Annotated in this window: 108 protein-coding genes, 1 pseudogene and 1 riboswitch (2 of these 110 running past the window's edge); of the genes and pseudogenes, 38 read left to right on the forward strand and 71 right to left on the reverse strand. The window is 67.3% G+C overall.

Annotated features, from left to right (window positions below):
• From NS6_RS01635 to NS6_RS01660, 6 genes and pseudogenes are all read right to left on the reverse strand, one after another.
• Positions 1–44 (reverse strand): annotated as a pseudogene (locus NS6_RS01635) (PaaI family thioesterase); its annotated part reaches 610 nt to the left of the window's first position; the annotation flags it as partial.
• Positions 45–171: 127 nt separating this feature from the next.
• Positions 172–1,350, reverse strand: a complete 1,179-nt coding sequence (locus NS6_RS01640) for a lipid-transfer protein (protein ID WP_068035508.1) — start codon at positions 1,348–1,350, stop codon at positions 172–174.
• A complete protein-coding gene (locus tag NS6_RS01645) occupies positions 1,347–1,760 on the reverse strand; it encodes a MaoC family dehydratase (protein ID WP_068035510.1) in 414 nt (137 codons plus the stop codon). Before NS6_RS01645 ends, NS6_RS01640 begins: the two co-directional genes overlap by 4 nt.
• Positions 1,757–2,863 carry an acyl-CoA dehydrogenase family protein gene (locus NS6_RS01650; protein ID WP_068035512.1) on the reverse strand — a complete coding sequence of 369 codons (1,107 nt, stop codon included), beginning with the start codon at positions 2,861–2,863 and terminating at the stop codon, positions 1,757–1,759. The genes NS6_RS01645 and NS6_RS01650 overlap by 4 nt, the downstream gene beginning before the upstream one ends.
• On the reverse strand, positions 2,863–3,798 hold the full coding sequence (locus NS6_RS01655; protein WP_068035514.1) for a bifunctional MaoC family dehydratase N-terminal/OB-fold nucleic acid binding domain-containing protein: 936 nt from the start codon (positions 3,796–3,798) through the stop codon (positions 2,863–2,865). Before NS6_RS01655 ends, NS6_RS01650 begins: the two co-directional genes overlap by 1 nt.
• Positions 3,795–4,961, reverse strand: coding sequence for an acyl-CoA dehydrogenase family protein (locus tag NS6_RS01660; RefSeq protein ID WP_068035516.1), 1,167 nt, complete (start codon positions 4,959–4,961; stop codon positions 3,795–3,797). The genes NS6_RS01655 and NS6_RS01660 overlap by 4 nt, the downstream gene beginning before the upstream one ends.
• Before the next feature lie 137 nt (positions 4,962–5,098).
• Here NS6_RS01660 and NS6_RS01665 point away from each other — a divergent pair, with 137 nt between their 5' ends.
• Positions 5,099–5,995 (forward strand): TIGR03619 family F420-dependent LLM class oxidoreductase, encoded by an 897-nt coding sequence (locus tag NS6_RS01665; protein WP_068035518.1) that lies wholly within the window; start codon positions 5,099–5,101, stop codon positions 5,993–5,995.
• 16 nt (positions 5,996–6,011) lie between these two features.
• Positions 6,012–6,512: a nuclear transport factor 2 family protein gene (locus tag NS6_RS01670; RefSeq protein ID WP_068035520.1), complete on the forward strand. Its 501-nt coding sequence runs from the start codon at positions 6,012–6,014 to the stop codon at positions 6,510–6,512.
• A 71-nt stretch (positions 6,513–6,583) separates the two neighbouring features.
• Here NS6_RS01670 and casG (NS6_RS01675) read toward each other — a convergent pair whose 3' ends face one another.
• The 5 genes from casG (NS6_RS01675) to NS6_RS01695 all read right to left on the reverse strand — a co-directional run bounded on the left by casG (NS6_RS01675) (position 6,584) and on the right by NS6_RS01695 (position 12,399).
• Positions 6,584–8,239, reverse strand: coding sequence for a steroid-24-oyl-CoA synthetase (gene casG / locus NS6_RS01675; RefSeq protein ID WP_068035522.1), 1,656 nt, complete (start codon positions 8,237–8,239; stop codon positions 6,584–6,586).
• Between the two features lie 62 nt (positions 8,240–8,301).
• Positions 8,302–9,120, reverse strand: coding sequence for an SDR family NAD(P)-dependent oxidoreductase (locus NS6_RS01680; protein ID WP_068035524.1), 819 nt, complete (start codon positions 9,118–9,120; stop codon positions 8,302–8,304).
• Between the two features lie 4 nt (positions 9,121–9,124).
• On the reverse strand, positions 9,125–10,273 hold the full coding sequence (locus NS6_RS01685; RefSeq protein WP_068035526.1) for a steroid 3-ketoacyl-CoA thiolase: 1,149 nt from the start codon (positions 10,271–10,273) through the stop codon (positions 9,125–9,127).
• A 154-nt stretch (positions 10,274–10,427) separates the two neighbouring features.
• Entirely contained in the window at positions 10,428–11,183 is a 756-nt protein-coding gene (locus tag NS6_RS01690; protein WP_068035528.1) for a class II aldolase/adducin family protein, read from the reverse strand.
• A 10-nt stretch (positions 11,184–11,193) separates the two neighbouring features.
• Entirely contained in the window at positions 11,194–12,399 is a 1,206-nt protein-coding gene (locus tag NS6_RS01695; protein ID WP_068036047.1) for an amidohydrolase family protein, read from the reverse strand.
• A gap of 104 nt (positions 12,400–12,503) precedes the next feature.
• On the opposite strand from NS6_RS01695, the gene NS6_RS01700 reads away from it, so the two are divergent.
• Positions 12,504–13,238 carry an IclR family transcriptional regulator gene (locus NS6_RS01700; protein WP_068035530.1) on the forward strand — a complete coding sequence of 245 codons (735 nt, stop codon included), beginning with the start codon at positions 12,504–12,506 and terminating at the stop codon, positions 13,236–13,238.
• A 187-nt stretch (positions 13,239–13,425) separates the two neighbouring features.
• Here NS6_RS01700 and NS6_RS01705 read toward each other — a convergent pair whose 3' ends face one another.
• The 4 genes from NS6_RS01705 to NS6_RS01720 form a co-directional block, all read right to left on the reverse strand.
• Positions 13,426–14,019 carry a TetR family transcriptional regulator gene (locus tag NS6_RS01705; RefSeq protein ID WP_068036049.1) on the reverse strand — a complete coding sequence of 198 codons (594 nt, stop codon included), beginning with the start codon at positions 14,017–14,019 and terminating at the stop codon, positions 13,426–13,428.
• Positions 14,020–14,081: 62 nt separating this feature from the next.
• Entirely contained in the window at positions 14,082–16,295 is a 2,214-nt protein-coding gene (locus tag NS6_RS01710) for an acyl-CoA dehydrogenase family protein (protein ID WP_068035531.1), read from the reverse strand.
• Positions 16,296–16,301: 6 nt separating this feature from the next.
• Positions 16,302–17,192, reverse strand: a complete 891-nt coding sequence (locus tag NS6_RS01715; RefSeq protein ID WP_068035533.1) for an amidohydrolase family protein — start codon at positions 17,190–17,192, stop codon at positions 16,302–16,304.
• Complete coding sequence (locus NS6_RS01720; RefSeq protein WP_210746588.1) at positions 17,189–18,427, reverse strand: amidohydrolase family protein; 1,239 nt, start codon at positions 18,425–18,427, stop codon at positions 17,189–17,191. Before NS6_RS01720 ends, NS6_RS01715 begins: the two co-directional genes overlap by 4 nt.
• Before the next feature lie 335 nt (positions 18,428–18,762).
• Here NS6_RS01720 and NS6_RS01725 point away from each other — a divergent pair, with 335 nt between their 5' ends.
• On the forward strand, positions 18,763–20,337 hold the full coding sequence (locus NS6_RS01725; protein WP_210746589.1) for a serine hydrolase: 1,575 nt from the start codon (positions 18,763–18,765) through the stop codon (positions 20,335–20,337).
• Positions 20,338–20,484: 147 nt separating this feature from the next.
• On the opposite strand, the gene NS6_RS01730 is transcribed toward NS6_RS01725, so the two are convergent.
• Entirely contained in the window at positions 20,485–21,093 is a 609-nt protein-coding gene (locus tag NS6_RS01730; RefSeq protein ID WP_084470525.1) for a TetR/AcrR family transcriptional regulator, read from the reverse strand.
• A 212-nt stretch (positions 21,094–21,305) separates the two neighbouring features.
• Here NS6_RS01730 and NS6_RS01735 point away from each other — a divergent pair, with 212 nt between their 5' ends.
• The gene (locus tag NS6_RS01735) at positions 21,306–22,769 is read left to right on the forward strand and encodes a DUF1214 domain-containing protein (RefSeq protein ID WP_084470526.1); all 1,464 of its coding nucleotides are present in this window, start codon (positions 21,306–21,308) and stop codon (positions 22,767–22,769) included.
• Positions 22,770–22,815: 46 nt separating this feature from the next.
• Here the strand turns inward: NS6_RS01735 and NS6_RS01740 are convergent, their stop codons facing one another.
• The 7 genes from NS6_RS01740 to NS6_RS01770 form a co-directional block, all read right to left on the reverse strand.
• Positions 22,816–25,206 carry an ATP-binding cassette domain-containing protein gene (locus NS6_RS01740; protein ID WP_068035539.1) on the reverse strand — a complete coding sequence of 797 codons (2,391 nt, stop codon included), beginning with the start codon at positions 25,204–25,206 and terminating at the stop codon, positions 22,816–22,818.
• A gap of 253 nt (positions 25,207–25,459) precedes the next feature.
• Positions 25,460–25,870, reverse strand: a complete 411-nt coding sequence (locus NS6_RS01745; RefSeq protein WP_068035541.1) for a VOC family protein — start codon at positions 25,868–25,870, stop codon at positions 25,460–25,462.
• The gene (locus NS6_RS01750; RefSeq protein ID WP_068035544.1) at positions 25,867–26,346 is read right to left on the reverse strand and encodes a helix-turn-helix transcriptional regulator; all 480 of its coding nucleotides are present in this window, start codon (positions 26,344–26,346) and stop codon (positions 25,867–25,869) included. The genes NS6_RS01745 and NS6_RS01750 overlap by 4 nt, the downstream gene beginning before the upstream one ends.
• A gap of 74 nt (positions 26,347–26,420) precedes the next feature.
• Positions 26,421–27,146, reverse strand: coding sequence for a trimeric intracellular cation channel family protein (locus tag NS6_RS01755; RefSeq protein ID WP_245669091.1), 726 nt, complete (start codon positions 27,144–27,146; stop codon positions 26,421–26,423).
• A gap of 65 nt (positions 27,147–27,211) precedes the next feature.
• Positions 27,212–27,919, reverse strand: a complete 708-nt coding sequence (locus NS6_RS01760; protein ID WP_068035546.1) for a CE1759 family FMN reductase — start codon at positions 27,917–27,919, stop codon at positions 27,212–27,214.
• 161 nt (positions 27,920–28,080) lie between these two features.
• Complete coding sequence (locus tag NS6_RS01765) at positions 28,081–28,521, reverse strand: MarR family winged helix-turn-helix transcriptional regulator (protein WP_068035548.1); 441 nt, start codon at positions 28,519–28,521, stop codon at positions 28,081–28,083.
• Entirely contained in the window at positions 28,518–29,690 is a 1,173-nt protein-coding gene (locus tag NS6_RS01770; RefSeq protein WP_068035550.1) for an LLM class flavin-dependent oxidoreductase, read from the reverse strand. Before NS6_RS01770 ends, NS6_RS01765 begins: the two co-directional genes overlap by 4 nt.
• A gap of 150 nt (positions 29,691–29,840) precedes the next feature.
• Between NS6_RS01770 and NS6_RS01775 the strand changes: the two genes are divergently transcribed.
• Together NS6_RS01775 and NS6_RS01780 are read left to right on the forward strand one after the other, a co-directional pair.
• Entirely contained in the window at positions 29,841–30,815 is a 975-nt protein-coding gene (locus NS6_RS01775; RefSeq protein ID WP_068035552.1) for a GlxA family transcriptional regulator, read from the forward strand.
• 48 nt (positions 30,816–30,863) lie between these two features.
• On the forward strand, positions 30,864–31,382 hold the full coding sequence (locus NS6_RS01780) for a hypothetical protein (protein ID WP_068035555.1): 519 nt from the start codon (positions 30,864–30,866) through the stop codon (positions 31,380–31,382).
• 7 nt (positions 31,383–31,389) lie between these two features.
• Here NS6_RS01780 and NS6_RS01785 read toward each other — a convergent pair whose 3' ends face one another.
• The 3 genes from NS6_RS01785 to NS6_RS01795 are packed head-to-tail and all read right to left on the reverse strand — an operon-like array spanning position 31,390 to position 34,505.
• Entirely contained in the window at positions 31,390–32,454 is a 1,065-nt protein-coding gene (locus NS6_RS01785; RefSeq protein ID WP_068035557.1) for a phosphotransferase, read from the reverse strand.
• A gap of 3 nt (positions 32,455–32,457) precedes the next feature.
• Complete coding sequence (locus NS6_RS01790) at positions 32,458–33,612, reverse strand: TIGR03857 family LLM class F420-dependent oxidoreductase (RefSeq protein ID WP_245669092.1); 1,155 nt, start codon at positions 33,610–33,612, stop codon at positions 32,458–32,460.
• Positions 33,609–34,505 carry an SDR family NAD(P)-dependent oxidoreductase gene (locus NS6_RS01795; RefSeq protein WP_068035560.1) on the reverse strand — a complete coding sequence of 299 codons (897 nt, stop codon included), beginning with the start codon at positions 34,503–34,505 and terminating at the stop codon, positions 33,609–33,611. The genes NS6_RS01790 and NS6_RS01795 overlap by 4 nt, the downstream gene beginning before the upstream one ends.
• Before the next feature lie 112 nt (positions 34,506–34,617).
• On the opposite strand from NS6_RS01795, the gene cyp51 reads away from it, so the two are divergent.
• On the forward strand, positions 34,618–35,976 hold the full coding sequence (gene cyp51 / locus NS6_RS01800; RefSeq protein WP_068035562.1) for a lanosterol 14-alpha demethylase: 1,359 nt from the start codon (positions 34,618–34,620) through the stop codon (positions 35,974–35,976).
• 46 nt (positions 35,977–36,022) lie between these two features.
• On the opposite strand, the gene NS6_RS01805 is transcribed toward cyp51, so the two are convergent.
• The 9 genes from NS6_RS01805 to ilvD form a co-directional block, all read right to left on the reverse strand.
• Positions 36,023–38,725 carry a fumarate reductase/succinate dehydrogenase flavoprotein subunit gene (locus NS6_RS01805; protein WP_068035564.1) on the reverse strand — a complete coding sequence of 901 codons (2,703 nt, stop codon included), beginning with the start codon at positions 38,723–38,725 and terminating at the stop codon, positions 36,023–36,025.
• On the reverse strand, positions 38,722–39,489 hold the full coding sequence (locus NS6_RS01810) for an ABC transporter ATP-binding protein (protein WP_068035566.1): 768 nt from the start codon (positions 39,487–39,489) through the stop codon (positions 38,722–38,724). The genes NS6_RS01805 and NS6_RS01810 overlap by 4 nt, the downstream gene beginning before the upstream one ends.
• Positions 39,486–40,262, reverse strand: a complete 777-nt coding sequence (locus NS6_RS01815) for an ABC transporter permease (protein WP_371859295.1) — start codon at positions 40,260–40,262, stop codon at positions 39,486–39,488. Before NS6_RS01815 ends, NS6_RS01810 begins: the two co-directional genes overlap by 4 nt.
• Before the next feature lie 74 nt (positions 40,263–40,336).
• Positions 40,337–41,716: an ABC transporter substrate-binding protein gene (locus NS6_RS01820; protein ID WP_068035568.1), complete on the reverse strand. Its 1,380-nt coding sequence runs from the start codon at positions 41,714–41,716 to the stop codon at positions 40,337–40,339.
• Between the two features lie 7 nt (positions 41,717–41,723).
• Positions 41,724–41,951 carry a 4Fe-4S dicluster domain-containing protein gene (locus tag NS6_RS01825; RefSeq protein ID WP_068035570.1) on the reverse strand — a complete coding sequence of 76 codons (228 nt, stop codon included), beginning with the start codon at positions 41,949–41,951 and terminating at the stop codon, positions 41,724–41,726.
• Positions 41,952–42,734 carry a GntR family transcriptional regulator gene (locus NS6_RS01830; protein WP_068035572.1) on the reverse strand — a complete coding sequence of 261 codons (783 nt, stop codon included), beginning with the start codon at positions 42,732–42,734 and terminating at the stop codon, positions 41,952–41,954. It lies immediately after the preceding gene.
• Between the two features lie 288 nt (positions 42,735–43,022).
• Entirely contained in the window at positions 43,023–46,295 is a 3,273-nt protein-coding gene (locus NS6_RS01835; RefSeq protein WP_068035574.1) for a protein kinase domain-containing protein, read from the reverse strand.
• Positions 46,296–46,456: 161 nt separating this feature from the next.
• Entirely contained in the window at positions 46,457–46,894 is a 438-nt protein-coding gene (locus NS6_RS36130) for a Zn-ribbon domain-containing OB-fold protein (protein ID WP_157112577.1), read from the reverse strand.
• Between the two features lie 167 nt (positions 46,895–47,061).
• Positions 47,062–48,741 carry a dihydroxy-acid dehydratase gene (gene ilvD, locus NS6_RS01845; protein ID WP_068035576.1) on the reverse strand — a complete coding sequence of 560 codons (1,680 nt, stop codon included), beginning with the start codon at positions 48,739–48,741 and terminating at the stop codon, positions 47,062–47,064.
• Positions 48,742–48,920: 179 nt separating this feature from the next.
• Here ilvD and NS6_RS01850 point away from each other — a divergent pair, with 179 nt between their 5' ends.
• Positions 48,921–49,808: an ATP-grasp domain-containing protein gene (locus NS6_RS01850; protein WP_068035578.1), complete on the forward strand. Its 888-nt coding sequence runs from the start codon at positions 48,921–48,923 to the stop codon at positions 49,806–49,808.
• A gap of 83 nt (positions 49,809–49,891) precedes the next feature.
• The gene (gene sigJ, locus NS6_RS01855) at positions 49,892–50,836 is read left to right on the forward strand and encodes an RNA polymerase sigma factor SigJ (protein ID WP_084470566.1); all 945 of its coding nucleotides are present in this window, start codon (positions 49,892–49,894) and stop codon (positions 50,834–50,836) included.
• Between the two features lie 85 nt (positions 50,837–50,921).
• Here sigJ and NS6_RS01860 read toward each other — a convergent pair whose 3' ends face one another.
• From NS6_RS01860 to NS6_RS01870, 3 genes are all read right to left on the reverse strand, one after another.
• Complete coding sequence (locus NS6_RS01860; protein ID WP_068036064.1) at positions 50,922–51,854, reverse strand: sigma-70 family RNA polymerase sigma factor; 933 nt, start codon at positions 51,852–51,854, stop codon at positions 50,922–50,924.
• 10 nt (positions 51,855–51,864) lie between these two features.
• Positions 51,865–53,055, reverse strand: a complete 1,191-nt coding sequence (locus NS6_RS01865; protein ID WP_068035580.1) for an NAD(P)/FAD-dependent oxidoreductase — start codon at positions 53,053–53,055, stop codon at positions 51,865–51,867.
• A gap of 111 nt (positions 53,056–53,166) precedes the next feature.
• Positions 53,167–53,397, reverse strand: a complete 231-nt coding sequence (locus NS6_RS01870) for a hypothetical protein (protein WP_157112578.1) — start codon at positions 53,395–53,397, stop codon at positions 53,167–53,169.
• 17 nt (positions 53,398–53,414) lie between these two features.
• On the opposite strand from NS6_RS01870, the gene NS6_RS01875 reads away from it, so the two are divergent.
• From NS6_RS01875 to NS6_RS01885, 3 genes are all read left to right on the forward strand, one after another.
• The gene (locus NS6_RS01875; RefSeq protein ID WP_068035584.1) at positions 53,415–54,071 is read left to right on the forward strand and encodes a hypothetical protein; all 657 of its coding nucleotides are present in this window, start codon (positions 53,415–53,417) and stop codon (positions 54,069–54,071) included.
• Positions 54,072–54,283: 212 nt separating this feature from the next.
• Positions 54,284–55,141: a viomycin phosphotransferase gene (vph, locus tag NS6_RS01880; RefSeq protein ID WP_068036065.1), complete on the forward strand. Its 858-nt coding sequence runs from the start codon at positions 54,284–54,286 to the stop codon at positions 55,139–55,141.
• A gap of 130 nt (positions 55,142–55,271) precedes the next feature.
• Positions 55,272–55,358, forward strand: a riboswitch (Fluoride riboswitch).
• Positions 55,359–55,674: 316 nt separating this feature from the next.
• Complete coding sequence (locus NS6_RS01885; RefSeq protein WP_068035586.1) at positions 55,675–56,199, forward strand: universal stress protein; 525 nt, start codon at positions 55,675–55,677, stop codon at positions 56,197–56,199.
• A gap of 82 nt (positions 56,200–56,281) precedes the next feature.
• Here the strand turns inward: NS6_RS01885 and NS6_RS01890 are convergent, their stop codons facing one another.
• The 3 genes from NS6_RS01890 to NS6_RS01900 form a co-directional block, all read right to left on the reverse strand.
• A complete protein-coding gene (locus NS6_RS01890) occupies positions 56,282–57,166 on the reverse strand; it encodes a hypothetical protein (protein WP_168443383.1) in 885 nt (294 codons plus the stop codon).
• A gap of 114 nt (positions 57,167–57,280) precedes the next feature.
• A complete protein-coding gene (locus tag NS6_RS01895) occupies positions 57,281–58,117 on the reverse strand; it encodes a hypothetical protein (RefSeq protein ID WP_068035590.1) in 837 nt (278 codons plus the stop codon).
• 246 nt (positions 58,118–58,363) lie between these two features.
• Entirely contained in the window at positions 58,364–58,975 is a 612-nt protein-coding gene (locus tag NS6_RS01900; protein WP_068035592.1) for a TetR/AcrR family transcriptional regulator, read from the reverse strand.
• A gap of 17 nt (positions 58,976–58,992) precedes the next feature.
• Between NS6_RS01900 and NS6_RS01905 the strand changes: the two genes are divergently transcribed.
• The 3 genes from NS6_RS01905 to NS6_RS01915 all read left to right on the forward strand — a co-directional run bounded on the left by NS6_RS01905 (position 58,993) and on the right by NS6_RS01915 (position 61,938).
• The gene (locus tag NS6_RS01905) at positions 58,993–60,279 is read left to right on the forward strand and encodes a cytochrome P450 (RefSeq protein ID WP_157112580.1); all 1,287 of its coding nucleotides are present in this window, start codon (positions 58,993–58,995) and stop codon (positions 60,277–60,279) included.
• A gap of 236 nt (positions 60,280–60,515) precedes the next feature.
• A complete protein-coding gene (yczE, locus tag NS6_RS01910; RefSeq protein WP_068035596.1) occupies positions 60,516–61,157 on the forward strand; it encodes a membrane protein YczE in 642 nt (213 codons plus the stop codon).
• Positions 61,158–61,221: 64 nt separating this feature from the next.
• A complete protein-coding gene (locus NS6_RS01915; RefSeq protein WP_068035598.1) occupies positions 61,222–61,938 on the forward strand; it encodes an oxygen-binding di-iron domain-containing protein in 717 nt (238 codons plus the stop codon).
• A 79-nt stretch (positions 61,939–62,017) separates the two neighbouring features.
• Here NS6_RS01915 and NS6_RS01920 read toward each other — a convergent pair whose 3' ends face one another.
• From NS6_RS01920 to NS6_RS01930, 3 genes are all read right to left on the reverse strand, one after another.
• Entirely contained in the window at positions 62,018–62,662 is a 645-nt protein-coding gene (locus NS6_RS01920) for an HhH-GDP family DNA glycosylase (RefSeq protein WP_068036067.1), read from the reverse strand.
• Positions 62,663–62,764: 102 nt separating this feature from the next.
• Entirely contained in the window at positions 62,765–63,727 is a 963-nt protein-coding gene (locus tag NS6_RS01925; RefSeq protein WP_068035600.1) for an acyl-ACP desaturase, read from the reverse strand.
• A gap of 588 nt (positions 63,728–64,315) precedes the next feature.
• Entirely contained in the window at positions 64,316–65,188 is an 873-nt protein-coding gene (locus tag NS6_RS01930; protein WP_068036069.1) for an IclR family transcriptional regulator, read from the reverse strand.
• A 229-nt stretch (positions 65,189–65,417) separates the two neighbouring features.
• Here NS6_RS01930 and NS6_RS01935 point away from each other — a divergent pair, with 229 nt between their 5' ends.
• From NS6_RS01935 to NS6_RS01950, 4 genes are all read left to right on the forward strand, one after another.
• Positions 65,418–66,323, forward strand: a complete 906-nt coding sequence (locus tag NS6_RS01935) for a TIGR03619 family F420-dependent LLM class oxidoreductase (RefSeq protein ID WP_068035602.1) — start codon at positions 65,418–65,420, stop codon at positions 66,321–66,323.
• An 89-nt stretch (positions 66,324–66,412) separates the two neighbouring features.
• On the forward strand, positions 66,413–68,080 hold the full coding sequence (gene casG / locus NS6_RS01940) for a steroid-24-oyl-CoA synthetase (RefSeq protein ID WP_068035604.1): 1,668 nt from the start codon (positions 66,413–66,415) through the stop codon (positions 68,078–68,080).
• Between the two features lie 118 nt (positions 68,081–68,198).
• Positions 68,199–68,906 carry an SDR family oxidoreductase gene (locus NS6_RS01945; protein ID WP_068035605.1) on the forward strand — a complete coding sequence of 236 codons (708 nt, stop codon included), beginning with the start codon at positions 68,199–68,201 and terminating at the stop codon, positions 68,904–68,906.
• 43 nt (positions 68,907–68,949) lie between these two features.
• Positions 68,950–69,915 (forward strand): ADP-ribosylglycohydrolase family protein, encoded by a 966-nt coding sequence (locus NS6_RS01950; RefSeq protein WP_245669095.1) that lies wholly within the window; start codon positions 68,950–68,952, stop codon positions 69,913–69,915.
• A 307-nt stretch (positions 69,916–70,222) separates the two neighbouring features.
• Here the strand turns inward: NS6_RS01950 and NS6_RS01955 are convergent, their stop codons facing one another.
• The 5 genes from NS6_RS01955 to NS6_RS01975 all read right to left on the reverse strand — a co-directional run bounded on the left by NS6_RS01955 (position 70,223) and on the right by NS6_RS01975 (position 74,352).
• Positions 70,223–70,987, reverse strand: coding sequence for a crotonase/enoyl-CoA hydratase family protein (locus NS6_RS01955; protein ID WP_068035608.1), 765 nt, complete (start codon positions 70,985–70,987; stop codon positions 70,223–70,225).
• Between the two features lie 97 nt (positions 70,988–71,084).
• Positions 71,085–71,837: an SDR family NAD(P)-dependent oxidoreductase gene (locus NS6_RS01960; protein ID WP_068036071.1), complete on the reverse strand. Its 753-nt coding sequence runs from the start codon at positions 71,835–71,837 to the stop codon at positions 71,085–71,087.
• 12 nt (positions 71,838–71,849) lie between these two features.
• Positions 71,850–72,680, reverse strand: a complete 831-nt coding sequence (locus NS6_RS01965) for a mycofactocin-coupled SDR family oxidoreductase (protein ID WP_068036073.1) — start codon at positions 72,678–72,680, stop codon at positions 71,850–71,852.
• A gap of 20 nt (positions 72,681–72,700) precedes the next feature.
• Positions 72,701–73,582 (reverse strand): DUF6282 family protein, encoded by an 882-nt coding sequence (locus NS6_RS01970; RefSeq protein WP_068035610.1) that lies wholly within the window; start codon positions 73,580–73,582, stop codon positions 72,701–72,703.
• Positions 73,579–74,352, reverse strand: a complete 774-nt coding sequence (locus NS6_RS01975; RefSeq protein WP_068035612.1) for an SDR family NAD(P)-dependent oxidoreductase — start codon at positions 74,350–74,352, stop codon at positions 73,579–73,581. Before NS6_RS01975 ends, NS6_RS01970 begins: the two co-directional genes overlap by 4 nt.
• Positions 74,353–74,490: 138 nt before the next feature.
• Between NS6_RS01975 and NS6_RS01980 the strand changes: the two genes are divergently transcribed.
• The 3 genes from NS6_RS01980 to tnpB all read left to right on the forward strand — a co-directional run bounded on the left by NS6_RS01980 (position 74,491) and on the right by tnpB (position 77,906).
• On the forward strand, positions 74,491–75,723 hold the full coding sequence (locus NS6_RS01980) for a cytochrome P450 (RefSeq protein ID WP_068036075.1): 1,233 nt from the start codon (positions 74,491–74,493) through the stop codon (positions 75,721–75,723).
• A 123-nt stretch (positions 75,724–75,846) separates the two neighbouring features.
• Complete coding sequence (locus tag NS6_RS01985) at positions 75,847–76,431, forward strand: IS607 family transposase (RefSeq protein ID WP_068035613.1); 585 nt, start codon at positions 75,847–75,849, stop codon at positions 76,429–76,431.
• A gap of 5 nt (positions 76,432–76,436) precedes the next feature.
• On the forward strand, positions 76,437–77,906 hold the full coding sequence (tnpB, locus tag NS6_RS01990; protein ID WP_068035615.1) for an IS607 family element RNA-guided endonuclease TnpB: 1,470 nt from the start codon (positions 76,437–76,439) through the stop codon (positions 77,904–77,906).
• Positions 77,907–77,946: 40 nt separating this feature from the next.
• On the opposite strand, the gene NS6_RS01995 is transcribed toward tnpB, so the two are convergent.
• From NS6_RS01995 to NS6_RS02010, 4 genes are all read right to left on the reverse strand, one after another.
• A complete protein-coding gene (locus tag NS6_RS01995) occupies positions 77,947–78,147 on the reverse strand; it encodes a ferredoxin (protein ID WP_068035617.1) in 201 nt (66 codons plus the stop codon).
• A gap of 137 nt (positions 78,148–78,284) precedes the next feature.
• Entirely contained in the window at positions 78,285–79,724 is a 1,440-nt protein-coding gene (locus NS6_RS02000) for an MFS transporter (RefSeq protein ID WP_068035619.1), read from the reverse strand.
• Positions 79,724–80,755 (reverse strand): LLM class flavin-dependent oxidoreductase, encoded by a 1,032-nt coding sequence (locus tag NS6_RS02005; RefSeq protein WP_068035621.1) that lies wholly within the window; start codon positions 80,753–80,755, stop codon positions 79,724–79,726. The genes NS6_RS02000 and NS6_RS02005 overlap by 1 nt, the downstream gene beginning before the upstream one ends.
• Positions 80,756–81,002: 247 nt before the next feature.
• Entirely contained in the window at positions 81,003–81,473 is a 471-nt protein-coding gene (locus NS6_RS02010) for a nuclear transport factor 2 family protein (protein WP_068035623.1), read from the reverse strand.
• A gap of 131 nt (positions 81,474–81,604) precedes the next feature.
• Between NS6_RS02010 and NS6_RS02015 the strand changes: the two genes are divergently transcribed.
• Genes NS6_RS02015 through NS6_RS02025 form a run of 3 tightly spaced genes read left to right on the forward strand, consistent with a single transcriptional unit; the run spans position 81,605 to position 83,953 of the window.
• On the forward strand, positions 81,605–82,336 hold the full coding sequence (locus NS6_RS02015) for a FadR/GntR family transcriptional regulator (RefSeq protein WP_068035625.1): 732 nt from the start codon (positions 81,605–81,607) through the stop codon (positions 82,334–82,336).
• Position 82,337: 1 nt separating this feature from the next.
• A complete protein-coding gene (locus NS6_RS02020; RefSeq protein ID WP_068035627.1) occupies positions 82,338–82,760 on the forward strand; it encodes a Zn-ribbon domain-containing OB-fold protein in 423 nt (140 codons plus the stop codon).
• A gap of 5 nt (positions 82,761–82,765) precedes the next feature.
• Positions 82,766–83,953 (forward strand): thiolase C-terminal domain-containing protein, encoded by a 1,188-nt coding sequence (locus tag NS6_RS02025; protein WP_068035629.1) that lies wholly within the window; start codon positions 82,766–82,768, stop codon positions 83,951–83,953.
• On the opposite strand, the gene NS6_RS02030 is transcribed toward NS6_RS02025, so the two are convergent.
• The 10 genes from NS6_RS02030 to NS6_RS02075 all read right to left on the reverse strand — a co-directional run bounded on the left by NS6_RS02030 (position 83,937) and on the right by NS6_RS02075 (position 94,958).
• Positions 83,937–84,740, reverse strand: a complete 804-nt coding sequence (locus tag NS6_RS02030) for an SDR family NAD(P)-dependent oxidoreductase (protein WP_068035631.1) — start codon at positions 84,738–84,740, stop codon at positions 83,937–83,939. The genes NS6_RS02025 and NS6_RS02030 overlap by 17 nt on opposite strands.
• Complete coding sequence (locus tag NS6_RS02035) at positions 84,733–85,677, reverse strand: zinc-binding dehydrogenase (protein ID WP_068035633.1); 945 nt, start codon at positions 85,675–85,677, stop codon at positions 84,733–84,735. The genes NS6_RS02030 and NS6_RS02035 overlap by 8 nt, the downstream gene beginning before the upstream one ends.
• A gap of 101 nt (positions 85,678–85,778) precedes the next feature.
• Positions 85,779–86,399: a response regulator transcription factor gene (locus tag NS6_RS02040; protein ID WP_068035635.1), complete on the reverse strand. Its 621-nt coding sequence runs from the start codon at positions 86,397–86,399 to the stop codon at positions 85,779–85,781.
• Positions 86,396–87,598, reverse strand: a complete 1,203-nt coding sequence (locus NS6_RS02045; RefSeq protein ID WP_084470533.1) for a sensor histidine kinase — start codon at positions 87,596–87,598, stop codon at positions 86,396–86,398. Before NS6_RS02045 ends, NS6_RS02040 begins: the two co-directional genes overlap by 4 nt.
• On the reverse strand, positions 87,538–88,353 hold the full coding sequence (locus NS6_RS02050; protein ID WP_068035637.1) for an ABC transporter permease: 816 nt from the start codon (positions 88,351–88,353) through the stop codon (positions 87,538–87,540). Before NS6_RS02050 ends, NS6_RS02045 begins: the two co-directional genes overlap by 61 nt.
• Positions 88,350–89,297 carry an ABC transporter ATP-binding protein gene (locus NS6_RS02055; RefSeq protein WP_068036076.1) on the reverse strand — a complete coding sequence of 316 codons (948 nt, stop codon included), beginning with the start codon at positions 89,295–89,297 and terminating at the stop codon, positions 88,350–88,352. The genes NS6_RS02050 and NS6_RS02055 overlap by 4 nt, the downstream gene beginning before the upstream one ends.
• Positions 89,298–89,688: 391 nt before the next feature.
• Positions 89,689–90,555, reverse strand: a complete 867-nt coding sequence (locus tag NS6_RS02060) for a universal stress protein (RefSeq protein WP_068035639.1) — start codon at positions 90,553–90,555, stop codon at positions 89,689–89,691.
• A 214-nt stretch (positions 90,556–90,769) separates the two neighbouring features.
• A complete protein-coding gene (gene katG, locus NS6_RS02065; protein WP_068035641.1) occupies positions 90,770–93,001 on the reverse strand; it encodes a catalase/peroxidase HPI in 2,232 nt (743 codons plus the stop codon).
• A 31-nt stretch (positions 93,002–93,032) separates the two neighbouring features.
• The gene (locus tag NS6_RS02070) at positions 93,033–93,467 is read right to left on the reverse strand and encodes a Fur family transcriptional regulator (protein ID WP_068035643.1); all 435 of its coding nucleotides are present in this window, start codon (positions 93,465–93,467) and stop codon (positions 93,033–93,035) included.
• 84 nt (positions 93,468–93,551) lie between these two features.
• Positions 93,552–94,958, reverse strand: coding sequence for a cytochrome P450 (locus NS6_RS02075; protein ID WP_068035644.1), 1,407 nt, complete (start codon positions 94,956–94,958; stop codon positions 93,552–93,554).
• A gap of 100 nt (positions 94,959–95,058) precedes the next feature.
• Here NS6_RS02075 and NS6_RS02080 point away from each other — a divergent pair, with 100 nt between their 5' ends.
• The gene (locus NS6_RS02080) at positions 95,059–95,670 is read left to right on the forward strand and encodes a TetR/AcrR family transcriptional regulator (RefSeq protein WP_068036080.1); all 612 of its coding nucleotides are present in this window, start codon (positions 95,059–95,061) and stop codon (positions 95,668–95,670) included.
• A 114-nt stretch (positions 95,671–95,784) separates the two neighbouring features.
• A complete protein-coding gene (locus tag NS6_RS02085; RefSeq protein WP_068036082.1) occupies positions 95,785–97,128 on the forward strand; it encodes an NAD(P)/FAD-dependent oxidoreductase in 1,344 nt (447 codons plus the stop codon).
• Positions 97,129–97,130: 2 nt separating this feature from the next.
• On the opposite strand, the gene NS6_RS02090 is transcribed toward NS6_RS02085, so the two are convergent.
• Positions 97,131–97,871, reverse strand: coding sequence for a hypothetical protein (locus tag NS6_RS02090; protein WP_068035646.1), 741 nt, complete (start codon positions 97,869–97,871; stop codon positions 97,131–97,133).
• A gap of 236 nt (positions 97,872–98,107) precedes the next feature.
• Between NS6_RS02090 and NS6_RS02095 the strand changes: the two genes are divergently transcribed.
• Complete coding sequence (locus tag NS6_RS02095; protein ID WP_084470568.1) at positions 98,108–99,181, forward strand: fatty acid desaturase family protein; 1,074 nt, start codon at positions 98,108–98,110, stop codon at positions 99,179–99,181.
• Between the two features lie 82 nt (positions 99,182–99,263).
• Here NS6_RS02095 and NS6_RS02100 read toward each other — a convergent pair whose 3' ends face one another.
• Complete coding sequence (locus NS6_RS02100) at positions 99,264–99,626, reverse strand: hypothetical protein (protein WP_068035648.1); 363 nt, start codon at positions 99,624–99,626, stop codon at positions 99,264–99,266.
• Positions 99,627–99,664: 38 nt separating this feature from the next.
• The gene (locus NS6_RS02105; RefSeq protein ID WP_084470569.1) at positions 99,665–100,468 is read right to left on the reverse strand and encodes a peptidoglycan recognition protein family protein; all 804 of its coding nucleotides are present in this window, start codon (positions 100,466–100,468) and stop codon (positions 99,665–99,667) included.
• A gap of 268 nt (positions 100,469–100,736) precedes the next feature.
• On the opposite strand from NS6_RS02105, the gene NS6_RS02110 reads away from it, so the two are divergent.
• On the forward strand, positions 100,737–101,012 hold the full coding sequence (locus tag NS6_RS02110) for a helix-turn-helix domain-containing protein (RefSeq protein ID WP_068036086.1): 276 nt from the start codon (positions 100,737–100,739) through the stop codon (positions 101,010–101,012).
• Here the strand turns inward: NS6_RS02110 and NS6_RS02115 are convergent.
• A complete protein-coding gene (locus NS6_RS02115) occupies positions 100,974–101,210 on the reverse strand; it encodes a hypothetical protein (protein ID WP_068035650.1) in 237 nt (78 codons plus the stop codon). The genes NS6_RS02110 and NS6_RS02115 overlap by 39 nt on opposite strands.
• Positions 101,211–101,693: 483 nt before the next feature.
• Between NS6_RS02115 and NS6_RS02120 the strand changes: the two genes are divergently transcribed.
• Positions 101,694–102,467: an oxidoreductase gene (locus tag NS6_RS02120; protein ID WP_068035652.1), complete on the forward strand. Its 774-nt coding sequence runs from the start codon at positions 101,694–101,696 to the stop codon at positions 102,465–102,467.
• 22 nt (positions 102,468–102,489) lie between these two features.
• On the opposite strand, the gene NS6_RS02125 is transcribed toward NS6_RS02120, so the two are convergent.
• Together NS6_RS02125 and NS6_RS02135 are read right to left on the reverse strand one after the other, a co-directional pair.
• On the reverse strand, positions 102,490–103,386 hold the full coding sequence (locus tag NS6_RS02125) for a LysR family transcriptional regulator (protein WP_068035655.1): 897 nt from the start codon (positions 103,384–103,386) through the stop codon (positions 102,490–102,492).
• A gap of 380 nt (positions 103,387–103,766) precedes the next feature.
• On the reverse strand, positions 103,767–104,687 hold the full coding sequence (locus NS6_RS02135) for an NmrA family NAD(P)-binding protein (RefSeq protein WP_068035658.1): 921 nt from the start codon (positions 104,685–104,687) through the stop codon (positions 103,767–103,769).
• A 105-nt stretch (positions 104,688–104,792) separates the two neighbouring features.
• On the opposite strand from NS6_RS02135, the gene NS6_RS02140 reads away from it, so the two are divergent.
• Positions 104,793–105,356: a TetR/AcrR family transcriptional regulator gene (locus NS6_RS02140; RefSeq protein ID WP_068035660.1), complete on the forward strand. Its 564-nt coding sequence runs from the start codon at positions 104,793–104,795 to the stop codon at positions 105,354–105,356.
• A gap of 40 nt (positions 105,357–105,396) precedes the next feature.
• Here the strand turns inward: NS6_RS02140 and NS6_RS02145 are convergent, their stop codons facing one another.
• On the reverse strand, positions 105,397–105,657 hold the full coding sequence (locus NS6_RS02145; protein ID WP_157112582.1) for a hypothetical protein: 261 nt from the start codon (positions 105,655–105,657) through the stop codon (positions 105,397–105,399).
• A gap of 419 nt (positions 105,658–106,076) precedes the next feature.
• On the opposite strand from NS6_RS02145, the gene NS6_RS02155 reads away from it, so the two are divergent.
• Positions 106,077–107,489 carry a xylulokinase gene (locus tag NS6_RS02155; protein ID WP_068035665.1) on the forward strand — a complete coding sequence of 471 codons (1,413 nt, stop codon included), beginning with the start codon at positions 106,077–106,079 and terminating at the stop codon, positions 107,487–107,489.
• On the opposite strand, the gene NS6_RS02160 is transcribed toward NS6_RS02155, so the two are convergent.
• A complete protein-coding gene (locus tag NS6_RS02160) occupies positions 107,472–108,947 on the reverse strand; it encodes a mannitol dehydrogenase family protein (protein WP_068036088.1) in 1,476 nt (491 codons plus the stop codon). The genes NS6_RS02155 and NS6_RS02160 overlap by 18 nt on opposite strands.
• Positions 108,948–109,192: 245 nt before the next feature.
• Between NS6_RS02160 and NS6_RS02165 the strand changes: the two genes are divergently transcribed.
• The 5 genes in view from NS6_RS02165 to NS6_RS02185 are tightly spaced (at most 35 nt apart) and all read left to right on the forward strand, a layout consistent with a single transcriptional unit that may run on beyond the window.
• Positions 109,193–110,191: a sugar-binding transcriptional regulator gene (locus NS6_RS02165; RefSeq protein ID WP_068035667.1), complete on the forward strand. Its 999-nt coding sequence runs from the start codon at positions 109,193–109,195 to the stop codon at positions 110,189–110,191.
• A complete protein-coding gene (locus NS6_RS02170) occupies positions 110,188–111,540 on the forward strand; it encodes an ABC transporter substrate-binding protein (RefSeq protein WP_068035669.1) in 1,353 nt (450 codons plus the stop codon). The genes NS6_RS02165 and NS6_RS02170 overlap by 4 nt, the downstream gene beginning before the upstream one ends.
• A 2-nt stretch (positions 111,541–111,542) precedes the next feature.
• On the forward strand, positions 111,543–112,508 hold the full coding sequence (locus tag NS6_RS02175; protein ID WP_068035671.1) for a carbohydrate ABC transporter permease: 966 nt from the start codon (positions 111,543–111,545) through the stop codon (positions 112,506–112,508).
• Positions 112,508–113,380: a carbohydrate ABC transporter permease gene (locus NS6_RS02180; RefSeq protein WP_068035673.1), complete on the forward strand. Its 873-nt coding sequence runs from the start codon at positions 112,508–112,510 to the stop codon at positions 113,378–113,380. The genes NS6_RS02175 and NS6_RS02180 overlap by 1 nt, the downstream gene beginning before the upstream one ends.
• A gap of 35 nt (positions 113,381–113,415) precedes the next feature.
• On the forward strand, positions 113,416–113,964 hold the beginning of the coding sequence (locus tag NS6_RS02185) for an ABC transporter ATP-binding protein (RefSeq protein WP_068035675.1). The gene runs 561 nt beyond the window's last position; 549 of the gene's 1,110 nt are visible here — the first part of the coding sequence; its start codon is at positions 113,416–113,418; the stop codon falls past the right edge of the window.

A 113,964-nucleotide genomic window follows, 5' to 3' on the forward strand; every position in this document is an offset into this window, starting at 1 on the left:
GCCGCCGTGCGCACGGTAGGACGGGCGGGCGGGTCATAACTCATCGGGGTCTCCCGGGGTGATCGAGGCGGGGTCGGCACTCGCTGTGCCCACCCCATGCGCACAGCGACCTGAAAGGCGTCTCGCGGCGAGTGGGAACGCATACGGCGCGGCCCCGGTCTGCTACGCCCCTCACGCAACACCGAGCACGAGGCCACTCGTCGGCACCGCGGTTCCCGCGGTGACCAGAACGTTCTCCACGCCGTCGGGCTGGTTCGCCGACGTACCGCGCAGCAGCCGGACGGCCTCCGCGATCCCGTTGACGCCGTGCAGGTAGGCCTCCCCGACCTGGCCGCCGTGGGTGTTGGTGGGCAGTCGGCCCCCGAGTGCGAGGTTACCGTCGGCGATGAAATCCTTCGCCTCCCCGGGCGCGCAGAAGCCGAGTTCCTCGAGCTGTGGGAGCACCAGCGGCGTGAAGTGGTCGTAGAGGATCGCGGCGTCGATATCGGCGGGTTGCAGGCCACTCTGCCCGTAGAGTTGCCGGCCGACCAGACCCATTTCGGGGATGCGGGCGATATCGGGCCGGTAGTAGCTCGTCATCATGTGCTGGTCTTTGCTGCTGCCCTGCGCGGCGCCCTTGATCAGCGCTGGTGTGTGCGTAAGGGTGCGGGCGCGTTCGGCGGAGACGACGACGAGTGCTTGACCGCCGTCGGTTTCCTGGCAGCAGTCCAGCAGATGCAGTGGTTCGGCGATCCAGCGAGAATTCTGGTGATCCGCGAGCGTGATCGGCCGCCGGTAGAACCACGCGGCCGGGTTGTTCGCGGCGAAAGCGCGGGCGGCCACGGCGACGCGGCCGAAATCTTCGCTGGTGGCACCGTACTGATGCATATACCGCCGGGCGAACATCGCGACCCACTGGGCGGGGGTGGACAGTCCTTGCGGGGTCAGCCAGGCGTACGCCGCCCGGTCGGCGGTACTGTCCATCGGCCGGTCGTGCTGACCGAGACCGAAGCGGACACCGGACCGCTCGTTGAACGCCCGATAGCAGACGACGACCTCGGCCACCCCGGTGGCCACGGCCATCGCCGCCTGCTGCACCGTGGCGCAGGCGGCGCCGCCGCCGTAGCCGACGCGGGAAAAGAATTTCAGTTCCCCGAGCCCACAGTTGCGGGCGACGAGTACTTCACCGTTCGTTTCGGCGGTGTAGGTGGCGAGGCCGTCCACTTCGGAAGGGTCGATACCGGCGTCGGCGAGCGCGGTGACGATCGCCTCACAGGCCAGTTGCAGTTCGCTGCGGCCGGAGTTCTTGGAGAACTCGGTCGCGCCGATACCGACGACGGCGGCTGCGCCGGACAGTGCGCCTACTGTCATCGGGCTTCCCCTTCCACGAAGACGAGGGTGACGAGTCCGCGCACATGATCGCCCAGGCTGTTGGTGCCGCGAACCTGCACCGACACCACACCGTCGGCGTTACCAGTCACCTCACCACTCAACGTCATCGTGTCGCCGGGATAGTTGGGGGCACCGAGCCGGATGGCAACCTTACGCAACGAAGCCCGCGGTCCCGCCCAGTCGGTGACGTAACGACCCACCAGCCCGTTGGTGGTGAGGATATTCATGAACACATCCTTGGAGCCGCGTTCGACCGCCAGATCCGGGTCGTGGTGGACGTCCTGGTAGTCGCGACTCGCGATGGCCGTCGACACGATCAAGGTGCGGGTGAGCGGGATGGCGAGCTCCGGAAGAACCGTACCGACCGTGATATCCGCCGCCGCGCTCACACCGTCACCTCCGGGCGAGCGAGCAGGTCGCCGAGGCGGGCGAGGTCGGCGCTCGCGGCCCCGAGGGTCGCGGCGATCTGCTTACCCCACAGCAGGTACCGGTGCACGGGATAGTCGATATCCACCCCGATCCCGCCGTGCACATGCTGAACGCGATGCACGACGCGCTGCCCGCCGTCGGTGGCCCACCATTTGGCCACCGGCACCGCTGTACCGGGGTCGTCGCCACTACCGAGCAGCCATGCCGCCTGCCACAGCGTGACCCGCATCGCCTCGAGATCGATATAGCAGTCGGCCAGTTGATGGCTCACGGCCTGGAAAGTCGACAGTGGCCGCCCGAACTGGTGGCGTTCGTTGAGGTAGGTCACCGCGTGCGCTACCGCGGCGTCCCCCACGCCGGCCTGTAGTGCCGCCAGCGCGACCTCGGCCCGGGAGACCAGCCACTGCACGGAATCTCCCTCGGCGAGGTGTTCCACCGGGGCATCGTCGAAGGTGAGGTTCGCGGCGAGCGCGCGGGTAGTGGTTTCGTTGGTCTCTGCTCGGACGCCGGCGCCGGCGGGATCGACCAGGAACAGGCCGGTTCCGGTCGGCGTCGCGGCCGAGACCACGACCCGGGTGGCGATATGCGCCGCCGGGACCACCGCTTTCGCACCACTCATCACCCACGTTCCGTCGGTGGATCGGTGCGCCGACGTCTCGGGTGTCCTCGGATCGGCGGGACCGAACTCTTCGAGCCCGACGGTGAGGAACAGGTCCCCGGCCGCCGCGGGAACCACGTAGCTGCTCTGCTGCTCGGGGGTGCCGAATTCGGCGACGGCGGCCGCGGCGAGCGCGGTCTCCCACAGCGGTACGGGGGCGACGCTGCGGCCGTGTTGTTCGAGCAGCACACAGAGCTCGGTGAACCCCAGCCCTCCGCCGCCGGATCCGGCGGGTAGCGCGATCCCCACCAGACCGGCGCGGGCGAGCTCGCGCCACAGGTCCCGGTCGACCCGCTCCGCCGAGGCCTCGACGGCCTGGACGCGCTCCGGACCCGATTTCCCGGTGAAGATGTCGGCGGCCAGGTCGCGGATCGCGGCCTGCTCCTCGGTGAAGGCGAAATCCATCAGTTCTCCTCGCGTGTGACCGGACGGAACGCGGGTAGCGTCAGCTCCGGGTCGGCGTCGATCCAGTCCAGTTCCACGGGCATATCGATTCGCATCTCCCCGGGTGCGGCACCGACCATGTTCGCAACCAGCCGGGTGCCCTCCTCGAGTTCGATGACAGCGACGATCAGCGGGTAGTCGAAGGCGTCGAGCCGCGGATGGTGGTTGACCACGAAGCTGTAGACGACGCCGCGGCCGCAGGCATCGACGGTGTCCCAGTCCAGTGATCGGCAGTGCCCGCACATCGGTCCGGTCGGGTGCCGCAGCGTCCCGCAGGAAACACACCGCTGGATCACCAGGCGGTGTTGCCGGGCGGCGTCGAACCAGAAGGCATTGTCCTGGTTGATCGCCGGGCGTGGCCGTAGTGCGCGAGGGGGCTCTTTCGCCGCGGGCCGGAACCGCAGGATGCGCCACCGCTGGGTGGCGACGACCGCACCGCTCTGGTCCCGGTACGTTTTCACGGTTGTCACGAAATGCCCGGGTCCGAGCGCGGTTTTCTTCTCCGGGGAGATCGATTCGATTACTTCGCTGACATTGATCCGGGTGCCGGGACGTAGTTCGGCGAAGTATTCCTGTTCGGAATCGGTGGCGACCACCGAGGTGAACCCGGCCTCGGCCAAGGTGTCCAGCAGTCGGGTGGCGACCTCGGAGGCAGTGTGACCGGCGGCGGTCGCCGCGTATCCACGCATCGTCCACGCCTGCACCATCGTCGGCGGTGCGATGAGGCCCTCGCGGCCGGCGGCGCGGGCGGCATCGTCGTCGAGGTAGATCGGGTTGGTATCGCCCATGGCTTCCACCCAGTGCCGGATCATGGCGGTGTTCACCGGGTCCGGCGCCCAGGTGGTGGGTTGCAGTTCGCGGCCCACCAGGGTGTTCAACGTATCGAGTACGCTCATCGGCCGCGGCCCGCCTTGACCGTCCCCAACCCCAGGGTGGCGACCATATCCCGCAGTACCTCGTTGACCCCGCCACCGAAGGTGTTGACCACCCCTTGCCGGGAGATCTGCTCGATCTGCCCGGCAAGGACCGCGCCGGGACTTCCGGGTCGAATCCGGCCGGCGGCCCCGAGGATGCCGAGCAGTGTCCGGTACACGTCGATATGGGTCTCGGTGCCGAATACCTTCGTGGCGCCCGCGTCCGCACCGGAGAGGGTGTCGGCCGCGACGGCGGCGGTCATCTTCCAGTTCATCAACCGCATCGCCACCAGCTTCGCGTGGGTGCGCGCGAATTCCTGCCGCACCCATGGTGTTTCGATCGCACCGGTATCGCGGGCCCAGTCCAGAACCTGATGCCACAGACCTTCGGTGCGTCCGCCCAGCGCGGCCAGCCCGATACGTTCGTGGTTGAGCTGCGCGGTGATCAGCTGCCACCCGCCGTTCGGCTCACCCACCACGGCATCGGCGCCGACGCGCATGCCGGAGTAGTAGGTGGAGGTGACCGTCAGACCGCCGACGGTATGGATCGGTGACCAGGAGAAGCCGGGGTCGCCGGTCGGTACGATGAGGATCGATATGCCCTGGTGTTTCGGGGCTTCCGGATCGGTGCGGCAGGCCAGCCAGATGTAGTCGGCGGTATTCGCACCGGAGGTGAAGATCTTGTTGCCGTCCACCACCCAGTCGTCGCCGTCACGTACCGCGCGGGTGTGCAGCGAGGCCAGATCGGTGCCGGCGCCGGGTTCGGTGTAGCCGATTGCGAAGACGATATCGCCGGCCAGGATCCCGGGCAGGTACTTCGCTTTCTGCTCATCGGTGCCGTACTTCTGCAGTGTCGGACCCACCGTGTTGACGGTGACGAAAGGGAACGGCAGCCCCGCACGCTGGACTTCGTCGAAGAATACGAACTGCTCCTCGATGGAACGGCCCTGACCGCCGAACTCCACCGGCCAGCCGATCCCCAGCCAGCCGTCGGCGCCGAGCATCTTGACGATCTCGCGGAACCGGTCGCCGCCCACACCCTGTTCACCGGCGGCGCGGCGCTCGTCTGCGGGCAGTAGCTCCGCAAAATAGGCACGCAATTCTCGCCTGAGCTCCTGGTGCTCGGGTGACTCCCGCAAATCCATCGTGGTTCTCCTATGCCGTGCACGGCTGTCGCGACGTGGTCCGGACGCTAATCCGCGAACCGGTTGCGGGCCCGCCGAGGTCTCACCCAACGGAAAGACCGGTTCCTTCCCCCGTCTCGGAGGGCTGAGATGAGGTCATGGAAATCGGGCTCAACCTTCTCGGCGCCGAGGCTCTGTTCGGCGGTGACATCAGCTGTGTCCCCGGCTTGGCGGCCGAGGCGGATCGACGCGGAATCGACCTGATCTCCACCGGAGATCACCTCGGCTTCGCCGCGGACGCCCACACACAGCGCCTGCGGGAGAACAACTTCCCGTTCCCGCTCGACCACCCGTGGTACGAACCGATCTCCCTGCTGTCGGCCGTGGCCGCCGTCACCGAGCGGGCACAGCTGGGTGTTTCGGTGCTGATCGCCACCGTCCGGCCCGCCGTACTGCTGGCAAAACAGATCGCGACCCTCGACCGCCTCTCCCGCGGACGGGTCACCATGGGTTTCGGTGTGGGCTGGCAGGAAGCGGAATACACCGCCACCGGTATGCCGTTCGACGCCCGGTTCGGCCGGATGGAGGACACTGTGCGCGCCTGCCGGGAACTGTGGACCCATGCGCCGGCGCAGTTCACCGGACGCAATTTCGCCTTCGAAAACTTCCACAGCCTGCCGTTCCCGGTGCAGGAACGGGTCCCGATCCTGTTCGGTCTCGGCCCGAGCCCCCGCAACTTCGACCGTATCGCGCGCGTCGCCGACGGCTGGTCTGTCAACCCCACCGACCTGCCCGGATTCACCGACAGCGTCGCACTACTGCGTGACAGGTTCACCGCATACGGTCGCGACCCCGGCACGGCACGTATCCAGGTATCCCTCACGCCGGTGCAGCGCCCGGACGGCAGCGCCGACCTCGACGCCACCGCACGGTCGGCGCAGCAGTTCCGGCGCAACGGGGCCACGGCTGTTGTCTTCCGCCCGACCGCATTCGGCCGGACAGCCGATCGGTTGCCCGAACTACTGGATTGGATGATCAGCCTCGGGCACGAATGACAGAAGGAGCATCCCGGTGACCGACGCATTGCAGGAACTACTGCACAAACAGGCCATCTACGAGGTAGTGCTGCGTTACTGCCGTGGCATCGACCGGCTCGACTTCGATCTGGTTCGCGGCGCCTATCATCCCGACGGAATCGACCACCACACCGGATTCGACGGCACGGTGGATGATTTCATCACCTGGGTGCGCCCGAAACTCCGTGCGATCGGCGGCACCATGCATCACATCGGCAATCACCTGGTGGAATTGCACGGCGACCGAGCGATCAGCGAATCGTATTCCACGGCGGCCCACTGGGGCGCGCCCGGCCGGGACGATTTCACCAGCGGCTGCCGCTACGTCGATCTGATGGAGTTGCGCGACGGCAGATGGGCCATCGCCGAACGATGGGCGGTACGCGAGTGGACCCGCTCCGACGCCGGGCGGCTCACCGACCCCGAAGGGCCCGGGCCCCGCGGCCGCCGCGACAGTTCGGACCCGTTGCACTTGCTGCGGGCACGGATCGGCTGACTCGCCCGCTGTGACCGGCGCCCGGCAACGACTGTCGCGGCGGGCGCCGCCTCAGCGGGACCGGGGCTCGTTCAGTTGCCGCCGCCGTAGGCCTGGATCACGTCGAGCCGCTTGACCTTCCCGGTGGCGTTACGGGGCAGCGGTTCGGTCGTGATCTCCCACCGCGTGGGCACCTTGTAGCGCGCGATCCGCTCGGCGACGAACGCGCTCAGCTCCGCGGCACCCACCGCCTCCGCTCCACCGGTGACCACCACCGCGCACACCTCCTGGCCGAGGTCCGCGTGCGCGACGCCGAGCACCGCACACTCCCGTACCGCGGGGTGTTCGCTCAACGCGTTCTCGACCTCGATCGGATATACGTTTTCCCCGCCGCGCAGGATGAGATCGGATCGGCGGCTGCTCACCCACAGGTAGTCGTCGTCCATCGTGCCCAGATCGCCGGTGTGCATCCAGCCGTCCTCGGCGATCGCGGCGGCCGTGGCGTCCGAGTTGTTCCAGTAGCCGAGCATCACCAGCGGGCCACGCAGGCAGATTTCGCCTTCGGTCCCGTCGGGCACCGGCTCCCCGTGTTCATCCCGGATCTGCACGCTCATCGTCGGCACCGGGGTACCCACGGTTTCGGGGCGTGCCTGCAGGTCGGCCGCGGTCGCGAAGGTCGCCGCAGTGGAGGATTCGGTGAGCCCGTAACTGGTTCCCAACGACCTTGCGGCAACAGGGAGCACCTGACGTAGGCGTTGCTTGAACGACGCGGAGGAAGGCGCGCTGTTCACCGAGATCATCTGCAGCGACGACAGGTCGTACCCCGACAGGTCGCCGTGTTCCAGGAGACGGTGCAGCATGGTCGGCACCGCACCCCAGTTGGTGACGTGTTCGGTTTCGATGAGCCGCAGCACCCGGTCGATATCGAAGCGGCCGGTATGGACGACCGCGGTATCGCCGAACGCAAGCCGTGGGACGGCAAGATTGTGCAGCGCCGCGATATGGAACAGCGGGGTGGCGAGCAGGAACCGCCGCGCCCCCGGGGCACTGCCCATTTCGGCGGCGACGGCATCGTTCAACCGGTAGAAGTCGACTGCGGCGATCATGTTCCGATGCGAATGCACGGCGCCCTTGGGGCGTCCGGTGGTGCCGCTGGTGTAGAGGATCACCGCCGGATCGTCCTCATCGATCTCGGTGCGGGGTAGCGGCGTACCCGGCGCGGCCGTGGCCAGTCGCGGAATATCCGCCTCGATCGACAGCACGGGGGCCTCGACCTCACCCAGCAGGGCGCGGCGCGCTTCGTCGGCGACGACAAGCGCCGGGGTGCAATGCTGTATCCCGTAGGCGATCTCGCGGGCGGACCACATCGAGTTCATTCCGACAGTGATGGCGCCGAGTGAGGTCGTCGCCCAGAACGTGAGAATCCATTCGGCGCAGTTGGCGGCGAGGATCGCCACCCGGTCACCTTTGCCTATCCCGTAGGTGGCGCGCAGCGCCTCGCTCAGCGATGCCACGCGGTCCAGATGCTCGGTGAAGCTCCAGCGGGTTTCGCCGCTGACGAGGTACTCGCGGTCGCCGTACCGGGCCGATTCGATCAGCAGCTCCGGCAGGGCATGCCGGCGGTGCCGGAACACCGGCATCGGAATGCCCCGGACCGGCTCCCGGGCGATTTCGAGGCCGGCGCCGGGCGCGGTGAGGCGGGCCATGACGGCCGCGCGGAGCTCGGGTGTCGTCGATCGATCGGACATGGGGAAGATCCCTTTCCTCGGAAAACCGCACGCAGGGCGGTGAACGTACTACGGCGGACCGGTCAGCGAACTGTCAGCTGACCACCGTCGATATTCCAGGATTGGCCGGTGACCCAGGCGGCCTGTTCGCTGGCGAGGAATACCACCGCCCAGGCGACTTCACGCGCGTCTCCGACCCGTTGCAGCGGCAGATTCGCCTCGACATAGCTCTGCCACGCGTCCGCTGACCGGTCGTCGAGCCGGCTGGTCCCGGTCACTCCGGGGCAGACCGCGTTCACGCGGATCCCGGCAGGGCCCAGTTCTTTCGCCATCGAGGAGGTCAGCGCCTGCACACCGGCCTTGGACGCGGAGTAGGCGGCGGTGTTCGGGCCGCCGAGTTTCCCGGCGATCGACGAAATGTTGACGATACTGCCGCCCGCGCCGCGCTCGGACATGACGCGGGCGAACGCGCGACTCATCAGGAAGGTGCCCCGCAGGTTGACACGAATCACCGCATCCCAGGCTTCGGTGGGAAGGTCGAGCACCGGAACCCTGTCCCCGGAGCGCGCGGCGGCGGCATTGTTCACGACGATATCCACCCGCCCGTATTCGTCGAGCACCTGCCGAACCAGGGCGTTCACCGCGTGTTCGTCGGAGATATCGCAGATCACCGAACCCGCGCGCCGGCCGAGTTCGTGGATCTCGCCGGCGACCGAGTCGATATCACGCCAGCCGGCGGCGCGTTCTTCTTCGGTGTACCGGTCCGGGCCGCGTCCGGTGCCCGTGACGACGACATCGCACCCTGCGCGGGCCAGCGCGAGCGCGGTTTCCCGGCCGATGGATCGCATCCGGCCGGCTCCGGTTACCACGGCCACTTTGCCCTCGAACCCGCTGAGCTGCATCGTGTCAGATCCTTTCGATGATGGCACCGGAGACCATCGCGCCACCGGCGCAAACGGCGACGAGCGCGCGCCCGCCGTCGCGGCGTTCGAGTTCGTCGACGGCCGTACCGACCAGCCGGACCCCGGAGGACCCCACCGGATGTCCCAGCGCAATCGCTCCGCCGTTGACGTTCAGCCGGTCCTCATCGATCCCGTGTGTGCGCGCCGCAGACAGGGCGACCGCCGCGAATGCCTCGTTGACCTCGAATACGTCGATATCGCCGAGTGACATCCCGGTGCGGGCCAGCAGATGCTCGATCGCCAGAACCGGGCCGTCGAGCAGATAGGGCACCTCACTGCCGAGCAGGCATTGCCGGAGGATGCGGGCGCGGGGCCGCAATCCCAGCGACCGCGCGAGGTCTTCGTCCATGAGCACGGCGGCCGCCGCACCGTCGGAGATCTGTGACGCGGTCCCGGCGGTGTGCAGGCCGCCCTCCAGCACGGGAGCCAGCGCGGCCAGCGCCTCCAGGGAGGTGTCCCGCAATCCTTGGTCGCGGGATACGGTCGTTGCCTCGGCTCCGTCGGTACCCGGTACCTCGACAGGGATGATCTGCCGGTCGAACCTGCGCTCCTGCCACGCCAGGGCAGCGCGCTGCTGGGAGCGCAACCCGAATTCGTCGAGATCTGCGCGGGTGAAACCGCGGCGGTGCGCGATGCGGTCGGCGCCGACGAACTGGGTGGGCAGGTCCAGCGACCACTTGTCGGGGCGGGGCCGGCCGACGTTATCGGGGATATTCGACAGCAGCGGTACCCGCGACATCGCTTCGACCCCGCACGCCATACCCGCGTCGATCACCCCGGCGGCGATCTGGGCCGCCACGATATTCACCGACTGCTGACCGGACCCGCATTGGGCATCGATCGTGGTGGCGCCGGTGCGTTCGGGTAGTCCCGAATACAGCCAGGCGGTGCGGGTGATGTTCGACGACTGCTCACCGGCTTGGGTGACGCAGCCACCGACGACCTGTTCGATCAGCGCGGGATCCAGGTCCAGCCGGTCGAGGATGCCCTTCTGCACCGCCCCGAGCAGTTCGGCCGCGTGCAGCCCCGACAACCATCCGCTGCGGCGGCCGATCGGTGAACGCGCGGTATCGACGATGACCGGATTGCCCATAGGAGTCCTCCTGGACCGAAAAATGAAGGTGCTGCCCTCTCGATCGATAAGGACTGCTGAAACACGATTCTATCCAACCAAGCACTTGTTTGGTAGCCGGTTCGCAGAAGATCTCCGCCGATTCCCACCGCGAGCACGCCGAAAAGCCGTGCGCTCACCCCCGTAACGACAGGATCTGCTGTTCGAGCTCCGGATCGTCACGTAGTTCTGCCCGGACCGCGGCCTCCCAGAATCCGTGGAACCCGTTCCCGTCGCTACGGCGTTGCCGGTCGACCCACCAATCGGGTAGCGCGGACTTCTCCGGCCCGCCGGCCGCCCGCACCATCCAGGCGTTCTTCGCCCGCTGCTCCAGCGCCACCGCCCGCAGGAACAGCGCCCGCGCGGTACTGCCGATCACCAGCACACCGTGACCACCGAGCAACGCCAGATCGGCGTCACCCATCGCGGCGACGGCCGCGGTCGCGGCCTGCGCGCTGTTCACCGCACCGGCGTACTCGTCGACCAGCACCAGCTCCCCGCCACCCAGACTGGAACTCTGGTCATAGGCCGGCGGCACTTCCGCGAGATCACCCCAGATGGTCCCGAACTCGGGATGGTTGTGCACCACGAACTGCACGTCCGGGCGTGCGCGGTGCAGGGCGAGATGCAGCGGGATACCCAAAGGCACCGGCCAGTGACCCTCGAGTACCACGCCGTCGAGATCGATACGGAGCACGTCGCCGGGGCCGAATTCCTGCCAGGTCAGCAGCCACGGATTGCACAGCAGCGTGCCGTCACCCATATTGCGGGTGATGTGACCGGCCAAGTGGTCGCGATACCCCTCACGCCACAGGGCGCGCGCCAGCAGCACGATCTCCTCGGCCGGGGTCAGCTCGGGAACGAGACGCTCGGCGCTCGGGCGGAAAGCCATCCGATTCTCCTCAGTCCCGCGGCAGCACGATATCGGGCAGCGGATGGCGGTAGAGCTCCGCCGCGTTCTCGCTGCACATCTTGCGGAGTTCCGGCGCCGGGATACCGGCCCAGTACTGTTCGATCACGTCCTGCGTATGCGGCCACGTGCCGTCACCGTGCGGATAGTCGGTTTCGAGCATGATGTGCTCGACCCCGATCACCTCGCGCAGGGCGATCGTGGACGGATCGTCGAGTGTGCAGAACCAGAAATTGCGCCGCAGGATATCGGCCGGGCGATCGTCCCAGCCCAGGCCGTAGCCGGAACGGTCGATGATGTTGTCCAAGCGGTCGATCAGCATCGGCACCCAGCCGATACCGCCTTCGCTCATCGCGATCTTCAGCGTCGGATTGTCCTTCGGATATCCCGACCACAACCATTCGCTGCACGCTCCGAGCGAAAGCTGGCCGAACATCGTGGCACCCAACTGGAGTCCGGGCGCGCCCTGCGGGTAGGAGTACATTCCCGAACTGCCCACGTGCAACGAGATCACGGTGCCCGTTTCGACGCAGGCCCGGATGATCGGATCCCAGTATTCGCGCTCCCACAGCGACGGCAGCCCGATCGCATGGGGTCGCTCGGGAAGAGTGACCGAGGTGAATCCGCGGGCGGCGTTACGCTGGATTTCGGCGACGGCCTCCACCGGGTCGCCCAGATAGGTGATACCGCCGGGGATCACGCGAGTCGGATAGGCCAGATACCACTCGTTGTAGAGCCAGTCGTTCCAGGCCCGGACTGCCGCCTTGCCGACTTCACGATCGGCAGCGAAGGCGAACACCCGGCCACAAAAGCCGGTGATCTGGGACGGGAAGTTCAGCATCGCCCAGATGCCGCCGAGATCCATATCCTTCACCCGGGCGTGGATGTCGTAGCAGCCGGGGCGCATCTGTTCGAAGCGGAACGGCTCGTACTTCACCGACTCCGAGCGCCGCCCCGCCACCGCGTTCATACCCACCTGGGAGTAGGTCTTTCCCTCGAACTCCCAGATCTGCGCTCCTTCCGCGGTCTCCCGGATCTGCGGACCGCGCTCCCGCAGCGCGGCCGGCATCCAGGTTTCGAAGAGATGCGGGGGTTCGACCACATGGTCGTCGACCGAGATCACGGTGTAGCGGACATCCGCGGGTTCGGGTTCCGGATCGAACAATTCGGGATCGAGTTGCTGCTGCGGTGCTGCCACGGCGTTCTCCTCCACACAGCGGGCGCTGCCGGACAGCGGCCCACACCTTGACTCAAGTATCTCTATGAGATACTTTGTTATCTCTTATTGATACCAAGGTAGAGGTGATCCACATTCCGGTCAAGACTCTGAGCGGCCTACTGCGCGGCCTGCAGGTGGTCGAAGCGATTGCCGCGGACCAGCCCGCCGGACTGACCGAGCTGTGCCGGGTCCTCGGCGAGGACAAGAGCGCGATGCAACGCGTCCTGGCGACCCTCCACGAAGCCGGATGGATCCGGCCACTTCCCGATACCCCACCGCGATGGGAACTCTCCGCGAAAATCGTCACGATGGCAGGACAGGCCCACAGCACATCCTCACTGCTCGCCCGTGCCCGGCCTGTGCTCACGGCCTTGCGCGATATCACCGGGGAAACCACCCACCTGGCGCTGCTGGACGGCGGGAAACTCGTGGTCGCCACCGTCGCCGACGGCACCCATACCGTGCGCACCGCACTACCGATCGGCCAGGTCCACCCACCCGAGACGAGCGCCGCCGGGCGCGCGATCCTCGCGCACCTCACACCCGCCGAACGCACCGGCCACGCCGAATCGGCCGAAGCGCTGCTGTCCACCGCGGAATACGACCGGATCCGCGCGCGCGGCTGGTCGCTGTGCGAAGGCGCGGTCCAGCACGGTTCGACCAGTATCGGCGCAGCGATCTTCGATATCACCGGAGCACCCCAGGGGGCCATCGTGGTCAGCGCGCCCGACACCCGGCTCACCCCCGACCAGTACGCCCGGACCGGGGAACTCGTCCGGGATGGCGCACGCCGGTTGAGCGGCTCGGCCGAGGAGTAGCCGCAGCGGCACCCGGCTCGATGACAGCCGGGCCCGCGAGCCTTGATTCCCGAGGGGCAGACATCGCGCGAGTGGCGCGCCCCGGACAACAGTCGCTCAGCGCGACCGTCGCGGCCCCTGGTGGCGTCCCGGACACCGAGCGGGACGCCGGTGCCCGGGAACCCCGGACGAATTCTCGGACATGCTGTCAGGCATAGTCCGCGAGGACGAGACGGATCACATCCTCCACATTGCGTAACGCCTCCGCGAAACTGATCCGCCCCGACGTCCACGAGGTGAGCGCGACGAACATGGCGCCCCCGATGGCCAGCGAGGCCACCCGCGCCGTTTCCGGCGGTACCCCTTCCAGGAGATCGAACAGCGCACCACGGTTGGCAGTGGCGCGCTGGTCCAAGGTCTCGATCACGTATTCGTCCGTGGACGAGAACAGCTCGATCTCGAGACGGGCGAAATGCGGGCCCCGCTGGAATGCCCGCATTTCCCGCCGGTACAGACCCAGCACGCGCTCGCAGATACTGCCGCCGTCCTTCGGGCCGGGAGCACTGCGTTCGGCTTTCAGTTTCTCCGACAACCGGTTGTTCCAGCCGAGCATCGCCGCCGCCAGCAACTGCTGTTTGGCGGGAAAATAGCGGTACAGAGTACCCAGCGCCACCCCGGATCGTTCGGAAACCTCCCGCATCTGAATACGATCGGGCTCCATCTCGTGCAGCATTTCGATCACCGTCTCGGCCAACCGGCTGCGGCGCCCCAGCTGGCCCGCAGTCATCGATTCGGTGGCCATCGGCAACTCGGCCCCACGGGAGGTCACGGCGGTGATAGTAGCCGGACGGGTCGCACCCGCCGTCACTGCGTCCACTCCCTCGGCAGCCCGAGGATGCGCTCACCGATGATGTTGAGCTGGATCTCCGCGGTACCGCCGCCGATCAGCATCGCGGGCGTCGAGAGGTACGCCGCGAGCGTGCGGCCGGCCTCCCCGGATTCCTGCGCCGCGGCAGGACCGGCCCACTCGATCATGGTGCGGGACAACTCGACCTGATGCTGCGCCGACAGATACTTCAAAACGTTGCCTTCGGCGCCGGGCTCCAGGCCGGAGATCCGTTTGCGCAGACTACGGCGGCCGAGCGCGTCCAACGCCCCCGAGGTCGCTGTCACCGCGCCGAGCGCAGGTAGCGCGGCGGCGCGCGCGTCGACCGGAAGCGCCGCCACCGCGGCAACCGGATCGAGCCGGATACGGGCGCCCACCGCACCGGAACCCATCGCGATCCGCTCGTTACCCAAGGTGGTGCGCGCCAGCCGCCAGCCGTCCCCGGGCGCGCCGACCAGGCAATCGTCCGGGACGAAGACATCGTCGAGGAATACCTCGTTGAACATCGACTCGCCGTTGGCTTCCCGCAACGGCCGCACCTCGATACCCGGTGTGCTCATATCGACCAGGAAGTAACTGATCCCGGCCCGCTTCGCGGCGCTGCGGTCGGTGCGGGCGAGGCAGACCGCCCAGTGCGCCTCCCGGGCATGTGAAGTCCACACTTTCTGGCCGTTGAGACACCAGCCGCCGCCGACCTTTTCCGCGAAGGTCCGTACCGCGGCGAGGTCCGATCCGGCGCCCGGCTCGCTGAACAGCTGACACCACTCGATCTCACCGCGCAGTGTCGGGCCCACCAGCCGTTCCCGCTGCGCATCCGTGCCGTGCCGCAGAATCGTCGGCAGCGCCCACTCCCCGATCACCGTGGTGGGTTGCGCCATCCCCGCCCGCCGGAACTCCTCCGCGATGATCACCTGGTCCGCGGCGTCGGCGGCGCGACCGTAGGGTGGCGGGTAATGCGGCGCCACCAGGCCGTGACCGGCCAGGATACGGCGCACGGTTTTCCCGTCGGAAATATCGGGGCCCGTAGCTTCCGCGATCGCCGCCGCGACCTCCGCCCGCAACTCCGGTCGATCCTCGACCCCCACAGCGGGCGCGCGCCCGGTGCCGAGGGCCAGCTCACCAGCTCGGTACGACCAGTCCCGGTGCGGTCCGAGCAGCGCGAACAGGCCGGTCGCGCGCCGCCAGTACAGATGCAGATCGTGATCCCAGGTATTCCCGATACCGCCCAGCACGGTGAGCGCATCCAAGGCGATCTCGGCGGCCTCGGGCAGGCACTGCACCGCGGCACGCGCCGCGGCGAGCGCGCTCTGCGGCCCGCCCGGCCCGTCTTCGTCGGCCGCGCACGCGCCGTCCCATGCCGCCGCGGCCAGCAGTTCCACCCGCAGGAACAGCTGGGCACATTTGTGTTTGACGGCCTGAAAGGATCCGATCGGCCGGCCGAACTGCTCACGCACCTTCGCATACGCCACGGCCGTGTCCAGGCACCATCGGGCGATACCGACCGCCTCGGCGCTGAACAGGACGGCAGCGAGGTCGCGTACGTGGCGGGTGGCGCAGGACAGAACATGGTCGTCCGGTACCACCACATCGTCGAGTTCGAGCCGGCCGAGATCGCGGGTCAGGTCCACACCCGGAATCCGAATCCGGGTGACACCGGGCGAATCCGGCGGGACGACGAACCATACCGGGCCCTCGGGTCCGGTCGCTCCCAGTACGAGAATGTCCGCGCCCACCCCGCCGAGAATCGGGCCGCTGATACCCGAGACCCGCAGCCCACCACCGCCTGCCGTGGCCACCGGACCTGCTGTGTCGAGCGCGCAGGCGCCGGTGGCGCCGGCGACGAACCGGGCGAGCAGATCGTGGCGCGCTGCGGATGAGCCGTGGCGATCCACGAGCGCGCCGGCCGTCACGGTAGGCAGCAGTGGTCCCGGGACCAAGCCGTGCCCCGCCGCGTCGAGCGCTACCGCGAGCTCGACGATCCCGGCGCCCCCGCCCCCGAACTCGGCAGGCAGGTGGATCGCGGGAATCCCCTGGCGGCACAGCTTGTCCCAGATCGGCGGGCGGACACCCTGAGCCGAGAGGTCGAAATGTTCGCGGGTCAGCGTGATCGGCGCCGCCTGCGCGGCCAGCGCGGATATCGCCGCCATCAGATCGGTATGTTCGGTGGTCAGCCCTACGCAGCTCGTTACCATCCCTGGCTAACCTTCCAGTTTCAGGACACGGCGCGCGTTCTCGGACAAGAACTTGGGCCATACCTCGTCGCGGAACGGCACATCCGGCATCTCGTTCGCGATCCGTTCCAGCGATAACCCCGCCGGGAAATAACCGGCATAGATGATCTTGTCCGCGCCGCGGGTATTGGCGTAATCGATGATCGCCTGCGGATAGTGCTTCGGCGCGAACGCGGAGGTCGAATAGTACAGATTCGGCCACTTGAGCATCAGTTTGACAGCCAGGTCCTGCCAGGGCTCGCACCCGTGCCTGGTGACGAATACGAGCTCGGGGAAATCGAACATGACATCGTCGATGAGTTCGACATGCTGCACCGCTGCCTTCAACCGCGGGCCCGGAATCCCGGCGCAGGCGAAGATCGGGATATCCAGTTCCACACATTTGGCGTAGATCGGATACATCTGCGGAGCGTTGAGCGCGACCTGCGGAAACGTTCCGGCGGCAAAGGAACTCACCGAACGGATCCCGAATTCCTCGAATTCGGCTTCCATCCGCCGCAGGGTGCCCATGATGTCGTTGGGGTCGACGGCGCTGCCCTGCGGGACGAAACGCTGCGGGTGCTGTTTCACCGCGCGGCGCCCCGACTCGCCGGCGACACTGACCATTCCCACCGTTATCCCGTGGCGGTCCATCTCCCGCAGGGTCACCTCCACGGGATCATCGGTCGGCAGATCCTGCGGTACACCCTTGAACATGTACTCGGCGGGAAAGGAGAACTTCTCCTTGCTTTCGCGGTCCTTCGTCTGCCGGGTGATGAAGTCGTACTCGTTTTTCCCGGGTTCGCGGAAACCGATATGGGTATCGATGACCGGGAGCCCGGCCCGGAAACCGCCACGTACCTCCTGCCCGGCGGTCATGCGCGCACCGCCGCGGCGAAGGTCTCACGCAGCAATACATCGTTGGGATCGTCGGGCAGTTCCGTCAGCGGCTGCCCCACCTCCGCCACGGTCGGGCCGTACTGGTCGGCCAGCGGCGCCAGGGCGTCGAGATCGAAATCGTACAGATCGGCCGCATTGCAGGCGAGCATCTGCCGCAACTCGCCGGGCTCCAGGTCGTGCATCACCTGCCGGAGGCATTCCCGGGTGAACGGATATGTCCCCTCCGAATGGGGATAGTCGCTCCCCCACATGAACTTGCCCGCACCGAGCACCTCGCGGGCCGCCATATCTTCCGCGGACGGCATACTCACACCGATCCAGCAGTTACGGCGGAAGTACTCGCTCGGGCGCAGCGGCAGCTGCTCGTCCCGGCCGTACACGAGCTCACCGATCCGCCCCGACCGTTTGATCCGGTGATCGATCAGATCGAGCTCGCGCAGCAGCCGCGGGGCCCATGCGCACCCTTGTTCGGACATCGCGAACTTCAGGTTCGGGAACCGTTCGAACACTCCGGACAGAATGAACTGCACAAGGGGCCGCTGTGCGTAGAACGACACCTCGGTGATGTAGAGCAACCCCGCCGTCTTGTACCGCCCGTAGTCGGGTAGCCCGTTACCGGCGTGACTGTTCACCGGGACGCCGAGCTCTTCACACGCCCGCCAGATCGGGTCGTAGACGGGGTCGTACAGTGGTTTCACCCATTTCACATCGGGTGCCACATTGGGAATCAGGATGCCGCCGCGCAGACCGTTCTCCTTGATCCAGTGCACATCCTCGACCGCGCGGTCCACATCGTTGAGGAAGATCTGACCGACACCGGCGCGCTGCGCGGGGGCATCGGCGCACCAGTCGGCGAGCCAGCGGTTGTGCGCGCGGATACCCGCGAGCCGGCGTTCGAAGTCCTCGCTGTTCGGCGGCGCCGCCATCACGGCCGCGCTCGGGAAGAACGGTGGCACGGTGTTCGGGTAGATGACCTCGGCGACAACACCGTCGGTCGCCTGTTCGTTGATTCGGCGGTCACTGTCCCAGTTACGGGTACGGCCGTCGTCCTGTAGATCGCGGTAGGGGTTCCGGTACCGGTTGCGCCAGGCATCGAATTCGCCGAGCCACCGGGAGTCGAGATACTCGCGGTAGGTGGCGTGGTCGGCGCCCGCATGGCAGTCGGCGGAGATCAGCGTGTACCGCTCGGCAGACTCGGCAGGATGTGCAGACATCGGCATCCTCTTCCCATCTTATTATTGAAATGCTGTTCTATTTCTACCCCTCGAAGATACGACACCCTGGCCACATCCGCACCAGAATTCTCGATATTTCGAGAATCTAGTTCTATTTTCTGGACCTATCGCGAGATGGACGGGCCGCACAGCGGCCTGCGGACACCACGGCAGCGGCGGATCACCGACCGCCCGCGGTGGACCGATTCCCCGGACGGATCGAACCCGGCCACGTGGACCGCGCTACCGGACGGCGAGCACGGGCAGCGATAGGCTCGGGCAGCTGGGCTCGTGTCGGCGACAACCTCTCGGAGGCGGCTGTGCACAGACGTCGGTTGACGGCTCTCGGGGCCGCGGTGGCGATCGTCGCCGCGCCGGTCACCGGATGCGGGATCGAAGAGCCGGTCCCCGGAGCCACGACCAGCACCAGCGTGGCCGCACCGCAGCCCGCCCGCGCCCCCGGAATCACCATTCCCGACGGGCGCGTGGAACATATCGTGGACCGGGTGGATCAGCGGGCGAAGGAGCTGCTGACCAGCACCGGCATCCCGGGTATGGCGGTCGCCATCGTCGCCGACGGCAAGGTCGTTTACCAGGAAGGATTCGGGGTCCGCGAGGTGGGCAACGAACAGGAGGTGGACCCCGGCACCGTGTTCCAGCTGGCATCGATGTCGAAACCGATCGGGGCCACCGTGGTGGCCCGCGAGGTCGCCGCCGGGCCGCTCGAGTGGGATACACCGGTACGGCAGCTCGCGCCCTGGTTCGCGCTGAACGATCCCTACATCAGTGACAACGCGACCATCGGCGATCTGTACGCACATCGGTCGGGGCTGCCCGATCATGCCGGGGACAAGCTCGAGGACCTCGGGTTCGACCGGGCGCAGATACTGGAACGAATGCGGCTGCTGCCGCTGGCGCCGTTCCGGGACTCCTACGAGTACACGAATTTCGGGTTGACGGCGGCGGCCGGCGCGGTCGCGGAAGGAGCGCACACGGACTGGGCCGACCTGTCGAAACGCGCGATCTACGAGCCGCTGGGAATGACGGCCACCAGTTCCCGCTACGCCGACTTTGCGGCAGCGCCCGATCGCGCGGTGGGACATGCCCGCGTGGGCGAGGACTACCGGCGCACCGAACCCCCACGGCAACCGGACGCGCAGTCACCGGCGGGCGGTGTCAGCTCCTCGGCGACAGATATGGCGCGCTGGATGACCATGGTCCTCGAGAACGGTTCGTACCAAGGCCGGGAAGTGGTGGCGCCGGAAGCGCTACTGCCCGCAGTGTCACCACAGGCCGTATCATCGCCCCCCGAAACTCCGGACTCACGAGCCGGTATGTACGGGTACGGGTTCAATGTCGGCACCTCGGCCGCGGGCCGGGTAGTGCTGAGCCATTCCGGGGCGTTCAACGCCGGTACGGCGACCGCGTTCACATTGATCCCGTCGGCGAACGTGGGAATCGTGACGCTGACCAACGCCGCCCCGATCGGCGTACCGGAGACGTTGAACGCCGAATTCGCCGATCTGGTGCAGTTCGGTGAGGTCCGGGAGGATTGGTGGGGGCTTTACCAGGAGGCATTCGCGCAGATCGAGGGGCCCACCGGTGAACTGCTGGGTAAGGAACCACCACCGAATTCGGCGCCCGCGGGCCCGCTGGACGATTATGCGGGGGTATACGGAAACGACTATTTCGGCCCGGCTGAGGTCGCGGTGGACGGCGACCGGTTGCTGCTGATCCTGGGCCCGGGGAAGGTGACCGTACCGCTGCGGCACTGGGACGGCGATACATTCGCCTTCACTCCTACCGGCGAGGCCGCGAACCCGGGAACGATATCGCAGGCCCGATTCGACGATGATCGATTGTGGCTGGAGTTCTACGACTCCGACGGGTTCGGTACGTTCACCCGCTGAGGGGTGCCGGTTCACACAGATCGGGCGCTCACCGGGCGACAGTCGGCGCGCCGGCTGTCCGCACACCGCGTCGACGAGTGACGACGCAAGTACGCCGGAAGCGCCGCCTGCTCCGTTCCGCCAGTACTCCGTGTGGTGCCTGAAACGTCAAGACCCGCGCGGACCCGGCGAGGATTCGGGTGCGAACCCAGGGAGCTCGACGATGGCCGCCAGCAGCTCCGACATCTGCGCCTCCACGCGTCCCCGGGAGGCGGCGTCGGCGTCGGCGTCGGCGAATGCCAGGATCCCCTCACTGAACAGCGACCATCCGGATATTGCGGCAAGCACCGTCATGAGGCGGACATCCGCCTTGCGGGAGTCGGGATCGACACCACGGACCGCGTTCATCCCCTCGGCCTGGTTGCCGAGCAGTAGATCGGTCCGTCCCTCGAGCAACAACCACGCCGAGATGCGCACGTACTCGGGATCGGCAAGCCCGATGTCGAACAGGCGCCTGACAGCGTCCGGCACCGAAGCTCCGGTTTCGATCGTTCGCGTGGAAATCTCGGTGTCGCGTTCGAGGACGGCCCGGAGAATGTCCTCCTTGTTGCCCAGATGCTTGTGGACCAGCCCGAGATTCACTCCTGCGGCACAGGCGATCTCGCGGATGGTGACCGAGGTCCCCTTCGCGGCGAACCCGGAGCGCGCCGCACGCAGAACCGCCCGGCGGACCTCGTCGCGGCCCCAGGCTTTCGGCGTCGGTTCCGATCCGTGCACCCCTTGACAGTAGACGTTTGTCTACGGTCAAATCAACCCATCGAACAAATCGGGCTCTCCCCTCCGATCGGCGGCAGAAGCCCTACTCCGAAACATCTTTCGGCTCGCTACGCACGTGGTGTCATCGATCCCGGCGACGTATCCGCGAGCCCAGTATTTCCGCGTCCGGTATTCGTCCGAGCACGAATACCGGAGGCAGAAAGTGAGCGGTCATGCCGGAGCAGATCAGCAACGAATGTCTCGCGCCCCTCATCGCGACAGGCCGGCGACGACGCATGAGGTCGGGGGTAGCGCTGGCCACCGTCGCGGCCCTCGCCGTGGTCGGCACCGCATGCACGACAGCCCGGAACGGGGACGACAAACACGGGACGACCGATATCACGATGACGAACGGCCGCCCGCAGCCCGCGGCGGACGGCGGCGCCCTCGCCACCGAGGGCCAACGGACACGCGAAGCGGTGGTGCGTCGAATCCTCGCGACCGATGTAGTGCAGCAGGAAATTCGAGAAGTCCAGGAACTGTACGAGAGCGACCCGCAAGGTGCGACGCTGTCGGGTGAAGCCACCGCGGCGGCAGCCGCCGCCTCCATCGGCGCGGCAGCCGCCCAGTATGCCGTGACGGAGGATCCGGACCGCCCTGTGCTGATGTGGGCGGTGACATTGCCGCATGAGTTCGCTGGGCTCGACATGCCGAATTCGGGGTACGGAATCGAGAACCCCGACAATGTCTATCGGCAGGCCACCGTAGCCGGTGACGCGCGATACGAGATCCGCGGGCGCATACCCGAGCAGGCCCCGGCCGAAGTGCATTTCGAAATGCGGGACTCGATTCCCGGCACCGCCGCGCTGACCGCCGAGGGCGGGACACCACTGGCGACTCTCGGCACCGACGCGATCGAGACCGGACCGAACGGAACCTTCGTCGTCACCATGGACTCTGCCCCGGCGAACGGCCGCATCAACCACCTGCAGATCCCGGCCGGCGGCACCTCCCTGCTGATCGTGCGCGACCTGCTGAACGACTGGGCGACCGAGACGCCGTCCCGGCTCGACATCATCCGCGTGGACGGACCACCTGTAGCGCCCGAGCGGACTGTCGATCAGCAGGCCGCCCGATCCGCCGAGATACTCGGGCAGATCGCGCCTTTCTGGATGAAGTATTTCAACGAGTACTACTACAAGACTCCGGAGAACCGGATCCGCCCAGTACGTGAGCGGCCCGGCGGTCGAGGACTGTCCACCGGCGGACGCTTCGCCTTGGCCGCCGACGAAGCGCTCGTCTTCACGATCGACCCGGTCGGCGCCCAGTCGCTCGGCGTGCAGATTGCCGATCCGTGGGGTGTCGCCTACCCCTACCGCGACAAGACCGCCAGCCTCAACACCACCCAGGCGAAACCCAACCCGGACGGCACCTACACGTTCGTGGTGTCGCCCGACGACCCCGGCGCCCACAACTGGCTCGATGCCAGTGGCAACGACGCCGGAATGATCGCGGTGCGCTGGCAGTCCGTGCGGGGCACACCGGACGTGACCGCAGCGCTGCGGAGTTCCGCGGTGGTGAAGGTGGCGGACCTGTCGACGGCACTGCCGGACGGGACCGTGTTCGTCGATCCGGCAGAACGGCGGTTGCAGCAGCAACAGCGTGCGACCGATTTCGATCGTCGACTGACGAAATGATCACCGTGCCGGCCGGGACTGCCCGGATGCTCGCAACCCTTCGCCGTCAACCCACGACGTAGGCCGCCAGGTGTTCGCCGGTGAGGGTGGACCGGGCGGAAACCAGATCGGTCGGGGTGCCTTCGAAAATGATCCGGCCGCCGTCGTGGCCCGCGCCGGGACCGAGGTCGATGATCCAGTCGGCGTGCGCCATCACCGCCTGGTGATGTTCGATGACGATCACCGATTTACCCGAGTCCACGAGCCGATCCAGCAGGGCGAGCAGGTTCTCGACATCGGCCAGGTGCAGGCCGGTGGTCGGTTCGTCGAGGACGTAGATCCCGTTCTTCTCACCCATCCGGGTTGCCAGTTTCAGCCGCTGCCGTTCACCGCCGGACAGGGTGGTGAGCGGTTGACCGACCTTGATGTACCCCAGGCCGACATCGACCAGGCGGTCGAGGATCTTGTGCGCCGCGGGGATACGGGCGTCACCGGCGCCGAAGAACTCCTCGGCCCCGGCGACCGACATCTCGAAGACCTCCGCGATATTGCGGCCGCCGAAGGTGTAGTCCAGGACTTCGGCCTGAAAGCGCCGGCCCTCGCATTCCTCGCACGGCGATTCGACGGTCGCCATCACCCCGAGATCGGTGTAGATGACCCCGGCGCCGTTGCACGCGGGGCAGGCGCCTTCGGAGTTGGAGCTGAACAGCGCCGGTTTCACCCCGTTGGCTTTCGCGAAGGCCTTGCGGATCGGGTCGAGCAGGCCCGTGTAGGTGGCGGGATTGCTGCGGCGCGACCCTTTGATGGGAGTCTGGTCGACCATGGCGACATCGTCGTGCCGGGCGACGGCACAGTCGATCAGCGAGCTCTTACCGGACCCGGCGACACCGGTGAGCACGACCAGCACTCCGAGCGGGATATCGACGTCGACATTCTGCAGGTTGTGCGAATCGGCGCCGCGTACCTCGAGCGCACCGGCGGCAGCGCGGACCGACGGTTTGAGGGCGGCGCGGTCGTCGAGGTGGCGGCCGGTGATGGTGTCGCTGCCGCGCAGGCCCTCGATGGAGCCCTCGAACATCACCTGCCCACCCTCGGTACCGGCGCGGGGCCCGAGGTCGATGATGTGGTCGGCAATGGCCATCACCTCGGGTTTGTGCTCCACGACGAGCACGGTGTTGCCCTTGTCGCGCAGTTGCAGAAGCAGTTCGTTCATCCGCTGGATATCGTGCGGGTGCAGGCCGATGGTGGGTTCGTCGAACACGTAGGTGACATCGGTGAGTGAGGAACCGAGATGCCGGATCATCTTCGTACGTTGCGCTTCACCACCGGACAGGGTTCCGGCCGGGCGCTCCAGCGACAGATAGCCGAGCCCGATCTCGACGAACGAGTCGAGGGTCTGCCCGAGCGCGGTGAGCAGCGGAGCCACCGACGGTTCGTTCAGGTCGCGCACCCAGGTGGCGAGATCGCTGATCTGCATCGAGCAGGCGTCGGCGATGCTGATGCCCTTGATCTTCGACGAACGGGCCTCGGCACCCAGACGGGTACCACCACAATCGGGGCAGGTGTCGAAGGTGATCGCCTTGTCGACGAATGCGCGGATATGCGGTTGCATCGCCTCCCGGTCCTTGGACAGGAAGGATTTCTGGATCCGTGGGATCAGGCCCTCGTAGGTGACATTGACGCCCTCGACCTTGACCTTCGTGGGCTCCTTGTAGAGGAGATCGTTGAGCTGTTTCTTGGTGAACTTCGCAATCGGCTTGTCCGGGTCGAAGAAACCGCAGCCGCGGAAGATACGGCCGTACCAGCCGTCCATGCTGTAACCGGGGATGGTGAGGGCGCCTTCGTTGAGCGACAAGTTCTCGTCGTAGAGGGCGGTGAGGTCGAAATCGGAAACCGAACCGCGGCCCTCGCAGCGCGGGCACATACCGCCGAGGACGCTGAAACTGCGGCGTTCGCGAACGGTCTGCCCGCCCTTTTCCACGGTGACCGCACCGGCGCCGCTGATCGAGGCGACATTGAAGGAGAACGCCTGCGGTGATCCGATATGCGGGGTGCCGAGCCGGCTGAACAGGATCCGCAGCATGGCATTGGCATCGGTGGCGGTACCTACGGTGGAGCGCGGATCGGACCCCATCCGCTCCTGGTCGACGATGATGGCGGTCGTCAGCCCGTCGAGGACATCGACATCGGGGCGGGCCTGATTGGGCATGAACCCCTGGATGAACGCGCTGTAGGTCTCGTTGATCAGCCGTTGCGATTCGGCAGCGATGGTGCTGAAGACCAGTGAGCTCTTCCCCGACCCGGAGACCCCGGTGAATACGGTCAACCGGCGTTTCGGGATCTCGACGCTGACATCTCGGAGGTTGTTCTCCCGCGCTCCGTACACGCGGATCAGGTCGTGACTGTCGGCGAGATGCGGCTCGGACGTCTGCCCAGCGGTCTTCGTGGCCATACTCATCTGCTCTCCTGGTCTCCCTCTGGTGCTCGTGCCGCCCGCGCGGACACCACCGCTGTCATCCGGTCGATCCAATCAGAACGCGGTGACATTTCTCGTTGCGCCGGGCCGCGAGGTACGCGTGGTCGCCGGGAGCGTTCCGGCGGACCCGTGCGGTGGGCGCCGGACCCATGGTGGATCCGGTGCCCGTCCGCTCGGGAATCGAAAGTTTCGCTGCCTGCGCTACCACGCTGTGTGAATGCCTGCCCCGGGACGTTCAGCCGGCCTGCTGGATACGGATCATATTCCCGGCGGGATCGCGGACGGCGCAGTCGCGGATACCGTACGGCTGATCGGTGGGTTCCTGAATGATTTCGACATCACCGGCCTGGAGCCGGTCGAAGGTCGCCTCGAGATCCTCGGTGGCGAAGTTGATCCCGGCGTAGGTGCCTTTGGCCATCATCTCGCTGATGGTGCGGCGTTCGTCGTCGGTGATACCGGGATCCACGGCCGGCGGGGTGAGCACGATAGAAGTGCTGGGCTGCCCGGCCGGGCCCACGGTGATCCAGCGCAGCCCTTCGTAACCCACGTCTTTGCGCACCTCGAAGCCGAGGAGGTCGCGGTAGAAGGCCAGTGCCGCATCCGGGTCGTCGTGCGGGAGGTAGCTGGAGTGGATGGTGAGGTTCATGACGACGACGCTAGCCGCGCCGCGGTGACCTGCGCTTCTCGATTCCTGATCGGTCTGGTCACCTGTTTGGCAACGCAGCTCGGCATCCCGGCCGCTTCGCCGGATGCCTGCTGCCGGTAGATGCTGGGCGCTACGCCGACCAATTCGGTGAAGCGGGTGCTGAACGTGCCCAGCGACGAACAGCCGACGGCGAAGCAGACCTCGGTGACGCTCATATCACCTCGGCGCAGCAGCGCCTTGGCACGTTCGATACGCCGCGTCATCAGGTAGGAGTACGGGGATTCTCCGTAAGCCTGCCGGAATTGGCGGCTGAGGTGGCCGGCGGATATATGGACCGCGCGGGCGAGGGCTTCGACGTCGAGTGGTTGTGCGTATTCGCGGTCGATCCGGTCGCGGACCCGGCGCAGGCGCGCCAAATCGCGGAGGTCGGCGGTGGGGCGCTGCCGCCGGTCGGCGGCCGGTGGGGTCTCACGCATTGTCGCCCTCCTTGTCGGTGGTGCCGGGTTCAGTGTGGCACGGGCGGAGTTGCCGCTCGGTGGGGCCGCAGTGTTCAGTTCTCCCGGTTCCGGCCGCGCGTGCGGCGACGCCGGCTCCGGCTCGGCGGCCGGGCGCCGCGGACTGCTTCGGCGATCCGAGTGTGCGGTTGCCAATTCAGCCCGTTGGGCAGGCCCCAGCCGAACCGGACCGCCGCCAGTCGCAACACCAGTGAGCAGGTGATACCGGCGATGATCCCCACGGCTGGGACACCCAGGTATGTGCAGACGACCATGGTCCCGGCGACGACCGCTGCGACCGTGGCGTACAGGCCGTTTCCGCCGAACACCGCCGGCACTCGCCGCAACAGGACGTCGCGCAGGGCACCGCCGCCGACCGCCGTGGTGATGCCCAGGAGTACCGCCGGCAGCCAGCCCAATCCCGCGGCCAGTGTTTTCTGGGCGCCGGTGACCGCCCAGAATCCGATCACCGCGGCGTCGAGCGCGGTGAAGAGGCGGTCCCAGGAGTGTTCGCTGAGGGATATGACGAATGAGATCAGGGTGCCGAGTACCGCAGTGGGTAAGTAGGCGTAGTCGGTGAGGGCGACGGGCGGTCCCTGCTGGAGCAGGGTGTCCCGCAGAATACCGCCGCCGAGTCCGGACACGATACCCACCACCAGGAACCCGAAGAGGTCCAGTCCCTCGGAGCGGGAGATGGCGCCACCGAGCATGGCACAGGCCAGGACGCCTGCGAGATCCAGATACCGGGTGACCTGATCGATGGTGTCGAAGGGGGCGGTCACCGCAGCAAATTAGCACCACGGCCCGGCGCTCCCCCGCGCTGGGACGAGGTGAGCCGGGCGGGGATTCAGTTCGCGGGCCGGGCGGGTGCGGCGTTACCGCCCGCCGCGAGCCGCATGAGGTCGGTGTCCAGGTCGACGGTGGTTTCGCTGCCACCGGCGCTGCCGAACGAATGCTGGTAGCTGTCCCAGGATTCGTCCTTCACCCGGTGCGCGAACTCGCTCTCCATGAGCAGCACCAATTCGAGGGCGGCGCGGTCGATCCTTTTGTTGAGATCGGGATCGTTCCAGTCCTCAGCGGCGGCGAACAGTGCGGTGGGCACAGTCATGGTGCGCAGGAACGCGAAGAGGGCGCGCATCTGCTCGTCGACCACCAGAGCGTGGCGGGAGGTGCCCGCGGTGGCCGCGAGAATCACCGGTTTGGCGATGAGCAGATCGTTGTCGAGGACATGGAAGAACGAGGTCAGCAGCCCACTCGGTGCCGCCTTGTACACGGGGGCCGCGACGATCAGGCCGTCCGCGGCGGCCAGGGTATCGATCGCCGCGGTCATCTTCGGGCCCATGAGCTGGGAGACCAGGGCGGTGGTGATTTCGGTCGCCAGTTCGCGCAGGTCGACCACTTGTACGCGGACCTGGCCGCCGCGGCGGCCGGCGAGGGTGCCGACCCGGCCGGCGATCCGGTCGGCCAGCATCCGGGTCGAGGACGGGTTGCTGGTTCCGCCGCTGACCACGACCAGCCGATACGGCGGGCGGGCCTGTCCATTGGTGCTGTGCATGGTTACTCCTGGTAGATCGGTTGGCCGCAGGGGGTAGATCGGTTGGCCGCGGGGGCCCTGGGTGTTCACGACTCGCTGTCGTCCGGAGCCCTGCCCCGCTGTCCGCCGGGTGAGCAGGGTTTGCGCGGTGCCGCGGCGCTATCGTCTCCGGGCCGGACCGCTCACTCCGTGGTGTCCGCGAGTTTCCGGCAGATCACTTCGAGAGCGCGCAGGTCGTCGTCGGTGAGGGCAGCGGTCAGCGCCCGCGCGACCCCGACTGCGTGCCGGCCGCCGGTGCGGCGCTGGTGCGCCCGGCCGGTATCGGTCAGGCTCAACCGGACGCCCCGGCCGTCGTTCGGGTCGGGGGTGCGCTGGACCAATCCGCGCTCCACCAGCCGGTCGACCATCCGCGACAGGGCCGGTTGGGTGAGCAGGACGTGCCGGTTCAGTTCGGCGGGCCGGATCGGTTCCGGGCATTTGGACAGCGTGTAGAGGACGTCGTATTCGCGCATGGTCAGGCCGTGCCATACGTCCTCGGCCGCGAACCTTTTCATCATCACCGCGTGCGCGGTGAGCAGCGCCTCCCAGGCATCGTTGGCCAGGCGGCCGCTGGTCCGGTTCATTTTCCGGCCAGGATGTCGGTGTCCTGGTAGGGGCTGGTGCCGGCCAGGTTGTTGCCCTGGTTGGCGTTGGGCCGGGCCTGCCGGGGCGGGGTGTCGCCGTAGGTGGCGGTGACCCGGCCCTGATGGGTGGGGGCGGGCGCCGATTCCGGGTCGCGGCGCGCGTCCAGTTCCTTGCGCAGGACCGGAACGACCTCCTCGCCGAGCAGGTCGAGCTGGTTCAGCACCGTTTTGAGCGGCAGCCCGGCGTGATCCATCAACCACAGCTGGCGCTGGTAATCGCCGAAGGTGTCGTGGAAGGTGAGGGTTTTGTCGATGATCTCCTGCGGGCTGCCCACCGACAGCGGGGTCATCTCGGCGAAATCCTCCAGCGACGGGCCGTGTCCGTAGACGGGTGCCTCGTTGAAGTAGGGCCGGAATTCGCTCCACGCATCCTGGGATTTCTTCGCAATATAGGCCTGCCCGCCGAGACCGACGATGGCCTGTTTCTTGGTGCCGTGGCCGTAGTGCTCGAACCGCTGCCGGTAGAACTCGATGAGCTGCAGGGAATGGGCGGTGGGCCAGAAGATGTGGTTGGCGAAGAATCCGTTGCCGTAGTAGGCGGCCTGTTCAGCGATCTCCGGAGTGCGGATGGCACCGTGCCAGACGAACGGCGGCACTCCGTCGAGGGGACGGGGGGTGGCGGTGAAACCCTGCAGTGGGGTGCGGTAGTCGCCTTCCCAGTCCACCACGTCCTCGCGCCACAGCCGGTGCAGCAGGTTGTAGTTCTCCAGGGCCAGTGGCAGGCCGGCGCGGATGTCCTTGCCGAACCACGGGTAGACCGGCCCGGTGTTGCCGCGACCGAGCATGAGATCCATCCGGCCGTTGGACAGATGTTGCAGCATCGCGTAGTCCTCGGCGATCTTCACCGGGTCGTTGGTGGTGATCAGGGTGGTCGCCGTGGTGACGATCAGACGCTCGGTGAGCGCGGCAATATGAGACAGCAGAGTCGTCGGTGAGGACGAGAAGAACGGCGGATTGTGGTGTTCCCCGATGGCGAAGACATCGAGGCCCACTTCCTCGGTTTTTTTGGCGATCTGCACGGTCGCGTCGATACGTTCGGCCTCGCTGGGGGTCACGCCGGTGACGGGGTCACGCGTGATATCGCTGACCGAGAAGATTCCGAACTGCATTGATGTCACTCCCACCGGTTGTTGTCTATGCATTTGCATCTACCTCACCCACAACCAGGGCGCCCGCGAGAATATTTCCTCGCGCAGATGGCACGATCCGACAGGAATTTGTCGTGGACGCCATCGCGGCCGGCGGAAACAATCGGCATTATGAAGCGCATCGTGGCCGTCGTACACGACGGGTTCCAACTGCTCGATCTCGCCGGTCCGGCCGATGTTTTCGATGCCGCCAACCGAGTGCTCCGGAGCCGGGCGTATTCGGTCGAGACCACCGCTCCCCACAGCGGCCCGGTTGCGACGAGCAATGGAGTGTCTGTCTGCGCACAATCGGAGGAGGAACTGCCGGCCGGGCAAATCGATACCCTTCTCGTGGTGGGCGGATCCGCCCCTCTGCACAATCCGATCGACCCTGCACTGGTCGATATCGTCACTGCACTGGCCGAGCGCGCAAACAGGGTGGCCTCGGTATGCACCGGGGCGTTCATCCTTGCCGCCGGCGGATTGCTTGCACGGAAGCGAGTGACGACCCACTGGCTCGTCACGGATCGGCTCGCCGGCAACCACCCGGACCTCGAGGTCGAACCAGAAGCGATCTTCGTCCAGTCCGGCAATATCTGGACATCTGCGGGTGTCACTACCGGTATCGACCTGGCCCTCGCCCTGGTCGCCGATGACTACGGCCACGATATCGCCCGGCAGGTCGCCAGCGGGCTCGTCGTGTACCTGCAGCGGCCCGGCGGCCAGAGCCAGTTCAGCACGATACTCCGGGCAAAACGGCCGGCCTCCGACGCCTTACGAGAGCTACAGGCCTATATCGACGCCAACCCGGCGGCCGACCTCGGAATCGCCGCGCTCGCCGCCCGGGTAGGCATGAGCCCACGCCACTTCACCCGGGTATTCACCGCTGAGCTGGGAATCGCACCCGGACGATATGTCGAGCGCAGCCGGGCCGATACCGCCCGCAGGCTCCTGGAAACGACGGAGGCGACCCAGGAGTGGATCGCCCGCGAATCCGGTATCGGATCGACTGTGACCCTCTACCGAGTCTTTCGGCGTCACTGGTATGTGTCCCCTGGCGATTATCGCCGAAAATTCCGCACCCATATACGCCCGACGAACGCATAGACGCGCACATCGACGTCGGAACCCGAACAGCAACAGAAAGGCCGGCCGATGACCATACTGGAACCGGAGCGCGTCGACAGAACTCTCGCCCGGTACGCCACCTCGCTGGGGCCCAGCGCACCGGTGTACCGCAACCATGTATTACGCGGGCTCAACTATCACGCGCTCCTGTTCCGCCGGGCGCTTCCCGCGAGCGCCGTGCTGGCATGGACGGTTCACGACCTCGGACTGTGGACGGCGGGAACATTCGACTACCTTGCCCCCTCCGCGGACCTCGTCGACGAACTCGCCGCGGATTTCGGCGTGGTCGATACCGGCGAGGCCAAATTGATGGTCCTGGACCATCACAAGTTGCGGGCCGCGGACAATCGGCTGGTCGAGACGTTCCGCAGGGCCGATCTCATCGATGTCGGTCGCGGCCTCGTTCGCTTCGGAATAGCCCGGACGCAAATGCACGGGATCGTGCGTGCGTTTCCCTATCTCGGCTTCCATCGCTGGCTGGCCGCGGGCCTCGCCCGGCACGCCATCAGGCACCCGACCGCACCGGCCCCGATGGTTCGTTGGTGACGAAATCTCATGACCGGTGGGTGTCCGGCCGTGGCGACGCGGGTTGGGCGGTCAGCGAGTCCAGATCGCGGATGGCGGCACAACTGCGGCGAATCATGGCGGCGAACATCGCGTCCCCCCGTTCGGTGGCGGCGCCGTAGGCGGCGCCGAACACCGCGACCAGCGGGCCCTGAAGGACGCCGAAACGGTAATCCTGGCGGCAGTCATCGAGTGAGTAGCCGGTGACCCCGAGTTCGACAAGACGCCGATGGTAGGTGGCGACGAGATTTTCTTCCTCCACTCGCCGTGTCTCCGGGTGGAGGGCGGTCGTGACGAAGTAGGCGAGGTCGCGGGCAGGCAGTCCGAGGTTGACCGTTTGCCAGTCGACTGCGGTCACCACCGCCGGCTCCTCTGCGCCGAACAGGAGATTGTCCAGACGGTAGTCGCCGTGGACCAGGCCGAACCGTTCCGGCCGCGCAACCAGCCAGTCGGCGATCACATCACCGCAGGCGCGAACGGTGTCATGGTCTTCGGGTGTGAGGCGATCGCCGAGGCGGCCGAGGAAGAGATCGGTGGTGGGTCCGTACAGCTCGCCCAGTGTCGCGGCCTCCTCGGGCCCGTTGCGACTGAATCCTTCGATCTCCAGCAGGGTCTCGTCACACCAGCGCGGTGCGTGCAGGCCGGCGAGGCCGGCGACGGCCTGATGGGCATGCGCAACCGTGCATCCGGCGATCTGATCGCCCTGGCGGGCGGGTGCGAGATCTTCCAGCAGAAGCACGAATGCACCCCCGTCGCCGTGGATCTCGGCATGGTGGCAGTGGGGTGTACGGACGGCCACCGTGCCGGCGATCTCGGTGTAGAACCGGATCTCCTGTCGGTAGGCGCCGGCGAGCATCGCCCGGGTTCCCGGGTCTGCGGCGGGGAGTTTGGCCATTAGCTGTGCCGGAATGTTGTCACCGGTGAGCCGCAACCGGTACACCGATCCGATCTGACCGGTACCGACCGGTTCAGCGACGACCTCGTCGACACGGCCGTCCAACGCCGTGGTGAGCCATTCAGGAGTGAGCTCCGCGACGGTGCGGGGGATTGTCATCGATCACTTCTCCGTGAATCGGCTCGGCGGGACCGCGGCCCCCGAGTTCCGGCGGTGCTCGCGCCAGACTCTGAGCACCGGGGTCAGCTCGGCCGGCGTGTTGCCGTGCAGGACAACTCCGTCGGCACCGGCGCGGAATTGATCGGCGATCCGGGCGGCACAGTGCGCGGCGGTGCCGGTGGCCGAGGCGGCGAGCCATTCCGTGGGTAGCAGCTCCTCGACGGCGGCGAGGGTTTCCGGGCTCACCACCGCATCCAGCGCCCCGCCGGCTCCGGTGACCAGAGGATGGGCGCGGAAATCGTCGAGTACTTGCTGATCCCAGCCGTTGACCCGGACGAGGATATCGCCGTAGCCCTGCAGGTAGGTGCCGAGGCGACCGACGAGTTTGCGCAGCCGGGCGAGTTCGCCCTGGGATTCGTCCACAACAGCCAGGACGGACCAGATCCGCAGAGCGGCGGGGTCACGGCCGGCGGCTTCGGCGGCGGTGCGGACGGTGCGCACAGCGCGGGCGGTGGTGTCGTCGGTGAAGAAGGTGTGCAGGACGACGGAGTCCGCGATCTGCCCGGCGAGGCGAAGGGTGGCGGGGCCGATGGCGGTGAGGGTGACGGGGATGTTTTCGTCGTAGGCCGGGTCGAGCTGCAGCAGCGGATAGTGCCCGGCGGGGCCGTCGTGGCCGAGCACGGTTTCACCACGCCAGAGGCGGCGGTAGATATCGACGGCATCGCGGAGCTGTGCGGAGGTGATGCGAGGTAGGCCGATCACGTCGAACAGGGCGTCGAAACCGCGCCCCAGGCCCAGACTGTAGCGACCGCGGGTGAGGCGGTGCAGGGTGACCGCACCGGCCGCCGTAACCAGTGGGTGGCGGGTGTTGTGGTTGGTGGCGGCGGTACAGATGCGCAGGTCGGTGGTCACTGCGCCCGCGGCGGCGGCCAGGGTGAACGCTTCCTTGGTGTTGAAACGTTCGGACAGGAAAAGGGTTCCGAGGCCGAGTTCTTCGGCGGTACGGGCTTCTCCGAGTAGAGCGTAGGGGTCCGTAGCATGCCCGGCGAGCCCGTAGCAGCCGAGTTCGGGGAATTCGCCGCTGCGGTGGCCGCCGGGGATTACCGCGGGCGGCCCTTCGTTGTGACGGTCCGCCATCCCGCGCCCTGGTTCGTTCATGCCCGGCCCGCCTGTTCACTGCTGCTGAGCATCTTGTGCACTTCCTCTGGCGTCCACGGTGGGGTGTCCTTGTGGTCGCGGAAGCCGAGGATGCTCGGGGTGGGCCGGTCATAGCGGCCCAGGAACCCGCCGGCAGCGACGAAGATCTGTCCGGTGATCGCCCGGGCTTGCGCACCGGCGAGGTAGAGGTAGAGCTGCGCGACGTATTCGGCGGGTGGGGCGTCGAGGGCGGCGTCCTTGCTCATTTCGTCGAGCATGCCGCGGCGATACAACTCCATGATCTTGGCCTCGTAGGCGAACCCGCTGGACAGCCGGGTCTTCGCTCCCGGGCATACGACGTTGGCCCGGACGCCGTATTCGGCGAGTTCGGCGGCGACGGCCAGGGTGAGACTGTTGACGGCGCCCTTCCCGGCCGCGTAGCCGGTGCCACCGTAATCGCCGAGATAGGCGAAGGAACTGGTGTTGATGATGCTGCCGCGGCGTTGGGCCACCATTTTCGGCGCGGCGGCGCGGCAGGTGTTGAACGTGGTGGTGAGGTGGGAGTCGAGCAGGGCGCGCCAATCACCGGTGGTGACGTTCAGAATGGAAGATTCGGCAGGTTCGGCGATTCCGGCGCAGTTGACGAGGACATCGACGGTGCCGAACGTGCGGACGCAGGCGTCGACGAGTTCGGTGGCTACGGTTTCGTCGGCTGCGCTGCCTGCGATACCGATCGCGCGCTGCCCGCCGAGGGTGATCGAATTGACTGCGCGTTCTACGGCGGATTCGTGGCGCCCGTTGACGACCACTCCGGCGCCGTGCCGCGCCAGGGTGTGGGCTACGGCGTGACCGATACCGCTGGTGGCGCCGACGACCACGGCGCCGCGGCCCCACAGGGATTGCTGACCGCTCATGGACCTGCTCTCGTTTCCGGGGCCGGTCTTGATTGCGGCCGACTCCCCATAGTACTGTCTGGACAGGTGTCTACCATAGATCCTGGACAGTAATCTGGGGAAGGATTTCCACATGACTTCGGTGAAACCACCGCGGGTGTCCGGAGGCGAACACGAACACGGCCATCTGGAGGAATTCCGCACCGACCCGATCGCGCTCATGCGCCGGGTCCGGGAGGAATGCGGCGACGTCGGCCAGTTCGAACTCGCAGGCCGCCACGTCATCCTGCTCACGGGCTCCGAGGCGAACGAATTCTTCTTCCGCGCCGCCGACGAGGACCTCGACCAGGCCGCCGCCTACCCGTTCATGAAACCGATCTTCGGCGAGGGCGTAGTCTTCGACGCCAGCCCGGAACGGCGCAAGGAGATGCTGCACAACTCCGCGCTGCGCGGCGATCAGATGCGCGGCCACGCCGCCACCATCGAACGCGAAGTCGACCGGATGCTGGCGAACTGGGGCGACGAAGGCGAGATCGACCTGCTCGATTTCTTCGCCGAACTCACCATCTACACCTCCTCGGCCTGCCTGATCGGCACGAAGTTCCGCGAGGAACTCGACAGCCGGTTCGCGCACCTGTACCACAACCTGGAACGCGGGACGGACGCCCTGGCCTACGTCGACCCGTATATGCCGATCGAAAGCTTCCGGATCCGTGACGAATCCCGGGCGCAACTGGTCGAGCTGGTCGGGGAGATCATGAACGACCGGATCGCGAACCCGCCCGCCGATAAAGAGGACCGCGATCTGCTCGATGTACTGGTCTCGGTGAAGAAGGAAGACGGCACACCGCATTTCAGCGCCAGCGAGGTGACCGGCATCTTCATTTCGATGATGTTCGCCGGCCACCACACCACTTCCGGTACCGCCGCGTGGTCGGTGATCGAACTGCTGCGCCACCCGGAGGTGCTGTCGGGTGTCGTGAAGGAACTCGATGAGCTCTACGCCGACGGCCAGGAGGTGAGTTTCCATGCGCTGCGCCAGATCCCACAGCTGGAGGCAGTGCTGAAGGAAACACTGCGGCTGCATCCGCCGCTCATCATCCTGATGCGGGTGGCACAGGGTGAGTTCGAGGTGTGTGGGCACACCATCGCCGAGGGCGACCATGTCGCGGCCACCCCCGCCATCTCCAACCGGCTGCCGGAGGATTTCCCGAACCCGGACAGCTTCGACCCCGGCCGCTACATCGACCCCAACCAGGAAGATCTCGTCAACCGCTGGACGTGGATCCCGTTCGGCGCCGGCCGGCACCGTTGCGTGGGCGCGGCATTCGCGCTGATGCAGCTGAAGGCGATCTTCTCGGTGCTGCTGCGGGACTGGGAGTTCGAGATGGTGCAGCCCTCGGAGAGCTACCGCAACGACCATTCCAAGATGGTGGTGCAATTGCAGCAACCGTGCACGGTGCGCTACCGGCGCAGGCGCCGGGAGAGCTGACGGCCCGCCCGGCGCCTGCGCGGTGGTCGAACCAAGGCTGCCGCGCTCAGGCCGACAGAAAACGCCGGGCGTAGGCACGGACGTCGGCATCGGTATCGTCGAGTGCCTGCTTCAGTCCGGTACGCGCGGCGTCGTGCCCCGGCCATGTCCCCAGCGTGAGAACAGCGGCCTTCCGGACGTCGAGATGCGGATCGGAAAGCACTTCGATGAGCGCGGCAACAGCGCGGCCGGCACCCGCCCCCGCTAGCCCGCGAGCGGCACCCACCCGCACCTGCCAGGCCGAATCACGCAGGGCAGAAAGGCAAATCGCTGTATCGGCCGCAGTGGTCCCCAGGTCGGCGAAGGCCGCCAGTGCCGCCGCGCGGACCAGCGGATCCGGGTCTGCTGACAGCGCCGCCACCGCTGTGCTGCCGCCCTTCCCGATACCTGCCAGACTCTGAGCGACCGCGATCCGCACCTCCCGGTCGACGTCATCTGCCGCGGCGGCGATCGGCGCCCACTCGTCTATCGAAACCAGCGCCCGAACCGCTTCGATCCGCACCCGGTGGTCGGGGTCGGCCAGGGCCGTTCTGAAATCCTCGGACGATCCGGTCCGGGTGGCTCGCAGCAGATCCAGGACCGCGGCGCGGACCACCGGGTCAGCGGAGGCGAGCCGCGCAGCGAGACCTTCGGTCGCCGGCAGGACCTCCACCAGTTCGCGCAGCGCAGCAGCGGCCGCACTACGGACCGGAGCCGCGGCGTCGTCCAGTGCACCCACCAGCAGCGGCACATACCCGTCGGGCGTGTGCTCGGTCGATTCCGCGATCGCCGCGACCCGCACGCGTTCCTCGGGATCGGCCAGATACTCGGCGAGTTCGGCCGATGTGGGAGCGTCCAGGGCGAGCAGGGTCAGCAGGCGCGGTGACGCGGCATGCACCGGATCGGTGGCTGCCGCCGGAGAGGCCGATTCGGCCGGTTCGGGGGCCCGCCGGTGGCCGACGAGTTCGGGCTGAAGGACTACGACCGGCTCATCATGCGACGGCAGGTCGTCGAGGCCGGGGACCGGCACGAGATACGGTGCGACCGGCCGCTTCAGGAACTCCATCGCACCGTCGGCACGTTTTCGGAGGTTGAGGTGGTAGCGCCACTGCCGGTCATCGCGTTCCGGGAGGTCGGCGCGTTCGTGGTAGAGCCCCCAGCGGGATTCGGTCCGGGTCAGCGAACTGCGGGCGGCCATTTCCGCGCAGTCGCGGATGAACGACACCTCTACGGCGCGCATGAGTTCGTGCGGGGTACGCGCGCCCATCTCGGTGAGGTCGCCACGCATCCGTTCGAAGGTTTCCACTGCCAGTGAGAGTTTCGCGGCGGTTTTCGGCGGCGCCACATAGTCGTTGACGAAGCGGCGCAGTTTGTATTCGACCTGAGGTTGTGGCGGTCCGTCCGGGTTGCGTAGTGGGTGGTAGACGAGTTCGTGGGCGGCGGCGATCTGCTCGGCGGGCAGGGTTTCCGGAGCGGGTAGGCCCGGCAGGGTTCCGGCAGCGTGGGCGCCGGCCAATTCCCCGAAGACGAAGGCGCCGATCATGTAGTTGTGCGGCACGCACGCCAGGTCCCCGGCCGCGTACAGACCGGGGACGCTGGTCCGGGCGTTTTCGTCCACCCACACCCCCGACGCGGAATGCCCACCGCACAAGCCGATCTCGGAGATATGCATTTCGATATCGTGGGTGCGGTAATCGTGGCCGCGGTTGGCGTGGAAAGTACCCCGGGTGGGGCGTTCGGTGGTGTGCAGGATTCCTTCGAGGGTGCGCAGAGTTTCGTCGGGCAGATGCGACACCTTCAGGTAGATGGGTCCACGCGCAGAGTCGATCTCGCGTTTCACCTCCGCGATCATCTGGCCCGACCAGTAGTCGGAGTCCACGAATCGCTCACCTTGTGCGTTCACCTGGTATCCGCCGAACGGGTTCGCCACGTACGCGCAGGCGGGGCCGTTGTAATCCTTGATCAGCGGGTTGATCTGGAAGCATTCGATCCCGCTGAGCTCTGCGCCGGCGTGATAGGCCATCGAGTAACCGTCGCCGGCGTTGGTCGGGTTCTCGTAGGTGCCGTACAGGTAGCCGGAGGCCGGTAGGCCCAGGCGACCGCACGGTCCGGTGGCCAGAATTACGGCCTTCGCGCCGACCGTCACGAACTCGCCCGTCCGGGTGTTCAGCGCGGCCGCCCCGACCGCCCGGCCCCCGGCGGTGAGTACCCGCACCGGCATCAATCGGTTCTCGATCCGGATCCGCTCCCGGTTCTTGCGCTGTCGCAACACGCGGTACAGCGCCTTTTTCACATCCTTGCCCTCGGGCATCGGCAGCACATAGGACCCCGACCGGTGCACGCGGCGCACCGCATATTCCCCGTACTCGTCCTTCTCGAACTTGACCCCGTAACGTTCCAGCCGCTGCACCATGGCGAAACCGCGGGTCGCGGTCTGGTAGACCGTGCGCTGGTCGACGATTCCGTCGTTGGCGCGGGTGATCTCGGCGACGTAGTCCTCCGGTTCGGCCTTTCCCGGGATCACCGCGTTGTTCACGCCGTCCATCCCCATGGCGAGCGCACCGGAGTGCCGGACGTGCGCTTTCTCCAGCAGCAATACATTCGCGCCGTGCTCGGCCGCGGTCAGCGCGGCCATCGTGCCGGCGGTGCCGCCGCCGATGACCAGGACATCGCAGTCGAGTCGCACGGTTTCGGCGAGGTCCGGCGCCGTGAACAGGGTGGGTGCGGTCACGACAGGGCCTCCAGGATTCGGGCGCGCCGATCCTGCCGGTCGGCGGTGGCGCGCGGATTCGGAATATCGACGAGGGCGCGTAGCGGCTGTCCGGCCCGCCCGAGAACCGCGACCCGGTCGCCGAGCAGTAGCGCCTCGTCCACATCGTGGGTGACGAAGACGACGGTGGTGGGATGGGTGCGCCAGGTCTCGGTGAGCAGATGCTGCATGGTGGCCCGGGTCTGGGTGTCCAGCGCGCCGAAAGGTTCGTCCATCATCACCGCCCGCGGTGCGCCTGCCAGGCCGCGCGCCAGCTGCACACGCTGGCGCATACCGCCGGACAGGCTCTTGGGCAGGAAATCACCGAAACCGGTGAGACCGACCTCCTCGATCCAGCGGTCGGCGGCCGCCCGGCGCCCCGCCTTCGGTTCGCCGCGCAACCGCAGCGCCAGTTCGATATTGGCGCGCACGCTACGCCACGGCAGCAACGCATTGTCCTGGAAGACCACGGCCCGGTCGCGCGAGGTGGTGGTGACCGGTGCACCGTCGGCGAGCACACGGCCGGAGTCCGGTGTCAGCAGGCCGGCCAGCGCGCGCAGGACGGTGGATTTCCCGCAGCCGGACGGCCCGGTGAGGACCAGGATTTCGCCCGGCCGGACATCCAGGGTGAGGTCGTCGATCACCGGGTCTCCGGTATAGGACAGGGAGACACCGTCCAGTCGCAGGGCCATCCCGTGTCCGCCGGTCCCGGTACGGGTATCGCGGGTAGTGAGGGTGGTGGTCATCGGGCGTTCTCCTCTCCCCTGGGGAGCCAGCGGGTGACCCGGCGGCCGAGCAGTTCGATCGCCGCGGAGGTCCCGAATCCCAGGGCGCCGATGGTGATGATTCCGACGAACACCCCGGGATAGTCGACGATGGTGTAGGCCTGCCAGGTGCGGTAACCGACGCCGAGGCGACCCGAGATCATCTCCGCCGAGATCAGGCAGATCCAGGCGACACCGAGCCCGACCGAGAGTCCGCCGAAGATCCCCGGCAGCGCGCCGGGAACGACGACGCGCGCCAGGACATCCCAGCGGTTTCCGCCGAGAGTGCGTACGGAGTCCTCCCACAGGGTGGGCAGGGCGCGCACCGCGTGCCGGGTGCTGACCATGATCGGGAAATACGCGGCCAGTCCGGTGATGAACACGATTCCGGCTTCGTCGTCGGGGAACAGCAGAATCGCGATCGGCACCACCGCGATCGCCGGGATGGGGCGGGCGAGTTCGGTGAGCGGGCCGAGGATCCCGGCGAATACCCGAGACCGGCCCAGCGCGATCCCGCTCGCGACTCCGAAGACGGTCGCGAGGGCGAAACCGGTGAGGATGCGGACCAGCGATTGCGCCAGGTCCAGGTAGTAGACATCGGTGCCCAGCTGACGGCCGAAAGCGGTGAGCACGTCGGTGACGGTGGGCAGAGTGTCGAACCGCAGCCACAGCCGGATATCGGCGGCGGTCAGCAGCTGCCAGAGCAACACAGCACCGGCCACCGAACCCACCCGCAGCGCCCGCCCCGGCCACACCGAGCGGGTGCCAGGCCGGGCGCGGGGGTGATCGCTGTGCAAGTCGGCACCGGAATCTGCGGGGGCGGCGACAGTCACGACCGAACCTCCGCCACGGCCTGGTCGTAGCCGACAGGCCGGGCGCCCGGATGGGCGTGCCGGTAGCGGCCGGCGGCCGCCTCGGTGGTGAAGGCCAGATAGGTGTCGCCGTCGCGTAACCACACGGCCTTGTCGGCGAACCAGCGGGTGCCGAGTTCGGAATCCGTCACGTAGGCCGCACGGATGGTGTCCCCTTGTGCGCGGGCGGCCTTCACCGCGCGCAGCAATTCGGTGGGGTCGGCGGCCGGCCGGGTGGTGTTCTGCCCGCCGATCCAGAGCTCGGTACCGGAACCACTGGTGTGGTTGCCTGGGTCGGCAAGGGCGGCGTCGTAGTCCTGGCCGCGGGCGGCGAATGCCGCGCGGATCAGCCGGTCGTCGGCGAAGGCGCCGGTGTCGAGGTCGGCGAAATCACCGATCGATTCGAGGTATTGCACATCGTCTTCGAACGCGCCGAGCAGGCTCGGTTTGAGGGTGGTGTCGAAGGAGGTGCCGCCGGGGCCGTTGTAGAGGTAGACGACCTCCTGCGGCAAGTCCGAACCTTCGGCCACGATCCGCGCCGCCTCGAGCGGTTCCCGCCACAGGAATTCGGTGGCGTCCAGTTGCGCCTGGAGAAACGCGTCGACCACTTCGGGATGCCGCGCGGTGTAATCCGCACGGGCAACCACACCGTGAAAGGTCGGCACATTCAGTTCGGCGCCGTCGTAGAGCAGTTTCGCCTTGTCCTGGAACACCAGCAGCCCCGGCCAGGCCACGAACTGCGATAACGCGCTGACCTGGCCCGACTCCAGAGCCGATGCCCCGACCTGCGGCTGCTGGTTGAGCACTTCGACGCCGGTGACCGGGTCGATACCCGCGCGGGTCAGCGCCTGCACCAGTGTGCCGTGACCGGCCGACCCCACGCTGGCGGAGACCTTCTGCCCCGCCAGATCCGGCAGTCCCGCGGCGGGCGAATCCGGCGGCACCACCACCATGTTCAGCGCACCCTTGGGGTTGTAGCCGGTGACCGAGATGAATTCCGTGCGGGAGCGTTCGCCTGCCTGGGTACGCGACCCGTTGATCAGCAGCGGGTAATCACCCATGGAACCGATATCGATTTTCTCCGCCACCATCTGCGCGGTGATCGGCGCACCCGTGTCGTAGTCCTGCCATTCCACCTGGTAGGCCGGGCCGCCGCCCTCGGTGAGCCGGGCCAGCCGCTGTTCCAGGTACCCCTGGGCGCGCAGCAGAGTGCCCGCCGTGACGGTGTTGATCGTTTTGGACTGGTAACCGATGACGACACGCACGGTATCGCCGGCGGCGGCGTCTTCCAGCGAGCAGCCGGTGAGGGCCAGCGTCCCGGCGGCCAAGAGGGCCGCGAGGCGTTTCAGTGTGGGCATGGTGGCTCTACCTCAGGAGATACGGCATATTGACGGTGACGGCCCCGGTCGGACAGCGGGCGGCGCAGGGGCCGCAGTACCAGCATTCGTCGACGTGCATGAACGCTTTACCGTTGTCGGGGTTGATTGCGAGGGAGTCGAGCGGGCAGATCTCGACGCACAGGGTGCAGCCCTCGATACACAGGGATTCGTCGATGGTCACCGGGATATCGGTGCGCTGGTCGGCCAGGGCCATCTACAGGACCTTCCATTCGGGGATCGCACGGGAGAGGCTGCCGCGCAGCGTGATCCGGTCACCGCGCATCCGGATGTATTCGAGGTCGACGGGTGTGCCGTCGTCGAGGCGGGTGAGACGTTCGAGCATGAGTAGCGGGGCGCTGTCCGGGACGTCGAGGGTGGCGGCGGTGTGCCGGTCGGCCGGGATCGCCTCCACGGCCAGATCCGCCGAACCCAGCGATTGCCCACTGAGCTGTTCGAGGAGTACGAACACATCGGTGTGCGCGAGATCGTGGGCGAGAACCCGTGCGCCGATCTCCGGGGCGAGATAGGTGAGGTCCAGGCTCAGTGGCTGATCGCCGAGATAGCGCAGGCGCTCCAGATAGACGACCTGCTCGCCCGGCGCGAGCCCGAGCCGGCGCGCCACGACCGCCGGGGCGGTGATGCGCTGTGCGGCCCGGACTTCGTTGCGGACCGTACCGCGCCCCTCCAGTGTTTCCTGCAGACCCAGCAATGCGTCCAGCCCGTGGTCGAACTTCCGGGCGGCCACGCGGGTTCCGGCCCGTGGGGCGCGGTCGATCAGTCCTTCGTCACGCAGCAGGGTCAGGGCCTCGCGGATGGTGTTGCGGGAGGTGCGGTGTTCCGCGGCGAGTTCCTGTTCACCGGGCAGGGTTTCGCCGACGGTGCCCGCGCGGATCTGGTGGCGCAGGATATCGGCGACGCGTCTGGCCTGGTCCGCGCGCAGCCGGCGAACGGTGGCGCCGCCCCCCGCACGCTCGGTGTTCATCTCGCTGACCTGCATGAACGGTGACGATAGTGCCGGCCGGCGGTATTGCCGGACCGCATTCGAGGGACCGTGAAGTCCGCACTTCCAATACGCCGGGTCTCTGGTAGGCGCGACCAGCGTGGACCCGGGGAATCGGAACCATTGCGCCACCCCGGCCGGCACTGCGCGCTGTTGGGATCACGCCGATTCGAATGACTGCGGCGACATGCCGCCACAGGTGAACGGCCGGACGACAACGACACCGCAGGGGCCTGGACCGGTGCCATCCCCTTCGACGAGAGTCGTCGGTGGCCTAGTGCCGGATCACCGCGGATCGTCGTCCGGATGCGTGGAATCGTGCGCGACCCAGGCCGCGATCTGGGCGCGCGAGGTGAACCCGAGTTTGCTCAGGATGTGTTCTACGTGCCCTTGGGCGGTGCGCAGCGAAATCATCAACTTCGCCGCGATCTGTCTGTTGCTGAGTCCGCGGGCGACCAGTTCCGCCACCTGGTGTTCACGTTTTGTCAGTGCCGGCGCCGAGCCGGAGCCGGCCCGGTCGCCGCCGGTCGCCCCCAGCGCATAGGCGACAGCGTCGTCCATATCCATGGCGCGGCCTTTCCGGTGAGCTGCACGGTACCGGCGATCGCCGAGGTCACGCCGAGCCCGGCGCTCGGTCTCGTCGTGGAAACGTGCCAGGTTGCGAAAGACGTCCGTGACATTTGTTCCGGGGGGCTGGAGTCGCTCCGCGGCACCCAGGAGCACGGCCGCCCGTTCGGCTCCCGCGCGGGTATCGCAGGTCCACGCCAGCGCCTCGAGGCTGTGCATGCCGAGGACTGTGCTGTTGAGCCCGCTGTTCACCCGTAACGCTTCGGTCAGCAACTGCCGGCCGTGTTCCGATTCGCCCGCTTGCCAGGCGGCGACCCCCAGCCCGCGTAATGCCGCCACGCGATGCAGGACTTCTCCGCGTGGTTCGGTGACGGCGAGCACTCGCCGGTAGTAGTCGCTCGCCCGGCTGCTGTCACCGCGCATCTCGTATGCCCAGCCGAGCAGTGCGAGGGCACTCATCCGGATCGGGAACATCGGTTCCGGCTCGGTGAGTTCCACCGTGCGCTCGAAACCGCTGAGCGCATCAGCGGTTTCACCGCTCGACAGGCCGAGCAGGCCTTCAGCGTAGGCGATCTCCGCGCGGAGGAGAGAGGCAGCGTCTTCGCCGGTGAGCGCACCGGCCTGCCGGACCAGGTCGGTCGCGATCCGGAATTCCCCTTGCAGGGACGCCAATTTGCTCGCCGCGCAGAGTGCGCGCACGCGATACCGGCTCGCGTCGGCACCGGGGCGGGCAAGAACCCGGTTCAGCCAGGATCGGCCCTCGCCCAACAGGCCACGGAAGTTCCAGAACTCGAACAGTCCCGCTGCCATTCGCAGTCCGGCCTCGGTGTCCTCGTTCAGGCAGAATTCCAACGCCTCCCGCAGATTCGATTGTTCACGCTCGAGGCGGGCGAGCCAGCCGGGTTGCTCGGAACCGATCCAGCCTTCGGCGGAATCGTCCAGCATTCGCTGATACCACTCGTAGTGGCGCCGGCCGAACTCCCGGCTGCGGCTCGATTCCCGCAACCTGTGCCGACCGTAGTCGCGCAGTGTATCGAGCATCGTGAACCGGATTGCCGTACCCGACTCCTCGCGGACCAGGATGGACTTGTCCACCAGCGCCGTAAGCCCATCGAGCAGACCGAACGGCGCCGGGTCGAGATCGCATACGCCCTCCACAGCATCCAGTTCGCAACTCCCGGCGAATACCGAGAGCTGGGCCCACAGCTGCTGTTCGGCCGGAGTGCACAGGTCGTAACTCCAGTCGATACTCAGCCACAGCGTCTGCTGGCGGTTCGGGGCCGTACGGGTGGCGCCGGCGAGCAGGGTGTACCTGTCGTCGAGCCGTTGCACGATCTGTTCCGGCGACATCGTCCGCATCCGGGCGGCCGCCAATTCGAGGGCCAGCGGTAGTCCGTCCAGCCGGGCACAGATAGCGGCGACGGCCCCTTTGTTCTCCTCGTCGAGTTCGAAGCCCGGTACAGCCGCGGTGGCACGGTCGGCGAACAGTTTCACGGCGGCGTACCGTGACAACTCCGGCAAACCCAGTTCCCGGTCCGGCGCGGGGGTGGTGAGCGGCGTAACCCGCAGTACCGATTCTCCGGCGATATTCAACGGTTCCCGGCTGGTCGCCAGCACTCGCAGGCCCGGACATGCCTGCAGCAGGACTTCGTCCAGTTCCGCGACCGGGCCCACCAGCTGTTCGCAGTTGTCCAGCACGAGCAGGAGCTCACGCGAACACAGATAGTCCACCAGCACCTGGGTCAGCGGTTCGGGCGCTTTGTCGCGCAAACCGAACACCGCCACGACGCTATCGATCAGTATCGCGGCCTCGGATACATCGGCCAACTCGACCATCCAGGCTCCGTCCGCGAAATCACCGGCTGCCTGCGTGGCAGCGCGCACTGCCAGCCGCGTCTTGCCGACGCCACCGATTCCGGTGAGGGTCACGAGCCGGGAGCTGGACAGTAGGTTCTTCACGCCGGCGAGTTCGGCGCGACGGTCCACCAGGCTGGTCAGCTCGAGTGGGAGGTTGCCCCCACCCATTCGCCCGGTATTCGGTCGCCGCACCGGTGTCCGGGGTTCGGCTCGCGCGGCTTCGGGAACCGGTGTGGTGAGCAGCACCATTTCACCGGTCGCCGGGAACCCGTGCTGCTGCTGTACCTGCCGGACGGCTTCGGCGAATTCGGCGGCCGACGGACGTGCGCGGCGGTCGCGGGCCATCGCCGATTCCACCAATGCGGAGATATCGGCGGAGACGTCGTTCTCGCGCAGGTCGGGCACCGGCTGGGTGGTGATCCGCAGGAACTGGGTCACCATATTCTCGCCGCTGCGCCGTTCGAACGCCGCATGGCCGGTGAGCGCGCAGAACAGGGTGGCACCCAGACCGTAGATATCGGCGGAGGGTGTGGGCGGCTGTCCCTCCAGCACCTCCGGGGCGGTGAAAGCCGGTGAACCGGTGACTGTTCCGGCGGCGGTCCGGAAGCCGCCGTCGATATGTGCGATACCGAAATCGGTCAGCTCCGGTTCACCGTGGTCGGCGAGCAGGATGTTGCCCGGTTTCACATCCCGGTGCACGACGCCGAGGCGATGCGCCGTATCGAGCGCACCGGCGATCTTGACGCCGATCTGCAATACATCTTCCGCCGCAAGCGGGCCGTGCCGCCGGATCCAAGCGTCGAGGGAGTCCATGGGGTAGAAGGGCGTCACCAGATACGGGCGGCCGCTCGGGGTAACCCCTACCTCCAGCACGGTGACAATATTCGGCTGCCCGGTCAACCGGCCCATCGCCTGCTGTTCCCGCAGGAACCGGGCCCGGTTGTCTTCGTCGAGTTCGGTGGTCAGCACCTTCACTGCCACCGTCCGGTCCAGGGCCTGCTGGGCACATCGGTAGACCGCGCCGAAGCCACCACGGCCCACTTCCACCGCATCCTCGAAACCGGCCGCAGATAATTCCGCCGCAACGGAGATTCCTGGTTCACGACGGGTCGGCACTGGTTCCGCCCCGGTCATCGACCGAATGCGAACCAACAGCAAGATTTGAGGTCACGAGGCAACATCGGCTCACCCTTTCGCTAACACCCACTGTAGGCCGAAACAATTTCATAGCGGGCGAGAGCAAGTCATGAACCGGCAGACCCCTTCGAGCGGCGCCATCGGCGGGCCGGCAATCTTCACATCCGGGCGGGACCGACGACGAAAACCGGAAAATCGTCTTCGCGGGCCGGCCGTTCGAACCGTACCGGTACCCGTAGGCCGCCGGTCGGCGGCAGATCCCCTTCGATCGCCGCGTATACCCACGGTCCCTCGTCGAGCTCGACGATCGCCACGGTCCGCAACACCGGTTCGGCCCGGGCCCGCACCGGGCAAGCCATCATGCGCCAAGACACGATGGATCCGGTTCCGGATACCGCTACACCACCGAAACGCCGGGAAAGGCACGAGACACAGCGGTCGATCGGCGGTGCGAATACCCTTCCGCATTCCCGGCACCGCCGCAGAATCAGCAGAATTTCCGTGCAGTCCGGTCTGTCGCCGCTCGCGCGGTCCATCGCCCGTATCGGTTCGCCCATCGAAACCCCTGTGATCGTGTCGGCAGGATCGACTCCCATCGTCGACCGCACGGTGGCATCAGCACACCGGTCGAACCGCCCCACGCATACCTATTTCTGCCGAATGGCCAGTTCAGGACCGGTGGCCCGGTAGCGGCGTAGCAGTCGCCGTCGGTGGGCAGTCACCGGTCCCGACCGGGCGGATACCAGCGCGACAGGGTCCCGGCTCAGTCGCAGACCGCCCCGTGCGACGCCGAACCGACCAGGCGTACATACTTCGCGAGCACTCCGCGGGAGTAGCGGCCGGGCAGCGGCACCCAGCCGTCGCGGCGGCGGGTGAGTTCGCCGGGTTCGACCAATAGGTCGAGGGTGCCTGCCCCGACATCGAGGCGAATGCGGTCACCGTCGCGGACGAAGGCGACGGGCCCCGCGTCCACCGCTTCCGGCGCCACATGCCCGACACAGAGGCCGGTGGTGCCGCCGGAGAACCGTCCGTCGGTCAGCAGCAGCACATCCTTGCCCAGCCCGGCCCCCTTGATGGCACCGGTGATCGCGAGCATCTCGCGCATACCCGGGCCGCCCTTGGGACCCTCGTAGCGGATGACGACCACATCGCCCGCCGTGATCGTCCCGTCCGCGAGAGCGTCCATAGCGGCTCGTTCCCGATCGAAAACCCGAGCGGTGCCCTCGAAGACATCCGAGTCGAACCCGGCCGATTTCACCACGGCACCGCCGGGTGCCAGCGAACCGTGCAGGATGGTGATTCCGCCGGTCGGGTGGATCGGGGACGACAGTGCGCGCACCACCTTCCCGTCCGGGTCCGGCGGCGCGATCTCGGCGAGGTTCTCCGCGACGGTGCGGCCTGTCACGGTCAGGCAGTCGCCGTGCAGCAGGCCGGCGTCCAGCAGGGTTTTCATCAGTACCGGTACGCCGCCCACCCGGTCGATATCGGTCATCACGTGCCGGCCGAACGGTTTGACATCGGCCAGATGCGGGACCTGCCGGCCGACCCGGGCGAAATCGTCCAGGTTCAACGCAACCCCGGCCTCGTGCGCAATCGCCAGCAGATGCAGAACCGCGTTGGTGGAACCCCCGAACGCCATCACCACCGCGATGGCGTTTTCGAACGCCTCTTTCGTGAGGATGTCGGCGGTGGTGATCCCGCGACGGATCAGTTCGATCACCGCCGACCCGCTGCGGCGGGCGTAACCGTCGCGGCGGCGGTCCGTCGCCGGCGGCGCCGCGCTCCCGGGCAGCGACATCCCGAGTGCCTCGGCCGCGCTGGCCATCGTGTTGGCCGTGTACATCCCCCCGCATGCGCCCTCACCAGGGCAGATGGCGCGCTCGATCGCGTCCACGTCCGCCCGGCTCATCAACCCGCGCGCGCACGCGCCCACGGCCTCGAACGCGTCGATGATGGTTACCTCGCGTTCACTGCCGTCGGACAGTTTCGCGATACCCGGCAGAATGGACCCCGCGTAGAGGAACACACTGGCCAGGTTCAGCCGGGCCGCCGCCATCAACATGCCGGGCAGCGATTTATCGCAACCTGCCAGCAGCACCGAGCCGTCGAGTCGTTCGGCCTGCATCACGGTCTCCACGCTGTCGGCGATGACCTCGCGGGAAACCAGGGAGAAATGCATCCCCTCGTGCCCCATCGAGATACCGTCGGAGACCGAGATGGTGCCGAACTGCATGGGGAACCCGCCGGCTTCGAACACGCCGTCCTTACAGCCGCCGGCCAGCCGGTCCAGCGACAGGTTGCACGGTGTGATCTCGTTCCACGAGGAGGCGACACCGATCTGCGGTTTCACCCAGTCGTCGTCGCCCATTCCGACCGCGCGCAACATCCCGCGCGCGGCGGTTTTCTCCAGGCCGTCGGTCACATCGCGGCTGCGGGGTTTCATATCGGGGGTAGCGGGATTTACGGAATCACGGGACACGAGGCCATCGTCCCCTTCTCGTGGCGAGATTTCCGGGTCCCACGCCGGTCGGACATACTCCTGCACCGACACCGCAGACGTCGCCTGGCCGACTCGGCGAAAACCGGTTGGCCGGCCGACGCCGACGGGCGACGATATCGTCCATGATCCTGCTCGTCCCCGCCGACTCCCTCCGTCCCCGCCGCGTCGACGACCATTTCGCCGCCGAGGCCGAGGCTGCGCGTGCCCTCGGGATCGACGTGGCGCTGGTCGATCACGACCGGCTCGCCCGGCGGGGCGGTGCCGAAGAGGCAGTGCGGCGAGTACACGCCGAAGGGGTTGCGGTATACCGCGGCTGGATGGTGCGCAGCGAACGGTACGCCGAATTCGCCGGTGCGCTGCGGCGCCGGAATATCGTCTTGTGCACCACGCCGGAGCAGTACCGGCGGGCGCACGAAATGCCCGGCTGGTACGCCGAACTCAGCGCCCTCACACCGCGGTCGGTATGGACAATCGGCACCGCGCGGCCCGAGTTCGACCGGGCACTGCAACGGCTGGGTGCGGGCCCCGCCGTATTGCGCGATTATTCGAAGTCGATGAAGCACTACTGGAACGACGCCGCGTTCATCCCGGAGACCGGTGACGGCGCGGCCGCCTGGCGGGTTGCCAACCGGTTCCGGGAATTGCGTGGTGCGGACTTGACCGGCGGTTTCGTTCTGCGCACTTACGAACCGTTCGTATCCGCCGAGATACGGACCTGGTGGATCGGTGGCCGCTGCCACCTCATCGGCCCTCATCCCGACAGTCCGCAGGACACGCCTCCCCCGGACTTCGATGCCGCCGTCGCACAACAGCCGATCCGCGATCTGGGGCTGCCCTTCGTCACGGCAGATTTCGCCCTGCGCGCCGGGGGCACCTGGCGCCTGATCGAACTCGGTGACGGTCAGGTCAGCGACCGGCCGCGCACGATCCCGCCGGAAACACTCGTGGAGGCCTTGCGCGACGGGTTCGCCCCGGTATCGCCCGCAGGCGCTGCGTCCGTTGATCAGTGACCCGCCACGTTCCGGAATTGCGGGCCGCCGACGGGCACGGGGTTGGCTGGACTGTGCCCACGGACATGGTCGACCATGTAGTGATGTCACTCAGTTCGCACGAGGCCGACCTCTTCCAAGGGTTACGGGGACGGTTCGAGGCGATCGCCTACCGGCTGCTGGGGTCGGCCGTGGATGCCGAGGACGCGGTGCAGGAGACCTTCCTGCGCTGGCATGCGGCAGAGCGCGAACGGATCGAAACACCCGAGGCGTGGCTGACGAAGGTGCTCACCAACCTCTGCCTCAACCAGCTGACCTCGGCGCGGGCCAGGCGGGAAACCTATGTGGGGCAGTGGCTTCCGGAACCAGTTCTGTCCGGTGACCCGATACTCGGCCCCGCCGATACCGTCGAACAACGCGAATCGGTGTCCCTCGCGATACTCACCCTGCTGGAACGGCTGTCGCCGAAGGAGCGCGCGGTGTATGTGCTGCGTGCGGCATTCGGGTATCGACATCGGGAGATCGCGGAAATTCTCGAGATCAGCGAGGCGAACTGCCAGCAGATCTACCGGCGCGCCAAACAGCATGTGACCACTGAGAGCTCCCGCGCTCCGGTCGACGCGGCCGCCGCGCAGGGAATCGTCCGGGAATTCCTGACCGCGGCGCTCAGTGGCGATACCGAACCTCTGATCCGGTTACTCACCGGCGATGCGGTCAGCATCGCCGACGGCGGCGGCCGGGTCCCGGCCCGTCGGGGCCCGGTTCTCGGCGGCTTCGCGATCGCCCGCTACCTGGGCAGCCTGTTTCGGCCGACCGATGCCAAACGGGCCTTCCTCGGCGGCGAAGTGTCCTTCTACAGCGTCACTGTCAATGGGGGTCCGGCCCTGCTGGCCGAGGTCGGCGGACAGGTCCTGGGTGTCTTCTGCCTCGACCCGGTGCCCGGCGGCATCCAGGCCGTCCGGATCCAGGTCAACCCGGACAAGCTGGGCCGGATCCGGCGACGGTGGGCGGCGACGGCACCACATCACCCCTTCCCTGTGGAGTGGTGATCCGGCGATCGGGTTCACGGATACGGAAGGACCTGCCCGCCACGCCGGTGCAGCACCGACATCGACGCAATCGCGAATCGGCCACTCACCAGGATTCGATCAGTGGTTCCGGATGTTCGGCGCGCCGCCACTGCGCGCTGAGGCGTTCCAATCTGCGCGCGCCCATACCGCAGACGGTGGCGATCTTGCCGTCGCGGATCTCCAGGACCACCACGCCCACCACCCGGTCCGCAGTCGCGGCGATCATCGCCGGTGCGCCATTGACCACCCCGGCGTGGATGGACAGCGAACCACCGACCAGCCGGCGTTTGGCCGCTGTCGGCTTGAAGCCCCCGCGCAGAGTGGTCGCGATCCGGCGGGGCGTCGTCAAGACCTGGAGCTTCGCGGCGAGCCCTGCGCCGTCGGAGATCGCGGTCGCGTCATCGGTCAGCAGGGCGACCAGCGGCTCGGTGCGCCCCGACGAGGCGGCGGCGACGAAGGCCTCCACGATCCGGCGGGCGGACGCCCGGTCGCCGGCACCGCCGTTTCGCCCGGCGGCGATCCGCTGCCGCGCCCGGTGCGTATGCTGCTGGCTGGCCGATTCGGAGATGTCCAGAATCTCGCCGATCTCGGCGTGACTGTAGGAAAACGCTTCGCGCAGAACGTAGACGGCGCGTTCGACCGGCGACAGCTGCTCCAACAGCCGCAGCACCGCCAGGGTGACCGATTCGCGTTGTTCGACGGTATCGGCCGGACCGAGCATGGGGTCGCCGTCCAGCAGCGGTTCGGGTAGCCAGTTGCCGGCCGCGCGTTCGTGCCGGGCGCGTGCCGAGCGCAACCGGTCCAGCGACAGGTTGGTCACCACTTTGGTGAGCCATGCCTCGGGGATCTCGATCCGGTCGCGGTCGGCGGCCTGCCAGCGCAGGAACGCGTCCTGGACGACGTCCTCGGCGTCGGCGGCCGAACCGAGCAGCCGGTACGCCAGCGAGGCCAGCCGGGACCGGCCGGCCTCGAAGCGTTCCACGGTGGCGGTATCCACGCTCGCCACTCTAGGCCGCGACCTCCTCGTTGCGCTGCCGCGGCACGTCCGCGAGATGATGCTTGCGGGTGGGCCGGCCGTAGGTCGGATGGCGCATACTCCACGGCCCGGCGTTCAGAATGGCGGCCTTGACCCGCGCGGCGGGGCGGCCTCTCAGGGCCCAGGTCTTCGACCGCTCCGCAGCGTCGACGAGCTGGAAGATCCCGTCTTTGCGGCCGAGGCTGATGTGGTTGCCCACATAGGACAGCGAGGTCTCGGGCGCCTCGCGGCCGGTGAGGTCGCCGACGATCGCGGCCACCGCCTGCATGGCGGTGAATCCCGCCGATGCGCAGGACATCGGCAGCGGACGGCCGTTGTCGCGGATGGCGAACGCGCTGTCGCCGGCAGCATAGACATCCGGATGCGATACCGACCGCATCATCCGGTCCACCCGGATCCGCCCGTTCTCCTCGACCGTGAGCCCGCTGGCAGCGGCCACCGGGTGCACGGCGAAACCGGCCGCCCAGACGGTGGCGTCCGCGGGCAGGACGGTGCCGTCGGCGGCAACAGCATAGGACTGCTCGACCCGTTCGACAGTGGTGTGTTCGTGGACGGTGATCCCGAACCGGTCGAAAGCCCGGAACAGATGACTCCGGGCCGAGGGGCCGAGCCAGCCACCCAGTTCACCGGTCGTCGCGAGGGTGACCCGAAGACCGGGCCGGGATTCGGCGAGTTCGGGAGCGGCCTCGATCGCGGTGAGATTGCCGCCGACAACAAGCACCGTCCCGTTACCGTCGAGGTCGTCCAGATGCTGCCGCAGCCGCAGCGCCGACGGTCGACCGGCCACGTGGAATGCGTACTCGGCGACACCCGGCACATCGTGCTGGGCAGCGGTGCTGCCGAGCGTGTAGAGAAGGGTGTCGTATTCGAGCCGGTCGGTGCCGGCGGCGCCGGTCACGGTGACGGTCCGCCGTTCGGCATCGACCGCTTCCACCCTCGCCACCAGCAGCCCGATGCCGGTACCCGCGAACAGTTCCGTCAGCTCGTGCCGGCGCAGTTCCTGGCCCGCGGCGAGCTGATGCATGCGCATCCGTTCGACGAAATCCGGTTCGGCATTGACGACGGTGATCTCGACCTCGTCGCGATGCAGCCGCCGTGCGAGCAGTCCGGCGGCGTAGGCGCCGGCGTATCCGGCCCCCAGGACCATGATGCGGTGCTTCATAACGGTGCTCCTGTCCGGTTCGCGTGAACCTCTCGTTCGCGTGCCCTCTGAACGGGGCAGCGGCGGGATTTCTGACAGAAACCGGATGTGATCTGGATCACTGCATATTTGTCAGCGCCGCAGCACTCGCCGCACCCAGGCCCGCAGCCGCACTCGCCGCGACTCCGGCTCGCCCGCCTCGACCACTTCCCCGGCCACCGCCTGCGCAAACCGCGTGTGCAACTGTTCGCGAACCTGATCCGGCGTGTAGGAGCGGCGCCGCCGCTCCGCACGCACCACCACCACACCGGTGGCCACCACACCGGCCGCACCTGCCAAACCCAGCAGCTTCCACCACCTCATACGCATAGGCTACGTGTATGGCGGGTGCGGATATCGATCTCGACCGGGCTGTCGAGATCACCAGAACGGGCGATATCTGGTTGTTCCGTGGACATTCCACGGCCGACCGGGTGATCAGAATGACTACCAACAGCCCCGTCAACCATGTCGGGATGGCGGTGGTGATCGACGATCTACCGGCCCTGATCTGGCATGCCGAACTCGGCCGCTCACTCACCGATATGTGGTCGGGCACCACCCATCGCGGAGCCCAACTGCACAACCTGCGCGACGCAGTGATGGTGTGGGCCAACCGTTACGACCAGCAGGCCTGGCTGCGCCAGCTCGATCCCCCGGCCACCCGCGCGATGGAAGACGGTGTGCTGCGCACGGTCGCCCGGCTCGACGGCACCCCCTTCCCCTCGACCGCGGCCCTCGCCGGTCGCTGGTTCCGCGGCCGAATCCAGTTGCCCCGCCGCCGGTCCCGTCGACCCGATGCACGCGAAGTCGAAAACGCGTACTGCGCGGAAATCGTGGCTGCCACCTATCAGGCAATGGGCCTGCTACCGGAGGACCGCAGCCCCGACTGGTACGACCCGGGCCGATTCTGGAGTGGCGACCATCTACACCTCACCGGTGGGCATACACTCGGTGGCGAGGTCGCGGTGGGCGTACCGGCCGAAACGACGAGCTGACCGGCCCGGCCCGCCAACGCTGCGGTCAGCACGCAGCCCAGCAGACTCACTGCGGCGATCCGATCGTCGACGCCGCACCGACTCCCTCACCGCCGATCCAGATCCACCACGGGCCGGCGATACCCGAACGAATATGCGAGTTGGTCGAGATTCGCGTCCTCAAACGTATGGAGATGAACAAGACGGTGGCGAGAGCAGATGGTGTCGTGGAAATGGCGATCGGACGGCATCGAGTTCTGTTGAGCCGGTTGCTGCCGGATGCCGAACCGGGGGATATCGCGGTCCGCGAGGGACAGTTCCATCTGGTGGTGATCGGCACGGACCGTGTTGTGTGTCTGCCTCGCACCGAGGCTGCGGCGGCCCGGCTGCCGCGGCGAGCGGCTGTTCTGCGTGTCCTCGCCGGATTCGACCTGGGTTTCCGAGTGCCGGTTCCGCGGGAGGAAGGCGGCGGTGACGGTATCGGTGAGCAGCCGTTCCTGGTGTTGAGTCGTGTTCCCGGAGCTCCGTTGACCGCTGAGGTGCTCGATGATCCGCGGGTGGCCGAGGTGGTCGCAAACCAGTACGTCGGTCTGCTGGCCGGGCTGGCCCGAGCCGGTGCCGACGCCGGAGTGCGCGCGACCCTGCCGGCTCCGGAAGACCGGTGGCAGCGGTTCGCGGCGGAGGTCCGCGCCGAGCTGTTCGGGCTGATGTCTGCCGGTGGGCGTCGGCGGGCCGAACAGGAACTCGGCGCAGTCGAAGGCCTTCCCGACCTCACGGCCGCGGTAGTGCATGGTGACCTCGGGCCCGAGAACGTGTTGTGGGAGAGCGTCGACGGGCTCCCGCGCCTGAGCGGGGTGGTCGACTGGGACGAGGTCGGTCTCGGTGACCCCGCCGAAGACCTGGCCGCCCTCGGCGCCGGCTACGGCAATTCCCTGTTGCGGCGCATACTCACACTCGGTGGCTGGGCAGATCACGAAACGACCGCCCGCATCGCCGCGATCGCCGCAACCTTCGCCCTGCAACAGGCCCTCGCCGCCCACCACGACGGTGACGAAGAGGAATTGGCGGATGGTCTGACGGTTTACCGCTGAATCGGGGTCGGTCGCGACTCGACGGACCGGGAGCCGGGAAGCGCTGTTCAGTCTTGTGGGCCATGGTGGCAGGGGCCGGCTCCACCATGTGGCCGTGGATGGCGCCCGGTTATGCTGTGGGTGGGGTTATGCTGTGGGTGGCGATGGATCTCCGCCGAGACACCCCCGGGATGGCTGAACCGCCTCATAGTCCGGGGCTGATGGTTCCTTCCCGGGGCATACACGCGCCTCGGCGGTCGCGCTGGTCGGGGTCGGTGGGCTGCTCGGGGCTCCGCTGCGGTTCCAGCTCGGCGGGTGGTTTGCGCAGTCGGCCGGTGGGTGCCGGTCATGACGTTCGCGATCAATACCGCCGGTGCGTTTCTGCTGGGCTGGCTACGGGAAAGGCTGACGAGCTCGGACCCGGCACCGGCCGGCGGCAGCGCAGCCGCCTGATGCTCGGGTCGGGATTCCTCGGCGCCTTCGGCAGCCTGCTCATCACACTCGCTGCCGCCGGCGCCGGAATGGCCATAACCGGAATATGAGGAGCTGAAACGATGACCGACCCGCACCCCCGGACACCGGCTCACACGGACTGGCGGGCCCCGCGCCGCATCGACGGACCGACCTCGCCGGGTGCGGCGCGCTGTCATCTGGTGGTCGGGTTCGACCGCACTCCGGCCAGTCACGCCGCCCTGACCTACGCCCTCGACCTCGCCGGCCGGATCGGCGCCTTCTTGCACGTCGCGCATATCGTCGACACCGACGACCTGCCGGTCGACCCCGACGCCGCGGACTGGGAACAATCGGTGGCCGCCGCGGTAGAACAGGAACGCCGGGAAGCGTGGGCGCTGCTCGAGAACGCAGCGGTCCCCTGGGCTTACTACAGCCGCCCGGGCCGCCCCTCGCAGCTGCTGGCCGGACTCGCCGACACCCACGAGGCGGAGATGATCATCATCGGCGCCTCCCGCGGCGGGCTGGTTTCGCTGCTCGAGCGTCTGCTGGGCGAATCGGTCTCCACCAGCCTGGTCCACCACGCCCACCGCCCCGTCCTGTTGGTACCGGCGCCCGGCGGGGCGTGAGGTTTTCCCAGGAGCGTTACGGAGACCCGGATCGACCGATCTCCCGCGAGGGCAGCTAGCGCCGCGGCCCGCAGCACGATGGCTATTTCCGCTTCAGTCCGTCCAGAGTCTGCCGGGCCTGGTTTCGGGCGATCACACCGAGCTCGTCCGGGTTGGTCAGGGGCTCGCCGTGCTGGCGCAGGATGGGGATTCGTACTCGCAGCGAGACATTGTCGTCCTGCACACCCACGATGTAGTCCAGTCCAGTGGTGTCGGTGGAGTCCGCCGTCTCGGTGTGCCAGTACCCCTGGGAGCCGATTCCGGTGACCTCGCCGGAACTGGATTCGGGGCCGGTGGTGTCCTCCTGTTTCCACTGGTCATAGGCAGGCGCGGATCCCGCGGCAGTGAACTCGACCTGGAGGTCGATGGCCGCTTGATTCCAGTGGACGCCGTCGGCCGACTGGCTCTTGTAGGTGAATTGGCACGACAGACTGCCGGGGCCGTCATCGCTCGGTGGAGTTTCGTGATGGTAGGGCGCCCGGTCCGATGTGGACGACCATTGGTGTAGCGGGGTGGGGTCGACCAGGTCGCACGCATTGGCGATCCCCTTCATCGAATACATTCCCGGTGCCGCTTCCGGGAGGGGGACAGTCGTCGGGGCACCGGACGGCCTAGCCGGCGCGCTGGAGGACGCCGCGACAGCGGTGGGCCGTTGTTCGCTGCCGCCACCGGCGATGAGGACACCGATCACCACACCCGCGGCAAGCGTTACCACAAGCCCGATAACACCGGCAACGATCATCCCCGACTTACCGCGACCGGCCGGCGAAGACATGAACTGCGGTGGCGGCGGCAGGTACCCCTGCCCGGGACTGCCGTATCCGGGGACAGGGTGTGTCTCGCCGCCGTTCGAAAAGTGTGGTTGCCGCCCAGCGGGATCGGCGTTTCCCGCGAGCGAATGGCCGGGTCCCTGTCGAGGGTCTGTCATCGCTTGCGGCCCTTCGATTCTTCGACGTGCTTGCCGCCGAACTTCCATGCGGCGCCGATCCTACTGTGCCGTTCGCCGCGTAGTCCCTGAAAATTCTTCACCGGGCTGGTCGATCTAGTTTTGCCGCAGTCCGTCCAGCACCTTGCGGGCCTGGGATCTGGCGACCGAATCGAGTTCGTCGCGACCCACCGCGGGGGACTCCTTCTCACGGGAGAGTCCGATCTGCACCTGCACTGCGGCACCGCCGTCCAATACGCACACCCCGTATTCGGCGTCGACGATGCCGCCGAAGTTGTCGGCTTCGAACTGCCAGTAGCCCCGGGTGCCGATTCCGGTGAACTCACCGGAGGTAACCTCGGAACCCTGGTCGGCGAGTTCGGCAGCCGTGCGCCTGCAATGGTCGTACTTTCGGGCGGCCGAACCTTCCGTGACGTCGGCCCACACCCTCATCATCGCGGTGTTCATGGGAAATTCGTCACCGGTCGAATTGTCGTAGAAGACACTGCACTGCAGGTTTCCGGACTTGCCGGACGCCGTAATCTGCTCATGTACAGGATCGGGACGCGGCGTGGACGCCCACCTGGTCAACGGCGTGGGATCGACCAGATCGCACGCATCGGTTACCGCCTCCATCGAGTAGATCGCCGGTTCCGGGCTCGCGATGGGGGCACTGTCACCCTTCCGGCCGCCGAGGAGCACACCGGCCACAACGCCGATCACCAGCACCAGTACCGCCGCCCCGACAGCACCGGCGACGATCAGGCCCGACGTGCCACGTCCGGTCTGCTGCGGATATGCCGGTGGCAGAGGCTGCTGAAGGTGCTGGTGCGCTGGACCGCCCTGCCGATAACCGAAATGGGCCGCATCCGCCGGCCGATGTTGTTGCCACTCGAGGCAATTGGTTTCTCCCGTCTCCGGCTGATCACCAGATCCGTGCGGCAAACCGGTCATGCCTGTAAACCCCTCCGGTCTCGGACGGGCCTCCCCCGACCAGCAATAGACTCCGGCCTGCATTCTAGTTGCTCGCTGAACCCAACCGGACGAGCGGCACCGCGCCTACAGTCCACCTGAGAGCACCCCCGGCATACTCGACGAGGCCGTACGGACCTGGCCCACCGGCTCGCCGCGGCTGCCGACAGCCACCCGGTTCCTCTCGAGAATCGGCGGAATGGCAGTGAACGCAGCGGCAATCAGAAGCTACGGCCGGGTCACCACCCCGAACACAGTCTGCAGGTGGGTATCGAGTACGGCCAGTGCGTCTTCTGGCGGTTGGTGCCCCAGAGCGGCCCGGACTCCGAGTCCTTCCACGAGCGCGAGCAACGCGGCCGACGTGGGCCCGGGGTCGAGGTGGGCGGGTACATCACCGGCAGTTTGCGCACGGCTGATGAGATTTGCGACGTAGTCGGCGAGTTGGGTGTCATCCTCGCCGAGTTTCACTGCGACGGAAGGATTTCGCGCGGTGTAGGCATAGAAGGCAAGTGCGACCCTACCTTCGATTCGGCGTGCTTCGTCGAACGGAAGTTGCTGAACGAGCAGGGCGCGGACAAAGGCATCCGGCGCCGGCGCCGGGCCGAGGGCAGCCACCTCACCGGTGAGCCGGGCCCGGGTGCGCTCGCCGACCGCAGCCAATGCGAAAACCACCATTTCGTCCTTCGTGCGGAAATAGTGCTGCACCATCCCGGTCGACACTCCTGCCTCGGCGGCCACGTGGCGCAGGCTCACTGCTTCCACGCCCCGGCCGGCGGCCACCCGTAACAGTGCATCGGCAATGCGGGTGCGGCGTTCATGGTGGTCGACCTGCTTCGGCATTACTCGATGTTTTCACATTGCAGTCGTATTGGACAGCAGCCTCCACACGCCTTTACAATACGACTGCAATGTTAAAAACTTCCGCCTACCGGCGGAACAACCAAAGGCGTCATATGAGCTCGACACGACCTCTCCCGTTCGATCGTCCCGAGCCGCTGAAGCCACCGCCGGCCTATGCCGAGTTGCGCGCCCGCGAGCCGGTGGCGGCGGTGACCACCCCCGCCGGGAAACCGGCCTGGCTGGTGACTTCGTACGACGGAGTCGCCACAGTGTTGAGCGACCCGCGCTTCGGGGTCGTCGCGCCGGGTGCGAAAACCACCGGCGGTGCCACACTGCTGCAGGACGGCGAACCACACCAGCGACTTCGCCGACTGGTCGGCGCAGCGTTCACCACCCGCCGGATCGAGGCGCTGCGGTCATCCGCGCAGCAGCTGGCCGACGAGCAGATCATCGCGCTGACCGCCTCGGGCAAGCCCGCCGACCTCGTGGCAGGGTTCGCCGCGCCGCTGTCCATCGCGGTGATCGCCGATCTACTCGGCGTCGAGATCACGGAACGGGGCCGGTTTCGCGAACTCGCCGACGCAGCAAGCAGAGCCGACTTCCTCGCCGATGGCGGGGCCCAGACCGCAGAGCATGCTTGGACGCGCTTCGCCGACTACGTCGGCGAGCTGATCGCCACCAAACGTGCACAACTGGGCGACGACCTGCTCAGCGCACTCATCGAGGCCGGCGACGGCAACGACGGGCCGCTCGACGACTACGAACTGACCACTCTCACCCTGACCATCCTCGCTTCCGGCTACCTGACCGCCACCAACGCCATCTCGGTCGGCGTGACACAGTTGATTGCCGAAGGCCGCCTGGCCACGCTCGCAACCTGTGGGACGAGTGAGTTCGACGCCGTCGTCGAAGAGATCGTGCGATTGCAGATCGGCCAGATCGGTGAGGCATTCCCGCGCTGGGCTCACACGGATATCGAACTGGCCGGAACTCGGATCCGGGCCGGTGACATGGTGCTCGCGCGGCTCGGGGCCGCCAATCGCGACCCCGACCGCTTCGCCGAACCCGACAGATTCGATCCACACCGGGTGACGGCGCAAAAGCGGACAGGCCGCCACATGGCGTTCGGTCGCGGCCCGCACCATTGCCTCGGCGCCGCCCTGGCCCGGCTCGAAATCGGCATCGCCTTACGGACGCTGGCCCGGCGCCTTCCAAGCATCGGGTTGCACGGCGATATCCACGACATCCAATGGATTCACAGCCACGCCGACGCGGGCCCGATTGCCGTACACGTCACGTGGTGAACGCACAGAGACCTCACCGCCGGCCGGAACTGCATCAGCTGTCGCCGTGACGAGTTGCCGCTCGGCGATACCGCCGCTGCCGGCGCGAACGGTTCGGGCTCCACGTACCGGGGCCGGGGCCGCGACCACCGGCCGGTCGACGACCACATCGAGACCGCAGCGGCCTCTCCGCAAAAGGGCCAGTACTACGTACGTGGACCTGTACCAGCAGTCCGGTTGCCCGGCATGCTCGTCGCATGATCCGACGTCTCGTGGCGCTGTTCGCCGGTCTCTGGTTGTACGGGTTCTCGATGGCTGTGATGATCCGTGCCGCAGTGGGTTTGGACCCTTGGGATGTTTTCCATCAGGGCGTGACGCAGCATGTTCCGATGAGTTTCGGGACGGTCACCATCGTGACCGGTGCCGTTGTCCTGCTGGCCTGGATACCGCTGCGGCAGCGGCCCGGGTTCGGCACGCTGAGCAATGTCGTAATGGTCGGGGTATCGGTCGATATGGGGCTGTGGTTGCTGCCGGAGTGGGAGTCACTTCCCGTGCGTGTGGGAGCAATGATGCTCGCGGTGGTTCTCAACGCGCTGGCCAGTGTGTTGTACATCGGTGCGGGGCTCGGGCCCGGCCCCCGTGACGGGCTGATGACCGGTTTGGTGCGCCGGACCGGTTTGTCGGTGCGCCTGGTCCGGACGACGATCGAGGTATCGGTGCTGGGCACCGGATGGCTGCTCGGGGGCGGGGTCGGCCTCGGCACCGCGGTCTACGCGGTCGCGATCGGGCCACTGATCCAGGCGATGATTCCGCTGGTGAACGGGTGGTTGCCGGGTTTCACCCCGTCCGGCCGAGAGCCGGTCACACCTTCTGCCGAAGCTGCTCCGGGAGTAAACTGACCATTCGTTGTTCGACCGCGCTGGGTGCTGCGACCGGGGGACCGAAACGACCAGGACCTCTCCTATGGAAACCCGAACCGACGAAATCGCTGACGGTATCTACCGGTTCTCCACCTACGTCCCCGAGGTGGGGCCCACCGGGTTCACATACAATCAATTCTTCGTCGACGCCGACGAACCACTCTTGTTCCACACCGGTATGCGAGCCTTGTTCCCCGCCGTGTCAGCGGCCGTTGCGCGGATCAGGCCCGTCGAGCAGTTGCGCTGGATCACCTTCGGTCATGTGGAGGCCGACGAATGCGGGGCGATGAACCTCTTCCTCGAAGCCGCCCCGAACGCCGAGGTCGCGCACGGTGAGGTCGGCTGCCTGGTCTCGATCGACGATCTGGCCGACCGCCCACCACGGCGACTGGCCGATGGCGAGGTGATCGATCTGGGCGGGCGCCGGATCCGGCATCTCGACACCCCGCATGCACCGCACAACTGGGAAGCGCGGGTCCTGTACGAGGAGACCACCGGTGTGCTGTTCTGCGGCGATCTGATGACCCAGCTCGGCAACGGCCCGGCGCTCACCGAAGCCGATGTCGTCGGTCCCGCGAAGATCGCCGAGGACCTGTTCCATGCGACCTCGATCGGCCCCGCCGTCCCCGTGGCGCTGAATCGGCTCGCGGAGCTGCAGCCCACGACACTGGCCGTGATGCACGGGTCCGGTTACACCGGGGACTGCGAGCGGGCGCTGCGTGACCTCGCCACCTTCTATGACGAAAGGATTCCGCACTGACAGTCGCGGCGCTTCGGCTCGCGCGGGTCCGGCCCGGGGATATGAAACGAGTAGTGGCTCAACACCCAGACCACGACCGTCAGTGGGTGGCCGAGCGCACCTCCGCGGCGAGGTCGTCGTCGACGGCCACCCGGACGAGCGCGGCGGCGAACTCGGCGGCCTCGTGGTCCGGCGCGAGGCGGGCCAGTTTGCCGGGGTCGGCGGGTAGGTCGATCCGCTGCGCACCGTGCACCGCGCGGCGATCGAAATGCGGGCGGACCCACGGCCATACGTTCTGGACTTCGCGCAGGAAGATATCGCCGCCGGTCGGGCCGATTCCTTTGAACTGCTGGATGAGTTCGGCGGCGCGGTCCGGGTCGTGATCGGCTTCGTCGGCTAGTTTGCGCAGGTCACCGCCATATTTTTCGAGAACGGTCGCGGCGATTTCACCGAGCTGGGAGGCGGTGCGTTCGTCGTAGCGGCGGTAGTGCCCGCGTCCCAGCGCGTCGACCAGTTCCTGCCACTGCGCGTCGGCCACTTCGCGGGCAGTCCGGTAGCCGCTGTGGACGAGTTCGGCCGTCGCGGCGGTCGCGATATCGGCGGAGATCCGAGCGCTGAGCAGTTCGGACATCATCAACAGCTGGAACAGCGGCGCCGGTTTGTCATCGAGCTTGATTCCCGCTTCGGCGGCATAGGTGCTACCGGCTCGGTCGAGTAGTGCGTGCACAACATCTCGCTGACTCATCGGGCCTCCTTTCCCGGCGCGTATACCCGCAACCCACCGGCCCACACCTGCACCGGCCTCGCGCACCGTTCCCACATACCGGGGGAACGGCGCGGGGCCTGCTCAGCTCACCGTGGCGGCGACCTTTTCCGCCTTGGCGGCTTCCCGGGCGAGCATCCGTGCGCGCTGCTCCTCGAACCGCTGCACATCCTTGCCCAGCTTCTCGAGGTATTCGCACAGCTCCTCACGACTGCGTTCGCCGCGCGCGGTGAAATCGGTGCGGTCGAAAACGTTCCAGATCCGCAGGACCGGCAGCAGGACGTCGTCGAGGTGCTGGCGCAGATCGTAGATTCCGTGTTTGACCATCAGCACACCGTTACGGCGCCAATTGGGCATACCGCGGCCTGGCATGGCGAAATCCTTGATGATCTTCGTGACCGATTCCATCGCCTGGTCGGGCGCGAGGTCGAACGCCGCCCCCGCCAGGTTGCGGTAGAAGATCATATGCAGGTTCTCGTCGGTGGCGATCCGCTTGAGCATGCGGTCGGCGATGGGGTCCTCGCATACCTTGCCGGTGCACCGGTGGCTGATGCGGGTCGCCAGTTCCTGGAAGGTCACATAGGCGACCTGGTCGAGCATGCCCATGAAGTACTCCGGCGCGTGCACACCGCGAGTCATGTGCACCATCCGGTCGTTCTCCAGCGCGACGGGGTCCACGCCCCGGGTGACGACCAGGTAGTCACGCATGGCGATACCGTGCCGGTTCTCCTCGGCGGTCCACCGGCCCACCCAGGTACCCCAGGCGCCGTCGCTGGAGAAATGTTCGCTGATCGTGCGGTGATAGGAGGGCAGATTGTCCTCGGTCAGCAGATTGGTGATCATTGCGACCTTGGCGACCTCCGACAGCCGCGACTGTTCCGGATCCCAGTCGACACCACCCATCGCGGCGAAATTGCGGCCCTCGTCCCACGGCACGTAATCGTGCGGGTTCCAGTCCTTGGCCGTGGCCAAGTGGCGATCCAGATTCTCGGCCACCACCGGTTCCAGCTCGACCAGCAATTCGTGCTGCGTGATATCGCGTCCCATGCAGATCCTCTCGGCTCGTCCTCGGAAACGATCCGAGATCGGCGCCGGCCGGGTCCATGACCGATACGGCACTCGACGATCTCGGATCGGGTCGAACACACTCTCCCGCCCGGAGTTATCTCTCCACACTCCGCGCAGGTCATGCTCACAGCTACCCAGCGGTGCAGACGATACCCGCTGCTGGGCAGAACGATCACCTGGTCGAGGCAACACCGGACAGGTTGTCCGGATACCCGGCGGCACCGGCAATCGATCACCGACAGGGTAGCAATGCCGGGGTGCGTGCCGGCGGTGGCCGAAATCTTCACGCTGATCGGGTAATTCATCGGCGGAGGGGCCGCGCGGGGTGGTCACGGGCCCGGGTCCGCCGGGGGCCGTTCCGGCGACATCACAACCTGGACCGGAAACGGCCGGGCTCCCGATTTCCCAGACGTGGGGCCGAAGATCCGAATGCGCGAGTTGTACCGTGGCCGGCAGGCGGCAGGTACGTCACCGCTTGCCTTACCTGCGGACGCAGCCGAGCAGCGCGATTACTGCGTGGATGCGTGCCGGTGGGCGGATCGTTGCCGATTGCCCCGGGGCGCGCTGTCAGCCGGCACGGGCGGCGACGAGAGGGGCCGTCGTTTCCGGCGGGCCCGCCGGAATTCGTGCGTTACTCCGGGGACGGCGCCGATCCGAGTGTTCGGGGTACAGCGTCCGCGATATCGTGCGGGCGGCGTCGGCGACAAGGGGAGCAACACGGTCGAGTGGGGCCGAGCGGGTGTCGCCGCACAGCGAGATACCGGCCACCGGGCCGTCGTATCCGCGGATCGCCACCCCGACACAGGACACTCCGGGCGCGGATTCGCCGTGTTCGAAGGCGAGCCCGCTGCGCCGCCGGATCCGGTTGAGTTCCTGGTGGAGCGCTGGGAGATCGCCGACCGTGCGATCGGTACAGCCGCGCAGGCGAGGGCTGTACAGGCCGTCGACGTTTTCCGGGGACAGCCCGGCCAATAGCGCTTTCCCACCGGCGGTCGCGTAGGCGGGCGCCCGGCCGCCCACCCGTGAGGGGACGCAGGTGGCGAATCGGCCGCCGACCTTGTCCAGATACACGCTGTCCCCGCCTTCGAGCACGGTCAGGTGCACGACCAGACCGGTCTGCAGATGCAATTGGTGCAGCAGCGGCGCGGCGGCCGCGCGGATTTCGCTGCGCCCGCCGTCGCCACCGGCCAATCCCAGTGCGCGGCGGCCCAGGCGGTAGCCGGACGCGGTGTGCTCGATCCAGTCCAGGCCCACCAACTGGTGCAGGATGCGGTGCACGGTGGAACGGGGCAGGCCCGCATAGTCGGCAACGTCCTCCAAGGACAGGCGCGCGGCGCGGCCTTCGAACGCATCGAGTATCACGGTCATCCGCTCGACCATCGATTGCGGCAGCTCCCGCGCCGCGTCCCGGGGGGTGGATACCAAGTCCGTGACGGTCATCACTTCCTCCAACAGCACTGTTCAGAGGCCTTTCACAGGCAAAAACTGAAATTCATTCTTGTTTCAGAGTAGCACCCGAATGCTGCCTGTCCGTCAGAACGAACGAGATGGCCGACACGGCGCCGGGATACCACCCACCGGGACGGCCGGCGCTACGCGCCTCGCGAGCGCGGTAGAACGGACACCGACCCACTCGAGCCGGCACACCAATAGCGGAGAATTCGCCAGGATGCATATCGGAATCTCGTCGCCTGTAGTCATCGCCCATCCCTCGATGTGCGCGGACTGGGAACGGGACGCCGGAATCGCCGAACTCGCCCGGATCGCCGAGACCGCGGACCGGCTGGGCTTCCACCACCTCACTTGCAGTGAGCACATCGCCATCCCGGTCGATATCGCCGCCGAACGTGGTGGCACCTACTGGGATCCACTGGCCACCTTCGGCTTCCTCGCAGCCCGTACCAGCGCTATCCGGCTGGCCACTCAGGTCTTGGTGCTGGGCTATCACCATCCGCTCGAGATCGCCAAGCGGTACGGCACGCTCGACCTGGTCAGCGGCGGCCGATTGATCCTGGGTCTCGGTGTCGGCACCCTGCGCGAGGAGTTCGAGCTGCTCGGCGCCGAGTTCGCGGAACGCGGCGCCCGCGCCGACGATGCGCTCGCCGCGCTGCGCGCCGCCCTGTCCGGGGACCGGCCCGAATACCACGGCCGGTACTACGACTTCGACAATATGCTCGTCCGACCGAACGCGGTGCAGCCCCGGGTCCCGCTGTGGATCGGCGGCCGGACCCGGCGCTCATTGCGGCGGGCGATCGAATCCGGCGACGGCTGGGTCCCGTTCGGGCTTCCCCTCACCGAGCTGAAGGCCATGCTCGACTCCGTCGAACTCCCCACCGGATTCGAACTGGTACTCAGCGCCGGAGAACGACTGGACCCGATCGGCGCCCCGGACCACACGGTGCACGCCCTGGTCCGGCTCCGCACCGCCGGCACGACCATCGCGAGCGTCGGGCTCACCGCCACCGGCGCCGCCGACTACTGCGACCAGCTCGTCGCCCTCCGCACCCTTGCCGCCGGGGTGGGCTGCACATTCGACGACCGGCCAGGACTGCCACCACCGGACACACCTGCGTAGTCTCGCTGAGTGGTACAGGTCACCGACCGCGCGGTCGGGCCGTGGCATGTTGCTGTCGGACAGGCACCGTGGAGAGAAGGGCGGCCACTATGGCGACACCGGCAACCGATATGCAATCGCGGATCGCAGACATCATCGGCCGGTTGACCGGCCCCGGTGGCCGGTTCGAGATCGCGGCCGAGGACGTCCTCGGCGCCCGGATCCCGGTGATTCGCCATCGCGGCCGGAGGGTGGGTGATCTGCTGACCGCCTCGCGGGTGTGGGGCGATCGCGACTATCTGGTCACCACGGACCGCCGGATCTCGTTCGCCGAGCACCTCGACACGGTGGCGGCACTGGCGGTGGCATTGCGCGACCGGTACGGCGTTCACAAGGGTAACCGGGTGGCGATCCTGGCCGCCAACAGCCCCGAATGGGTGATGGCGTTCTGGGCCACCCAGAGCCTGGGCGCCATCACCGTCGGCATGAACAGCTGGTGGGTGGCGCGCGAGATCGACTACGGGTTACAGCACTCCCGCCCCTCGGTGCTGATCGTGGACGAGAAACGCGCCCGGCTGCTGGACGAACTCGACACCACCGGAATCACCGTACTCACCACGGAAAACGATCTGCCACGCCTGGTCACCGAATACTCCGGTGCCGAACTCCCGCAGCCCGAGGTCGACGAAGACGATCCGTCGGTCATCCTCTACACCAGCGGCACCAGCGGGCGCCCCAAGGGCGCCCTGCATTCGCAGCGCAATCTACTGGCCGTCGTGGACTACTTCCGCTTCGGCGACGCGTTCGCCGCCGAAATGTCCGGCCACAACTACGACGACTCCCAGCCGGTCCCGCTCCGATGCCTGCTGACCTCACCCCTTTTCCATATCGCGAGTTTGCACAATCTGGTCGTACCCCGGCTGGCCACGGGCAGCGCACTGGTGCTGAATCAGGGCGCCTTCGATATCGAGACCGTGCTCCGGCTCATCGAACGGGAACGGATCACCAATTGGGGTGCCGTGCCCACCATGGCCGGACGGCTCCTCGAATACGACGGCGCCGAGAACTTCGACCTGTCCTCGCTCACCGCATTCGCCTTGGCCTCGGCTCCGTCGTCGATCGCGTTCAAGGACCGCCTCCGGGAGCGATTCCCCTTCGCCCGCGACGCACTGGTCGACAGCTACGGGCTGACCGAATGCAGTACCGCCATCGCGGTCGCCACCCCCGCAGACCTGAACCGCTCCCCCGGCACACTCGGCCGGCCGATCCTCACGGTGAACCTCGAGATCCGCGATCCCGAGGGCGTGCAGGTTCCGGACGGCACCGAAGGTGAGGTGTGTGTCCGCAGCCCCTTCGTCATGCTCGGCTACTGGGACGACGAGGCCGCCACGGCCGCCGCCATCACCCCGGACCGATGGCTGCGCACCGGCGACTACGGCATCGTCGAGGGCGGCGAGCTCCGGTTGACCGGCCGCCGCTCCGATCTCATCCTGCGCGGCGGGGAGAACGTCTACCCCACCGAAATCGAACAATGCCTCGACGAGCACCCCGATATCGCCGAATGCGCTGTCCTGGGCATACCCCATAGCGACCTCGGACAGGAAGTGGCAGCGGTGGTGGTGGTCGCCCCGGACTCCACAGTCACCGAGGAGCAGCTCACCGAATTCGCGCGGGAGCGGCTGTCGTATTTCAAGGTGCCGACCCACTGGCGGATCACGACGGAATCGTTGCCGCGTAACGCCACCGGCAAACTCGCCCGCCGCGCGATCAGCTTCTGAACCAGACCGTTCGCCGGCGCGACGGTCCCGGTCGAACTGGACTCCACTGTCTCCAAGAATTGTATTCTGATTCATGCGAACGTTATTCTCGGTCGCGGGGTGAATACGAGGAGCAGCGATGACAGAAACCGCAGTGATCACCGGGGCAGCGGGCGGAATCGGCGAGCACACCGCCCGGCGGCTGGCAGCCGATGGCGTCCGCTGCGTGCTGGTGGACCGTGACCCGCTCGTCCGGCAGATCGCCACGGAACTGGGCGGCGAGGCGATCGTCGGCGACCTCACCGATCCGGCCATCTCCCGGGCGGCCGTGGCCGCCGCCGGCGAACGGCTCGATCTGCTCGTCCTCAATGCCGGAACGAATTCGGTGGACAAGGATCCGGCAGACCTCGATCTGGACCGCTATCACGCAGTCGTGGGCGTCAACCAGCACGCCGTCGTCTGGGGTCTGCGCGCGGCGCTGCCGGTGATGCGCCGGCAGGGCGGCGGTTCCATCGTCGTCACCGCTTCGTATGCGGCGATCAAGGGCGTACCCCAGGACCCGATCTACACCATGACCAAACACGCGGTCATCGGCCTGGTGCGCGCACTGCACGGATCCCTTGCACGCGAGGGAATCCGGCTGAGCGCGGTATGCCCCGGACTGGTCGATACTCCGCTCACCGCGGGCGGGCGAGAGCGCTTCCGTGCGGCAGGGGTCCCGATGCTGGACGCGGACGAGGTGGCGGCCGCCGTCGAACAACTGCTCCGCGACGGGGATCCGGGCACGGAACTGGTTGTCGGTCCCGGTAAACCGCCTGTTCGATATACCGCCGCACCACTGCCCTGAGTCGCCGATATGCGCGAATCGGCGGAGGCTACGATCAGGCCCGATGTCTATCGACTTGATGCTCGACTCACTGGACGGCCTGTCCGTGGGGGATGCACTGGGGCAACAATTCCCGGTGATGCGCCGCTCACTGTCCGATCTCCGGGCCGGGAACCTCACCTCGGGGCCGTGGGGGTGGACCGACGATACCGAGATGGCGTGCAGTGTGGTCGCCGAACTGGGCGCCCACGGCACCATCGATCCGGATCGGCTCGCCGCCGCCTTCGCGCGGCGTTGCGATCCGGCCCGCGACTACGGCTTCTACTCGGTGGGCATCCTGCGCCGGATCCGCGAGGGCGTGCCGTGGCCGGAGGCGTCCGGATCCGTTTACGAGGGTCAGGGGTCCTGCGGTAACGGCGCCGCCATGCGCGTGGCACCCCTGGGCGCGTTCTACGCCGGGAATCCGGACCGGATCGTGGCCGAAGCAACCCGCTCGGCTCGGGTGACACATACGCATCCGGAGGGGGTGGCCGGCGCGGTCGCAGTGGCGCTGGCGGCAGGTGAGTCCGGCCGGACCCGGTCCACCGGGGTGTTACCGGCACCGGGCGAGTTCCTCACCGCTGTACTGGACCGCCTTGCCGACGGGGAAACGACCCGGTTGATCGGCCGGGCACGCACGCTGCTCGGCGCGCCGGTGGAGCAGGCCGCGGCGGAGCTGGGCAACGGTTCCCGGGTCACCGCGCAGAACACCGTGCCGTTCACGATGTGGGCCGCAGCAACATATCTCGGCAACTATCCCGCCGCGATCACAGCGTGTATCGAAGCCGACGGCGATATCGACACCACGAGCGCCATCGTCGGCGGAATCGTCGCCGCCTACACCGGCAAGGACTCCCCCACCGGGGTACCCGCGGCCTGGCTCTCCGCGCGCGAACCCTTGCCCCGCTGGCTGGACCCGGCGAGCCTGACATACGGGCGCCCGAAGTCCAGGTTGGGCCGGCTCGGCCGCTGGGTGACCGGAACCCGCTAGCGTCGACCGGCAGCCGTCCGCACCCGGTCTACTGCCGCTCGGCCCACCGCGGACTTGCCGTCCACCGCGGCGACCGGCAGCCTCAGCGGTTCAGGGCCTGCCACGGCGGCAGGTCATCGCATGCAACCGCCTATGGTCAGGGCGGCAACGAGCTCCGCCGGCACCAGCCTCTCCAGCCGGGCCGAATAAGCCCCGCCCCAGCGGTATCTGTGCGTCCGGCTGTCGCGAAGATCGGTCTCCGGCGGGCCCATTGCGTCGGTGATCCCTGATGGTCCACCGCACCCGAGGCGACCGCAGTTCCCGAGACCTACTCCCCGCGCCAGCGCGGGGGTCGCTTCTCCGCGAAGGCCCGGGCGCCTTCCTGCGCATCGGCCGAGGCGAATACCGGACCGGTGATCGCCCGTTGCTGTTCGAACATCTCGTCCTGCGACCAGTCCGCGCTCTCGCGGATCACCTTCTTGGAAGCCCGCACGGCGAGCGGCCCATTGGCCGCGATGGACCGGGCCAGGTCGAGCGCAGCCTCGAGCGCCTGCCCTTCGTCGGCCAGACGATTGACCAGCCCCAGGGCGAAGGCGCGTTCGGCGTCGAACAGCTCGCCGGTGAGCGCCAATTCGAGCGCCACGGCGGGCGGAATCCGGCGCGGCAGCCGCATCAGCCCGCCCGCCGCGGCTGCCAGCCCGCGTTTGACCTCGGGGATACCGAATTTCGCGGTCCGCGAGGCCACCACCAGATCCGCGGCGAGCACGGCTTCGCAGCCGCCCGCCAGCGCGTATCCCTCGACCGCGGCGATCAGCGGTTTCTCCGGCGGCGCCTCCACCAGGCCGAGGAACCCGCGCCCCGGGATCACCGGCGATTCGCCACGCAGGAACGCCTTGAGGTCCATCCCGGCACAGAATGTGCCGCCGGCCCCGGTGAGCACGGCGACCGTGAGGTCCGGACTGGAATCGAGTTCGGTCATCGCCGCGGCGACTGCCTCGGATACCGCGAGGTTCACCGCATTACGCGCCGCCGGCCGGTTGAGCGTGATGACGAGAATGCCGTCCTGCGCGTCGACCAGTACTTCTTCGCTCATTGCGGCTCCCTGCCCACCGGGCCGCGCCCGCCGCGGACTGCCCTGTCTCCGCGCAGGCCCATATCCGTCCTTCTCGATCGAGTTGTTCCGTTCCGGGTCATCGTGCGGTGAGCCCACCGTCGGCGGTGACGACCGAACCGGTGAGATAGGACGACTCCGCGGAAAGCAGGAAGGCGATCACGGCCGCCATCTCGTCCGGTTCGGCGCGGCGGCCCAGCGGGGTGGCCGCGACCGCATTGCTCGTCACGCCCTCCACCTCGCGGGCACGGCGGGCGAGCGGAGTGTCCACCACACCCGGGCACAGGCAGTTCGCCCGGATACCGCGATCCGCGTAGCCGACGGCGATCGACCGGGTCAGCCCGAGTACACCGCTCTTCGACGCGTCGTAACTACAGGTGTTGGTATTCGCGGAGACCAGCGACGCCACCGAACCGATCGTGACCACACTCGCGGCCCCTGCCTCGAGCAGGTGCGGCACCGCGGCACGGATCGTGAGGAAGGTTCCGGTGAGGTTGACCGCGATCACCGAATTCCAGTCCTCGAGCGACATTTCGTGCGGCAATCCGGAGCGGGCGATACCCGCGCAGGTCAGCACGCCGTCCAGCCCACCCAGATCCTGTGCCGCAGCGGCGACCGCGGCGGCGACGGACTGTTCGCTCGTGACATCGCATTCGACCGCCACCGCATTCCCCAGCTCGGGGACCAGGCTTTTCGCCGCATCGGTATCCAGGTCGAGGATGGCCACCGCGGCCCCTTCGGCGGACAGTCGCCGCGCTGCCGCGGCACCGATCCCGCCCGCTCCCCCGGTGATCAGGATCCGCCGGCCGGTCAGTCGTTTTACGTAGTCCATGGTCATCTCCGTTCAGCCGATCCGCCGGCCGGCATCGACCGGCAGGGATACGCCGGTGACGAAACGGGCTTCATCGGACGCCAGGTACAGCACAGCGTTGCTGATGTCCTCGGCTTCCACCCACCCCTGTCCGAGAACATCAGAACCGCGAGCACGTTCCCGCAGGTCCTCGGGGGTCGGGTTCTCCAGATCCGGGCAGAACACGCGGAGGGTGGACGTGCTGAACAGCATGTCCGTCGCCACATTGCCCGGATGGACCGCATTGACCCGGATGCCGTGGCGGCCCAGTTCCGCGGACAGCGTCGTCATCAATCCCACGACACCGCTCTTGGACGCGTTGTAATGCGCCACGTTCGCCGCGCCGACGAGGGTGACCACCGAGCTGGTCAGAATCACCGAGCCGCCCCGACCGGCCGAGATCATATGCGGCACGGCAGCTTTGACAGTGCGCCAGACACCTGTCATGTTGATGTCGACCATATCCTGCCATTCGGCATCGGTGAGGTCGAAGGTCGGGCGGCAACCGACCACACCGGCATTGGCGCTCACGATATCGATACCGCCCAGGCTTTCGAATGCCTCGGCGGCCACCTGATCGAGACCGGTCTGATCCCGCACATCGACCTGGCGGGCCAGTACCCGGCGCCCGAGATCGCTTACCAGTTTCTCGGTTTCGCGCAGATCCTCGATCGTGGCCATCGGATACTCGAGCGACGGTACGTCCGCGCAGGCGTCCACCGCGACGATATCGGCGCCTTCCTGCGCGAGCCGCACCGCATGCGAACGTCCCTGTCCGCGCGCCGCGCCCGTGATGAACGCGACCTTTCCGGAAACTCGTCCCATTCCGAGAACCTCCATGGTTGTCAGTCCAAACCCAGCAATCGCGCCGGGACTGCGCCGGCCATCAGCCGGAGTTCGCTTTCGGTGACGCCTTCGTCCCACAGCGCGTTGACGTATCCGCGCAAGCCCGCAGCGGGATGCGGCAGGGTGTCGGTCCAGCCGTAATCGGTGGAGACGATCGCGCGTTGCGGCCCGATCCGGCCGATGGCGGTGATCACCTGCTCGAATGTCGACGGTTTCCCCATACAGGTATGGGCGGCGAATTCGATCACGGCGCCGAGGTCGGCCAGCTCCACGACCTGGTCCACCGAGAGTCCCGGCCCGGCGCTGGCGTGCATCGCGTGCGTGACGACCAGGTTCCCGCGACCGGTGAACGCGCGGGCCACCGCATAGTGCTCGTCGACGGTGATATGCCCGGTGGCCAGCACCGCGCCGCTCGCCGCGACGAGATCCATGATCTCGCGCACCTCCGGCACCAGCTCACCGTCGGGACCCAGGACCGGAATCCCTTCCCGCACACCGAAAGCTGCTTCGACCGCCTGCGGGGTGTTCGATACCGACGACAACGTCGGCAGCCACACCACCTGCGCACCGGCCCGCAGCGCTGTTTCGACGGCCTGGGGGTTGAGCCCGCCGACCGGGTGATCGCAGCACATCCCGGCGATCGACAAGACGTCCGGCACCGCCTTGTTCGCCAGATCGGCGACCGCGGTGGACGGGAACTCGTGCGCTTTCAGCACGATCGCCCGCATCCCACCGGCCGCGGCTTCCCCGGCGGCCTCGATCGGGTCGACTGCGTGCGGGTGTTTCGCGAGTTTTTCGACCAGCGGCTCCGGGCCGAAATGGCAGTGCATATCGATGGCCCCGTCGAGCAGGACCGGTGCCGTACCGGAGTTGCGCGTCATTCGGCGGTGACACCTCCGTCGGCGAGGATCGCCTGCCCGGTCACATACGAGGCGTCGGGCGAGGCGAGGAACGCGACCACCGCGGCGATCTCGTCGGGTTCGCCGTATCGGCCGAGCGGCACGTTCAGCGGTTTCGACGGGTTGCGCACCGTGGCGGTGGTCGGCACGATCGCCGCGGTATTGGCGCCGAGGTTCGTCTTCACCGCGCCCGGGCATACGCTGTTGACCCGGATACCGTGCGGCGCGTATTCGATCGCGAGGGTCTGGGTGAGCATTTTGACCCCGCCCTTCGACGCACGATATGGCGCCAGACCGCCCTGCGTGGCGATGAACGACGAGGTCGATCCGCACGTCACGATAGATCCACCGCCGCGCCGCAGCATCGACGGCAGCGCCGCCTGAATCGTGAAGAACGTGCCGCTCAGGTTGATATCGAGCACTCCGCGCCAGTCTTCTTCGGAGAGCTCGTGGCTGTCGATCCGCGCACCGGACACTCCCGCGCCGGTGAATACCACACCGATTTCCCCGAATTCCGCGACGATTTCGGCCGTCACCGCGAGCATCCGCTCCCGGTCCCGCACATCGGCCCCGAACGCGGCGGCCCGCCCACCGGCCTCCCGGATCGCCGCGGCGGTCTCCTCCGCGGCCGCCGGGTGCAGATCGACCACGGCCACCGTTGCGCCCTCTGCTGCCAGCCTCCGGGCGGACGCCGCCCCGATGCCGGAACCCCCGCCGGTCACCACTGCCGTGTGGTCCTCGAGCCTGTGCACCTGCGGCCTCCTGCGGTCGATCGCCCTTGTAATTACTCGAATCATGCATATCATTACGAGCAAATGTCAACCCGTGACGCACGCCATAGCCACCACGTATTGCGCATTGGTAGTTGCGCTATTCGACAGGAGATGCCGATGACCCAGGTGACCGACGATTCCGGTACGACCCGCGACCTCGGCGGCTGTCCGGTGTTCCACACCGACTACCGCGCCGAAAGGCCCGCACTGGAAACTCAGCGGTTGCTCGACGCCGACCGGGAAGCTGCCCGGTTCGCCTGGAACGACTCCACCGAGGAGGGGTTCTGGGTACTGAACCGCTTCGACGATGTGCGCGAAGCCCTCCAGCGCGATACCGACTTCACCAACGACCAGGTCAGCGCGTTCCACCGCTCCCCGCCACGACAGTTGCTGCCGCAGAACCTCAACCAGCCGGAACATGCCGAGCTGCGGCGGATCCTGAACCCGTTCTTCGCACCCAAGCTGGTGCGGCGCATCGCCGACCAGGCACAGGACCGCGCCGTCGCGCTCGTCGACGAGATCGCGCCGCGGGGCGCCGAAGACATCGCGACCGGTTTCGGCATGGTCTACCCGACCGATTTGTTCCTGACACTGCTCGGGCTGCCGGTCGAGGACAGCGCGAAGCTGCTGCCCTGGGTGGAAGGTCAGTTCCTCGGCTTCTTCAACAGCGATCCGGAGTCCAAACGGGCCGCCGCGCAGACCCGGCGGGAACTCGACGCGTACTTCGGCGCGGCGATCGCCGAACGCCGCGCGGCACCCGGCGATCCGGCCACCGACCTCGTGACCCGGCTCGTCACCGCGGAATACCAGGGCGCCCCGATCCCGGATGACACCATCCTCGCCCTCTGCATGAGCATCATGGCGGCCGGGCTCGACACCACGCGCAGCGCGCTCGGCTACACATTCCTGCACATGGCCACGCACCCGCAGGACCGGCAGCGACTGCTCGACGAACCCGAGCTGTGGCCGAAGGCAATCGAGGAGATCCTCCGGCTCTACAGCCTGATCATCCAGGACGGCCGTGAGGCCGCCCGCGACCTCGACTTCCACGGTCTGCCGATCCGTAAGGGCGACCTGGTGTGGCTCGGACTGGCCGGGGCCAACCACGATCCCCGAATCTTCGAGGACCCGGACGTCTTCGATCCGGACCGGCCCAACCTCGGCCACCACCTCGGGTTCGGCGCGGGCCACCACCGCTGCCTCGGCATGCATCTGGCGCGCGCGGAACTGGTGGTCGCGCTCACCGAATGGCACCGCCGGATCCCGCACTACCGGCTCGCCGACGGCGTGGACTTGCGCGAGCGCGGTAGCCAGTTGCGGTTGCAGCAGGTCCCACTGGTCTGGGACTGACCGGACCACAGCCCGGCGGCCCGGCATCCTTCCCCAGGATGCCGGGCCGCCCTGTTCCCGTGGGGTTTGAACTGTTCTGCGTTTTGTGATTAAACGTGATCGAATGTGTGTTTATGTGAGTGTGTGAAGTTGGCTGAGTGGGCGCGGGTTAACGGTGTTCATCCGCAGACCGCGTACCGGTGGTTCCGGGAGGACCGGATGCCGGTAGCTGCTCGCCGTCTGGAGTCGGGGACGATCTGGGTGGATGCGGTACCGGCAGATGATGATGCAGCCCGGACGGTCGTGTACGTGCGGGTGTCGGCGCATGATCAGCGTGCCGATCTGGACCGGCAGATTGCGCGGATCACCGAGTGGGCCACTGTCAACGGACATTCCGTCGATGAGGTGGTGTGTGAGGTCGGGTCCGGGTTGAACGGGAAACGGCCGAAGTTGCGGCGCGTCTTGTCGGATCCGTCTGCGATGGTGGTCGTTGTGGAGCATCGTGATCGCCTGGCCCGTTTCGGAGTCGAGTACCTCGAAGCTGCCCTTGCCGCGCACGGACGCAAGGTCGTAGTCGTCGACCTGGGTGAGACAACCGATGATCTGGTGCGGGACATGATCGACGTGCTGACCTCCATGTGTGCCCGCTTGTACGGGCGCCGTGGTGCACGGAATCGGGCCATGCGGGCGATCACCGCCACCAAGCAAGCCGACGGCGCGGTGTCGTGATTCGAGTGACGCGATTCGAGATTCCGCAGGGGTGGGTGGTGCAGGCGTACCGGTTCGCGCTCGACCCCACCCCGGGCCAGAAGCAGGCGTTGGCTTCGCATGCGGGCGGCGGCCGGTTCGCGCACAACCACATGCTCGCTTTGGTGAAAGCGGTTATGGATCAACGGGCGGCCGAACGCAGCTACGGCATCACCGACGCCGAGCTGACGCCCTCACTGGGGTGGTCGCTGCCAGCGCTGCGTAAGACCTGGAACACCCGGAAAGGCGTGCATGCGCCGTGGTGGGGCGAGAATTCGAAGGAGGCCTACAACACCGGTCTCGACGGCCTGGCCCGTGGCTTGGATGCCTGGGCGAAGTCCCGTAAGGGTGAGCGGGCAGGTAAAACAGTCGGGTTCCCGAGGTTCAAGACCGCCCGGGCGCGGCGCAGTGTCCGGTTCACCACCGGAACCATTCGCGTCGAACCGGATCGGCACCACGTCACCCTGCCGCGGGTGGGCACCATCCGCAGCCACGAGTCCACTCGCAAACTTGCCCGCAGAATCGAGGCCGGGACTGCACGCATCCTGTCCGCCACAGTGTCCCAGGACTCGTCGACGCGGTGGTACTGCTCGTTCCAGACCCTCGTGGCGGCCGACGCCAAAACTCGACCCGCCCACACGCGACGGTCACCGCATCCGGTGGTCGGTGTCGATGTCGGGGTGAAGGCCGACAGCCTCCTCGTCGTCGCCACCGCGAGCGGGGCCGAAGTCACGCGTGTGCCGGCACCGAAGTCGTTGACCACCGCGCAGACCAGGCTGCGGGTGTTGCAACGCAAGGCCGCCCGCCGTCGCGGCCCCTACGACCAGTCGACGAGGATAAGGCAGCATCCGTCGAAGCGGTGGCGCCGCACCCAGGCCCGGATCGGGAAAACCCATGCCCGGGCGGCGAACGTGCGCCGGAATGTGTTGCACAAGGCCACCACCGAACTCGCCCGACAGCATCAGGTGATCGTGGTGGAGACGTTGAATGCGTCCGGTATGCGTAGCAAGGGCGGCGCATACAAGCGGGGTCTCAACCGGGCGTTGTCCGATGCCGCGCTCGCCGAGATCCGCCATATGCTGAGCTACAAAACCTGCTGGTATGGCTCCACGTTGGTGGCGGCCGACCGGTATTATCCGAGTTCGAAGTTGTGTTCGGGGTGTGGTGGGCGAAAGCCAAACCTGACCCTCGCCGAACGCACCTATCAGTGTGAACGCTGCGGCTTGTCGATCGACAGGGATCGTAATGCCGCGGTCAACCTCGCCCGGCTCGGCGAAACCCACAAGTTGGGTGAACAGAGTCCCGCCGACAGTGGGTCGGTGGCAGGACGTGGAGCTACCCGTGAGTCCGAGCCTGCGCGAGCAGGCCAGGCAGGAGGCTGTGAAACGTCAACCCGGCACAACCCACATCGGGTTGATCAGACCGGGACCGTCGTCTCGCAAGGGACGGCTGCCTGATGAGAGAGCATGCTCACGATTGCTCACCAAAAGGCAACGGTTACGACTCGCGGACGACGATGGCCGTCTCGGGACATGCCTGCGCCGCGGCTTCCGCCTCTGTGGTCAACCCGCCGGGGACTTCCCAGGTTTGCCCGCGCTCGACCACGAATCCTTCGTCGTCATCGGTCAGCAGTCGCTCCGCCACGGCATAACACCGGCCGTGCCCCATACAGCGGCCCGCTTCGATCGAAATGAACATCGACTTCCTCACCCTTCTTCCGGATCTGCCCCGCCCCGTCCGGCCAGGACTGGAGCAGACGCGGCTTCGAAATATCAGGCGGGCAACAACACCGGCCGCGCCCGGCGCAACTCACCCGCAGCACTTGGCGCCAGACTTCAGATCGCCTCATCAGTGGCGGACTTGGGAGCCCGGATGAGCGCGACGAGTAGCAGGCCGACCACCGAAACCCCGGCTCCGATCAGCCAGCCGAGCTGGAAGCTGTGCTCGGCGGGGACTTCCGCCTGACCGATCCTGATCACCTCGGCCGTGAGCACTCCGCTGATCGCCGCACTGCCGATGGCACCGCCGAGCGGCGCGCTGATCTGGCCGATACTCGCCGCCGTGGCGACCTCGTCGGCGCGCAGGGCAGTAATGAAGGTCAGGTAGGCGCTGGCCGAGGCGAGCCCGTAGGAGAGACCGACAATGACCGGCCACACCCACAGCTGCCATGCCGAATCGTGAACGAACGCCAGCAGCAGCATCCCGATCGTGCACCCGGTGAACGCCAGCAGGCACATCACCCGCGCGGGCACGAACCGGCTGAGCCGCCCGGCCGAGGCGCTGCCCACGACGATCCCGATGCAGAACATCAGCATCAGCAGGCCGCTGGTCAGGGCGCTGTACCCGAAACCGAAGCCGGCCGACGCCGGGGTTTCGGTGAATTTCGGCAGGGTAAAATTCATGATCCAGGCGAGCATTCCGGCCAGGAAGAACACCAGCCAGCCGCGGAGGAAATTCATATTCCGCAGCGCCTTGGTGTTCACCAGCGGCGCCGGCACCCGCGATTCGACAACCCACCAGGCCGCCACCGCCACAATGCCGCACAGCAACGGGACCAGCACCGCCGGCGATGTCCAGCCCCACTGCGAGCCCATGCTGAGCGGCACCAGGATCAGGGCGAGAGCGGCGGTCAGCAACAGCCCGCCGAACCAGTCGACCCGCCCGCGGCCCGGTCCGTCCTGGCGCGGGATGGTGGCGAGCGCGCCGGCGATCCCGATGATGCCGAGCACCGCGAGGACGCCGAACACCGCCCGCCAATCGACCTGCACGGTATCGGTCAGCAGTCCGCCGACGGCGAACGACAGCCCGGCCGCGACCCCTTCAGCAGCCGCGATCCAGGACAGTACGACGGTCAACGTCCGGCCGGACAGGTTGGCCCGGGCGATCGCCAGCGCGAGCGCGATCGCACCCAGGGTGAACCCGCCGATGAACCGGCCGACCAGCAATACCGTCATATTCGGGGCGACCGCCCCGAGAATGCTGCCGAAAGTCAGCAGACCCATCGTCACCACCGTGGTGCGCCGCTGCCCGAACAGCGACGCGACCGGTGGGAGCAGGGCGGTGCCGATCGCGCCGCTGAGCGAACCGATGATGACGACCCAGTTGAGCAGGCCGCCGGTCGCCCCGAATTCCGCCCCGATCTGGCCGAGTAGCTTGAGCGGGATGGTCATTACCAGGGTGGCCAGGATGACGCAGTAGCCGATCATCACGACCAGTCCGCGCGGCATTGCGGCCGGCGCGTCACTGTGGTGCGAACCCTTGATGGTTGTGGTCATCACGCCGCCTCTCCGGTGCGTTCCTGGGCCGCCGGGCGATACCCGAGCGTGACGAGTCGCGGCAGGACATCGGTTTCGAACAGGCGCAGACTGCGCCACCCCGCCTCCAGCGGCAGCCCGCCCATCAGCGGCTGGAACACCAATTCCGTGTCCGGGCCCAGCTTCTCGCACAGCGCTACGCATTCATCGGGCGTGACCACGCGAATATTCGGGTCCGTCTGCAAGTCGGCCAATCCCGCGGCGGGGCGGTAGGCGGTGGTGCCCACGCCGCGCTCCCGCGCCCAGTTCGCGTTGGCGTTCGTCGTGTACAGCACATGCGGTGCGACGGTTTCCCAGTCGCGCGCCGGATCGTCGGAGACGAACAGGAACAGCGGGCCGCTCACCGGACCGCGCGGGGGTACCGGTTCACCGAGACGTTTGCGCTCGGTGGCATAGATTTCGTACAGCCGGTCCTTTTCGGAACCGGCCGGGCGGTACCCGTCGCCGATCCGGGCCGCGCGGATCGCCGAGGCCTCGGCCGAACCACCGATGTAGAGCTCCGGTCCCGCGGGGCGCGCGGGCCGGGGCCGGACCAGCACCCGTTCGCCACGGAATTCGAACTCCTCACCGGTCCACGCCTGCCGCAGCACCTCGACGATTTCCTCGAGGCGCTGTACGCGCCGGCGGCGGTCGACACCGAACATCCGGTATTCGCCGTCGCGGTAGCCGAGACCGAGCGTCACCTCGAGCCGCCCACCGCCGACCAGGTCCAGCGCGGCGAGATCTTCGGCCAGCCGCAGCGGGTGGTGCAGCACCGCGACGAGCGCGGACAGATGCACCCGCAGCCGGCGGGTCCGGCCGAGTATCGCCGAGCCCAGGATCATCGGCGCCGCACAGTAGCCGTCGTCGGCGCCGTGATGTTCGGCGAGGTACACCGTTTCGAATCCGAGTTCGTCCGCCCAGGCGGCGTGGTCGAGCGCCGCGGTGTACTGCTCGGGACTGCCCACCCCGATATCGGGCGCCCGCATGTCATAGCGTAAGGCCAGCTTCACGTCGCACTCCGTTCAATTGCAGGGCGGCACCGGTTTTCGCGATTGCCGCCCTGGCGGCCGGCAGTGGAACCGGCCTTCACTCTTCCTCGCCCCCGGATCCGCCCCGACGCGGCAGATCCAGGAGGACCATAGCAACCATGCGCATGATTATGAAGGAAAATGACATTCTCGACCGCCGGAGCCGCTCTTCGGGGCCGTAGGTCAGGCGAGCCCGCAGACCGGTGCGTCACCGGCACCTCGACCCGACTCAGCGAACAACAGGCTCACCCGACCACCCCCTCACCAGGTCGGTGCTCATTTCGACCACCACGACCTTCTCCACGAACCGCGGCCGGTCGCTGCCGACATCCACGAGATCGTCGTAGCTCCCCCATCCAAGGACCAAACGCCCGGCCCCGGTCCCGGTGAAGAAGAACTGGGATTGCACCCGCACCCTGGAATCGCCACGCCAGGCGGTACGCACATTGGCAATGAAATGGCGTTTCACCGACGGATCGGCGGCGAATGCCGATTCGAAGAATTTCCGGATCTCCGCGACCCCACGGGCGGTCCGCGAGGGCGTGGTGAGCACGGCATCGGGCGCGAACAGCGCCGTCACGGTCTCGGGGTCCGGGTCGTCGAGCGTTCGCGCGTAGGCATGCACGTGGTCGCGGGCGATCTCGATCGCCTGCAGCCTGCGCACGTGTTCGCGCAGTTCGGCCAGTTCACCGTCGCTCATGACCGCCTCCTCGTGATCATCCGGTCGCCACGAACTCGCCACGAACCCCTGGCGCTAATCCCTGCACATGAATAGCATTGAATGTAGGGTGTGGGAACAGCAAGCACAAGAGCCACGTCAGGGGAGAACAGATGACCGCTACCGAACGACCGAAGAAGACTGCGCTGCTCGTGGCACAGCGCATCGTCGAGGACATCAACCGTCGGGGTAACCAGGCCGGGGATCGCTTGCCCCCGGAGAAAGCCATGCTGGAGGCCTACGATGTCGGCCGCGGGACCCTCCGCGAATCACTGCGGTTCCTCGAACTCCAGGGCGTCATCACGCTCAAGCCCGGCCCCAGCGGCGGCCCGATCCTGCAACAGCCCGACAGCTCCGCACTGGCCACCTCGCTGAGCTTGCTGCTGCAGTTCCAGCAGGCCCCGTTCCAGACGGTGATCGAGACCCGCGCGGCGCTGGAGCCCCATATGGCCCGGCTGGCCGCTGAGCGGATGGACGAGAAGGATATCGCGACGCTGATCGAGATCGTGGAGCTCGAACAGGAGAACCTGAACGACCACACGGGATTCCTCAGCCAGACCCGGCGCTTCCACACCGCCGTGGCCCAGGGTTCCGGAAACCTCGTCTTCGCCTCGCTGTTCATCGCGCTGTTCGACATTCTCGACGGCGCCGCGGTCGGCGTCGAATATCCGGACCGGCAGCGGAAGCTGACCGTCGAGATCCATTCCTCCATCGCCACCGCGATCTCCGAACGCGATCTCGACCGCGCCGAGGAACTGATGACCACACATATGCAGGCGCTGGCCGGCTACACCAAGAAGAACTACGCCGAGGCGCTGGCGGCGACCGTGACCTGGAAGATGTGAGATGACACCAGCAACCACCCGCCCGGTGCCCTTCCCCGACGATGTGACCGAAGGCTTCTGGGACAGCATCCGCGCGCATACGCTCAGCATTCAGCGGTGCGCCCGGTGTTCGCGGTTCAACCACGCCCCGAGCCTGACGTGTCCCGCCTGCGGTAGCGAGGACCTCCGCTACGAGCCGGTCTCCGGCCGCGGAACAGTGCACAGCTACACCGTTCTGGAGGACCCCCCGGGCCCCGGTTTCGCGACGCTGGTGCCGCTCGTGGTCGTCGTCGTGGAACTGGTGGAACAGACCGGACTGCTGATGGTGGCCAACCTGCTCGGCGCCGGCCCGGCCGAGGTGCGGATCGGCGCCGAGGTCGAAGTGAGTTTCGAAGAGGTCTCCGAGGACTGCGTGTTACCGCAGTTCCGGCCGGCGGGAGGGTGAGAGATATGTGGGAACTGCGGGACAAGGTCGCCGTCGCGGGCGTCGGGTACAGCGAGCTCGGGCGGCGTCTGCCGCGCACGCTGGCCGCGCTCACAGTGGAGGCGTGCGATCGCGCGCTGGCCGATGCCGGCCTCGAGCGCTCGGATGTGGACGGTGTCGCGACCTCCCCGTCCATGCCGCGCTACGGCGGAACGAAAGGCACCGGCGAGGGTATCGACGTCGTCACGCCGTATCACCTGCCGCAACTGCTGGGGATCACACCGGGGATCACCTGGACCGGATCCACCAACGGCATGGTGACGCAGAGCCTGATGGATGCGGCGATGGCGATCCACTCCGGGGCGTGCACGCATGCGCTCGTCTACCGGTCGCTGCACGTCCCCAAGGGTAAGTACGTCAACTACGACAGCATGGTTGCCGCCGGGCCGGATCAGTTCCAGGCACCGTTCGGCTTCAGCAACCCCCCGGCCTGGGCGGCGACCGTACTGCGCCGGTACCTCGACCTGAACGGATTCACCCGGGCGGATCTGGCGCCGTTCCTGGTCGCCAACCGGGACAACGCGCAGAAGAACCCCCACGCGTACTGGCGGGGTCGCACCCTGTCGGCCGCGGATTATCTGAACGCCCGGATGATTGCCGATCCGATGTCCATTCTGGACTGTGATATTCCCGTCGACGGCGCGGTCGCGCTCCTGCTCACCTCGACAGAACGGGCGCGGGATCTGCAGCAGCCGCCTGCCCTGCTCACCGGGTTCGCCGCCGGCACTCACACCGCGCCGACCGGTGCGGTGATGACCCTCGAAGCTCTCGTCGAGGGCGCCGAACAGATCGCGCAGACCCTGTGGCGCACCAGCGGACTCGGGCCGTCCGATATCGACAATGCCCAGCTGTACGACGGATTCAGCGTTTTCGTCTACACCTGGCTCGAAGGTATGGGTTTCGTCGGCCGCGGCGAGGCCGTCCCGTTCACGCGGGACGGGCATACGACCCTGACCGGGAAGCTGCCGGTCAATACCGGCGGCGGCGCGCTCGGCGAAGGCCGGCTGCACGGTATGACACACCTCGCCGAAGCGGTACTGCAGGTCACCGGCCGCGGCGGGGAACGCCAAGTGCCCGAGGCGTCGCGGGCGCTGGCCACCGTCTCCAACGGACTGGCCAAGTCGGCCGCGTTCGTCTTCAGCCGGGACCGCTGAACCTCCGGGCTCCGGGCCCGGCGAACTTCTCCTTCGCGAAGCTCGCCGGGCCCGGAGCGTGGGTGTACCCGGCGTCCGCGAACAGCTCCGTACCGGTGATGAACGCGGAGTCCGCGCCCGCCAGGAACGACACCGCACCGGCCACATCCCCGGGCGCGCCCGGACGGCCGACGAGCGGACTGGGCGCCATCGCCTGGGTGGCCGCGGCGAGATCGGCCGGACCACCGGCGAGGACGGCAGCGGTCATCGGGGAGACGATCGCGCCCGGGACAACAGAATTGACCCGGATTCCGTATTCGCGTACCTCGGCGGCGACCGCGCGCACCAGCCCGGCGGCACCGGCTTTGGTCGCGCTGTAGACATGCGGGCCCACTCCGCCGACGACCCCGCCCGGGCTGGCGGTAACGATGATCGAACCGCGCCGGCGGGGCCGCATCACCCGGACCGCGTGCTTGAGGCATAGCAGGGTGCCGCGCAGGTTGACCGCGATCGTCCGGTCCGCTTCCGCGGTATCGGTCTGCTCGATGGGACCGAGCGCACCGAAGATCCCGGCGTTGGCGAAGAACACGTCCACGGCTCCGGCCCGGTCCACCAGGGCTTCGATATCGGCCTCACGGGTCACATCGGTGGGCACGAACTCACCGCCCAGCCGCCGCGCGAGCGCCCGGCCCGGTTCCGCCTGCACATCGGCGACCAGAACCCGGAACCCGTCGGCGGCCAGGCGTTCGGCGCAGGCCGCCCCGATTCCGCTCGCGCCGCCGGTGACGATCGCGACCGGTTCAGTCATAGACGGCCACCAGCCGGCCGTCGACTTCGCCCCGGCGCAGCCGTTCCAGACCCGCGGGGATCTCGTCGAAGGTGATCGGCACGACCTGGGGTTTCAGCTCCCCGGCGGCGACCAGGTCGTAGACGGCCGCGATATCGGCCACCGAACCGCCGCGTGATCCGATGAGCGTGATCTGTTTGAAAATCAATGTGCCGGTGGAGATCTCGGCTGTCAGTTCACCCATCCCCACCTGCACGACGGTACCGAACTCGCGCACGGTCTCGATGGCGGCGGCCGTGGTGGTGCCGAAGCCGGCGAAATCGACGATCAGGTCGAGATTCTCCCCGGCGAAATCCGTGATATCGCCGGATACTGCCTGCGCGCCCAGCTCTTTCGCCAGCGGCCACAGGGATTGTTTCTTCTCCGCGACGAAGACAGTGGCCCCTTTCACCACCGCGACCCGGGCCGCCACCTGGCCGAGCCCGCCGAGGCCGATGATCCCGACCTTGTCGCCTGCCCGCACACCGCCACGGCGCACCAGGGCATGGTAGGCCGCGCAGCCGGCATCGGTGCCGAGTGCGGCCTGTTCGAACCCGACTCCCTCGGGTATGCGCACCAGGTCTTCGGGTAACGCGGTGCACTGGAAGGCATACCCGCCGTCGCGACCCTGCCCCGGCCGAGTCCGCCCGGCCGCGAAAACACCGACACGGTCGCCGGGCACATACCCCTCGACACCCGCGCCGACCTCGGTGATCACCCCGGCGACCTCGTGTCCGAGTGTCAACGGGAAGGGCCCGATCCGCTCCGTCCACTTCGGCTCGTGCAGGATCCCGACATCGGTATGACAGAGCCCGGCCGCCTTGATCTCGATCAATACCTCCCCCGCCACCGGCCGCGGCTCCGGTACCTCCCGGAGCGCGAGCGGAGTTCCTACGCGCTCGAACTGCCAAGCCCTCATAGTTGCCTCCCGATTCCCCGTGGTCCGCTCCACAGCCTGATATCTATGAGCATAATTATCTTCAATATAAGGAGGTAACGGCGATGGGGCAAGGACTCGGCTCAGATCCAGCCCTTCTCTCGCGCCTTCACCGCTGCCTCATAGCGGTTGGACACCCCGAGTTTGGCCATGGCCGCGGACAGATAATTGCGAGTGGTACCCGGCGACAGGTGGGCGCGGCGCGCGATCTCATCGACGGAGGCGCCGTCTGCGGCGTATTCGAGAACATCCGCCTCACGAGCGGTCAGGACCGTATCACCGGCGCTGATGGCCTCCGCGGCCAATTCCGGATCCACGTATCGGCCGCCGCTGTGGACAGTTCGGATAACCTCCGCGAGGGTGCCAGCCGAGGTCGTCTTCGACAGGAAACCACGTACTCCGCCGGCCAGTGCCCGCTTGAGATATCCGGGGCGGCCGTGGCTGGTGACGATCACGGTGCCCGCTCCCGGGGTGAGGCGCAGAAGCTCCCCGGCGGTCGCGATACCGTCCAAACCGGGCATCTGCAGATCGATGACAGCAACCCCGACCGGATCCCCGTCCTCGCAGCGCCGGCGCCAGGCGGCAATGAGTTCCGCACCGGAGCCGACGTGCCCGACGACCTCGAGATCGGCTTCCAAATCGAGCATCATCGCCAGCGCCACGCGGATCAGCGTCTCGTCGTCGGCCAGAAAAACGGGGATCACTTCTTCTCCCAATGGATTTCGAGAACGAACTCGCCGGAGTCCAGGCCGGTTTCCAGAGTTGCGCCGACGAATTCGAGCCGTTCGGCGAGACCACGCAAACCCGACCGCTCGCCCAGCGTGGTATGTGGCCGGTTATTGCGCAACGACATTCCCGCCGTCCCGAGCGTCAGCGTCGCCGAGGTAGCGGCGGAATGCTCGACGATATTCGTCGTCCCCTCACGCACCACCCATGCGGCAACCTCGTGATAGCGCACAGGCACAGCGGCAGGATCGCCTTCGACAACGAGTGCACACTCCACCGCGGACAGCAGCGACCGCGCACCCGCCACCTCCTCTTTCAGGTCGATATCCCGGTATCCGCGCACCAGCGCGCGCATCTGCCCCATCGACTCGACAGCCAGGGACCGCACGCTGTCCATTTCGCCGGCCGCCCGGCCGGTTTCACCGGCCTTCGAGAGCGCCACCGCCAATTCGCTTTTCACCGCGATCGCCGAAAACCCGCGACCGACGACATCGTGCAGATCGCGGGCGAATCGCAATCTCTCCTGCACTACCTTCAGTTCGGCCTCGACATCCTTCGCCCGCTCCAACTCGTCGACCATCCGGATCCCCCATATGCTGATCAGCATTGTCCCGAGGACGAAAGCGCCACCGAAGAAGGTCACCGCGCTCACCGAGGCGACAAAGGCCGGTGCCGGACTCGGCGTCACACCGGTGGCCAACGCCAGTGCCGCCAGAATCCACCACTTGTACCGGACATACGGGATAACTGCGAAGGCGGCCAGCAGCACGGTGCTGATGCAGACCGCCCGGGCGCCGGCGAGGGCCGTGTCCCCTGCCCCGGTGAGTGCGGGCACGACTGCATAGAGAACCCACACCGCCCCCAGCACCACCGCGGCGATGCGGAACATCCACTGCCGGGCGGATACCGTTGCCCAGGTTGCGAATTCGGGGCGCGCCTCGGTCGCTGTGACCGCCGCGACCCCGGCTAACACCATACCGGCGGCCGGAATCGGTCCCGGCACGACGAAGACCATCGCCAGGACGATCCCCAGGACCGACCCCTGCAGCGATACCCGCATGTACAGCCTGAACTTGGCCGGCCCCGGCAGTGCACGCCACCATGCGGCCACCAGGTTCACCCGCGGTCGTCCCAGCGGAAACTCCTGCGAGTCAGCACGAGCGCCAGGACCGTCCATATCGCCAGTGTCGCAAACGGCCGGCCCAGCGCGGTGAAGGTACCCGCGAAGTCGAGCACCGGATCGTCGGCGGAACCGGTAGCGGGCCGGCCGGCGGCGCCGAGGAACACGAGATCGGATACGGCAGCGAACGGGGTCCAATCGGCCAGGGCGGCCAGCCGGTCCGGCAGCATTCCACGGATCGAGCCGAGACCCAGCATCGCGATCGTCATCACCGGCAGCGAGGTGATCTGGGCCGCTTCGGCGTTCTTCGTCACGACACTGGTGGCCAGCGCAAGCAGCGTGAACAGGACGATCCCGCCCGCCAGCGCGAGGACGATCGCGAACGGATTCACCGGCGCGGGGGCACCGGTACCGTAGATCACCGCGGCAACGACGACCGTACAGAACAGTGTCACGAGGGCACCGGGAACGCCCGGTGCGGTCTGGATCTCCCAATCGGCGGCCTCGCCTGTCCGCAGGCGTTTCAGGACCCCCTCGCCGCGCCGGGTCGTCACCATGGACAGCACCGAGTAGTACTGCATGAACAGCAGCGCCAGCAGGGCGAACAGCTCGAACGCCGTCGCGGCCATCGCCGCCGTGGGTTCGGTATCTCTGCGGGAGACAAAGTACAGGGCCAGCGGGAGCCCGATCGGAAAGACTGTCGCCGTGTAGACCAGCGTCTTGTTCCGGCGGAACTGCAGATACTCGGCCCTTGCGAGTGATCTCAGCGGGCGGCGGCGAAAACCGGTGGGCGGCGTCGCGGTGATGGTCATCGGGCAGCTCCGATCAGTTGCGGCTCATCCGCCGATCCGCCCGCGGATTCGGCGGCGATATCGAGGAATACCGATTCGAGTGAGGCGGCACGGGCATCCAGACCCGCCAGGCGGATACCGTGATCACCAGCCCAGCCGAGAAGTTCGAGCAGATGCCCCTGGAGGTCGTGGGTGCTGACGGTGACCCGCTCCCGCGCATCGACGACAGCAGCCGGTAGCGGAGGTAGTGGCAATCCAGGATGGTCGAAGACGATCCGGGCGGGATGGCCGTCGACGATATCGCGCAAGGTTCCGCGGCGCGCAATCGTGCCACTGTGCATGATCGCGATGCGGTCGGCCAGCTCCTCCGCCTCGTCCAAGTAGTGCGTCGTCAGCACCATCGTCACGCCCGCCGCCTTCAGATCCGCGAGCAACTGCCAGGTGGCGCGGCGGCTCTCGGGATCGAGACCGGTGGTCGGTTCGTCGAGGAACAGCAAACGCGGCTGCCCCAGCAGTGCACAGGCCATATCGACGCGGCGGCGCTCACCGCCGGAAAGCGAGCCGACCCGCACATCGGTGCGGCCGGTGAGCCCGACCTGCGCGAGGACAACATCGGCGGTGGTCGGGGCAGTGCAGGTACCGCGCCACATCTCGAGTGTCTCGCCGACGGTCAGTTCGGCCGGTAGCCCGCCGGATTGCAGCATGATTCCGACCTGCGCGCGAACCTGCGCGCGGTCGCGCCGCGGATCCAGCCCGAACACTCGCACGTCCCCGGCGGACGGTGCGGTGAGCCCCTCCAGTATGTCGAGGGTCGAGGTCTTCCCGGCACCGTTGGTACCCAGCAGCGCGAACACCTCCCCCTCGGCAACGTCGATATCCACGCCGCGGACCGCCTCGAACGCGTCTTTGCCCTGGCCGTAGGTCCGGCGCAGACCACGCGCGCTGATGACATCGTTTGCCGGTATCGGTGCGGCGGCGGGCCGCACAACCGCAGGGTCTTCATGGGGCCGCTCAGCACGTGCGTCCGGCGATCCGTACTCCGTTCTGTTCATACCTCCCACCCTCACGGAGACAGCCGGTCACCAGTAGTAATGCCAGTCATCGATCCGCGATGAACAGCTCATGGGTAGCTACTGACAAATGTCATGACCGGCAGCCCTCACTCGGCTCGGGCGCGCCGGATCGGCGTCGAGGGCCCGCCGGACGGCGATCTGTCGTGTTCCTCGATGGCCGAGCCCGGGCGGCCGAGGCGTCGCGAGGACGAAATCCGGGATCCGCTACCGGCGAGCGGACCCGGTGAGGCCCGGGTCCGGACCCATCCGGCCGATGCCCTGGGCCGGGCACCGGGCCCCGCTCTCAGTTGCGGGCGCGGGCGATGAGGAGAGGCACCCGGGTGCCGTGCAGCACCGCTTGGCCGACCGACCCGAGCGTCATACCCGCGAAACCACCGCGGCCGTGACTCCCGACGACGATGAGCTGAGCGTTCTCCGATTCGGCGAGGATACGGCGGGCGGGCCGATCCTCGGCCACGACAGCGGTGACCGGTACATCGGGGTAGCGTTCGGCCTGGCCGGCCAGGCTCTCGGCCTGCACCGCGCGGGCTTCTTCTTGCATTTCGTCGCGGGAGATATAGCGGAACGATTCCGACCAGGTGGTCACCGCGATCACCCCGACGTACCCGCGGGCAGCTTCCTCGAACGCGATATCGACGGCTTCCTGACCGCGCGGTGAGCCGTCCACACCGACGACCACCGGGCGCTGCCCGAGATCCCGGGCGGGTTCCTCGGTATCGGGGATCACCGCCACCGGGCAGTGGGCGTGGCGGGCAAGTGAAGTACTCACGGAGCCGAGCAGGAGCCGGCCGAGGGTGCCGAGGCCGCGGGTACCCGCGACGACCATGCGGGCGCCCGCGGAGAGGTCGATCAGGACTGTGGTGGGCCCGAGGTCGGCGACGGTGGTGGTGATCTCGAGATCGGCCGCAGTTTCGCGGGCGGTCTCTTCGGCCGCGGCGAGGATCGTCTCACCATCTGCGCGTAGCGCCGCATTGTCCAACCCGACGACACTGATCTCCGGACCGAAGGTGGCAGGGGCGCCGATCGCGTGCACGAGGTGGAGGGGGCAACGGTGCAGCGCCGCGCGGCGGGCCGCCCAGCGCAGCGCGTCCAGGGAGGTGGTCGAACCATCGATACCGACGATGATCGGCGGTTCGGAATGTGTGGCCATATCGGATTGCCTCTCGCCTCGCCCTGCTCGGTGCGGCGGAATCGCGGGGCCGCGTCGTCCTCCGTCGAGGATAGGTCGGCGCCGCGACCCCGGACACGCAAGGACCGGACCCGTGTCCGGGTTGTGGCGCAATCGCGACCGCACCGGCTTCGCCGTGAGACACACACGAACGGGCCGGCCCGTTCGCGGACCGGCCCGGTTCAGGACTACGTGATCAGCGGATATCGAACCGGTCGTTATCGGCGACCTCGACCCACGCCGAAACGAAATCCCGGATGAAACGTGGTCCCGCATCGCGCTGTGCGTAGACCTCGGCCACCGAACGCAGCACGGAATGGGATCCGAAGACCAGATCGTTGGCGGTGGCAGTCCATTTGCGCTCACCCGAACGCCGGTCGAAGCCCTCGTACACGTTCTCCGCCGATTCCGAGGCCTTCCACTCGATGCCCTGGTCGAGAAGGTTGACGAAGAAATCCGTGGTCAACACGCCGGGGCGATCGGTGAACACGCCGTGAGTGCTGCCGCCGTGGTTGGCGCCCAGGACGCGCAGGCCACCGAGCAGGACCGTCAGTTGCGGCGCGGTCAGGTCCAGCATGTAGGCGCGATCGACCAGCAGGGTTTCCAGTGGTGCCTTCTCCCCCGGCCGCACATAGTTGCGGAAGCCGTCGGCCCGTGGTTCGAGTACCGCGGCCGCTTCCACATCGGTGTTCTCCTGGGTGGCGTCTGTGCGTCCGGGCGAGAACGGCACCGTGATGTCGTATCCGGCGTCCTTTGCCGCCTGCTGGACAGCCGCCGCCCCGGCCAGGACGATCAGGTCGGCGAGCGAGACGCGCTTACCACCGGTGGCGGAACTGTTGAAGTCTTGCTGGATCTGCTCGAGGACGGGCAGTACCCGCGTGAGTTCGGCCGGTTCGTTGACCTCCCAGTCCTTCTGCGGCTCGAGCCGGATCCGGGCACCGTTGGCGCCGCCGCGTTTATCGGTGCTGCGGAAGCTCGCCGCCGAGGCCCAGGCGGTCTTGACGAGTTGCGCGACCGACAGACCGGAATCCAGGACCTTCCTCTTCAACGCCGCGATATCCGCCTCGTCGATCAGCTCGTGATCCACCGGTGGTACCGGGTCCTGCCACAGCTGCGGTTCGGGCACCCAGGGGCCGAGATACCGGCTGACCGGGCCCATATCGCGGTGCAGGAGCTTGTACCAGGCCTTGGCGAAATGCTCGGCGAGTTCCTCTGGGTGTTCCAGCCAGCGGCTGGTGATCTCCCGGTAGATCGGATCCTCGCGCAGGGCGATATCGGTGGTCAGCATGCTCGGCGCGCGGGCCGGGCCGTCGAACGGGTCCGGGATATCGCCCTGGCCCGCTCCGTCCTTCGGTTTCCACTGCCAGGCACCCGCCGGGCTCTTGGTCAGCTCCCATTCGTAGCCGTACAGGTTCTGCAGGAAACCGTTGCTCCACTGGGTGGGGGTGGCGGTCCAGACGACCTCCGGGCCGCCGGTGATCGCATCGCGGCCGGTGCCCGTCCTGTAAGAGCTCTTCCAGCCCAGGCCCTGCTGCTCGATCGGCGCGGCCTCGGGTTCGGGGCCGACCAGGCTCGGATCACCGGCACCGTGGGTTTTGCCGAAACTGTGGCCGCCGACGATCAGCGCGGCGGTCTCCACGTCGTTCATGGCCATCCGGCCGAAGGTTTCGCGGATATCGCGGGCCGCAGCCACCGGGTCGGGCCGGCCGTTGGGTCCTTCCGGGTTCACGTAGATCAAACCCATCTGGACGTTGGCCAGCGGGCCGGAGAGTTCCCGGTCACCGCTGTAGCGTTCGTCGCCGAGCCAGGTGTCCTCCGGGCCCCAGTAGATCTCCTCCGGCTCCCAGATGTCAGGGCGGCCGAAACCGAACCCGAAGGTCTGGAAACCCATCGAGTCCAGTGCGACGTTGCCGGCGAACACCAGCAGATCGGCCCACGAGATCTGTGTGCCGTACTTCTGCTTGACCGGCCACAGCAGCCGGCGCGCCTTGTCCAGGCTCGCGTTGTCGGGCCAGCTGTTGAGTGGCGCGAACCGCTGCGCACCCTGGCCACCACCGCCGCGGCCGTCGGCGATCCGATAGGTGCCCGCGGCATGCCAGCTCATCCGGATGAACAGGCCGCCGTAGTTGCCGTAGTCGGCGGGCCACCAGTCCTGCGAATCGGTCAGGACCGCCTCGACATCGGCCTTGAATGCCGCGAGGTCGAGTTTCGCGAATTCCTTCGCGTAGTCGAAATCCTCGCCGAGCGGGTTGGATTTGGAGGTATGGGCGTGCAGAACCGAGACGTCGACCTGGTTCGGCCACCAATCCCGGTTGGTCCGGGGCCGGTTGCCGGTTGTGGCGGTCGGGGACGGAATCGCCGGATTTTCGCTTTCGCTGTTACTCGAAGTCCTGGTCTCAGGAGCAGGTGGACGGCTATCGGAGGTCACGATATTCCTTCCTGACGAGTGGTGCGGGCTGCTATCGAAAACGGTTCTCTTTCGCGCATTCGGGGCACACGCCCCAATAGATGACCTCGGCCTCGTCGATCGCGAAGCCGTGATCGTCGGAGGCCGTCAGGCACGGGGAGGCACCGACCGAACAATCGACATCGGCGATCGCTCCACACCCCCGGCAGACGACGTGGTGGTGGTTGTCGCCGACGCGGGTCTCATACCTGGCCACCGAACCGGACGGCTGGATACAGCGGAGCAGGCCGGCAGTGGTGAGCGTACGCAACGAGTCGTACACCGCCTGGTGGGATACGGCCGACAGGCGGGAGCGCACAGCACGGATTATCGAATCCGTATCTGCGTGCGGATTATCGTGCACAGCGCTCAGCACCGCGACCCGCGGTGCGGTGACGCGTAGCGAAACCCCCCGCAGCACCTGCTGGAAATCCTCGGCCGTTTGCACACCGGAAAGTCTCGTCCGTTTTCTGGAATCGGTCAAGGATAGACGGCCTCGTGGCACTGTGGCGTTCATCCCGGCCGAGCCGGATCACCCCGTGGACGCCGGACTCGACGCCCGGTTCTCCAGCAGGGTGATCGGCAGACCGTCCTTGGGGAACGGCAGGGAGTGGTAGTCCATCGGCGGGACATAGGCGGGGTCGAGCGTCCAGTGGTAGTCACGCAGCAGGCGGTGCATGATCGCCTTCACCTCGAGGCCGCCGAAGTACAGGCCGATGCATTTGTGAACACCGCCGCCGAACGGTTCCCACGCGAAGCGGTGGGATTTGTCCTCGCGGCGATCCGGGCCGAAACGGGCGGGGTCGAAGGCCGCCGGGTCGGTCCAGTAATCCTCCATCATATGAGTGAACTGGACACCCACGATGAGATCGGTGCCGGCCGGGATCCGGACGCCCTGGATCACCGTGTCCTTCACTGCGTACCGCACCAGGACCGGCACCGGGGCGCGCAGGCGCAGCGCCTCGCGCATCACCAGGTCGATCGAGACCAGGCCCTCGAGTTCCGTCATCGACGGCTCCGGCCCGAGTGCCAGCGACTCTTCACGGCAACGTTGCTGCCATTCCGGATGCTGGCCCAGGTACTGCAGAATCGTGGAGGTGGTGATGGTGGAGGTGTCGTGCGCCGCCATCATCAGGAAGATCATATGGTTGACCACGTCGTCGTCGGAGAACCGTTCGCCGTCCTCGGTTTCGACGTGGCAGAGAACCGAGAAGATATCGTCGGTCTGCTCGGCGCGTTTGGCGGGCAGGTAGTGGCGCAGGAAATCCTCGAGCACCTTGCGGCCGCGGTAGGCCCGGCCCCACCGGGTGAAAGGTATATCGGCGCGCACAATCCCGGCGGCTGCCTGGACGCAGGCGATGAATGCCTTGTTGATGCGGTCCATTTCGGCCTGGCTGGTGTCCTCGGCGCCACCCATGAACAGATCGGCGGCGATATCGAGAGTGAGCTGCTTGAGTTTCCGATACGACGGGAACTCCTTGCCGGGTTCCCATCCCGACACTCCCTGTTCGATGGCGGGGTGCAGGTGGCGAGTGTAGGCCTCGAGGCGCGGCCGGGTGAACGCCTGCTGCATGATCCGCCGGTGCCCGTGATGCTCCTCGAAATCGATCAGCATGAGGCCGCGATTGAAGAACGGGCCCACCAGTTCCGACCACGCCGGCCCGTTGGCCAGCGCCTTGTCCTTGTTCTGGAAGGCTTCACCGCAGGCGTCCGCTCCCAGGAGCATGACCGCCGATTTTCCCAGCGCACGGAACGGCGCGACCGGACCGTAGCGCTCCCAGCGGCTGCGGCACAGCGCCACCGGATCTTTGGCGTATTCGAAAACCTGGCCGACCACGGGCAGGCCGCGGTCGTCCCGGTGCTGAACCGGGATCGGCCGTGGTGCCGCGCTCTGCGCCGGTGCCGTTTCCTCGCGTGGTCCCAGGGCCTCGGCCGTCATGGTTCACCTCATGTCATGTGGTCTCTGTCACGTCCAGCCTGATTCAGGAAGGATGTCCTGTCAACCTTTGATCAGGTGGGCCTGTGGCATGCTGAAAAACGTGGCTGTGCAATCTGGTGTGTATCGGGGCGTCAGCGCCGCCGATCGCGCCGCCGAACGACGCAGCCGCTTGCTCGACGCCGCGCTGACGGTGTGGGCGGACCCCGAAACCCGGACCACGATGACCGCCGTATGCGCCGAGGCCGGCCTGAGCGAGCGCTATTTCTACGAGAGTTTCTCCGGCCTGGACGCGGCACTCGAGGCGGCGCTGGACCATATCGCCGCCGAGATCGAGGAGACCAGCCGCCGCGCCGCCGACGACGCCGGCCCGGATCCCGAGGCCCGGGTCCGTGCCTCGGTCCGCGCGTTCGTCCAGCTCCTGCAAGACGACCCCCGCAAAGGCCGGGTCGCCATCATCGAGGCCGTCGCCGTCCCCAAATTGCGGCAGCGCCGCACCCAGTTGCTCCGCCATCTGGCACACGAGTCGGCGGTCGAGGCGCGGGAATATTTCGGCGCGTCCCACCGCGGGGAGACCGCCGACGAAACCGCCGGGCTGCTCTTCATCGGCGGAATGGCCGAACTGGTGACTGCCTGGCTGGACGGCACCCTGGACGTATCCGCCGACGCGATCGTCGACGCCGCGGTACGCGTACTGCTCGGCCTCTATCGCTGACGAGCCGGCCCACACCACGCCCGCCCCGTATCCGAGGGAATCCCCCGCTGCGCATGTTTCGACCGACAGGTTCCGGGAACGGCGCCGGAAACCGACCGGAGAAGGAGGGTGGCCGTGCCGGACCATCAGAACAGCACCGACAGCGGGCCGCGACCGCGCCGGGTCGTCATCGTCGGCAGCGGATTCGCCGGATTCACCTGCGCTCGCAAACTCTGCCGCACCCTGGCCGCCGCGGGCGGCGATACCGAGGTCGTCCTCGTCTCGCCCACCGACTACATGCTGTACACACCGCTGCTGCCGGACGTCGCCGGCGGGCTCATCGACCCCCGGTTCGTCGCCGTCTCGCTGACCGACGCTCTGCCCCGGGTCCGGCTGATCGTCGCCACCGCGGAATCGATCGACCTGGACAACAAGACGATCACCGTCACCAGCGATCACCACGGCACCCGCGAGCTGAACTGGGACCGGCTGGTGCTCACCCCGGGATCGGTGACCCGGTTGTTCGATGTGCCCGGACTCCCCGAACACGGCCGCGGCCTGAAAACCGTTGCCGAAGCGCTGTACCTGCGCGAGCAGTTGATCCGGCAACTCGAACTCGCCGACCACGAGGACGATCCGGAAATCCGGCAGGCCCGGCGCACCGTCGTCGTGGTCGGCGCGTCCTACGCCGGGACCGAACTGGTCGCCCAGCTCCGCGCCCTCGCCGATACCTACGCGGCCCGCCGCGGTTTCGACCCGTCCGAGATCCGTTTCCTGCTGCTCGATATGGCCGACCGGGTGATGCCGGAGGTCGGCGAGAAACTGAGCGATCAGGTGCTGTCCGTCCTGCGCGGCCGCGGGATCGATATCCGCCTCGAGATGTCACTGAAGGAGCTCAGCGGCGACCGCGTAGCGCTCACCGACGGCACGACTGTGCCGACCTACACCGTCGCCTGGGTCACCGGCGTTACCGGGGCTCCGGTGCTCAGCACACTCGATCTCCCGATGGAACGCGGCCGGTTGATCGTGAACGCCGATCTGCGGATCCCCGGCCATCCCGACGTATTCGCCGGCGGTGACGCGGCCGCCGTCCCGGATCTGACCCAGCCGGGAAAGATCACGCCACCCACCGCCCAGCACGCCACCCGTCAGGGCAAAGTCCTGGCCCGCAATGTGGCCGCGAGCCTGGGAACCGGGGCGCCGGTGCCGTACAAGCATCGCGATATGGGACTGGTGGTGGACCTGGGTCCGCGTTTCGCCGTCGCCAACCCGCTGGGCCTTCGCCTCTCGGGGCTGCCCGCCAAAGCGGTTACCCGCGCCTACCACACGTTCGCGGTGCCGCGCGGGCTCAACCGGTGGGCGATAACCCTGACCTACCTGACCAACGCCGTCACCCCGCGACCCCTGACCCTGCTCGGTCTGGTCAGTCCCGAGGAGTCCAGTTTCCGCGCCAGCGAAGGAATCCGGCACCAGGTGTAGCATTACCGCACCGCTACCGGAGTCGGACCACCGACGATCCGGGTCAGAACCTCGGCGAGCGCCTGTTCGACATCGGCGGTCTGGTCTTCGGGACTACCGCGGGTATGGGCCGCGACGGTGAATCCCGGCCCGAAGGATGCCGACGCGACCTCCGGCGGCGGAAGATCCGACCAGCCCCATTTACTGCCCTGGACGCCGGGCAGCCGCGCGGTGCCCCAGTTCTGCTGGGTGCCATCGGCGGCCGTCGGCGGGGCACTCGCCATCCACCCGAGGGTCGGCGAGGTGGGATCGGTCGCCTGTTTCGCGGCGAGGAAATCGGCGAGGTCGGCCGTACTGGTCGTGGCGGTGTTCCAGCCCGCGCCCGCAGTGGTCTGCGCCAGACCGTATTCCGCGGCGACCGCGCCGATGGCCTGCGGGTATTTGGCGGACACGGCATCGGCGGCCGCGTCGTCGGACAGGCGGATCATTCGTTCCGCGTGCATCCGGTCCATGGGGGAACCGTCACCATGGCGTAGGGCGTAATCGGCCAGATAGAGCTTGGCCATCGACAGCGCGCTACGGGTTTCGAATTCGTTCGGCGTACCCCAGCGCAACCCGTTCGGCCCGCGCACCGAGATCGCGCTACGGACCGGCACGCTCTCGGCCGGAGCACCCGGTGGCGGTAACGGTTGCGCGACCGCCGGCGCCGGCCCGGAACAGGCGGCGGCGATCAGGGTCGCCAGGAGCAGGATGCGATATCTCATCACTCGCCTCGTTCCGGTTGGGGAGACTGCCGGCGGATTGCGCATACCCGCTCCACCGGGAAACGAACGGGCCTGTTTCGCCCGGTGGCGCGGTCACCGGCCGATTCGAGCGACCGGGACCGGGAATGCGCAGGGGCGACGGTAGGGTGAGCGCACAGTCGACCGCGACGGTCGGCCGGCGGCGGTCACGGATGATCCACCGGCGAAACGACACCTGTGCAGAGATCGGTTACCACATGACGGCAAAAGCCGCCGAATACGCTGTTCCCGCCGGCCGGATCGACGCACCGCGTCCGCAACACACCGCCCGGAGCAGCGACTATTCCGGGTTGTTGCGGCAGGTACGCGATGCGGGGCTGCTGGACCGCCGGCCGCGGTATTACGTCGGGAAGGTCGCGGCCGTCCTGCTCGCACTGGTCGCCGGGTGGACCGCTTTCGTCCTGATCGGCGAATCGTGGTGGCAGCTGGGTACGGCGGCCTTCCTGGCCGCGGTCTTCGCCCAGCTGGCCTTCCTCGGTCACGATGCCGGGCATCGCCAGATCACCGGCCGCCGCAACCGCGACTACCTGCTGGGGATCCTTTTCGGAAACCTCGCGATCGGGGTCGGTATCGGCTGGTGGACCAGTAACCACAACCGGCACCACGCGCACCCCAACACCGAGGACGCGGACCCCGACATCATGGGGGTACTCGCGCATTCGAGCCTGCGCGCCCGCGCGGGCCGGGGTCTGCGCGGAGTCGTCTTCCGGTACCAGGGCTGGCTGTTCTTCCCCATGCTGCTGCTGGAAGGCTGGAGCCTGCACTTCTCAAGTGTCCGCGCCATCGTGCGCCGCGATATTCCCCGGCGCGGGCTGGAAGCAGCGACGCTGTTCGCGCACGCCGCCGGTTACCTGACCGTCGTCTTCCTGGTGTTGCCGCCGCTGCAGGCCATCGTTTTCACCGTGGTGCAGCAAGGCCTGTTCGGGCTGTACATGGGTGCCACCTTCGCACCCAACCACAAGGGTATGGAGATCCTGCCGGCCGGTGACAACACCGACTATCTGCGCCGCCAGGTGCTGACCGCACGCAATGTCCGCGGGGGATTCGTCGTCGATACCGCGTTCGGCGGTCTCAACTATCAGATCGAGCACCATCTGTTCCCGTCCATGCCCCGCCCCAACCTGCGCCGCGCCCAGCCGATCGTCGCCGCGTACTGCGCCGATCTCGGAGTGCCCTACTGCGAGACCGGTGTCATCGCCTCCTATGCCCAGTCCATCGGGCACCTGAACACCGTCGGACAGTCCACCCGCACGACGGCCGCGCACGCCTGATCACGCTGCGCACAATGCGCGACCGTTTCTTGCCGCAGCAGTTCCCCGATGACGCCATGCCGATATCGGCCGGGTGATCCGGTTACGGTCGCGGATCTACCTGCCGCGGCGGACCGGACCGGTCGCCGGTCATCGGCGGCGGGGGCGGCACATCGACCCCCAGATTCAGCAGCGACGAGCGGACTACGACATCCCAGGAGGTGTGCTGAGATGCGGCGAGGCGGCAGCGCTGTTCGGAATCGGCGACCACACGCCGGTGAGCCTCCAGTTCCGCTGTCATGGCCGCAATCTGCCGTGACAGCGGTTCGACCATCTGCGCGGCCGCCTGTGTGAGCACCTGGACCGCATCGGCCCGGCGCTTACGCCTGCTGAACAACCCGGCAGCGCAGACACCGCCGACGCCGGTGACCAGGCCGCCCAGGACAGAAGCCAGTTCGGTGATCATGCTGCCTCCTCTCCGGCCGGGCGGACCGGCGCACCTCCTCAGGCGCGCCGGTCTGTGGTGGGGTCGCGGAAGCCGGGAATCTTCAGGGCCGCGCCGATAACACCGAGCGCTTCGGCAGTGGTCCGATCGCCCAGGAAGTCCCAGCCCGGGAAATCGGCGCCGCGAGCGGTTCCCGATCCGGCGAGCTGGTCCAGTGCGAGCCCGACGTGTTTGTCGAGGTAGTGCAGCATGGTCCGGACGGTGACCTGGTCGCCGTGGTGGTTCGTGATCTCTTCGTCGAGGAAAGCCATGTCCTCGTTCCTTCCGTCCAGTAGTGCCTGTACATCCCGGCGGAAGGCGTTCATATCGATACCCGCCGGGTCGATCTTTCCCTCGCTGGAGTACTCGTGGTGGGCCACGCAGTCGCCGGAGCCACGGCCGAGCCGGCGCAGGATCGCGGCGCAGCCGCGTTTGTAGGCATCGAGCTGGACCGGCGTCCAGTCCCAGGGCGGGGTGCCGCGGGAGACGGCTTCGATACCGATCGTGTGGTAATTCGCGTTATCGGTGGGCCAGCCCGGCCGGCTGCCGCGGCCGGCGTGCCAGCAGACCCCGACGGCGATCACGCGGTAGCTGCCGTCCTTCTCGAGCACCAGTTGTGCAAGTGGCCCCGGTAGCCCGGGACGTCCGTCTTGCACGATGCGCCAGTCGTTCGGCCCGCCACCTGCCGTGTGATGACACAGAACGCCGCGGATATCGAGGAAATCACCGTGGCCGCGTTGCCTCCAGCCGTCGTGTTCGATAACGGCCAGCCCGGCGTCACGGAGCACATCGGCCAGCCAGATCGGGTCGCCGGTCCAGCTCATCGGACCCTCCTGCCTTCGTTCGATTCGCAGGCGCACCGTGATCTCCGGGTGTCGCCTGCCACCCGGCTGCAATCCGCACAGTTCGAGGTTCTGAACTGCGGTGATAGGCAACCGCTCTACTACAGAGTAGGCCGCATTCGGTCTCTTTTCAACCTGCATCGGTCCTTTTGCATCCCCCTACGGTCCCTATCGAACTGCCACGCAAGGACGCCATGCCGAAGCTATCGGGCACTTGATTAAGACCCTGCCCCCTCCCAGAATGGTCGACATGAATGCGACGCCCGCCGAGTCGGAGGATGCGACTGCCGAGGAGGCGAGGCTGGACGCGGCGCTGGGCGCGGAAGTGCGCGCGATGCGCGCCCGCCGCAGCTGGACCCAGGAAACACTGGCCGAGGCAACCGGCTACAACAAGAAGACCATCGCCCGGCTCGAACACGGCAAACGGGCGATGACCGTGACGCAGCTGTACAAGATCTGCCGGGCGTTCGGGATCCGGCCCAGCGAGCTAGTCGGTGCCGCGGAGAAAGAAGTCGGCATCCAGTAACTGCGCAGCGTCCACGCCACGCCGGCGCGCCTCTACGACGAACGACGAAACCGTCGTCGCGGCAGGATCGTTGTCCAGACGGTCCGCCATCGCCACGGTGGGGTCCCGAGTTTCTTTGCCCATGAGCGTTTCCAGTTCGTACGGATCCACGCCCGCGAGGTCGATCCCGCATTCCCCGCCGAGCCCGACAGTTCCCACTCGACCCCCTCCACGAGGGCCAACGCATTGAGCCGGGCACAGGCTCTTCACCCGAACCCGACGCCGAGTGTAATTTCTCTTGCGCGATCCGCCCAGCGCCGGAAGGAACATCACGGCAATACGTTTCATGCAGGGATGCGCACCGCCGTGTGACACGCCGGTGCGGGCAGCGACACACCGGCAACGCCCCCGCCTACAGAACCCGCGTGTGGTCGCGCGAGGTGTGGCATGGCGGGAGAGTTCCGCCACGAGACGATGACCAGGTGGCAACGCGGTCCAGAAGCGGACTTCCGGAAAGTGAGGATCGGGGATAGGTAACCCCTATGGCGTCCCCTGAGTTTTCGTCTTTGCTTCGCGCCCCATCCACGACTTACGTTCGAGAAGCCCGACGGGGAGCGAAACTCCCCGAAAACAATTGCTTCTCGAGCATATTCATCCATTCAACATCGGGCGGACATTACCCAATCGAAAGGAACGGTGGCGATGACCACTGCCGGAAACACGTCGGCAACCGCAGAATTCACCGGGAAGCGGGCCCTTGTGACGGGCGGTTCTCGTGGAATAGGGGCGGCCGTCGTACGACAATTCCTGGACGCCGGCGCCCAGGTACTGGCAACCGCCAGATCGGCCACGAACACCGTGCCGGAAGGTGCCACATTCGTGGCTGCCGATGTGCGGACACGGACCGGTGCCCAAGCACTCGCCGCAGCCGTCGAAGATACGCTCGGCGGGGTGGATATCGTGGTCCACAACGCGGGTGGTGCACAACCGCACCGGGGTAGCTCGACCATTCCCGATGCGGAGTGGCAGGACGCGCTGGACCTGAATCTGCTGGCCGCAGTGCGCCTCGACGCACTGCTCACACCGGGGATGCGGGACCGGGGATCGGGGGCGATCGTCCATATCTCCTCGGCAGCCGTCGCCGCCCCGGTGGCACAGTTCCTGCACTACACCGCAGCCAAGGCAGCGTTGGAGAATTACAGCCTGGGCCTGGCAACGGAACTGGCCCCGTTCGGGATCCGGGTGAACACCGTTTCGCCAGGACGGACCGCCACCCCCGGCGGCGAGGCAACGCGGGCACAGTGGGCAGATCTCGATCCGGCGGCCGCCGGGCTCGACACCCCGGTCGTGCCGCTGGGACGCGAAGGCCGGCCGGGCGATATCGCCCACGCGGTGATGTTCCTCGTCTCCGACAACGCGAGCTGGCTCACCGGGGGCAGTCTCGTCGTGGACGGCGGCGAGTTCCACCGGGGCTGATACACGACGCCCGCCCACGGTGTCAGGGCACCGGCACGAAGCGGTCCGAACCGGTCCAGCTCTCCCTGTGCAACAGCTCGAGCAGGGCCGCTTCCGCCGGGCCCGCGCCGGGCCGGACCACGGCAACAACAGGCTGCGACACAATCGGGAACACCGGACGCGCGAGATGTTCGTAGCCGTGGGGTACCGCGGAGGCCGGCACCAGTGTCACGCCCAGCCCGTGGGCGGCCCAGCGCACCGCCGTCACCGTCTGCGATACCCGGCCGGCCGTGCTCGGGGTGAGCGCGTTATCGCGCAGCACGGCCGCCAGAACGCCGTCGAGGGCACTGTCGCGACCGAACCGAATCCACGGCTCCTCCCCCAGGTCGCATAGTTCGACCCGGTCTACGGCGAGCTGTGGGTGCCCGGCACCCAGCACCACAACGAATTCCTCGGCACCGAGCGGGTGTGCGTTTTCCGGGGTTTTCTCGCATTTCGCCATGAGGGCCAGATCGAGCGCCCCCCGGCGGCACAGCTGGTCGAGTTCGGCGGCGCTCGGCTCCTCGAACACGGTGGCCTCGACCCGGGGAAAGCGGCGGCGCAGCGCGGCCAATGCGCGCGGTAGCTGCCGCGCACCGAAACCCAGCTGCACCGCGACCACCAATTCGCCCACCAGCTCGGCGGAATCGGCCCGTGCGGCGGCTTTCGCCCGCCGGGATGCGTTCACCGCGACCGTCGCTTCACGCAGGAACGCACGTCCGGCCACTGTAGGTACCAGCCCGGTCGGCGTACGCGCGAACAGCTGCACACCGACCTCACGTTCGAGACCACGGATCTGCTGCGATATCGACGGCTGCGCAACATGCAGCAGCTCCGCTGCCGCTGTCACCGAGCCCGTTTCGGCAACGGTGAGGGCGTACTCGTATCGGCGCAGCGTCATCCGTCATCCTCCCGCGGTGAACCCACGCTCACCCGTTCACTCCGTGTGCTCGATATCCCGGGTGCGGCACCGGCCTGCCCAGGTGGTTGCCGCCTGCACGCGCAGTCCCGGTAAACCGGAAACCGAATTCCCGGCCACCGTATTCCGCGGCCCCGGGCAGAGCGCGCACCGCCATCGCCCGGCTGCCGAGAGGACCGGCCCACACCGTGGATACGCACTCCGGAACGACCGAGCAACCCGGGCACGACCGCAAGGCCGAGATCGTCGAGGCCTTCACCGACGCCTTCGGTGACATGATCGCCACCGATCCGGAGGCCTTCCGAAAGAAATTCCGCAAGATGGCCGATACCCCGTTCGCGTTCTACCGCGGTTCGGCCTTCCTATGTGCTCCGCATGTGCTGCTGGGCCCAGCTCCGGAACCCGGTGAGCGGAATCCCCAGAGCTCGTGCATATTCCGGGCGAGCCGGCTGGCCTTCGACGTTCATGAATGCATGGGAGGCACCCATCGGGGGCATACCGGCCGCCACAGCCTGCTCCTCGGTCATATCCGGAGCGGACAGCGGGGTACCGAGGACTTCCGAGAGGACCTCGGCGATTTCGGACATGGACAGATAGTCGCTAGCCAGTTCCAGTTCCACCCGATCGAATCGTTCCGGTTCCGCGACGGCCGCGGCGGCCGCCTGCCCGATATCGGCCACCGCGGCCAGCGACAGCCGCGTATCCGGTTTCAGCACGCTCACCAGGCCACCGGAAATCCCGCGAGGGAAGAGGAAGGCCATGTCGGGAAGAAAATTCTCCATGAAGAAACCCGGTTTGAGAATGGTCCACCGGGCAAAACCGGCTGCGCGAACCTGCTCTTCGATGGCCTGCTTCGTATTCAGTGACGGCGCGACCGCATTCCAGCGTCCTTCTGCCCAGCCGGGTATCTCGGTATGCCGGCCGGCACCGGACACCGACGTGTGCACGAATTGCGATACGCCGGCGGCTCGTGTGCTTTCCAGCAAATTGACGGCCTGGTCGAATTCCCCGGCGAAATCGAATCCCGATTCCGTCAGCGGTGCCTGCTGGATCGAGAAGACCGCGCGCGCACCCGTTGCGGCCCGGGCTATCGAATCCCGGTCACGCAGATCGCCCGCGACCAGCTCGGCCCCCAGCGCGGCGAGGTCGGCGGCCGGCCCGGTGACCGGATCGCGGACCAGGGCGCGAACGGTAACGCCGGCCGCAAGCAGTGCACGGGCGGTGGCGCCACCCTGTTTGCCGGTGGCGCCGGTTACCAGTACGGGCGCGGATCCTACGGACATCAGGTCTCCTCCACTACGGGCGAAATACTAAACGGCGGGGCCCGCCGTTTAACTTCCGCTAGAATACGGCGGGCCCCGCCACTTGGCAATCCCGAGAGGAAAACGATGCCGGATCAGCAACGCGCCGACGCCCGGCGCAACTACGCGCGCATCCTCGCGGTCGCCGAGGCGGAGGTCGCCGCCCACGGATCCGCGGCCTCACTGGAGCAGATCGCCCGTACCGCCGGAGTCGGCTCCGCGACGGTGCGCCGCCATTTCCCCACCCGTCGCGCCCTACTGGAAGCGGTCTCCCACGAACGGGTCGAAGTCCTGCGCACACGCGCGGAGGAACTGAGCGGCGCTGCCGACAGCCGGGCAGCACTACTGGAATGGCTGGGCGATGTCGTGACCTACTGCGTCGAGGCCCGGGGCCTGGCGGCCGCGCTGGCCTACGACCTCGAACCCGGGTCACCACAAGAGAACTCCTGCGCGGCAACGATCCACGAGGCCGGCGACCCGCTCCTGGGTCGCGCGATCCGTGACGGGGCCGTCGCTCCGGACGCCACCATCACCGAGTTGATCACACTCATCATCGGCATCACCCTGGCCACCGAAACCCTCCCCGACCCGGCCGATCGCGCACACCGCCTTTTCCAGCGCGCTATCACGGGGTTGAGCCCGCAGAACTGAACCGCCCGGCGCCGGAGAACCCGCTGGTCGTGCTCGGAGCTCAACTCGACCGGCGCCGAACCTCCCGCTCACATGCCTGCAAGAACTCGCGTGGATCGAATCCGAGTACCGGGCCGATCGCCTCCAGCGACCTGCGCGACAGCTTTCCGCCCCGTTCGGCATGCATGGTCGTCCCCGGCAGCAGGAACGCGGCATTGTCGAGCTCCAAACACGTGAGGCCGACCATCCGGCGCTCCAGTGACAACTGCTCGCCGGCCACCACGTCGGCCTCCGCGAAGAGTTCCTGGTCGTCCATGTCCACGCCCCCAGTGTGGACCCGCAACCCCTCCGGCCTCCCCCGTTTTCCGAGAATGCCCGAAGCTGCCCGCGCTACGCTCCGGACCGTGGCGGAGCGGCCCATCACGCGCAGACACCGTCGAGATGAGCGAGCAGGACGCGCAGCGGATGCCGATCGGCCAGGTGCGATGCCTGGGTGCTCGACAGCCGATCGTCACTCGCCGGCGCACGCTGAACGGCCCGGGGCGAGCACGGACCAGCGCGGGCGCGGCGAAATCGATCTTGCCGACACACTCGGCACCGGTAGCGAATTCATCTCCGAGCCGCTGTCCGGGCTCGGTAGCCGTTCGGGCCGAACCGGATGTGGCGTCGCGGGCGCGTGATCAGGTGCCCAGCTGCCGAGATCGGTGCCCGGCGTTCAGGGCAGACCCTACGCTTGACCGCATGCCACTCGTTGCCGGTGTCGATTCGTCCACGCAGTCGTGCAAGATCGTAGTTCGCGATGCCGAGACCGGCGCGTTGCTGCGGCAGGGTCGCGCAGCCCATCCCGCAGGCACCGAAATCGACCCGGTGCACTGGTGGTCCGCATTCGAGCGGGCGGCGGCCGCGGCCGGTGGACTCGCCGATATCGACGCCCTCTCGGTCGCCGCGCAGCAGCACGGCATGGTATCGCTCGACGAGGACGGCAGCTGTGTCCGGCCTGCCCTGCTGTGGAACGACACCCGGTCGGCGGCGGCAGCGCAACAACTCGTCGCGGAACTGGGCGGCGCCCAGGTGTGGGCCGACGCGGTCGGTGTCGTACCGCTCGCGGCCATCACGGTGGCGAAACTGCGCTGGTTCGCCGATAACGAGCCTGCTGCGGCCGATCGGGTGGCGGGCATCTGCCTGCCACACGACTGGCTGAGCTGGCAGCTGGCGGGCGCCGGAAGCATCGATTCGATCGTCACCGATCGCGGTGACGCGAGCGGTACGGGCTACTACGCGACAGCCACGGACCGATATCGGCCCGAACTGCTCGAATTGGCCTTCGGCACACGGCGTCCCGTTCTGCCCCGGGTCGCCGCACCGAACGAGATCACCGGCGCCGCAGCGAGAATCGCGCCCGGCGCGGCGCTCGGTCCCGGATCCGGCGACAACGCGGCCGCTGCCCTCGCACTGGATGCTCGCGACGGCGAGGTGATCGTGTCGATCGGGACCTCGGGCGTCGTCTCGGCGGTCAGTTCGACCATCGCAAGCGATGCGTCAGGGGCCGTAGCCGCGTTTGCCGACGCCACCGGCAGGCAGCTACCGCTGCTGTGCACGCTCAACGGCGCACCGGTCCTGGACGCGATGGCCGGGCTGCTCGGCGTCGATCACGAGCGCCTCGCCGAGCTGGCCCTGAACAGTTCGAGCGAGGGCCTGGTCCTCGTCCCGTACCTCAGCGGTGAGCGCACACCCGACCGGCCCGCGGCCACCGGCGCGCTGCACGGATTACGCCTGACCAACGCGACACCGGGACATTTCGCACGAGCCGCGTTCGAAGGGCTGCTGTGCGGGCTCGCCGACGGTATCGATCGACTGCGTGCGCAGGGTGTGCGTACGGACCGGGTACTGCTGGTCGGCGGTGGCGCACGTTCGCGAGCCTTGCGCGAACTCGCCCCGGCGATTTTCGGGATGCCTGTCGCGGTACCCGAACCCGGCGAATATGTTTCCGACGGCGCGGCCCGCCAAGCGGCTTGGGCGCTGTCGGGTGCTACCGAGCCACCACCGTGGCCCCGCCCGGCCACCACGGTTCACGAGGCGGCCCCGGCCCCGCAGATCCGCGAGCGGTACGAGGCCGTCCGAGATCTCACCGACGGTTCACCCCTGCTCGGCTGATGCGGCCACAGTCGCATGCGCGCCGTTCTCGTGCAGCGACCGCAATGCGGCCAGGTAGGGCGTGACGAAGGCCGGTTCGTCGACGAGATCACCGAATACGGCGCGTTCGGTGAGAAACGCCGTGGGTTGCGCGCGCTGCATCCGGGCCAGCGCGCCGAGGCTCTCTCGCAGCGGATCGACGATATCGATCGGCTCGCCCCGCTCGTCCACACCCTCGGCATACCGAGCCCAGCCCGCGATCACCGCGGCCGCACAGGTGATGTCACCGCCGTCGCGTAACCGGCTGCGCACCACCGGCAGCAGCCATTTGGGAATCCGGTCCGACGATTCGGCGCACAAGCGGGCGATGGTATCGCCGATGGCGGGGTTGGCGAACCGTTCGATCAGGGTGCGCTTGTACACGTCCAGATCGACCCCGGGCACCGGACGCAAGGTGGGTGTCGCCTCGGCATCCATGTAGCGCAGCAGGAATCGCTCGAACACCGGATCCTGCGCGGCCTCGTGGACCAGACGATATCCGCTGAGGTAGCCGAGATAGCCCAGCGCCTGATGGCTTGCGTTCAGCAAGCGAAGTTTCATCAGCTCGTACGGCGCGACATCGGCAACGGCCTGGACACCTACCGTCTCGTAGGCGGGTCTGCCGAGGGTGAATTCATCCTCCAGCACCCACTGGGTGAAAGGCTCGGTCACCACCGGCCAGCTGTCGTCGATCCCGTAGCGTCGCGCTACTTCCGCTGTCGTTTCGGCAGTCGCGGCCGGGGTGATCCGGTCGACCATGGAATCGGGGAACGCGCCGGTCCGCTCGATCCATTCCGCCAGGCCCGGATCGCGTAGCCGGGCGAACGCGGTGAACACGGTGCGGGCGATCTGCCCGTTGCCTTCGATATTGTCGCAGGACATGATCGTGAACGGCGCCAGGCCGCGCGCCCGGCGCCGGGCCAGCGCTTCGACGACGATTCCGAAGGTGGTCGCCGGGACGGCCCCGGCCGCGAGGTCGGCGACGATCGCCGGGGTGCGCGAATCGAATTCACCGGTCGCCGCAGAGAAGTTGTAACCGCCCTCGGTGATCGTCAACGACACGATGCGGGTGCGTTCGTCGGCGAGCTTCACGAGTACGGCCTCCGGATCATCGGGCGCGTACAGATATTCGACGATCGAACCGATGACCCGCGTTTCCCAGGTCCCGTCGGGATGGGTGACCGACAGTGTGTACAGGCAGTCCTGCTCGGCCATGACGTCGCGCATCCGTCGATCGGACGGAAGAACGCCGACACCGCAGATCCCCCATTCGCGAGCCTCGCCGAGTTCGAGCAGCCGATCCAGGTACATCGCTTGATGGGCCCGATGGAACCCGCCGACACCGAAGTGCACGATGCCGGTTTCGATACCGGATCGGTCATAGGACGGCACGGAAACGACCTCGGCGAGCTGCTCGATCGCCGAGGCGCGCAACCGCACCGGCCCGGACAGCGCGGTCTGTCCTTGCATCGCATTCCTTCCCGAGCTTTCGGCCCCCACGTGTCAAGCCCGCCAGCGGATTTCTGTTGTGTACGTCACAATTCGAATGTTACCTTGTGTGAGCACCCGTTCATGGTCTGATCATCTGCTCACGTACGTATCGGCTCGCCGCGCGGCTCCGCTGGGACGCCACCCCGAGTCGGCCCGTTCCCGATCCGGCCGTCGACCGGCCCGCTCACCAAGGAGTGCCCGTGACCACCGAGCCGCCCCGTCCACTCGCATCCGAGGATGTCCGGCTGGCACTACGCGCGGCAACCCTCTACCACCTGGAGGGCGCTACTCAGGCCGAGATCGCCGCGAAACTCGGAGTATCGCGGCCCACTGCGGGCCGGCTCATCGCCCGGGCCCGCGCGCAGGGACTGATCCGCATCGAGATCAGCATCCCGGACGAGCTCGGCGCCACCGTGCACACCGAACTCGAGCGCAACCTCGAGCAGAACTTCGGTCTCACCGAAGCCGTCGTCACGAGCGCGGTACCCGACGGATCCCCGGCCGGGTACTACGCCCTGGGCCGTGCGGCGGTGGGTGTGCTCGCGCGCCGGCTACACGAACGAGACACCCTCGGGTTCACCTGGGGGCCCGAGACCGTCGCCGTGGCACAGGCCCTCAAACCACGATCGGCGCGCTGCGCCACCGTCGTCCAATTGGACGGCTCGATGACCACCACGAATTACCAAACCGGTGTCGACTTCACCCTCGGCACCTGCGCGCAACTGTTGCAGGCCGAGCCGGTCCGACTGCACGCGCCGCTGTACGCCGACGCAGCGACGGTCACCGCACTGCAGAACGATTCATTGATGGGCCGTGCGCTCGAGGTCGGCCGCAATGCGGATGTGATGATCTTCGGAATCGGACCGGTCTCCACTGCCACGACCCTGTTCGAGGGCAGCTACCTCGATACCGCACTACTGGACGAGCTGCGCAGGCTCGGCGCCGTCGGCGAGATGGGCGGGCGGTTCTACACCCGCGAGGGCGCCGATATCGACAGTTCACTCACCGCGCGCACGGTCTCGGTCCCGCTCGACGCGGTGCGCGCTTGCCCGGCCGCCGTGCTGGTGTCCGGCGGTGGAAACAAGCACGAAGCGATTCTCGGTGCACTCAATGCGGGCCTGGCCGACATCGTGGTCACCGATATCGACACCGCACGGTGGCTGGTAGAACACAAGGAGGCAGCGCCCCGATGAGGATTCGTTCGAAATATCTCGCCGTCGCGATCGCGGCAACGATGACCCCGGCCTTGTCCGGTTGTGCGGGCGCCGGCTCGTTCGTCGGCGGCGGAGCCGATGCGGTGACCATCGCGATCATCTCGAACTCACAGATGCAGGACGCCATTGCTCTGTCCGACCGGTTCGAGCGCGAGAATCCCGGTATCGAACTGAAATTCGTCTCACTGTCGGAGAACGAGGCCAGGGCGAAGATCACCGCTTCGGTCGCCACCGGCGGCGGCGAATTCGATGTGGTGATGATCAGCAACTACGAAACCCCGCAGTGGGCGGAAAACGGCTGGCTGACCGACCTCTCGGAATACGCCGACCGGACACCCGGTTACGACGAAGAGGATTTCATTCCCTCACTGCGCCGATCGCTGTCCTACGAAGACAGTATGTACTCGGTTCCTTTCTACGGTGAGTCCTCGTTCCTCATGTACCGCAGGGACCTGTTCGAACAGGCCGGCCTGGAAATGCCGGCCGAACCCTCCTGGGAGCAGGTGGCCGGATACGCCGCCACCCTCGACGAACCCGGCGAAACCTCCGGTATCTGCCTACGCGGCAAACCCGGCTGGGGCGAAATGCTCGCGCCGCTGAACACGGTGATCAACGCGTTCGGCGGACGCTGGTACGACGAGAACTGGAACGCGCAGCTCACCAGCCCCGAAACCCTGCGCGCGGTGCAGTTCTACGTCGATCTGGTCCGCGGCCACGGGCAATCGGGCGCGGCGACGAGCGGATTCAGTGAATGCGCGACACAGCTGGCCCAGGGCCGCACAGCCATGTGGTACGACTCGACTGCCGCGGTATCGGTCCTCGAGGATCCCGCGTCGAGCCGGGTTGTCGGCAAGATCGGCTACGCACCCGCCCCCGCCGCGGTGAAATCCGATACCGGCTGGCTGTATTCGTGGTCGCTGGGCATTCCGACCACCAGCGACAAACCGGACGCGGCGTGGAAGTTCGTGTCCTGGATGACCGATAAGGACTATCTCGAGATGGTCGGCAACGAGCTCGGCTGGGAGCGGGTGCCGCCGGGCAGCCGGCTGTCCACCTATGCCATTCCGGAGTACGAGCAGGCGGCCGCCGCCTACGGACCGCCGACCTTGGCGGCGATGGAGAAGGCCGATCCCGAGAACCCGGCGGTCGCACCGGTCCCCTATACGGGTGTGCAGTTCCTGACGATTCCCGAATTCCAGGACCTCGGCACCCGGGTCAGTCAGCAGATCAGCGCCGCGATCGCCGGACGGATCAGCGTCCGCGAAGCGCTCGAACAGGCGCAGCAGTACGCCGAGGTCGTCGGCGAGACCTACCGGGAGGCGCAGTAGCCATGTCGAGCACCACCACAGCAGAGGCTCCTCCGGCCGGCCCCGGTCCCGAAAAGGCGATACCACCGTCGGGCCGCCGCGCCGTCTCCCGCGCGGAAGGATGGCGGCGCCGCGGCCCGCTGCTGCCCGCACTGATCTTCATGATCGTGGTCACCCAGATCCCGTTCCTGGTGACGCTCTACTACTCGACACAATCGTGGAACCTGGTGCGTCCCGGCTCGCAGCAGTTCAACGGGCTCAACAATTACGCAGACGTCTTCTCCGACAGCCAATTCCGCACCGTCGCGCTGAATACGGTGCTCATGATCGCCGGTACCGTCCTGATCTCGGTGATACTGGGCCTGCTACTGGCATTGCTGCTGGATCGGAAGTTCTTCGGGCGCGGAATCGTACGCACGCTGCTGATCACCCCGTTCCTGGTCACCCCTGTCGCCGCGGCGTTGATCTGGAAGACGACCATGCTCGACCCGGTATTCGGCCTGGTCAATTTCGCTCTGCAGCCGTTCGGCGTCGGCGAGATCGACTGGATCAGCCGGTTCCCGCTCCCGGCGGTGATGGCGAATCTGGTCTGGCAGTGGACACCGTTCATGATGCTGCTCATTCTCGCCGGATTACAGTCCATGCCCCGCGATACCGTCGAGGCAGCCCGGGTAGACGGCGCCGGCGCGTTCGCGATCTTCCGCGAGCTGACCCTGCCGCATCTGCGCCGATTCATCGAACTGGGCGCCGTCCTCGGCGCGATCTACCTGGTCAACACCTTCGACGCCGTGTACATGATGACCTCCGGTGGACCGGGTGTGGCCAGCGCCAACCTGCCCTACTACATCTACCAGCGCGCGTTCCTCGGTTTCGATATCGGGCAGGCGGCCGCCATGGGCGTGGTCACCGTGGTCGCCACGATCATCGTCTCGACCCTGGCGCTGCGCCTGATCTTCAAGAGTTTCACCGGGAACGAGGAGGCGGCCTGATGAGTATCGCTACTACCGCAGGTATCGATGCCCCGGCGGCGGCACCTGTGCGACCCACCCGGCGCCCGGTTCGTGACTCGGTATGGGCAATTCTGGCCTGGGTGATCGCTCTCGGCTTCTTCTTCCCCGTCCTGTGGATGGTGCTCACCGCCTTCAAAGAGGAGGGCGACGCCTATACCGATCCGCCGAAACTACTCTTCACCCCCACACTTCAGCAGTTCCGCGATGTCCTGCATAGTGGCATAGGTACGACGTTACTCAATTCCGTTTTCGCGACCGGCATCTCGACCCTGCTCGTATTGCTGCTCGGGATCCCCGCCGCATTCGCCCTGTCCCTGCGGCCGGTGCGAAAAACCAGGGACGCGTTGTTCTTCTTCGTCAGCACCAAAATGCTGCCGGTGGTCGCGGCGATCATCCCGCTGTATGTGATCGTCGGCGATATCGGGATGCTCGACAATATCTGGACGCTGGTCATCCTCTACACAGCCATGAATCTGCCGATCGCGGTGTGGATGATGCGCTCGTTCTTCCTCGAGGTTCCAGGCGAACTACTCGAAGCCGCGACCATGGACGGCGCCGGTCTGTGGACCTCGGTCCGCGAGGTGATCCTGCCGCTGGTGTCCCCCGGGATAGCCGCCACGGCGCTGATCTGCCTCATATTCTCCTGGAACGAATTCTTCTTCGCGGTGAACCTGACGGCCGTTCAGGCGCAAACCGTCCCGGTGTTCCTGGTCGGTTTCATCACCGGCCAGGGCTTGTATTGGGCGCAGCTTTCGGCGGCGGCGGTACTGACCGCTCTCCCCGTGGTACTGGCCGGGTGGATCGCGCAGAACAAACTCGTGCGCGGCCTGTCGTTCGGCGCGATCAAATAACTTGCCCGCTCGTCCAGAATCAGGAGTACACAGTCATGGCCGAGATCTCGTACAAGAACGCATCATGCGTCTACCAGGGTGCCGACCAGCTCGCGGTCGATTCGCTGAATCTCGATATCGGCGACGGGGAATTCGTCGTCCTGGTCGGCCCTTCCGGGTCCGGGAAGAGCACCGCCCTGCGCATGCTCGCCGGGCTCGAAGAGATCGACGGCGGCACCATCATGATCGATAACGAAGATATGGTCGGTGTCGCACCCAAGGACCGGGATATCGCGATGGTGTTCCAGAACTACGCGCTGTATCCGAACAAAACGGTCGGCGAGAACATGGGTTTCGCGCTCAAGATGCGCGGCGTCCCACACGAGGAACGCAAACGCCGGGTCGCCGAAGCCGCGAGACTACTCGATCTCACCGAATACCTCGATCGCAAACCGGGAAAACTATCCGGCGGTCAGCGGCAGCGAGTCGCCATGGGCCGCGCTATCGTCCGCGAACCCCGCGTGTTCTGTATGGACGAACCACTCAGCAACCTGGATGCGAAACTCCGGGTCCAGACCCGCACCCAGATCGCCGCACTACAACGC

The sequence above is a fragment of the Nocardia speluncae NBRC 108251 genome, from assembly GCF_001613245.1.
GTDB classification, from domain to species: domain Bacteria; phylum Actinomycetota; class Actinomycetes; order Mycobacteriales; family Mycobacteriaceae; genus Nocardia; species Nocardia speluncae.

Bases quoted from the DNA above. Each gene is read 5' to 3' on its own strand.
- NS6_RS02010 (WP_068035623.1), bottom strand. From the start codon at position 81,473: ATGAGCGACGGTGAACTGGCCGAACTGCGCGAACACGTGCGCAGGCTG.
- NS6_RS02135 (WP_068035658.1), bottom strand. From the start codon at position 104,687: ATGTCCGTAGGATCCGCGCCCGTACTGGTAACCGGCGCCACCGGCAAA.
- NS6_RS02060 (WP_068035639.1), bottom strand. From the start codon at position 90,555: ATGGCCACACATTCCGAACCGCCGATCATCGTCGGTATCGATGGTTCG.
- NS6_RS01705 (WP_068036049.1), bottom strand. From the start codon at position 14,019: ATGGCCACCGAATCGATGACTGCGGGCCAGCTGGGGCGCCGCAGCCGG.
- ilvD (WP_068035576.1), bottom strand. From the start codon at position 48,741: ATGAAACCCCGCAGCCGCGATGTGACCGACGGCCTGGAGAAAACCGCC.
- NS6_RS01890 (WP_168443383.1), bottom strand. From the start codon at position 57,166: ATGACAGACCCTCGACAGGGACCCGGCCATTCGCTCGCGGGAAACGCC.
- cyp51 (WP_068035562.1), top strand. From the start codon at position 34,618: ATGACTTCGGTGAAACCACCGCGGGTGTCCGGAGGCGAACACGAACAC.
- NS6_RS01810 (WP_068035566.1), bottom strand. From the start codon at position 39,489: ATGACCACCACCCTCACTACCCGCGATACCCGTACCGGGACCGGCGGA.
- NS6_RS02000 (WP_068035619.1), bottom strand. From the start codon at position 79,724: ATGACCACAACCATCAAGGGTTCGCACCACAGTGACGCGCCGGCCGCA.
- NS6_RS01650 (WP_068035512.1), bottom strand. From the start codon at position 2,863: ATGGATTTCGCCTTCACCGAGGAGCAGGCCGCGATCCGCGACCTGGCC.
- NS6_RS02035 (WP_068035633.1), bottom strand. From the start codon at position 85,677: ATGAGGGCTTGGCAGTTCGAGCGCGTAGGAACTCCGCTCGCGCTCCGG.
- vph (WP_068036065.1), top strand. From the start codon at position 54,284: ATGGCGATCGGACGGCATCGAGTTCTGTTGAGCCGGTTGCTGCCGGAT.
- NS6_RS01750 (WP_068035544.1), bottom strand. From the start codon at position 26,346: ATGCGTGAGACCCCACCGGCCGCCGACCGGCGGCAGCGCCCCACCGCC.
- NS6_RS02020 (WP_068035627.1), top strand. From the start codon at position 82,338: ATGACACCAGCAACCACCCGCCCGGTGCCCTTCCCCGACGATGTGACC.
- NS6_RS01955 (WP_068035608.1), bottom strand. From the start codon at position 70,987: ATGAGCGAAGAAGTACTGGTCGACGCGCAGGACGGCATTCTCGTCATC.
- NS6_RS01950 (WP_245669095.1), top strand. From the start codon at position 68,950: ATGTCTATCGACTTGATGCTCGACTCACTGGACGGCCTGTCCGTGGGG.
- NS6_RS02090 (WP_068035646.1), bottom strand. From the start codon at position 97,871: ATGAGATATCGCATCCTGCTCCTGGCGACCCTGATCGCCGCCGCCTGT.
- NS6_RS01870 (WP_157112578.1), bottom strand. From the start codon at position 53,397: ATGAGGTGGTGGAAGCTGCTGGGTTTGGCAGGTGCGGCCGGTGTGGTG.
- NS6_RS02045 (WP_084470533.1), bottom strand. From the start codon at position 87,598: ATGGACGGTCCTGGCGCTCGTGCTGACTCGCAGGAGTTTCCGCTGGGA.
- NS6_RS02140 (WP_068035660.1), top strand. From the start codon at position 104,793: ATGCCGGATCAGCAACGCGCCGACGCCCGGCGCAACTACGCGCGCATC.
- NS6_RS01785 (WP_068035557.1), bottom strand. From the start codon at position 32,454: ATGACAATCCCCCGCACCGTCGCGGAGCTCACTCCTGAATGGCTCACC.
- NS6_RS01780 (WP_068035555.1), top strand. From the start codon at position 30,864: ATGACCATACTGGAACCGGAGCGCGTCGACAGAACTCTCGCCCGGTAC.
- NS6_RS01715 (WP_068035533.1), bottom strand. From the start codon at position 17,192: ATGACCGCCGGGCAGGAGGTACGTGGCGGTTTCCGGGCCGGGCTCCCG.
- NS6_RS02025 (WP_068035629.1), top strand. From the start codon at position 82,766: ATGTGGGAACTGCGGGACAAGGTCGCCGTCGCGGGCGTCGGGTACAGC.
- NS6_RS02125 (WP_068035655.1), bottom strand. From the start codon at position 103,386: ATGACGCTGCGCCGATACGAGTACGCCCTCACCGTTGCCGAAACGGGC.
- NS6_RS02175 (WP_068035671.1), top strand. From the start codon at position 111,543: ATGTCGAGCACCACCACAGCAGAGGCTCCTCCGGCCGGCCCCGGTCCC.
- NS6_RS01820 (WP_068035568.1), bottom strand. From the start codon at position 41,716: ATGCCCACACTGAAACGCCTCGCGGCCCTCTTGGCCGCCGGGACGCTG.
- NS6_RS01935 (WP_068035602.1), top strand. From the start codon at position 65,418: ATGCATATCGGAATCTCGTCGCCTGTAGTCATCGCCCATCCCTCGATG.
- NS6_RS01865 (WP_068035580.1), bottom strand. From the start codon at position 53,055: ATGAAGCACCGCATCATGGTCCTGGGGGCCGGATACGCCGGCGCCTAC.
- NS6_RS02015 (WP_068035625.1), top strand. From the start codon at position 81,605: ATGACCGCTACCGAACGACCGAAGAAGACTGCGCTGCTCGTGGCACAG.
- NS6_RS02095 (WP_084470568.1), top strand. From the start codon at position 98,108: ATGACGGCAAAAGCCGCCGAATACGCTGTTCCCGCCGGCCGGATCGAC.
- NS6_RS01775 (WP_068035552.1), top strand. From the start codon at position 29,841: ATGAAGCGCATCGTGGCCGTCGTACACGACGGGTTCCAACTGCTCGAT.
- sigJ (WP_084470566.1), top strand. From the start codon at position 49,892: ATGTCACTCAGTTCGCACGAGGCCGACCTCTTCCAAGGGTTACGGGGA.
- NS6_RS01740 (WP_068035539.1), bottom strand. From the start codon at position 25,206: ATGAGTATGGCCACGAAGACCGCTGGGCAGACGTCCGAGCCGCATCTC.
- NS6_RS01710 (WP_068035531.1), bottom strand. From the start codon at position 16,295: ATGGTAACGAGCTGCGTAGGGCTGACCACCGAACATACCGATCTGATG.
- NS6_RS01915 (WP_068035598.1), top strand. From the start codon at position 61,222: ATGGAAACCCGAACCGACGAAATCGCTGACGGTATCTACCGGTTCTCC.
- NS6_RS01745 (WP_068035541.1), bottom strand. From the start codon at position 25,870: ATGAACCTCACCATCCACTCCAGCTACCTCCCGCACGACGACCCGGAT.
- NS6_RS01925 (WP_068035600.1), bottom strand. From the start codon at position 63,727: ATGGGACGCGATATCACGCAGCACGAATTGCTGGTCGAGCTGGAACCG.
- NS6_RS01790 (WP_245669092.1), bottom strand. From the start codon at position 33,612: ATGAACGAACCAGGGCGCGGGATGGCGGACCGTCACAACGAAGGGCCG.
- NS6_RS01655 (WP_068035514.1), bottom strand. From the start codon at position 3,798: ATGAGCGTACTCGATACGTTGAACACCCTGGTGGGCCGCGAACTGCAA.
- NS6_RS01690 (WP_068035528.1), bottom strand. From the start codon at position 11,183: ATGGCTTTCCGCCCGAGCGCCGAGCGTCTCGTTCCCGAGCTGACCCCG.
- NS6_RS01980 (WP_068036075.1), top strand. From the start codon at position 74,491: ATGACCCAGGTGACCGACGATTCCGGTACGACCCGCGACCTCGGCGGC.
- yczE (WP_068035596.1), top strand. From the start codon at position 60,516: ATGATCCGACGTCTCGTGGCGCTGTTCGCCGGTCTCTGGTTGTACGGG.
- NS6_RS01720 (WP_210746588.1), bottom strand. From the start codon at position 18,427: ATGTCTGCACATCCTGCCGAGTCTGCCGAGCGGTACACGCTGATCTCC.
- NS6_RS02170 (WP_068035669.1), top strand. From the start codon at position 110,188: ATGAGGATTCGTTCGAAATATCTCGCCGTCGCGATCGCGGCAACGATG.
- NS6_RS01970 (WP_068035610.1), bottom strand. From the start codon at position 73,582: ATGACGCGCAACTCCGGTACGGCACCGGTCCTGCTCGACGGGGCCATC.
- NS6_RS01945 (WP_068035605.1), top strand. From the start codon at position 68,199: ATGACAGAAACCGCAGTGATCACCGGGGCAGCGGGCGGAATCGGCGAG.
- NS6_RS02120 (WP_068035652.1), top strand. From the start codon at position 101,694: ATGACCACTGCCGGAAACACGTCGGCAACCGCAGAATTCACCGGGAAG.
- NS6_RS02030 (WP_068035631.1), bottom strand. From the start codon at position 84,740: ATGACTGAACCGGTCGCGATCGTCACCGGCGGCGCGAGCGGAATCGGG.
- NS6_RS01770 (WP_068035550.1), bottom strand. From the start codon at position 29,690: ATGCAGTTCGGAATCTTCTCGGTCAGCGATATCACGCGTGACCCCGTC.
- NS6_RS01900 (WP_068035592.1), bottom strand. From the start codon at position 58,975: ATGCCGAAGCAGGTCGACCACCATGAACGCCGCACCCGCATTGCCGAT.
- NS6_RS01830 (WP_068035572.1), bottom strand. From the start codon at position 42,734: ATGCAGGTCAGCGAGATGAACACCGAGCGTGCGGGGGGCGGCGCCACC.
- NS6_RS01735 (WP_084470526.1), top strand. From the start codon at position 21,306: ATGCCGGAGCAGATCAGCAACGAATGTCTCGCGCCCCTCATCGCGACA.
- NS6_RS02110 (WP_068036086.1), top strand. From the start codon at position 100,737: ATGAATGCGACGCCCGCCGAGTCGGAGGATGCGACTGCCGAGGAGGCG.
- NS6_RS01825 (WP_068035570.1), bottom strand. From the start codon at position 41,951: ATGGCCCTGGCCGACCAGCGCACCGATATCCCGGTGACCATCGACGAA.
- NS6_RS36130 (WP_157112577.1), bottom strand. From the start codon at position 46,894: ATGGGAGTCGATCCTGCCGACACGATCACAGGGGTTTCGATGGGCGAA.
- NS6_RS01920 (WP_068036067.1), bottom strand. From the start codon at position 62,662: ATGAGTCAGCGAGATGTTGTGCACGCACTACTCGACCGAGCCGGTAGC.
- NS6_RS02105 (WP_084470569.1), bottom strand. From the start codon at position 100,468: ATGAGCTGGACCGGCGACCCGATCTGGCTGGCCGATGTGCTCCGTGAC.
- NS6_RS01995 (WP_068035617.1), bottom strand. From the start codon at position 78,147: ATGTTCATTTCGATCGAAGCGGGCCGCTGTATGGGGCACGGCCGGTGT.
- NS6_RS01640 (WP_068035508.1), bottom strand. From the start codon at position 1,350: ATGACAGTAGGCGCACTGTCCGGCGCAGCCGCCGTCGTCGGTATCGGC.
- NS6_RS01795 (WP_068035560.1), bottom strand. From the start codon at position 34,505: ATGAGCGGTCAGCAATCCCTGTGGGGCCGCGGCGCCGTGGTCGTCGGC.
- NS6_RS02100 (WP_068035648.1), bottom strand. From the start codon at position 99,626: ATGATCACCGAACTGGCTTCTGTCCTGGGCGGCCTGGTCACCGGCGTC.
- NS6_RS01885 (WP_068035586.1), top strand. From the start codon at position 55,675: ATGACCGACCCGCACCCCCGGACACCGGCTCACACGGACTGGCGGGCC.
- NS6_RS01765 (WP_068035548.1), bottom strand. From the start codon at position 28,521: ATGAACCGGACCAGCGGCCGCCTGGCCAACGATGCCTGGGAGGCGCTG.
- NS6_RS02050 (WP_068035637.1), bottom strand. From the start codon at position 88,353: ATGACCATCACCGCGACGCCGCCCACCGGTTTTCGCCGCCGCCCGCTG.
- NS6_RS01660 (WP_068035516.1), bottom strand. From the start codon at position 4,961: ATGGATTTGCGGGAGTCACCCGAGCACCAGGAGCTCAGGCGAGAATTG.
- NS6_RS01895 (WP_068035590.1), bottom strand. From the start codon at position 58,117: ATGACCGGTTTGCCGCACGGATCTGGTGATCAGCCGGAGACGGGAGAA.
- casG (WP_068035604.1), top strand. From the start codon at position 66,413: ATGGCGACACCGGCAACCGATATGCAATCGCGGATCGCAGACATCATC.
- NS6_RS01960 (WP_068036071.1), bottom strand. From the start codon at position 71,837: ATGGACTACGTAAAACGACTGACCGGCCGGCGGATCCTGATCACCGGG.
- NS6_RS01965 (WP_068036073.1), bottom strand. From the start codon at position 72,680: ATGGGACGAGTTTCCGGAAAGGTCGCGTTCATCACGGGCGCGGCGCGC.
- NS6_RS01665 (WP_068035518.1), top strand. From the start codon at position 5,099: ATGGAAATCGGGCTCAACCTTCTCGGCGCCGAGGCTCTGTTCGGCGGT.
- NS6_RS02155 (WP_068035665.1), top strand. From the start codon at position 106,077: ATGCCACTCGTTGCCGGTGTCGATTCGTCCACGCAGTCGTGCAAGATC.
- NS6_RS02075 (WP_068035644.1), bottom strand. From the start codon at position 94,958: ATGACGGCCGAGGCCCTGGGACCACGCGAGGAAACGGCACCGGCGCAG.
- casG (WP_068035522.1), bottom strand. From the start codon at position 8,239: ATGTCCGATCGATCGACGACACCCGAGCTCCGCGCGGCCGTCATGGCC.
- NS6_RS01685 (WP_068035526.1), bottom strand. From the start codon at position 10,273: ATGGGCAATCCGGTCATCGTCGATACCGCGCGTTCACCGATCGGCCGC.
- NS6_RS01760 (WP_068035546.1), bottom strand. From the start codon at position 27,919: ATGCACAGCACCAATGGACAGGCCCGCCCGCCGTATCGGCTGGTCGTG.
- NS6_RS01930 (WP_068036069.1), bottom strand. From the start codon at position 65,188: ATGACCGTCACGGACTTGGTATCCACCCCCCGGGACGCGGCGCGGGAG.
- NS6_RS01850 (WP_068035578.1), top strand. From the start codon at position 48,921: ATGATCCTGCTCGTCCCCGCCGACTCCCTCCGTCCCCGCCGCGTCGAC.
- NS6_RS01835 (WP_068035574.1), bottom strand. From the start codon at position 46,295: ATGACCGGGGCGGAACCAGTGCCGACCCGTCGTGAACCAGGAATCTCC.
- NS6_RS02180 (WP_068035673.1), top strand. From the start codon at position 112,508: ATGAGTATCGCTACTACCGCAGGTATCGATGCCCCGGCGGCGGCACCT.
- NS6_RS01875 (WP_068035584.1), top strand. From the start codon at position 53,415: ATGGCGGGTGCGGATATCGATCTCGACCGGGCTGTCGAGATCACCAGA.
- NS6_RS01680 (WP_068035524.1), bottom strand. From the start codon at position 9,120: ATGCAGCTCAGCGGGTTCGAGGGCAAAGTGGCCGTGGTAACCGGAGCC.